Genomic DNA, 115,343 nt, shown 5'->3' with positions numbered 1-115,343 from the left:
ACATTAAAGAAACAATTGAATATTTTTTTTAATTTCCCAAAAGATGAACTTAAGACAGATGAAAAATTAATGTCTTGGTACGCAGATTTTTCTCAAGGTGTTGGAGAAAACAACACTTTTGCTTTTGGAAATAATTTTCCTCCAAGACCTCTAAAATCAAACACCTACAAAAATTTTAATTCTAGTCAATTGTCATCTGCTTATTTGATTAATGACGAACGATTCAATGCTTTAAACGATACAGGCACATTGCTTATGGCAAGACCTGGAGAAGAATTAGAATTGTTTAATAAATTATTTCTCTTTCAAGAAGATTATATTTTTGAAAAGAGATGGAGAATTTGCTCCCCCACTTTTAATTCTTGGGATGATCTTTCATCTTTTTCTTTACCCTTAACAGATATTATCATTGTTGACCCATTTATTTTAAAGAATAAGGATACTGACACAGATACAATAGATGTTAACCTGATTAGTTATTTGGAGACATTATCAGAAATCATCAATGTAAAAGTTAATATCGTTGTATTTACAAATCCTAGTAATATTGATGTTGATTATCCTATATTACTACCAAAAATAAGAGCTGTATTGAACAAAACAACAAATGTTCAACCAAATTTTACCCTTATAAAAACAAGTAAAGAACACGACAGAACAATTTTAACTAATTACAAAAGAATAAATTCTGGTGACACATTCAATTTTTTCAATAGTAAAGGTCAGAGAATTACAAAAGGTAAAGAAATTGGATATTCAAGTCTTGGGAATGCAGAAAATCACAAATTAGCAATTGAAGTTTATAATGATTTACAAACTCAAATAAACTTTCTTAAAGCTAACAATCCAGCTTTTATTATTGGTGATAAAGAATGTAATTATTTAACTTTCTAATTCCTCTGCACCAAACCCGCACACCAACACCCTATATTTGCAGCATAAAATTAAAACAACAGTAATGAGCAACAATAATAACACTAAAGTAGAAGTAGGTTTCATTTGGCAAATCACCGATGATGTATTGCGTGATGCGTTCAAGAAAAATGAAATTGGTGATGTCGTACTACCTTTTGTCGTTATCCGACGTTTAGATTGTATTCTTGATGGATTAAACGAAACCGTTCGATCTACCTATCATAATTTCAAAGACAAAGTAGCTGAGGACAAACTAGATCCTATTTTACGCAAAGCAGCGGGTGGGCTTAAATTCTACAATGTTTCTAATCATACCTTACATTCTTTAAAAGATGATGCTCGTAATATCGAAATCAATTTCAATAATTACCTCAATGGTTTCAACAAAGAGGTACGCGATATTTTAGAAAATTTTCAGTTCGATAAAATCATTGCCCGATTAATCAAAAACAAGTTGCTGTATGAAATGATTGATGCCATTTGCAAAATCGATATGCACAGCGACAAAATTGACAATCACGACATGGGTTATGTTTTTGAGGAGCTCATTCGTATCTCAAACGAACAATCAAATGAAACTGCGGGAGAGCATTTTACTCCTCGTGATGTGGTTGCTTTGATGAACACTATCATGTTTTCGACAGAGAAAGACGAGTTGTCTCAAACAGGTATCATTCGTACCATTTTTGATCCGGCTTGTGGTACCGGCGGTATGGTTAACCTGGGTAAAAACTACATTTTAGATACTTTGCTAAAAGACAGCAAAAACAAACCAACTATTCAAACCTACGGACAAGAATTGAATGAGCAATCCTATGCGATTGCGAAATCCGAAGCTTTGATTACAGGTGAAGAAGCGAACAATGTAAAACACGGTAATTCTTTCTCTGAAGATCAATTTCAAGGCAAGTATTTTCATTACATGATGGCCAATCCTCCTTATGGGGTAACTTGGAAAAAAGACCAACGTTTTATTGAAAACGAAGCCTTAAATCCAGCAGGTCGTTTTTATGCAGGTACACCGCGTACATCTGACGGGCAATTGTTGTTCTTACAGCACATGATTTCTAAAATGGAGCGCGAAGGAAGCCGTATTGGAGTAGTTACTAATGGTTCCCCTTTATTTACAGGTGACGCGGGTTCTGGCGAAAGCGATATCCGCAAATGGATTATCGAAAACGATTGGTTAGAATGTATCGTGGCTTTGCCGAAGGATATGTTCTACAACACCGGAATCAACACTTATATTTGGTTTTTGACCAACAAAAAACAAAAACACCGCAAAGGCAAAGTGCAATTGATTAATGCTGTAGAATACTGCCGTTCTAACAAAAAAAGCTTGGGTAACAAGCGTAACGAAATTACCGAAAACCACATTGCTGATATTTTAAAATTGTATACCAATTTTGAAACCACCAAGGATTGCAAAATCTATAACAACGAGGACTTTGGTTTTTACCAACTCACGGTAGAGCAACCATTGTATGACGAAAAAGGGAATAAAGTTTTGGATAAAAGCAAAAACCCTAAGCCGGACAGCAAAAAACGCGACAAAGAAAACGTGCCTTTATCAGCCGATATCGAAAAGTATTTTGAAAACGAAGTACTGCCTCACGTGCCCGATGCTTGGATTGATTTTGACAAAACACGCATTGGCTATGAAATCAACTTTACCAAGTATTTTTATGAATACAAGGGCTTGCGTGCCGCTACTGAGGTAAAACAAGAAATAGTATCACTTGAGAACGATATTGCTACTTTGTTAAATGAATTATTGAACTAATGAAAGGATACGATAGTTATAAAAATAGCGGTATTGAATGGATTGGTGAAATACCAAATGAATGGTCAATTACAAAATTGAAGTTTATTTCTAATATATTTAATGGAAATAGCTTAAATGAAGATTTAAAAGAAAAATATGAGTCTTATGATTTAAACAATATTGCATATATCAGTACTAAAGATGTTGAACAAGATACTGGTAAAGTTAATTTTGAAAATGGAATTAGAATTCCTAAAGATGACGGCAATTTTAAATTAGCTCCAAAAGGAAGTTTTGTCTTGTGCATTGAAGGTGCCAATGCTGGAAAAAAGATAGGTTATCTTAATGAAGATGTATATTTCGTAAACAAATTAGCATGCTTTGATTATGATAACAAATTTTTATATTATTATGCTTTAAGTGATAATTTTAAAAATCAATTTTTTAATTCTTTATCAGGATTAATAGGAGGTGTATCTATATCTACCATTAGAAATTTTTACTCTCCATTCCCTTCTTTCGAAGAACAAACCCAAATCGCCGCTTTCCTTGATTACAAAACGAATCTTATTGATGCTACCATCGAAAAGAAAAAGCGTTTAATTGCCTTGCTTAAAGAGAAACGCCAAGCCGTGATAAACGAAGCGGTAACTAAAGGACTAAACCCAAATGCACCTATGAAAGATAGTGGTGTAGACTGGTTGGGGGAAATTCCGGAGCATTGGGGCATTTCAAAAATTAAACTTTTATGTTCTGTTATTTCAAAAGGGACTACACCATCAACAGAAGGACGAGGATTAACCGATGAAGGTATTAGATACTTAAAAGCTGAAAATATTAAAGAAACTCAAGTTTCTTTTTTTCCTGAATTTTTTATTGATGTTGAAACTCATGAAATATTAAAACGCTCTCAATTAGAGGAAAATGATATTTTGTTTGTAATTGCTGGCGCAACTATTGGTAAAGTTGCAGTCTTACCAAAAGAATTAACGCCTGCTAATACAAATCAGGCTGTTTGTTTTATGAGATTAAAACAAAATGAAAATCATAAATTTTTACATTTTTGGCTTCAATCATCTAAAATTTACGAGCAAATTTGGTTAAATGCGGTACAATCAGCACAACCAAATTTATCTATGGAAGAATTGGGTAATTTTATTGTTCCATACCCATCAATAGCTGAACAAACTGAAATTGTTAATTTTATAGATATTACCACCTCGAAAATTGATGATTTAAATGATAAAAATAAGCTTCAAATCGAAAAACTTCAAACCTATCGCCAATCTATAATTTCAGAAGCAGTTACAGGTAAAATAGATGTTCGTGATTGGCAACCTCCAAAAAATAGAAAAGAATAAAAATCAACATAAAACCTACTAAAATTATAATCAAATACTATGAGCGACCTTATTACAAATGGAACTGAGATAAAGCAAAGAATTCTCTCTAAAATTAACAATGCACAGCAATGCATCTATCTTGCTATGGCCTATTTTACTGACAGAGAAATTGCAATGGCTTTTGTTGATGCCAAAAATCGTGGCGTATTAGTAGATGTTATCTTGTCGTCAAATGCTCAAAACGAAACCGTTAAGCTAATGCTTAAAGGGGCAGGCATAAGTGTTCACGCATTTGAAACGGGTGATGCTCGTGGAATCATGCATCATAAATTTTGTTTAATTGACAATAAAACGTCCATTAATGGGTCTTATAACTATTCTTTAAATGCCAGTAACAATAATGTAGAAAACATTCAAGTATCTACTGATTTTGCTATTTATTCCCAATTCCTATCAGAATTTGAACGCCTTAAGTATAATATTGACCATCAAATAGCGGTCAGTGAACAAACAATTATGACCGAGACTAAAACACCCGAAACACAACCCATGAACATTATCGATACTTTTTCAAAACAACTGCATAGCTTAGTGTATTCTGCTGCGCAAATCGATACTGAAAAATACAGAGCAGATGGTTACGAAAAATCGAAAGAAAATAAAGGGAACATTGATATTTTTAGAACAGAATACAATACCATTAAAGAGGAAGTACGAACCTATGCCACAGATGAAGGACTTGGTAACATAAAAAATGTACTAGCATCAAACATAGCTATTGCGTACGAGAGTACTAAAATAAATATTGATACCGAAAAACAAGAAAAACTAGCAGTTGCCAAAAGAGATAATGAACTCGAAAGCAAACAACTAGCACAAAAATTGGATGATCTAAAACAAGACAAATCAATTTTAGAATCGGGAAATTCTAATACTGGTCAAAAAGGATTGTTGCAAATTAACAAAGACATTGAAAAAAATAAACTTGAAAGAAATAGTTTAGAGCTCACTTTGATTACAAAAGAATTTTGGAGCATTGGCACCATATTCATAGTAATAGGTCTTGTACTATTTTCCTGTTACCTTTCTGTATTTTTCGCATCAGCAGTGTACAAAGTATTTTTTGAAGGAAATGCCATCCGTGCTTCTTTACAAGCGGGAATCAATCCGGGCCTTCCTCAACTTGTAGATGCCAATGCATTAATTAAAATATTCAAACTGCAAGGGCCTCTATTTGGTTTTATAGCTGCTTTATTTTTCTTGATACCAATTTTATTATCAAATTTAAAAATCATCGGTAGCGAAAACAAAGTCGTTAATAAAGCAATGTTTTGGGTAGGATTATTGGTTTTTGATATTTTAGTTTCAACAATGGTGGCTATAAACACTGACGAAATTAAATCTTTGTTAGTAGGTAAAGCGTCTACCATGCAGCTGTGGGAAGTAGTTAAACATGGTGAATTTTGGTTAATCTTTGTTTTTGGGATGTTTCCACTTATCCTAACGCATTTTTTAATTGATAACGTAATCAAAGCCTATAAAGATTCAAGAAGAGAAATTGTAGATGCAGAAAAAAACAGAAGAATTCAATTATTAGATCTTGACATGATTGAGCTTGTTGCCGATAAAGAAAACATCAATACACTCTTGAAAGAGAAAAATAGTGAAATTGATGACGCAAAAGAAAAACAGCTTCAATTAGAGACAGCAATAAACACTATGCAAACCCAAATTGAAAATAAATACGCTGAATTGCAAAAGCAAATCAAAGTAATTTATGAGGATTATAACGCAAGAATATCAAGTGGACAATTGTTTACCGAAGTAATTTTGAATGGGGTTATTGCTGCTTACAAATCAGGTTTTATTGAGTTTCTACCTGAATTTTATGCCTCTAACGAAGTAGCCAGCAGAGTAAAAGAAATCGAACAAGTATCAAATTAATTTATTTGCAATAACATGAATAAAATTGTAGTTGCCCTTTTGGGAGTATTTATTTTAGGGTCTTGTGGCTCTGAACCTCAGAATAAAAAAATAACTTATCAGAATTTAGTTATTCTTTCAGATATGTCCAGTCGTATTGACAACAAGCCGAATAAAGATATGGAGGAAATTAAAAAATTAATCTCCTATTTTAAAAATGAATGTGTAAAACCAGGAGAAAAAATAGGGGATAGATCTTCTATTTTATATACCTCTTTTTCAGACAAAATGATCGCATCAATTGATATTGATCAAATCGAAGGTGTCGCAGCAAAACAGCAGTTTGTAAACTCAACAGGTGATTATAAAAGCAAAGGTTTAAAGCAGCAACTTGTTGATTTTGAAAATAAAGTTAATGAGTCATATGCTACGATAAGAAACCAAGGCCTTGACTTAATAAGTATCTTAATAGAAAAAAATCAAAATGATGGTATCATCAAAAAGGACACCATACTCACAGATGGAGTTGATACTACACAGATCAATTATGATAATCATATTTATATCTTCACAGACGGATATTTAGAGTATTTCAATAGAAAGGGTAATAGTCAATTTTACTTTGGTAGTTCAGAAATTCAAAAAGTAAGGGATTATTGCAAGGCAAACAAAACGGATATTAAAAATGCACTCGAAAAAAATAAATCATTGCGTTTGCAACCCTTAAAAGCAGCAAATAACAAGTTCATAAACTTACACATTTACGAAACTCACGAAAGAGACAAAGATGATAAAATGCTTAGTTATAAAAATGAGCAAGGGTTGAGGGATAATGAAATCTTGGAGGCAGTTTGGCGTAAATGGGCTCTTGAAAGTGGTTTTAAAAGTTTAGAATGGAAAAAATATTAGTTGTTTAAAAGTAACATCTAGTCGAGGTTAATAAAAGAAAGTTTATGGCACAAGGTACAAGAGAAATTCATCTAGAAGAAGATATTGTAAAATACTTGGTAGAGCAAGGAGGATTTCATGAAGTCTCTCCTTTGGCTTATGATAAAGAATTGTGTCTCATTCCATCTGAGGTCATCGGTTTTATTCAAGAAACGCAGCCAGAGAAATACAATATACTTAAAGAAGACCAATATGGTGACAAAGTAGAAGAGAAGATTGTAGCTAATATTGCCAAAACCTATAAAGACCATAAAGACAAAACTCTTGATTTACTAAGAAACAAAGTAAGAGATAGAGGTGTTCAATTTGATATGGTGTATTGGCAACCTGCCAATAACAAAACGCCGGAGCATGAAGTAAATTATCAAAAAAACCGTTTGGCCGTGGTACGCCAATTGAAATATTCCAAAAAGAATAATAATTCAATTGACCTTGTTTTGTTTGTCAACGGAATTCCTGTTGTTACTCTTGAACTAAAAAACGAATTGACAGGGCAAAATCACCATAATGCGATCAAACAATACATACAGGATCGTGATCCTAAGGGAGAACCGTTTTTGGAATTCAAGCGATGTTTGGTGCACTTTGCGGTAGGTACTCAGAAAGTTTTTATGACCACAGAACTGAAAGGAAAGAGCACCTTCTTTTTGCCTTTTAATCAGAATTTAGAAAACTATAACGACAACGGCTTTGCAACTTCTTACTTATGGGAAGATGTATTAAAAAAAGATTCTTTATTGGATTTATTGCAAAACTACATCAATATTCAAACTGATGTAGAAAAGGAATACGACCCGCTAACTAAGGGATTAAAAGAAAAGAAATCAACTAAATTATTATTTCCACGTTTTCACCAACGCAGAGCGGTGCAACGCTTGCTAACAACTTTAAAAGATGAAGGGGCTGGAAAAAATTATTTAATTCAGCACTCAGCAGGTTCTGGAAAATCAAATACAATTACTTGGTTAGCCTATCGATTAGCGGGTTTTTACCAATTCGAATCTGATAATAAAGCCTTATTCGATTCGGTAATCATTGTGAATGACCGTAGGGCTTTAGACAAGCAAATCCAAAATAACATTCGTCAGCTAGACAATACACCAGGATTAGTAGCTTATATTGATGAGAACAAAACAGCGCAAGATCTTAAATTAGCCATTGAAGAGGGTAAGCGAATTATCATCACAACCATTCAAAAGTTTCCGGTAATATCGCAGACGATTGCCAATATGCCCGAGCGTAAGTACGCGGTTTTGATAGACGAGGCACATAGTTCACAATCTGGTGAAACAGCACGTCATTTAAAAAAATCATTATCACTTGAAGAAGCGGAGAACCAAGATGTATCAGAAGATCTGGACGATATTATTGCCGATGAAATCAAACGAAAAGGGAAACAACCTAATATTTCTTTTTTTGCATTTACAGCAACCCCAAAACCAAAAACTGAGGAATTGTTTGGCCGTAAAATAAATGGTGATCTAAAAGCTTTTGATTACTATACCATGGAGCAAGCCATCAAAGAAGGTTTTATTCGAGATGTCTTAAAAAATTACATGTCTTTTAAACGTTATTACAAAATCATTAAACGATCTGATATTGATGATAAAGAATACGAAAAAAAGAAAACGGTTCGGCTCTTAGGTTCGTACGCTGATTTGCAAGATCATGCTATAGAAAGAAAAGCACGCATTATGATAGAGCATTTTGTGAGTAAAACGCAAAATGAAATTCAAGGAAAGGCTAGAGCAATGGTGGTAACTAAATCGCGATTGCACGCTGTCCGTTTCAAGCGAAAGTTTGATGAAATCATGCAAGAAATGAAGTTGCCTTATAGTGCATTGGTAGCTTTTTCGGGTACAGTAAAAGACCATGAAGCCAATGAGGAATATACAGAAGCAAGTATGAACCAGCTAGCAGGAAAAACATCGATTCCTGAGGCTTTAAAGCTACCTCAATTCCGTTTTTTAATTGTTGCTAATAAATATCAAACAGGTTTTGATGAGCCTTTGTTGCACACCATGTTTGTGGATAAAAAATTAGGTGGTGCCTCTTCAGTACAAACGTTAAGCCGACTGAATAGAACCATGCGTGGTAAAGAAAGTACTATGGTGCTTGATTTTGTTAATGATCCCGAATTGATACAGCAAGATTTTCAACATTTTTATGGTGAAAATTTTATGGCAGAAGACAATCAAACGGATCCAAATAGCTTGTATACAGTACAAACCAAAGTAGATAGTTTTAATGTATTTTATCAAAATGAAATAGAAGCTTTTGCTAATATCTTTTTTAGAAAAGGAAATAACTATGAAAAGCTCAATCCGATTTTAGTAACCGTAAGCAAACGTTTTCAAGAATCTTTAGACGAGCTAGAGCAAACAAGTTTCAAAGCAGAAGCGCAAACCTTCTTAAAATTATATCGATTTTTAAGTCAAATTATCACTTTTACAGATGTTGAGCTAGAGAAATATTATGTTTTCTTAACAGCATTGGTGAAAATGTTACCCTACATAAAAGCAAATCTTCCATTAGATGTTTTAGGCGAAGTTGAATTGGATAGTTATAAAATTCAACATCAATATACTACTGATTTAGCATTAGTTTCTGAAAATGGAGAAATGTACGGTATGACTCCCGGTGGATCAGCAGGAAAAGATGAGGACGAACTAGATTTGTTAACGAATATCATAAAAGTTCTCAACGATACTTTTGGTATTGATTTATCAGAGGAAGACAAAGTAGAATTTAAAAAGATGAAGGATAAAATTTACTCTAATCAAGAGTTGATGGGATTTTTCAATAAGAATAATTCAAGAGACAATATTCAGGATAAATTCAGCGAAGAGATCGATAATGAATTACTGAATTTCATTAACACTAAGCTAGAACTCTACAATAAACTATCGGAAGATCGCGTGAATCTTATGTTCAAAAAAATGTGGTTCAATGATTTGTATAATAGTAAGGTAAGGGGGATTTAAAAAGTACTTAATTACTAAAATAAAACTTTTGCCGTTCTTAGAAAAAATATAAAAGTCAACTATGAGAATTAGTGAAATACTTATTGAATTAAATATTAAACTGGAAATATTAAAGCTATACTTTAAACATGTAAACTACACTTTTTTTAATATAGATCAGCAAGTTCCGGAAGAAACGTACAATAAAATAGTAGCAATCCATAGTAACGATATCGTAAAAAAAAGGATATTACGTAAGCAACAAGAAGACTCGATACTTGCCTATGTGGATAATGAAAACTATCGCTTTATTGCAACAGTAAAGTGGTATTATAATCAACAGACTAAAGGAGAATATGGATTTTTAGAATTGAAAGGTATGCCCGACATACATTTTTCTGGCAAGTCCTACCTGTATGATAATCCTGAATATTTAAAGCCTGGTGATGAAGTTGTAGTAACCTTGAACAAAAAAGAAGTTGATACAAAAAAATCAAATATTAGAGCTATTGCGGTAAATGACATTGCTCATGAAAAAGACATAAACTATCTGGTTTTTTACCTTTTGAATTATTTTCAAAGTTTGTTGAGTAAAAAAATTGATATTGTAATTGGTCAAATCTCAAAATTGTCGGTGCAGTTGACTGATGATGATAGAACAGCAATTAAGGTTTTTTTAGAGGATAAAATACGATTACAAGACATCAGAATAGATAAGCTACAACACATTCCTTCATTCCTAAAAGCTTGTCGAATTGACTTGACTTATTTTAATAGCTTTTTATTGGAATTAAAGCCAGATCAATTATTCGAGTTATGGAAAGATAATAACGATATTGAAATCGAATTTAATCAGCTTAAAGAAAATCTTACTAGTTACGTAAAACAAAATTTAAATAAAGAAAATAAAACTCATCAAACATTAGCGCTAGCTAAAAACTTTACACATATTTCGATAATTGAGAATACAATTAGATTCCTTTCTCGTCTTAGTAATGAACAAAAAAAAGAAGTTTTAGATTTAGTTTTAGAAGATGCTATTGACAAATATGAAGACTATGAGGTCCGTTATTTAAGTTCACTTTTGGTTATATACCAAACATTTAATATACCTGTTAATTTTAAGTATATAAGCCAAAAATTAAACCCAACAATAGTCTTTAATCTTTGGGTAAAAGTAGAAAAACTAGAGATTACTTATGAATTAATTGAGAAAGAACTTCGTGAGTATTTAAAACGGGATTTACATAATGCAACCAAATTGTTGGTTCGATTTAGTATTGAACAGAAGAAAGAAATTTTAGATCAACTCTTTTTGGAAATTTGCGCTTTAAATGAGAATAGCAAATATGATTTTTTAGTTTCAGTTATTAAAATCTATAAAGAATTTAATTTACCAATAGATTATAAATTTATTCCCAAAGAACAACATTTAAGGCTTTGGGAAGACAATATCATTTCTGAATTTCCATTCGACCAAGTTTTCAACAAACTGATGGTCTTAAAAAGGAAGTATTTTGAAAGAAAAACTCAAGCATACTTTCATGTCGCTGAAAAAGAAAAACATAGTGAATATGAAGAATATATCAACCGAATAAAAGAAGATGATTTAATAAACATATTAGCAAAGACATACTATAAAAATGGTTTAATTAATAAAGATGACGATTTTAAAACGGTAGTATTTTTTATTGAAAATATTCCTCAAAAATATAAATCAGAGTACATTAATTCAGCCTTTAATAAAGCATCCGATTTTTATAAGTTACAGCTATTTGTTTTAAACTATGTAGATGATATAGATTATAATGCGGTTGTTATTTATACCGGTTTATTGTCAGCTAAAAGTCAAAAACTTTTTTTCAAAAAAATTATTAAACTAATAGCTGAAAATAAAATTAATATTGGTTTGGATGATTTGAATAAAATCACAACCATAGATTTCCAAACAAGTGAATACGCCAAAGAAATTGATGGCGTAGGATTGGATTTTACATTGAGTGTGATTTTAAAGGTAGCAAATGATCTAAAAAATAAGATTTCTACAAGTAGGACTACTATATTTGATTTAGTAGCTAATCAAATTAAAAATCCAAAAGATTTATTGGTGATTGATGGTTTCTTTGAGAAATGTTCTGGCAAAACTGTAATTGAGGAAAATGGTATATATCAATTAGCGGATGGTACTTCAAAAATGCATTATCAAAAAACGAAAAAGGAACATTTCAAACCAAGGTTTTCAACATTTTGTGATGGTAGAAAAGCTTTAAAAACAGAAACACTCGAGCCGATATTGTGTAAAAAATCAAGCTTTGAATTTTGGTGGTGTGAGAATACTCAATGCTATGAGGTATGCAGAAAAGCTCATTCGCCAACAGACTGGCAAAATTATACTTTAGAAGATATTTTGAATGTTTTAAAAATTCCGTACGAAGAAGTTCAATACGAAATTTTATTAAATGTAATCAATCGTGTCAATCGATTTTTAGAGCATTTATCTTGCAGAAAATGTAATTCTATTTTAAAACCAAAAGGCAGCAAATCTAATTATGCTTTCCATGGTGTAACCATGTTTACTTGTAAGAATCAAGATTGTGAGGAAAATGTAAATGACATATACCTTTCCCATTGCTTGAATGGTCATTGCGAAGATATTATAGATAGCAGAGATAGTGTTAAATGCAAAACGCATGGCTTTGATGCTGAATGCGGTTGGTACATTTGCAAAAACTGTAATGCTTGTTGTAGTTCTGAAAAATTAAAGGCTCGTGCGGGCTATTTGGAAAATTTCGGACAAGAATATAAATGTCATTTAGAAGGCCATCGGGACAGAGGGATTGTTTGTTGTAGTGATTGTGGAAATGAAATGAAAGAGTCCATTGGGACTAATGAATTATACAAGGATCAATTAAATTGGTTTATAAATCAAAAAGACAACCATCCTAACATTATAAAATATGGCAAACGAAAAAACGATGATAAGTGGTGGTTTATCTGGGCTAGAGGTAACTTATCTTATGACGTGTATCGTAAACAAATACAAGGTCTATTTTCTAGTGGTTTTTCAATTCCTGATTTCAACAATAAAGAAAAAGATAATCAACTCATAGCGGAACCATTTGAGAAAAAGGTATTAGGAACTGAAAAGGTATTTGTATGCTTAAATTGTGACAAACATTTTGATTTAAATAATAATGATGATTTTAATTTTGTTAGAAAAAGAGCAGTTCAGATATTTCACAATAAAGTTTTTCCTAAAATTGATCTGTAATAACAGCTGACCCAATCCTATTTTAATAAGCAACAGGATTAGTGGGGAACTTTTTTTCAGAAAGAATAACATTAGGGGCAAATTCAAAAATGGTTTGTATCAATGCAGATGTAGCTTAATATTGATTCATCCCATTCAAAAGTCTATTTTTTATCCGTTCCTGTAAATGTTGAGGTTCAACAACCTTAACACTATCTCCATAAGATAAAATTAAACGTTCGAGTTCATAATTGATAATTACATTAATTTTAAGTTCCAATGTGTCAGTATTAATCCATTTATGCTTTTGTGTTTCGTGAATAGATTTGTTCTCCATATATTTTCCGGTCAATTGATTGAAATGCAAAACAACATTTTCTAAAACGGCACCTTCTGCTTTGCTAACTCCTATCATATCCGAAAAATACTCTTGCCAATCAATAGTATCATTGTGAATAAAGAGAACGTTAAATGGTGCAATTGCTACAATCCTGTCAATAGCAACATTCCAGTCTGATTTCCAACTTTCTACATGCAGCCCAAACAAAAACCATCGATGATTGTATTCCTTTAGATAATAAGGATGAAAAATATAGGTATATGGATCTTCAGTTTTAAAATCCTTATAAGTGATCTGTAGAGGTGTTTTATTTTGTACCGCATTATATAGTGTACTGAAGTGTTCGATACCTTTTAAATCTTGCGAGCTATCAAAACCGATGAAGGGTTTTTCGTGGTTGGTTATTTTTAAATCTGTTTTTAATTTGGCTATTATAGCTTGAATGCCTTCAAATTGTGGCATACCTTCAAATTGTGCTAAAACTTGTATCGCCGATTGGAACTGGTCCATCTCAACATCATTTAATGGCGCATTGTTAATCGAAAAGTTCAAATCTTCATATCGATAAATTTTCTTTTTTCCTTCAAATAGCTCCGCTAATTCGATGTTCCATCCCTCAGGACTTCTCATGAAAGCAATATCATCCCGCAGCTGACGTGTCTTTACATGTTCTTCTACACCAGTAACCTCAAAAAGAGCTTCGTTTACTGTTTCTAATAATGTGTCGAAATAATAATTTTTATATGGGTTTCTAAAACACTTATCTAAAATTTTGTAGCGAATTAAAGGGTTTTTAGTGATTGCCATTGTGGGTTTTTATTTATATTTACCAAGTTAAGAATATGCAAGGTATAAAATAAATTTATGTGTGCAGCAAAAACGCACTCTTGAATTATACGTTTGCAGAGTCAAACAAAAGTTCTTTGAAAAACCGTAGTAAAATATTGAAATGTCTATCGCAAGATAGGCTTGCCTGCTGGAAATATTATTTTTAATATTTTAAATTGGCTGGTAGTTTCAGAGTAATCTGGAACTGAATGTTAGTGATGTGATTTTAGGAACATTGATACAATGTTGTTTCAAAACCCTCACCTTTTTTGATAAATTATTTCTTTAATTATTTTAGATTTTAATTTATGATCTTTGGATACATAGAGAAAGAATAACTACTACGGTTTTTAAAAGACTTGTAAAAATATAATATGAAAATTACTCCAGAGCAAAGTAAGACTATTCAAGAAGCTTTTAAAAAAATGGATAGTAAGAATGATTTTCTCGCTTTATTGAATGAAGCGAAAAAATTAATGTATGGAGATAAAACGATTCCTTTTGAAGAAAAGCAGTTGAATTACTACATAAGTAAGGATTCAATAAAGAACAATTCTGTAAAGTCAGAAAAAAACATATCAACTGTTTTGCTTAAAGACGAAACGAGTTTTAAAGCTAGTGTGAGAAAACCATCTTATACTTCTTTTACTATAAAAAAGAAGTCTGGGACTGATAGAACTATCTATGCTCCAGTGAAAGGATTGAAAGAGTTGCAAAAAGCTCTGAATATAATATTGCAAGCAATACATGCGCCCCACATTGCTGCAACCGGCTTTGTCTTGGGTAAATCAATAGTTGATAACGCGAAGGTGCATGTTGGTCAGATTTATGTTTATAATTTAGACCTAAAAGATTTTTTTCCAAGTGTTGATAAAGCACGTGTTTGGGGTAGATTATTAGTAGCTCCTTTTAATTTAAATACTTCAGATGAAAGGAAAAAGATTGCAAATATGATTGCAGGATTATCCTGTACCCCAATGGAGGTTGAACGTTTTATAGATAACAATTGGGTTAAAATAACAACTGCTGTTTTACCACAGGGAGCGCCTACATCACCAACTTTGACAAACACAATTTGTGAAAGAATGGATAAACAATTATCAGGTGTGGCCAAACGTTTTGGTTTGAATTATACAAGATATGCAGATGATATAACATTTAGCAGTAAACACAACAGCTATGAGGTATCTCCTAACAAATTTGAAAAGATATTTGTTTCCGGAAGTAAGTTTGACAAAGAAGTAAGAAAGATTATTGCCAACCAAAATTTTCATGTAAAGGAAAGTAAAGTACGTTTACAACAAGAAGGATTTCGCCAAGAAGTAACTGGTCTAGTGGTAAATGAAAAAGTAAATGTGACCCGCCGTTACATTAAACAATTGCGTCTATGGTTATACTATTGGGAAACGTATGGCTATGATAAATCTTATTCTTTCTTCCTTCAGAAATATTGCAGGGAAAAAGGAAATGTTAAAAAAGGGCAACCTAATATGGCCATGGTTCTTGATGGAAAGCTATTATATTTAAAGATGGTGAAGGGTGAAAAGGATGAAACGTACCTGAAGATGAAAAATCGATTTGACGTTTTAGTTCTAAAAACAACTCCTTCAAAATCATTAGTACCTAATAAATCATTAGAAGTTAAGGACACAAAAGATAACATTGGTAAAAACATAGTTGATTTAATTTTAGAAATTGGATTAGAAGGAGCTATGAAAAATTATAAATCGTAACTATGCCAAAATACAGCAAAGAAAGTTTAGGAAAGCTTCTCGTTCTCATTGATGAAATATGCAAAGAGGAGGAGAATTTGTGGTTTAAAGAATCTTTGAAAAATAAATTTCACACAACTGATGACCTTCATAATTCAGAAATAAATATAAAATTAAGTTCTATCGAAAAATACTTAAAAATTGACGGTATAAAAATCATAGACTATTCTGAAATTGAAAATTTATCTGTGAGAAATCAATTATTTAGAGATTGTATAGAAATGTCCAAATACCGACTTGGAAGGATTAATGATACAATTAATTTTGATGAATATTGTCGATATGGTCATATGCAAGCCGAAGAATTAATTAATTATTACTACAATGAAAAATTTTATGGTAACTTGGATTACATTCAAGAATTTATATTGAAAAACTTTTCAATTTATAAGTTAAATAACAACTTAAAATCAATAAATCAGATTAGTTATTATGCTAAACTTTCAGCATTTATAAAAGCTTATGAATTAGAAAAAGGTCCCTTAAAAGCAACTATCGAATTTTTAAGTAGTTTAAGAAATGAATTAAGTCACAGAAATAGTTCAGATATAAATAATGAAGATTTAATACTGAGATCAATCAAAAATCTAAATATTGATGTATCAAATTCATATATTGACTATAAAAAATATTCAAAAGAAGATTTAGATCTATTCAAAAAGGGAAGATTTATTTATTTAAAAAGAAAACAAGATTACGATGAAATCATTGAAAATCTTAATTATTTGAAAGAAGCAATAATATTAGTCCTGAAAAATTAATCGTAATCTACTTAATTCGTATAATTTCCTTTTTAATGTTGAAAAGTAAAACAATCTTACTCTAAAAACTTCTTGAAATCGAAAATATTATATTCTATGTTTTAGAATTTAGAATGTCAAAATTTAGGTAAGAGTAAGCTAAGAATCTAAGTGATTTCGCTATTTTGTCTATGACTTAGGTAGTTTATAAAATGTATTATGCATAAGAGTTTAGTGGTAATGACTATAATAGCTTTAGACTCTATGTAAATGAAAGATTACATCGTTGTTGGAGAATAATAAATAATTAAAACGTTATTAAAAGAGTATATGATTTTTTAAAACACGCAGCATTTCATTATTTGAATTGCTTAGTTTATTATTTTGGTTTAAAAAATTAAGAAAACTTATAGCCAAAATCATATATTCTCGTTTCAAATCATCAATTTAACTTGACTTAGCAATCTTGAATCAAATAAAAGGTCAAAAAAACCTCAAATAAAATATTTTAATGTTTAGGAAATCTACTTTAAGTTTCGACCACTATTCAAAACAACATTAACTCACTTTAAGACTTTTATAAAATGGAAGATATAAATAATAAATATCTGGTAAGCTTAGTAAATGGTAATTTCATTCCGACAGGAAACTTCCTCGCTACAAATAACGGAGGTGTAACTTATTTTGCAAACGAGCATTTTGTAAATCAAAACAATATTCATTTTGCTGATTTGCAACAAAATATTTCAAAATTTGCAGTTATAGTAGATGAAGATGGAGCAGGAAATTGGCTTGGGACAACTTTTCGTAATATAAATTTCATTTCAAATTCAGAAGACAAATGTATTAGGTACATTGAATTAAAATCTTTAGAAGAAAAAATGAATTATGATAAAATGGATTTAGTAGAAAAACTTCTTGAACTTATCCGAAATTCATCAAACACTCAAGAAGTAAATTCTAAAATTATAGAAATAGAAAAAAAATTGATTGAAATGAATAATCAATTGGTTCAATTACAAGATTAAAAAGGATAAAACATTTTCAATAATCAATTAAAAGAATAAAAAAAAATAGCCCTGCACTAAACCTGCACACTTCCTCATTTCCTTTGTGGTGTTGAAATACTAAAGCCAACATACTATGGAAAATGCACTTACAATTTTAGACCATTTACAATTTGATTGTCCAACAGCACAACAGAAATCAGCTTTGTTAGGAATGAGTGATTTCGTTAAAGATAGTAACAAAGAGGATTTCTTCATATTATGTGGTGCTGCTGGAACAGGAAAAACATCTATTACCACAGCACTTATTGGTTATTTGAACTCAAAAGCTGTTAATTACAAAATTGCAGCTCCAACGGGCAGAGCAGCTCGAATTCTGGGTCGTAAATCTAAAACGGTAAACAGCACCATTCATTCTTTAATTTACAATACTAAGCCAAATCCTGAAACGGGTGAAGTAATATTTGAATTAAAAGAAAACACCATTAAAGAGACCACAATATACATCATTGATGAAGCATCAATAGTGTCATCAACTGTAAACAGAACAGAAGGGAGCATGTTCACATCTAAAAACTCATTGCTAAGTGATTTAATAATTTTTATTAAAAATGGAAATCCTGAAAACAAGATTGTTTTCCTTGGCGATAAAAACCAATTGCCTCCAGTTAATGAAACAGACTCAAAAGCCCTTTGTTTGGAATACCTTAAAGCAAAATTTCAATTAAATGGAACTGCCCATTTGCTTACAGAAGTAAAACGTCAAGAAGACGGAAGTTATATTCTCAAAAATGCAGTTTCCATTAGAGAAAGGATTAATGCAAATTTTGAGAAGGTTACGCTAGAAGGAGTAGAAAAACAAACTATTTCACAAGCATCATCAGCATATATAAAAGAATATCTAAATAATGGTTTTGAAAGCATAGTTTCAATTGGAGCAACCCATAAAATGAATAAAATGTTCAATAATGTGGTCCGTGAAAAATTGTTTGGAAGTAAAATCAAAACATTGACAAAAAATGACCTTTTACTAGTAACAAGTACCTGGAGAAGAAATGACTTTCAATTATACAGCGGTGATCATGTTACAGTTTTAGAAGTAAACACCTGTGATGTAGAGCAAGTAGCTGGTTTACATTTTGTTCCAGTAAAACTATTGTCAAAGTCAATAAAGGGAGTAGACGAAATTATAGAAGACTATGTATTGCTAGAGAGTATTCTAAATCCGGAAGGACTAAGATTAGAACAAGAAAATAGATTACGACACGAACGATTTACAAAAAATAAAGTGTATCGTGAAAGTGGTAATGCTGCTGATGATCGTTATATTGGTGCCATTCGAGCAACCTATGGTCATTCCATTACCTGTAACAAAGCACAAGGTGGCGAATGGGATAAAGTATTTTTGAATTCATTTTTTATACCTTCTTTAAAATATCAATATACAGCTGTCACCAGAGCCAAATCGAATCTTGTGCTTTATTGATTCGTAACTATTTGGGACAAAAAAATCATTTTAATTATAATCGCTTTCAAATAAAATTATGATGATAACGGCAACTCTTATACAAATTCTTCCTATCCAAATTGGAATGAGTAAAAATGGGCAGTGGCGTAAGCAAGACATAATTGTCGAAACAAACGGGCAGTACCCAAAAAAAATATGTGTGAGTATTTGGGGAGATAAGATAATTGAAAACCAACTTCAAATTGGTAATTCTCTAGCCATATCATACGAGTTAGAAAGCAGAGAATACAATGGTAAATGGTATACCGATGTAAAAGCTTTTAAAATAGAAGTTGTAAATAATCCTTTGACAATTACACCCAATAGCAGCTATGAAAACACAGTGGATCTACCAGAAGACGATGAAGATCTGCCTTTTTAAGGAATGTCAGTCTAAATTAGTTATTAAATTCCTCAATAAAAATACAACATGGATTCAAACACAAAAGATATCATTCAAAATCATCTTTATTGGATAGAAAATGGATTTACTAAAGATGATATAAGTAAAACACATAGTTTAGTTACTAATGGAGATCCCTTCCAAAATGTAACGATGAAAAAATTGCAGAAGAAAATGGGTGGCCAAATTAATTACAAAGACACTTTGCTATCTTCTGATTATGAGAAATTAACATTTCTATATTTGAATTACTCAGAGCACATGCTCGATTTGTCTTTCTTGAAATATTGCGTAAACTTGGAAGAAATTAAATTTGGCAATCAAAAACTTAAAAACCTTAGTGCTTTAGCAAATCTTGAAACTCTCAGAATTATTGACGCAAGTTGCAATGAAATTGAAAATATTGATATGCTTTATGCATTCAAAAATTTGGAAAAACTCAATCTGGAATACAATCCAATTTTATCATTGAAATCGATAGCACATCTTAATCAACTAAAGGAAGTTAAAATTGATGAAATTAGCGATGAAAAGTTTGTCTTTCAAATACTTAAAAGCAATAAAACTTTTTCAATTGACTATATTATCAAAGGGGATATTTTAGATTTTGGAAATTTTATATTTCCTAAATATCATATTGGATTTTCTATGAAAGAAGATTCTATTTCAATATTTTTAACAGGAATGAATGATAATTACAAATATTGTTATTCAGAAGAGGATCCAACCGATTTTCCTGAAAAATTAGTATCTCAAACCGATTTCTATGAAAGGCACCTCAATAAAATTAAGCAGGATATAACGCAAAGATTAGAAATTATTTTGGAAGAAAAAATTCAGATAAATGATGCTCAATTGTACTTTAGTAGAGAAGAATATTCCTTTGAATACACACATTTTTTTGGATAGTGCGTACTGCGTTTTCATCTAAATGGTTATTGAAATGACGACATTAATTTGTAGTTATTACATTTTTTTCAAATCTTAGTTAACAATGGGCAACTATACAAAATACATAATATTAAGTCATCTAATTTGGAGAGAAAAAGGGATAACAGAGGAATAGATTTGTAATTCTTATCGAAAGTTTAAGGATATAGATATTTTTTCTAGTGTGAACATACAGCAAATCCAAGGAAACATCGGATATCAAATAAATTACAAAACAAATAAAGAAAAAAGTTTCAGACCGTTTAGAATTAATTGTGGAGGGAACAATAATCTTTAATTGTAAAAATTGCTATACTTTTGGTTATTCTTACCATTTGAATTATGTTCATAAACTATAATTCTAGCTTTAGTTTTTGGGTAAATCGTTGAAACCTCACTACGTTGAGGGCTAGATATTGTGCCCTAATAATTACAAATTAAATTTTTAGAAAATTCACCGAGTTACCGATTTAGTGGCTGAATTTTAAAATAAAATGATAACTAATCTATAATTTCAAATATTAAAATCAAATGGGAAATATAATAAAATCAAAATGCCAGTCATGTGGTTTTTCTAATGAGTTCAGATTTGGGGGTGGCAGATTTAATTATCTAACCAATTGTCCAGTTCCAGCAATTAATAAGGAAACCTTAGAGTTTGAAAACATAAATTATTTAGCAAACAAAAATTCAGAAAAATATCTATTCTATACTGATGATGTGTTAAAAGGAAATAATCTCGATTATAATACTATCAATAACTTTGATTTAAAATTAAATATGGTCAATAATTATTGTCCTAATTGCAAGGAAAAAGCACTAGACTTTCGAGTAACAATGTTTGTCGATTAAAACAAGTAATTAAAATAGCTTTAGATCTAGGAATTTTAAATTTTAATATCTATGACACCCGAACAACTAAGATTAATTCAAAAGCTTGCAGAATTAGGCGATGTTACCAATGTAAAAAAAGCTGCGTCAAAACTTATAAATGCTATTTCAGAAATGAATATTAAAGCCATAGAGTTAATTTTAGAGGACAAGATTACGTATCAAGATACTACCAAAACTATTTTCCTTCAAAAATTGCAAGAAATCTTCAAGGAATTCCAAAAGAAGGACAATAAGCTACTTGCTTATGAGGGTAAATGTAATTCTGATGAATGTATTAATAAAAATAAAACAGGAATTGCCTTTGTTGGCAATAAATCAGGTCGCTATATCAATTTTATAATACAAGATGACGAGGTTTGTTCTGTAAAAGGCATTTACAACTGTTCTGATTTTTGCACAGATAAAAGAGTTATAGATGAAAATAAGAGACAATTAAGTTTTACTATTTATAATGATGAAAAAGTAACTTTTGTTCCTTCAGCTTCATATGACAATTTAAAAAACAAATCAATCACTGCTCTTAATGAAATGAGACAACTCAATGACAGTGAGATTTCAAAAGATAAAATAATCACTTGGATTAAGAGATATGAAGAATTATATGATTCTATCGATATGCTAAATAATTTTTACAAATATCATCATTCATTTTATTGGCTTTATGAGCATATCAATCAAATTTATCAATTCTTAATGATCGAAAATGAGGCTAAAATAGCGATTGACGAATTTAAATCAATTACTCTTGACAACGAAATAGATCTATTAAAATGGTTAGTAAAACAAGAACATTTGTATAATGATTTGATATTGTTGTTTGGTAACGTTGTATCTGAGGAAAGTTTAAAAACCGGCAAATGTGTTTTACATGAAGACTATACTGTTTACTTCAAAACAAGCATTTTACAAAACTGCATTGATTTGCAAGAGCTTTTAGATAAGTATTATTACCAAAAATTAAATAAATACAATACCCTTTCTCCAGCAGAACAAGAAGATCAAACACCTTTTGATGATGATTACGAAGAAACTTCATCATTGAAGTATCATTTACAATTAAGAGGTATTATCTAAGTTTATCTTAGTAGGTTGCTTAAAGCTTGCGGTTAATCCATTAAAAGCTAAACTTATGGGTAGAAAGGATCTACTTTTTTTATCCCATTCTTATTTCTGTAAAATACATAAATATAAAATGATTGCGACAATGGTACTAGTCTTTAGTGAGTTCATTTAATATTGTAAAATAATTCCTTGCGAGATGAAGTATTTCAAATTCAAATAAGTTTATTGAAAATTATAGATCGATATTATGACCTTAAAGATTTATGATTATTCACAATATTTGCTTGCGCAACTCAAAAATAATTTACAATATTTGTAAAGCATCAAGAATCCCGATTCATCGGGGTGCCAACCGATCAACTCACGACACGGTGGCTTAGTATGCGGAACAGTCGTTCAAATGTGTTGAGAAACCAAAATTCTTTATCGCATTTTGTCGACATAACACTAGTTTAAATTTAAATTGTTATGTTTATGAAAACATTATTTTTGAGTATTTCTGATGAAGCATCAGTAGCTCGTACTATGCCATCCTATTGCATTGATGTGGAGACTACCACTTTGGTAGTAAAAAATCTAATAAATGAATTGCCACAAACATCTTTTTTTCAAATCAAACATCAGCAGATAAACACCCTTTTCGATTTGATTGATTGTCCGCCATTTGAACTTTTGTATTTTGACGACAAAAAAGCACTCACAGGAAAAAGCTTTAGCATTCAAAACACAAAAGCACCATTTTTAGTCCAAACCCAAGCACGATTTGTGGCTTTGATCCCTCTTGGATTAAAATATATCCACATCCAAAAGTATGGGATTCAAAAAGAAGAAGGAAATTTTGCCCTTTCAACAACATTTTTGCCAACAGAAGAGCCTTATGCCAATGAAATTGCAGCTTGGACTTTGTCATTATTTGCTTTATCCAATGAAGAACTTATCGAACGTTTTAATAAGGAAATTGACAACAAAGGCTGGGTCACTGCTAGAGGATATTATTTGGATTGTCTCAAAACAGAAATTAGAAACCGACCTTTCAACAGCGATATCGTATTTGATTTTGATGCAAGCGGTAATGTAGTTGCTTTCAATTTAGGGCACAAAGTAGCGCTAGTAGATAATAAGTTACAAGCTATAAAAATATGAATAGCGTTTCATGCAAATCATTTAGGGCCCAAGTAACTATTGGTTTGAATATCGGATATACAACCGAAAGCATCTCAATTGAAACGGTAAAACACGAATTAGCTGCTGCTCAACAAGTAGTAAAAAAAGAGTTGAATGTGGTATTGAGTACTAAGATAAGAACGTGTGAAATTGTTTTCTTGGGCCAAGAAGAACCTTCTGTAGAACTAGAGTTTATTCAATATCCGAAATTTATCCAAGAAGAAGCTTTGCTAAAAAAAGCAATCCTAAAACTAACGGAATTGATGATGATGGCACTACAACAAAATAGAGTGGTAATTGTATTTAATGATGATACCATTATGCTTGAAAAATCAGAGGAAATCGATCCAAATATTGAAATATAAAGTAAATCATCAGTTGTAAAAAGATGAAAAAATTAATCTTGCACATTCCGCATTCATCCACGGAAATTCCAACAACAGAGGGATACTAACTACAAGACAAACATTTGAATCAAATTAATTGCAAAAATGAATATCAAAAAGTAAAAGCGACAGCACGAATTCAAAACCCTAAATTAATTTTTTATTGAAACAATTATGGATATAGAACATCACGACGCATTTCTAAACACAATTTATCGAGTTTTGAAGTCAGCTACTTTTGACATTAAAATCGATCAGTATCAGGAAGAATGTAACAAGTTTGAAAATTGGGCTTTCATTACGGCATGGAATCCACTACCCGACATTCTCTCAATTGAGAAAAATCAAAGTCGAAACAAAAAACTACAGCAAGACCTTGACATACTTGAACTAAAATATAGCCCAGCAATTGGAATATCCGAGGATGGTAACTGGTCCGAAGAAAGTTTTTTTATTGAAAATTGCGGCCTAAATAAAGCAAATGAACTAGCTGCCAAATATGGCCAACTAGCATTCGTATTTGGAGAAAAAGAACAAAAGGCAACCCTTCATTACACTAAATTTTAAATTATATCTCTTAACATTATAGTTTTATTTTCATAAAGACTAGTTTTCCAATTTTCGACTATTTCTTGATCCATTATATGATCTTATAAATATACTTGTAAAAACACTTGCCTGTAGTAACTTGGTGAAGCAAATTTTTTATATTTTGATTCGTAAATTCGAGCTTAGACAAGTCAAAATCAAATAAAAATATATCTCTAAAATGAAACTTATTATGGGGATAAATAGAGTCATGTAAATTTGAAATACATATTTCGTGGCTTCGGTACTTCGTACCTAATTTCTTTATTTGGTCTTAATTTTGATATTGCTCGAACGATTGAAATGTTATTATATCTCTTACTATCAGTGGTAAAACAACCGAATTCATCCCAGCTTGACACAGCGTTTTCTACATAACATTCACGATAAAATGCTGCAAGTTTACTGGTCATAAAATCTGGTTGAGACTCATAAATTGTAACTATTATACAATCTTTCAATTCTATTTCAAGACCATTATCATAGTAATATGAAGGGCATTCAGTAAAAACAAAACATGCATTATCTGGTTTATGAATAAAATATTCATAATTAAATCTTGACTTTTTGCATTTTGCAGACTTTGACCTACGTTCGTAATACCAATTTAAATGAAAAGATAAGCTACTTTTCTCTACTACATAACCGTCTACGTTTCTGATTTTAATATTAATTGCGTTTTTTTCTAACTCAGCGATCTCGCTGTTCGATTTATTTGTTTTCATAAAAAATGTGTTTGAATTAATTACCATATCAGAATTTCAACGAAAAGTTTAGTAAAAACGCGTTTTTATTTCATGAAATTAAACTATTCAGTTTAACACCGGATACTTCTTAGCTCGGTACTAATTGTGAAGCATTTGTTGGTAATACTCCAATTGAAATCTAGGAGTGGAACCATAACAAAAAAATTATTAGAATATAAAGGTATGACTATAAAGGTTGAGGATTCCTTAAACGCTTTATTAACAAACCATACACCTTTAGTGAAAATCTAAAATCTATGATTAAAAAAATAAACTTTTCTTGAAAAATGAAGTATAAGAGTTATGAAAAACAATTATAAGATGATACTGATAAAGAAAAAAATTAAAAATGGTTATATCAATTTCGTAGATGAAGTTAAAAATAATACTAAGGTAAGAATTCGAGAAGCTTATGGAAAAACTTCAAGTTGGGGAGCGACTATATCCGTTTACGACACACTCAAATACATAGAAAGAGCATATTTTAAATTTTTAAATTATGAAATGGATGTAGAAAATGTGAGAAAAGGAAATGTGCTAAACATCCGCAATGAAGTAAAAATATGTGATGTATACAGTTTTGTATGTGATGAATTTTATTTAATAACCAGTATTACTAGTAATGAAATCATCTTGGAAAATATGAGACAATTGCAAAAGCGGTAAGAGCACAAAGACAAAAATCAATATCAAATGGATATAACGCGATACCAGTTAAAAGTAAATGAAAAAAATATTCGAAACACGATAATGTATAAAACTAAAAAAGTTTACCTTCAATTAGAAATGAGACTTTGATACAGAAGAGTCTACTAGATCAAAATCTCAAAAGAAGATATTTATAAGAATGTCCATTTATTACTAATCAAAATTACTAAAGAAAATTATAGTATTTTGATGTCTATTTATAAAATAACATATTAACATTGGGTGTTGTTAATATGTTATTTTTTTTTATCTTTACTCTTTACAGTAAAAATTCTCTAGGACAAGACAAATGAAATACTACATTACTTATATTCGGACTTCAACGAAAAGACAAGATCTAGGACTTGAAGCGCAACAAAATATTATTAAGAATTTTCTAAGTAGTGAAGATGTCGTGTTATATTCATTTTCAGAGCAAGAATCTGGAAGTAAAAAAAATAGGATTGAACTAAACAAAGCAATACAAGCTTGTAAAGATAATAAGGCGGTATTATTGATTGCTAAACTTGATAGACTATCACGAAGTGTATCATTTATATCGACATTACTTGATAGCGATATCGAAATAGTAGTTGCTGATATGCCTAACGCAAATAAATTTACTTTACATATCCTAGCTAGCGTTGCCCAACAAGAACTAGATTCTATTCATAAAAGAACAACTGACGCTTTGAATGTTATAAAAAACAATATTCACCGTAATGGTTTTCATATTTCAAAGGCGGGCAATCAAATTACTAAGCTAGGTAACGGATCCTGTATTAGTGAAGAAAACAGATTACTTGGACAACAAGCCATAAAAGCAAAAAAGCTAAGTAACCATAATCTAATCAAAGCTAAGGCATTTGCTAATGTATTAAAAAAAGCAGGAAGTACTTTAACTGAAATTACCCTGCAATTAAATAACAATGGATTCAAAACTTCACAAGGTAAAAGGTTTCATTTAATGACCACCCGAAGATTATTTGACCTGTAGATGTATACTTTATTGTAAAGACTAATAAACAGAGCTCCTTAGTATAACAAACTGGACATGCTACAAATTATGATTACTACAATTAACAACAAATACGATTTACAGACTGTTTCTCAATTATGTTTTCTATCTAAATCGAAAAAAATTTAAGGTATTGATAAAGCGCATCTAAAACGAAATGAAAACCCTGCCAGACGATCCACTAATGATACTGGGGCTTAGTTTGCTAAAAATTAGTTCAAATGTTTTTGGAAACCACAATTCGTTACCGCATATTAGTTCTATTCAACTTGTTTAATTTTTAAATTGTGATGTATGCATGACGTGCAGTATTATCTAAAATGAAATCATTTTGATATAGCTAATCTATATTTTACGAAACAACTGATTGAATAATACACGTATCTATTTTTAACAGCATTTTTAACATCTAGTAATAATTTTTAATTAATTTTGTAATGCTCTTTTTAAAATATGAAAAAATACCACTTTATACTATTATTATTAGGCATGTTTCTTATGCCCAGTAATGTTATGGCTTGTGGTAAAGCTTCAGGCAAGAGTTCTTGCAAAAAAGAGGTTTCATCAACTAGAAAAGAAAAAAAGAGTTGCTGTACTAACGACAATTCAAAACAGAAAGACCACAAATCTTGCAAAGGTAATTGCGGTCATTCTAAGTGCGGATGCTCTTCAACCTGTCCAACTTCTTCAGTAAGCTTGTTATCCGAGATCATTTTTAAAAATAACATGTTTAGCTATTCTTCAATTGAGAAAGTGAAATTTTCAAACACAATACCATCAATCTCAGATGGTTTTTATTCTATTTGGCTCATTCCTAAAATAGGCTAAATCGTTTTTTGACAGCCATATTTATGTCAAATTCGTAGCATTTTGCTACTCAATCTAACAGTTTTTTCTTTTTTTTATACCTAAATGGGTATCGAAATTAATTTCCCTCTTTACTGTTATTTATCCAAATTTATTTTATCAACCAATCAAGGTAGTTTACTTTGATTACAACTTTATTTAAAATGAAAAATTCATTTATGAAAATAATGATAGCAATTACTGTATTGTTATCAACTACAAGTAATGCACAAATAAAAAATGCTAAAACTGAAAATGTAAAAATTCATGGAAATTGTGGCATGTGCGAAACCAAAATCGAAAAAGCTGGAAACATAAAAAAAATTGCCAATGTCGATTGGAACCAAGATACTCAAATGGCTACTATAACCTTTGATGCCACCAAAACAAATCAAGACGAAGTACTTAAAAGAATTGCATTAGTTGGTTACGATAGTGATAAATTCCTTGCTCCAGATGATGTTTATAGTAATCTTCACGGATGTTGTCAATATGAAAGAGTAGCAAAAATTCCTGCTAAAGAAACAACAACAGCGATGACAAGTAACGAAGACCATTCGACTCATGGTAATCAAGCTGAAGCAACTACTAAAATAGTTCAAAATGACAATCAACTTAAATCGGTTTTTGATAATTACTTTTTGGTCAAAGATGCGTTAATTGCTTCAAATGGAAATAATACTACCGCTGCTGCAAAAGAATTGGTATTGAGTATCAATACTGTTAAAATGGAAAAGCTTGAAATGGACGTTCACATGGCGTGGATGGAAGTTGTAAATACGATAAAAAAGAATGCAGAAAATATTGCTAATACAAAAGATGTTAAAATTCAACGTGACAACTTCACTACATTATCCAAAGACATGTATTCATTAATCAAAGTCTTTAAATATGAAACTCCTGTATACTATCAATTTTGTCCAATGTACAACGAAGGTGCAGGTGCTAATTGGTTAAGCAAAGAGAATGCAGTAAAAAATCCCTATTATGGCTCCATGATGCTAAGTTGTGGAAAAACGGTTGAAACTATAAAATAAATCAAATGAAAAAAGTACATATAATCATAACATCAATGGTTTTGATGTTCTCAATGCAAAGTAATGCGCAAATTGTAAAAGCCGAAATTAGAGCAACAGGTTTAACGTGTTCCATGTGTTCCAACGCTATTAACAAGCAGCTAAAAAGCATGTCAGAAGTGGCTTATGTAGCAACCGATTTGAATACCAATACATTTACAGTAACATTAAAAGAGGGTAACAGTTTAACGCCGAAAGTATTTAAAGAAAAAGTAGAAAAAGCAGGTTTTTTTATTGGTTCATTGGTGTTAACAGCAAAAGCTGAAACAATTAGGCAAGTAGGTTATATTGAAGTTAATAAAGCTCCAACTAATAATGCCGAAGTCCAAATTCAAATTTTAGACAAAGGCTATGTTACAGAGAAAGAATTTAAAAAACTATCTAAATCGCTCAAGAATGTAGCAACTTATGCTTTAAACAACGAAGACGATTTTCATGCTAAATATATAAACTAATGAGAAAGATTTTCATTTTATTAATGGTGTTTACACTTCAAAAAAATTACAGTCAAGAGTTATTTGTAGTTACCGATCCTGCGAGTAATGTGCCTGCAAATACAATAAGTGTTCGACTTTCACAATCTTTGTTTAAGGAAGAATTTGTACCGGGCTATAATTATCATTTGATGCCAGAGGTTACTTATGGGTTGAATAAAAATCTAATGTTTAGGGGCTCTGCTTTTGTGAGCAATCGAAGTAACCAATTGGTAACTGAAGGCGGAAGTTTGTATACCAAGTATCGCTTTTATTCAACCGATGATTTAAACAGTCATTTTCGTTTGGCAGCATTCGGAAGATACAGTTTCAATAATGCCGATATTCATCAAGAACAAATCGAAATTATGGGCCATAATACTGGTTTTGAAACCGGATTTGTGGCAACTAAATTGATAAAAAAAGTAGCCATAAGTTCATCCGTAAGCTTTGAAAAAGCCTTTGACAATAAACCTAATTATCCTTTTCCAGATGACTTTGGTGATAATGCAACAAATTACACCTTATCATTTGGTAAATTAATGTACCCTAAAAAGTATACCAACTACAAGCAGACTAACATCAATTTGATGGTTGAATTTGTAGGCCAAAGCATAAACAAAAGCGGTAAGTCCTATCTGGATTTTGTTCCTGCAATTCAGTTTATTATCAATAGTCAAGCGCGGATAGATTTGGCTTACCGACAAGAGTTGGTAAGTTCCATGTTAAGAACTGCGCCAAATGGCTTTTATTTTAATCTGGAGTACATCTTTTTTAATGCATCCAAGTAAGTAGTATGAATTATACAACTTAATTAGTCAAACGTGTAACATACTTAATAACAATATTTTGTACCATTACAAGACAGAAATTATTCTGCAATTTAAATAAATTAAAAAAATGAAAAAAATAATCTTTTCAGCCATAATAATGGCTTTCGTTTTGGTTTCATGTAACCAAAAAACTAAAGAAGCATCAACAACCGATTACGAAATGATGGAAAATGATTCTACAACAATGAAAAATGATGGAACAATGATGGAACACGATTCTACAATGACTGATCATTCGAAGATGGATCATTCTAACATATATGCTTGTTCAATGCATCCTGAAGTTCAAGGAAAAATGAATGACAAATGTTCTAAATGCGGTATGAAATTGACTGAACCTGTTCCAGAAAATGGTGAAGGAAGCAAATAACAGTTAATTTTTAGTCATTAGCTTAAACTAACTTTGTTAATATTTTAGCAAGGTTAGTTTATATCGTTTTAGCAAAAAACATTGTACAATGAAGCTTTACATCAAAAATATGGTTTGTGCTCGCTGCATAATGGTTGTGAAGTCCGTTTTTGAAAATATGGATATTAATCCTATTTCAGTTGAATTGGGAGAAGTTGAATTGAAACATGACATTCCCGAAAACCAAAAACAGGAATTAGTAAAAAGTCTTCGAAGTATAGGCTTTGATTTAATTAGCGACAAGAAAAGTAAAACTATCGATAAAATTAAAACACTGATTATTGATTTGGTTCAAAATAAAAACAACGATTTGAAAATTAATTTATCCAATTACCTTTCACAAGAACTGCGTCAAGATTATAATACATTGAGTAATCTTTTCTCCGAAGTCGAAAATACCACTATCGAAAAGTATTTCATTAATCAGAAAATTGAGAAAGTAAAAGAGTTGATTATGTATGATGAACTCTCATTAAGTGAAATTGCTTATTCTTTAAATTACAGTACTGTTTCACATTTGAGCAATCAATTTAAAAAAGTAACTGGCTTCTCTCCAACCTTCTTCAGGAATATAAAAACCATAAAAAGAAAACAGATAGAAGATTTATAAATTTTGCATATCAAACCCAAAATTCTGCAACTCCAAAAAAGTATTAAACTGGAAATTTGTATTTAAATAACAAAAAAATGATACATACATACAACATTACCGGAATGACTTGCGATGGTTGTCGCGCTAAAGTCGAAAAATCGTTGCATACTATTGAGGGTATTAAAGCAAAAGTTTCCCTAAATCCGCCTACAGCAACAATAACTATGGAAAAGCACATTTCAATAGAAAAGTTGCAAGAGGCTTTATCAGCCGCGGGAAAATACACTATTGAAATGAGCAAAGTGGAGGTGATCGAGTATTCAGAAACAAATAAAGCAACTGAAAAATCATGTTGCTCTACCCCATCTCATCATCATAAAAAAGAAAGTACTTTACCGAGCAATGCACAAGCAAAATATTATTGCCCTATGCATTGCGAAGGCGAAAAAGTATACGACAAAGCAGGAGATTGTCCTGTGTGTGGAATGGATTTGGTAAAAGCATCAGAGTTAACCGTTAGCAAAACGCAGTATACATGTCCAATGCATCCCGAAGTAATTCAAGAAGATCCGGGTTCATGCCCGATATGTGGAATGGATCTAGTGGCAATGGAACCAAGCGAAAGCGAAGACCAAAAGACGTATACCGATCTGGTCAAAAAAATGAAAATTGCGGTGGTGTTTACTGTTCCGATTTTCATCATTGCCATGATTGATATGGCCCATAACAATCCCTTACTACAATTAATGGATTCCGCAAAATGGAATTGGGTACAATTAATTTTTTCACTTCCTGTAGTGTTTTATGCCTGTTGGATATTTTTTGTCCGTGCTTGGAAATCAATAATCACATGGAATTTGAACATGTTTACTCTTATCGGAATTGGTACGGGAGTCTCTTTCCTTTTCAGTTTAGTTGGAATGTTTTTTCCGGATATTTTTCCCAGCGAATTCAAAACAGAACATGGAACGGTATTGTTATACTTCGAAGCGACAACCGTTATTTTAACTCTTGTATTATTAGGACAATTACTCGAAGCCCGAGCGCACAGTCAAACAAGCGGAGCAATAAAAGAATTATTAAAACTGGCACCTACCGAAGCTACTTTGGTTAGTGAAGGAAGTGACAAAGTAATTTCAATCCACGATATCAAGAAAGGCGATTTATTACGCGTAAAACCTGGAGATAAAATTCCTGTAGATGGAAAAATAACTGATGGTGAAAGCAGTATCGATGAAGCTATGATTACTGGTGAACCAATACCTGTTGACAAGAAGAAAGATGATATTATCATTGCTGGGACTATAAATGGGAATAAATCATTTGTAATGATCGCTGAAAAAGTAGGTTCCGAAACTTTACTTTCTCAAATCGTGCAAATGGTCAACGATGCCTCACGTTCAAGAGCACCTATTCAAAAATTAGCAGATAGTATTGCCAAATATTTTGTACCCACTGTGGTGATAATTTCCTTAATTACATTTTTGATTTGGGCAAATTTTGGTCCTGAACCTGCATTAGTGTATGGATTTATAAATGCAATTGCGGTTTTAATTATTGCTTGTCCATGTGCTTTAGGTTTGGCAACTCCAATGTCAGTAATGGTGGGTGTTGGTAAAGGAGCACAATCAGGCGTTTTGATTAAAAATGCTGAAGCTCTGGAGAATATGAATAAGGTTAATGTTCTGATTACAGATAAAACAGGAACCATCACTGAGGGAAAACCATCCGTGGAAAAAATTTATTCGACCAATAACAGTGATACTGATTTATTACAAAGCATTGCTTCATTAAACCAATACAGTGAGCATCCATTGGCACAAGCAGTAGTCAATTTTGCCAAATCAAAATCAATCTCATTAATTGAGGTGAAAGATTTTGAAGCAGTTGCCGGAAAAGGGGTTACAGGAACAGTATCGAATAAAAAAGTAGCATTAGGTAATAAAAAGCTAATGGAGCAAGTTAAAGCAACGGTTTCTGAAGATTTAGAAAACAAAATTATAGCCGAACAAAAACTAGGCAAAACCGTTTCTTATATTGCAGTTGATGGAATTGCAGTTGGTTTTGTGTCCATCTTGGATGCCATTAAAGAATCAAGTGCTGCAGCCATTAAAGAATTAATGCGTCAAGGTGTCGAAGTAATTATGCTCACCGGAGATAACGAAAATACTGCCAAAGCAGTTGCTGATGAATTGGGGTTAGCATCATACAAAGCTGGATGCTTACCCGAAGACAAACTGAAAGAAATAAAAAAATTACAAGCCGAAGGCAAAATTGTGGCAATGGCTGGCGATGGAATAAACGATGCTCCGGCATTGGCACAAGCAGACATTGGAATTGCAATGGGAACTGGAACCGATGTTGCCATAGAAAGTGCCAAAATCACTTTAGTAAAAGGGGATTTATTAGGTATCGTGAAAGCCAAAAATTTGAGCCATGCTGTTATGAAAAATATAAAGCAAAATCTATTCTTTGCCTTTTTCTATAATGTTTTGGGAGTTCCAATCGCAGCAGGAGTTTTGTATCCGTTTTTCGGAATTTTATTATCCCCAATGATTGCGGCTTTAGCCATGTCATTTAGTTCGGTATCAGTAATTGTGAATGCATTACGGTTAAAAAATTTAAAACTTTAAATGAAAAAATTAAAAAAATGAAAAAAATAATCTTATTAAGCATAATCCTTTTGCAATCTTTAATAGTATCAGCACAAGAAAAAGTTCAAATTAGAGTTACCACATCAAGCCCAGCAGCATCGTTTGAGCAAGAAGTAGGTAGCGCAAAAATAAAAGTAGCCTACAGCAGACCATTAGTAAGAGGCCGAAAAGTATTTGGTGAGTTAGTGCCTTTTGATAAACTTTGGCGAACAGGTGCAAGTGATTGCACAGTGATAAATACTTCCGAAGATATTTATTTTGGCAACAATCTTTTAAAAGCCGGTAGTTACTCCATATTTTCAATTCCTTCCAATAATGAGTGGACTATAATTGTTAATACTGATACTGCTTTACATGGTGAAACGGGCTACGATGAAAAGAAAGACGTGATGCGAATCAAAGTTCCCATTGAAAAAAGTCCTAATTTCTATGAAACCTTTACAATTGAATTAAATGACATTAACAGTAAAGGGGAAGCATTTCTAAAAATTATTTGGGAAAACACAATGGTAAAAATACCCCTAAAGAGTAAAGAGGACGACAATATACTTGCATTAATAGACCAACACATCACTAAAGGAAAAACCCAAGATGCTACTTTATTGTTTCAGGCAGCAAATTATTATTACAGCACCAATAGAGATTTCAAACAAGCAATAATGTGGCTTTTAGAAGCTGAAAAAGTAGACCCTCAAAATTTCTATTACCCCAATTTGAGACAAAAAATGGCTTCGGAATTACAAGATTACAACAATGCAATTGCTGCAGCAAAGAGAGCAATTACATTACTCGATAAAGAAAAAATGAAAGGTACAATCGACATCTTAAATAAAAGAATCGCAGATTGGGAAAAATTAATAAAAAATTAAAGTAATGAAATTCAAATTAGCAATCATAGTTTTTCTTTTTTTGATTAATCACGTAGCTGTCGCTCAGGTTAATTCACAAAAAACGTCTTACACCTGCGTCATGCATCCTGAAATCCAATCACCAAAACCTGGTGAATGTCCTAAATGTGGGATGGCGTTAGTTAAAGCAAAAGTTAAACCGATAAAAAAAGCAGTCGCTACAAAAAAGGTGATTTCTGAAACAAAAAAAGAAGTGAAGGAAGTTTCAGAACCCATAAAAGAAACTCCAAAAATCGTTGAAGTTCCAAAAAATATTCCTATTTCTGAAAGCAAATCTATAGTTAAGACAATAGCTAAAACAGTGAGATACGATCTATACGTTCGGGATACTCTGGTAACTATTGGTAATAAACCTACTAGAGCAATTGCTGTAAACGGTCAAATTCCAATGCCCACGCTAACCTTTACGGAAGGAGATACTGCCGAAATATACGTTCATAACGAATTAAAAGAAAGTACCTCACTGCATTGGCATGGCCTATTTTTACCCAATAAAGAAGATGGTGTACCTTACCTAACACAAATGCCAATTGAACCAGGTACAACGCATAAATATAGTTTTCCAATCATACAACACGGAACACATTGGTACCACAGTCATTCGGGTTTACAGGAGCAAATCGGGATGTACGGTTCAATGATTTTAAACAAAAGAGTTGAGGACGAAACCTTCAGAAAAGGTATTGACGATTTGCCAACAGTTCCTTTAATTTTAAGTGAATGGACCGATGTAAATCCAAATAATGTGCATCGAATGCTACACAATGCTACCGATTGGTTTGCTATTCAAAAAGGAACTACTCAAAGTTATGCAGAGGCAATCAAGCAAGGTCATTTCAAAACTAAAGTAGCAAACGAATGGAAACGCATGAATGCAATGGATGTGAGTGATGTTTACTATGATGCCTTTTTAATTAATGGTAAAAGTAATAGTCAATTATCCCAATTCAAAGGAGGCGACAAAGTACGATTACGCATTTCAAATGGTGGTGCATCAACTTATTTTTGGCTAACGTATGCAGGGGGTAAAATTACGGTTGTTGCCAATGATGGTAATGACGTTGAGCCTGTTGAAGTAGATCGATTATTAATTGCCGTTTCAGAAACCTATGATGTCGTAGTGACCATTCCTGCTGATAATACAGCGTTCGAATTTCTAGCAACTCCAGAAGACAGGACTAAATCGGCATCACTATATATTGGTGATGGTATCAAACAATTAATTTCACCATTACCAAAATTAAAATATTTTGATGGAATGAAAATGATGAACGGAATGATGAAAATGAACGGAGATTTAGATGATATGGGAATGCAAATGTCTTACAATCAAATGGACATGAATGTAGTCATGTATCCTGAAATCACTGGAGAAGTTGCAAAAAAAGAACATAGAGAAAAGAAAATAGATCATTCTATGCATTCTATCAAAATGACTGAAAACGATTATAACAGTAACCAACTTTCAGACATTACGACTTTAAATTATGCAATGTTAAAATCACCAACTAAAACCACACTGCCTCAAGATGCACCAGTAAAAGAATTACGATTTGAATTATCGGGAAACATGAACCGTTATGTTTGGAGTTTAGACAATAAAGTGGTTTCTGAAACTGATAAAATTTTAATCAAGAAAGGTGAAAATGTTAGAATTACGTTATACAACGGTTCTATGATGCGACATCCAATGCACTTGCACGGTCACGATTTTAGAGTGTTGAACGGTCAAGGAGATTATGCACCATTGAAGAACGTCATAGACATCATGCCAATGGAAACGGATGTGATTGAATTCAATGCCAATACTGAAGGCGATTGGTTTTTTCATTGCCATATTTTGTACCACATGATGGCAGGAATGGGACGCGTTTTTACCTATGAAAATCAAGCACCAAACCCATTAATTCCAAATCCAAAATTAGCACAACGCAAATTGTTTGGCGAAGACCGTAAATTTCACCTTATGGCAGAAAATGATTTTGCTACTAACGGTAATGATGGTATGGCAATGTTAAGCAACACACGTTGGAGTATTGGTACAGAATGGCGATTGGGCTACAAAGATCATCATGGTTATGAAACAGAAACTCATATTGGTAGATATATTGGCAAAATGCAATGGCTAATGCCGTTCATAGGCTTTGATTGGCGTTACCGCAAAATGGAAGAAGGTAAAATGGAAAAAAACATATTCAACCAATCCAATACAAAAGACAACCGTTCTGTTTTTAGTGCAGGTATAGAATATACGCTACCAATGCTTATAAAAGCACAAGCCGAGGTTTTTACAGATGGAAATTTTAGATTTCAATTAGAACGAATGGATATTCCTGTTTCTAAAAGAGTTCGCATGGATTTAATGTGGAATACCGATAAAGAATACATGGCAGGATTGCGCTACATCATCAAAAGAAATTTTAGTATTAAAACGCATTTCGACAGTGATATGGGATTAGGTTTGGGTGTAAATTTAAATTATTAATTATAACACATATAATTTCACTATCATTAGATCATTCACTTAAACAAAAATCGCCTTTAGGACAAGTATTCCTATTGGCGATTTTTATTATTTCAATTAACTATCATTTTATCAATTATGTGTTCAAATCATAAGTGCAACAAACTTGTTATTGACTAAAATATTTATTGTTCAAAAAGATAGTTTATTAAGCAATCTTATATTTATGGATAGTATTTTTTCGATTTTGTTCCTTTGCTTTTTTTTAATTGTAGACTAAAAAACTTATTGTTAGAATTAAGTAAATAGATAAGTTACTAATAAAAAAATCCTTTACAAGGAGTGAGGAAAAAGCATGAAGAAAACGGTAAAAAACGATAAAAACAGATTTTTACAAAAAACTAAAACATTGCAATTCAATTATTTAAAAAATAAAAAGAGTGAAATTTCAATTTTCATAACCCTGAGGTCCCGAGTTCAAATCTCGGTCTCGCTACCAAGACAAACCCTTAAACACCAATTGTGTGAGGGTTTATTGTTAAAATTATACTTCTAAGAAATAGACTTTAAAAAAATAGTTACTTAACATCATACGCAACCTTTCCTTTTCGTTTTCTTTGAGGGCCAAAGCTTTTATTGTAAGAGGAAATATTTTTTTGAAATTCTTTTAGCACTTGTAATTGTCCAAAAGAACAAAAACCATTCTGCAATTGTGGAACCGGATTACTTAAGTTACCTTTTTTTGCATGCGTTTGATTTTGCCAAATTGTTTTTCCTTTGACACAAAAAAACGAACATAAAAAAAACGCGAGTATAACTAACTTCTTGGGAACTGTAATTGTTATCATTTTTAAAATAGCAATTCATTAATTTTGAACAAATCCAAAAGTAACGAGCTACAAAATCATTTCTTTGCGGGAAACCGTAAAACAGTATTCTTTTCTTGATAAGAATCAAATTTATTATGAATATGCAGTAAAGGAATAAAAATTAGAAGTGTTTTTATATTAGACCTAGGTCTTTTGCGATTGATACCAAATGGGTAGTATTGAGCGCTCTAAAGTAAATTTTTAGTTTTCCAATTCGCTTTTCGATGGTGCTTTTGCTGTTTGGGGTAATTCCTGCTTCTTTCAAAACAGACTCCATTGCATCTTGAGAAACGCCTCTTGAGAGGTACTCTAATAACTGAATGTCGTAGTCATCAATTTCGTTGACTAATTTTTCCTGAAAAATAAACTGTAAATCCGCGGGCAAATACGGAGTATCCTGGGTTGCAATTGCCTCGACCGCTTTGCGTAACTCGACCATTGTATTGCGCCCTTTCATCACAAAACCGTTAACACCTAATTGTTCAAATAAGGCTTTAATACGATAGGATTTGTCTTCAATAGAAAAAGCAATGATTTTTAAATCCGGGAAAATTCCCTTGACAGCATCAATCAAAGCTTCGCCAGATGATAATAAAGTGGTACGATGGTCAGCCTTGAATGACAAATCGGTTATTAACAAATCATACGGAACCTCATCTAAAGCCGCTCTTTTTATTTTTAGCAAAGCATCGTCACAGTATTTTGTAAAGTCAATTTGTGGGATTCCCATGTCCTTTAAGACACTGACCGCTGCTACATCATTGAAATCAATATCGTCAACTATTAAAACTTTTTGAAACATAAGTCACCTATTTAGGAAATGTTAATTTGATTTTTAGCCCTTTTGAACTTTTCGAGTCAAAAATAATACTTCCTCCAATGGCATGAATACGGTTTTCCACATTGAGCAATCCATTTTTACTTTGTAGGGGATTTTTTATGCCAATTCCATTATCTGAATAATTAACAAAACATTGTTTATTGTCAGTCTCAAAGCGAAGCACTACAAAAGTCCCTTGACTGTGTTTTTTCATGTTGATCATTAATTCTTGCAACACACGATAAAGGGCAATTTTCTTTTCTTCTGTAATCTTATTCCATGGAATGCTATTACTATCTTTTAAAATAACCTGTACTTGGGCTGCATTAAAACTAGAGAGCATTTCCTTTAATTCGCTTTCATAGGTTTCACCCGTGGGAATAGGGCTGTTTTCTCTCGATATATTGCGTGTTCGACGGTAAATTTTATCCAAATTATCTAACAAGGTTTCTTTTTGAATTACATTTTGCAAGTCTTGCGTTTCTGCAAAAGCAATGGTTTGATAAACGTCATTGGCTAATTCATCATGCAATTTTTTAGAAATTCGAATTTCACTTTCATATACGGCTGCTTGTTTTTCCTTCTTGTTCTTATCTTGAAGATAGAAATATAAAATGAGTGCCAAAATTACCCCCAAGAGCAAGATAAAAAACAACATATAATTTTGAAGTTTTTCTTGCTCTAATGCCAAAGCTTTTTCTGCATTATCTGTTTTTAATTGTAAATTCTCATTTTGTGCTTGGGTAGCATCATACTTGATTTTGGCAAACTGATTTTTAGCAATCTGCCTAACTTTTGTAATGCTATCATTAAGCTGAAGGTATTTTTTTGTGTAGTTACGCACTTGTAATGGAGTACTTATTTCCATCAGCAATGCCAAAGCTGATAAGCGATCATCGATACTTTTTAGCACTGTGGCTTTAGCATACGATTCTTGTGCATATTTAATAGCCAATTGAGGCTGGCTCCTCTGATAATACTGAGCAAGATTGTAAAAACTAGTGACCAAACCATAGTCAAATTGTAATTGTTGGCGAATCTTCAAAGCTCTTTTTAAGACCATACCGCTTCTGTTATCTCCTATTTTATAATAGCAATAGCCTAGATTACCTAAAACTCTGGCGAGGTGCTCTAAATTGGCCTGAGCAATTGGTGATTTAGAGAGCGACTCAAGTGACTGTATGGCTTGTTTGTAGTTTTGTTGATCCATGTTCACCACAGCAATATTATTCTGCATGATTTCTTTTTGCAAAGGCGTATCAGCCAATTCACTTGCTTTTTTGTAATACGTAATGGCGTTGGGATAATCGTAAAGGTTCTTATAATTAATCCCTAACGAATTGTATATCGCCACTTTATACTGGGTTTCAATTTTGTTTTTAAAGTACGAAATCGCCTCTGTAGCAGTAACTTCACTTCCTACGTAATCTCCCTGTGTTTGCTGTATCGCGGCCATTTTTAGGAGTGCATATACTATTTTTTCTGCATCTTCCTTAGCGGAACTTTGGGTTCGAATTTGATTGTAATAGTAGTAGGCGCTATCATAAACACCCTTCGAGTAGAAATCTTCTGCCGTTGTAATGTACTTTTCATAAACCGTAACCGACTTTAATGCTGTTTGATTGGGAGTTGTTTTTGAACAGGAACAAAAAAAAGCCCCTATGAATAAGAGAAAAATAAAAAACGGGAAACGTACTTTTTGTAGTATCATTTCCCGAAAATATCAAATTAATTTTAATAAATGTAAAATCAAGTTCTGTTTTTTTGGAGGAGTTATTGGAGATTGTCCACTGGAATCCCCTCCGCTCCCGCCCGTTTCACTGGCAACAATTTGAGTGGCAGCAACTGGGGAATTTTACATTAAATACAATTATTAAAAACATCAATTCGACGCAAGGCGAACAATTGTTCTTTCACGAAGTATTATGGAAATGGTTCTTCATCACATTTAAAACCGAACACTATTTTCCCCACAAAATCTTTCGAAAGTAAGTCAACAATACAACAAAATACAAGAAGTTATCCAGAGCTTGTGCCATCACTACACCTTTTAAGCCATAAATATTCATTAAAAAATAACTGCTCAAATACAAAAACAGCAGTGACAGGAACTCTGAAACCAAAAATGCAACTGTATGTTTTTTTGCAAAAAATTGATAACCCAAAATAAGTGCTGCAACTTTGAAAATATCACCAAGCAATTGCAAAAAAAACAAATCGTCAACAGGTTTAAAGCTTGGCGCAAATAAGAATTGAATGATAAAATCGCGACATAAAAAAATCACAATAACCATCACTATGAATACGGGCAGAATAGTTTGGTAAAAATTCCGAAAAATGAGTTTAGAGTCTGTTGTTGATTTTGCCTGAGCTAATTTTGGAAAATAATAAATACTCACAATTGAGGTAACAAATAACATGTAGTAACTGGCTATTCGAACCATCGTTTCCCAATAACCCGCTTGCTCCAATCCTAGCGAAAGAACAATTTCTTTACGGATTATCAGATACACGAACGGACTTGCAACAGCTGCAAACAGCGCCATAATTGAGTAACTTGACAAGCTTTTCAGAATCTTAAAATCAAAATATCGCATGGAAAACAAGGTTCCAATCTGAACTACTTTAGGCATCAAAAGCATAGTAACCAAAAACCAAACTGCAGGAACAAGAGCAACCAACAATACTGCTCCCGTAGTTTTGAATTGGTAAATCAAATAAACAGTAAGTAAAATACTAGCACTATTACCGGCAATAGCAACGCCCAAAACTCGTTTGTAATAACCCAATCCATTTGCTACTGCAACCCAAATCAAAGACAAAACATACCATGGCAAACTAAGTGCAACAACTTTAAACACAAAATCATACCGAACTGAAGAACCAAAAACGACTGCATTCCAATAGGAGGCGAAACAAAACAATGTAACTCCGATGATAATCGACACAAGCATCAAAGTAAAACTGACTGTGAAAGCCATCTTTTTAAGGTAGAAGGAGTCATTTTCATTTTCGGCGGTATATTTCACTACTCCATTCTGAAAACCTAATGTCGAAATTCCTTCTAAAGCACTAAAAAATACTCTAAAATTCCCCACTAAACCCATACCACTTGGCCCTACAAAAACAGCCAATAATTTTGAAGTAATTAAGCCTGAAATTATTTTCACAAAAACACTTAAACTATTCAATGACAATAGTTCTATAAATTTACTTTTAGCTATTTTGTGGAAAAACAACATCTTAGTAACGGTTTACAACTGCAATAATTTCGCTTATTTCCTTATCAGTAAGCACGGGACTTATTGGCAAACTGAGTACTTCATGAGCTAATTTTTCAGTAATTGGAAGTGAAATCTGTCGGAATTCTGACAAGGCTTTTTGATGGTGCACCGGAACAGGATAGTGAATGACTGTTTCAATGCCATTCTGCTGCAAATAGCTTTGAAAACCTGCCCTATCCGCTGTGCGCACTACAAACAAATGATAAACATGTGGCGGTAAATTTCCCGTTTCGTCTACTCCTTCGGGAAGTAATATTTTAAGATTTTTAATTTCTGCGAAGTAGCGTTTAGCAATTGCGCGGCGGCTTGCATTGCTTTCATCCAAATAGGGTAATTTCACATTTAAAAAGGCAGCTTGTACCTCATCTAATCGAGAGTTTAAACCCGCTAAATCATGAATGTATTTGGTTTGAGAGCCATAATTTCGCAATGCTTTAATACAATCTGCTAGGTCAGCATCGGAAGTAACAACTGCTCCACCATCGCCTAATGCGCCTAAATTTTTACCGGGATAAAAGCTGTAGGCAGCAACAGTAGTATTTTTACTGAATTGCATTTCTGTGGCCGATACTACGCCATGGGATTGAGCTGCATCTTCAATGACTAACAAATTATCAGTCTTTGCGATGGCGCGAATTTTATCCATATCAGCTAATCGACCATACAAATGAACAACCAAAATCGCTTTGGTGGAAGCCGAAATTTTGTTTTGCAGATCGACAGGATCTATTGTGAAAGTTTGAATATTTGGTTCAACCAAAACCGGTACCAAACCCACCTTTTTGATTGCCAATACACTCGCAATGTACGTATGCGCAGGAACCAAAACGGAATCGCCTTTTTTCAATTTACCCAAAGCAATGTAAGCTTCAAAAATGAGCACTAATGCATCAAATCCATTTCCGACGCCTATGCAAAAAGGCACCCCACAGTAGGTAGCGAAATTTTTTTCGAATTCCTGAACTTGATTTCCCAAAACGTACCAACCGCTGTCTAAAACAGTTGCAAATTTTTCTTGAAAAGCCAAATGATAAGGCTCATTTATTTTTTTTAAGTCTAAAAATTTAATCATGGTTAGCGTTTTTAGAGACTGTAAAATAATCTGTCAAAAGTTCATGCGAAAACGTTTCGCATTCATAAAAATCATGCACAATGGCACTTGCCCCAAAACTTTCCTTCCAATAACTCAAACCTTCATTTAAAAGCAAACCATTCGACTCTGTTGAAATACCAAAGTCAAAAAAACGTTTGTGCGGATAAACTTCTGTGAGTAAATAATGGTACAAGAAATCTAAACTGCCTAAATTTAATCCTTTTTCATATTTAGAAATATATTGACAATGCGCTACGGTTTCAGTCTCAAAAATTGTTGTTCCGGCTACAATCACGCCTTCGTAATAAACATTAAACTGACGAACAGCTTGAGGAAAACAACTTTTTAAATAGTGTATTTCGTTAATAGTGTGCACTGGCTCAACTTGGTGTCTTTGTTTAAGGTTTGGCAAAAGTATTTCGTTCCAAAAAGAGTTGAAATCCTGCTCTTCTTTTACCTCTAATTGATGTTGTTTGGCACGTAGCAAACCTCTCTTACGTATTTTAGATAATACAAAGCCCGCAGAGCAGTCAATCACAGCCAAAACATCTCGTCGAATAAGCGTAGCTTTGGTCAAAAACAGTGCGTAATATAATTCCTCAGCTGGTTTTTTATGATAGATTGAAGGCAGGGTTTTCATTTGTAAAGTGCTAACACCTTCAGATTCCAGATATTTCAAAATAGCAGTAAATACCTCAATTACTGATGTTAATTTACAAGAATCTTTATAAACCAAACCGCCATAGGTTAGACCTTGATGCGAAAAAACAGTGGTTTCATTTCGGTTTGCAGGCAAAATGGCCACTAGCTGATCTGATTCATAAACCATTAGAGAACAATCAGAAAACCGCTCTTGATGGTATTCCATAAAATTTCGGTGAAATAAAAAGGTAGCATTTTTTGCCCCTGAAACAAATTCGTTCCAGATCTCAAAATCATTTTTTTGATATGCTTTTACCGTATAGTTTTTCACCCTAAATTTTTCTTGACTGTGAAAGTAGTTAATTTTTACTGATTTTCGAAAGCGGGTAAATACCATTTGAACTTTACCGCCATCAATCGCAAAGAAATAATTATTGACGAACTCAATAGATACAGCACATCATTTTCTAAATTCATCGTTCTCAAAACGAAAAATAGAACACCTCCCACAATACAAAGGGTAGCATAAATTTCTCGTCGAAAAATCACTGGAATTTCATTGCACAAAATATCTCTAATAACGCCACCAAAACAAGCGGTCATGGTTCCCAAAGCGACACAAATTACAGGATGTAACCCTATTTCAAGACCTTTTTCGAGACCTATTAAAGTAAAAACACCAAGTCCGATAGTATCAAATAAAAAAAGGGAAGTTCGTAATTTGTCTAGTTTTTTTCGAAAGACAATTGCCAACATAAATCCGATAAAAATCACGTAAACATATTGCAAATCGAGCATCCATCCTACAGGAGTTCTTCCAATTAGCACATCACGCAAAGTTCCACCGCCAACTGCCGTAACGAATGCAATGATAAAAACTCCAAACGGATCAAGCTTTTTGCTCATAGCTGTTAAAGCGCCTGACATAGCAAAGGCCATAGTACCAATAATGTCTAAAAAATGAAACATGTTGCAAAGGATTTGGACAAAAATACAGAAAACACAGCTAATTGATTCTACTAATGACAATCAATTAATCAGTAATTAAGAAACAAATAAATGCCATATTTTCCTAAAAACTGCCAATTCTCTCTGTATCTTTGTACTTGCAAATTTAATCGTGAAAAAGCCTTGAAACACATTACTTCTATTCAAAATCCGTACATTAAAACGCTCGTACAATTGCAAGAAAAAGCAAAAACGCGTAAACAAACTGGCACTTTTTTAATGGAAGGAAAGCGCGAAATTAGCATTGCTGTAAAAGGCGGTTACGAATTGATCACGGTATTATTTGTACCTGAAATTTGCCCAGAATCTGAAATCGTTGCTTTATATGGAGATGCCGAATTGATTTCGATTACTAAAGAAGTGTATCAGAAATTAGCGTACCGTGATACTACCGAAGGACTTTTGGCTGTAGCAAAAACTAAGTCCATGCAATTAAAGGATTTAAAATTATCTAAAAACCCTTTGATTTTGGTAGCCGAAGCTCCTGAAAAACCAGGAAACATAGGTGCTTTATTACGCACTGCAGATGCCGCTAATTTAGATGCTGTGTTGATTGCCAATCCAAAAAGCGACTTGTATAACCCAAATATCGTCCGTTCAAGCGTAGGCTGCTTGTTTACCAATCAAATTGCTACAGGAACTACAACCGAAATTATTGCATACTTAAAGGAGCGCAACATTAATTTTTACTGTGCTACTTTGCAGAATTCAACCGCGTACCACACCCAAGATTACACCTCTGCAACAGCTTTGGTGGTAGGTACCGAAGCAACTGGACTTACACAGGAATGGCGCGAAGCTGCAACGCAAAATATTATTATACCCATGCAAGGCGAAATTGACTCCATGAATGTATCAGTTGCAGCGGCAATTTTAATTTTTGAAGCCAAAAGACAAAGAGGATTTTAAAGAACATTACTGTTCGCGTAGTGCTTGTCAGTACAACCAAATATCAGCCACAAACCCAACTGTTTTAAAACTTTTCACTTGCATAATTAGCAATTATTTGCTATTTTTAGGAATTGAATCCTGCCATTATGATAGAAATTGATATAGAGAAAGAAAATAAAGCGATTGCTCAAGAATATAAAGAACTTTTACGCATTAGTTACCAAACTTTGACCGATGATGATAAAAAACTCATCCGAAAAGCTTTTGATGTATCTGTAGAGGCACATAAAGACCAACGCAGAAAATCTGGCGAAGCCTACATCTTCCACCCTATTGCCGTAGCAAAAATTGTTGCTTCTGAAATTGGTCTAGGTGCCACTTCAATTGCAGCTGCCTTATTGCATGATGTTGTTGAGGACACACCTACTACCGTGCAAGATATTGAACGTTTGTTCAATCCAAAAGTAGCGCAATTGGTTGAAGGATTGACCAAAATATCATTGGTTCAAAAGGATCTAAATGCCTCTATGCAAGCTGAAAATTTCAGAAAAATGATCTTAACACTCAATGATGATGTTCGAGTGATTTTGATCAAATTGGCAGACCGTTTGCACAATATGCAAACAATGGACTCCATGCAGGAGGACAAACAAACTAAAATTGCATCAGAAACCTTATACATATACGCTCCATTAGCACATCGTTTAGGGTTGTACAACATTAAAACCAAACTAGAAGACTTAGGTTTAAAATATACTGAACCCGCTATTTATAATGAAATAGTAAGTAAAATTAAAGAAACCAAAGAGCAACAAGACGCCTACATTGCTGATATCTCCGAAGTTTTAAAAGGATCTTTAGACAAAGAAGGAGTTGAATATATTATCAAGGGCCGACCAAAATCAATTTATTCTATTCGCAGAAAAATGAAGGCCCAAAACGTAACCTTTGACGAGGTTTACGATAAATTTGCTTTACGAATTGTTTACAAAGCCAATCCAAACGAGGAGAAATTTATCGCCTGGAAAATTTACTCTATCGTTACAGATCATTATCGACCAAGTCCTAGTCGATTACGCGATTGGATTTCTTCACCAAAAACTACCGGTTATGAAGCCTTGCACATCACCGTCATGGGTCCAAAAGGGCGTTGGGTAGAAGTACAAGTGCGCAGTGAACGTATGGATGAGATTGCTGAAAAAGGTTATGCTGCTCATTACAAATATAAAAATGGTGCTACCGAAGAAAGTGGTTTGGATGTTTGGTTGAATCTTTTACGGGAAGCCTTAGAAAATTCAGAAACCAATGCCGTTGATTTTGTAGAAGATTTTAAAATGAATTTGTATTCAAAAGAAATCTTTGTGTTTACCCCAAAAGGTGAAATTAAATCACTCCCAAAAGGAGCAACATCATTGGATTTTGCATTTGGAATTCATTCCGAAATTGGTATTCGAACCCGCGGAACACGCGTAAATGGCAAATTAGTTCCGCTAAACTTTGAGTTAAAAAGTGGCGATCAAGTAGAAGTAATCACTTCGCAACATCAAAAACCAACTATTAACTGGTTGGATTATGTAACGACATCGCGCGCCAAAACAAAAATTAAAAACGTCCTCAACGAGAATACCAAAAAGATTGGCGAGGAAGGAAAAGAATTGCTTACCAGAAAATTAAAGCACTTAAAAATCACGATGAGCGAACAAGTGGTTAATGAGTTAGTTAATTTTTTCAAATTAAAAACTAGTTTAGACTTGTTTTATCGCGTGGGTATTGGTTCCATTGAAAACCAACAACTCAAAGATTACGCTTCGCAAAAAAGCAATTCAATTATCAACTTTTTCAAAAATAAAATCAAACGATCTGGCAGCACCAACACATCTGACGAAGACATTCATAAACCTGTCATCAGCAGTAATTATGACATGTTGGTTTTTGGAAAAGAACACGACAAACTTGACTATAAACTTTCACCTTGTTGCAACCCAATTCCGGGTGATGATGTTTTTGGTTTTGTTACCATAAATGAAGGCATCAAAGTACATAAAAAAGATTGCCCGAACGCCATTGGGATGCAATCTAACTACGCTTACCGCATCATGTCAGCTAAATGGATTGACTCGTCGCAGGAAGAGTTCAAAGCCATCATTAACATTACGGGAATGGATGTTCTGGGCTTGACCAACCAACTGACGAAAGTCATCTCCAACAATATGCACGTGAATATTCAAAGCATTGCACTTAGCACCGATGCCGGAATTTTTGAAGGACAAGTGGCTGTTATTGTTCAAAACAATACCATTTTGAAAAAATTAATTAGCAACATCAAAAAAATAGATGGTGTCGATAAAGTCACCCGAGAATACAAAACATAGCATTTAGAAAGTCATTCTACATTCAATTAAAAAAATCTAGAAAAGCAGAAAATTAAAAACTAAACAAACGGGAAGTTTTAAACTTTGAACTAAAAAAATTATCTTTGCGCGCATATGACACTCATTTCCACAGACAATACTAAAAACCAAGAAATTGTAAAAAATGTTTTTACAATGTACCTTGAGAAAAAAGGACACCGCAAGACTCCTGAGCGCTACGCGATCCTTCAAGAGATTTATGATAGCGAAGAACATTTTGATGTAGAAAATCTATATATCAAAATGAAAAATAAAAACTATCGTGTCAGCAGAGCGACCTTATACAACACTATAGAATTACTTTTGGATTGTGCTTTGGTGCGCAAACATCAATTTGGACAAAATCAAGCACACTACGAAAAATCATATTTCGACAAGCAGCACGATCATATTATTATGACTGATACAGGTGAAGTAATTGAGTTTTGTGACCCAAGAATTCAGAGCATTAAAAAAACGATTGAGGATATTTTTGATATCGAAATAACCAATCACTCGCTTTATTTATACGGCAACAAAAGGCAAGCGCCAGTTTTGAACGAGGAAGATCGTACAGAAATTTAAAAAACTAACTACAAATAACATTTAGAATGACAGTTGATTTATTACTAGGATTACAATGGGGAGATGAAGGAAAAGGAAAAATTGTGGATGTCTTAACTTCAAAATATGACATCATTGCACGTTTTCAAGGTGGTCCAAATGCAGGACACACATTAGAATTTGATGGCATCAAACACGTCCTAAGAACTATTCCCTCAGGTATTTTTCACAAAACTGCCGTAAATATCATTGGAAACGGAGTGGTAATTGATCCTGTTGTTTTTCAAAAAGAAATTGAAGGTCTTGAAAAGTTTAATATTGACATCAAAAAGAAATTAATCATTTCGCGTAAAGCACACTTAATTTTACCAACACACCGTTTGCTTGATGCTGCCTCTGAGGCATCAAAAGGAAAAGCAAAAATTGGTTCTACATTAAAAGGTATTGGACCAACTTACATGGACAAAACAGGTAGAAACGGTTTGCGTGTAGGTGATATTGAATTAGAAGATTTTGCAGATCGTTATAGAGCTTTGGCCGACAAGCACGAAGAGATGATTCAGTTTTACGATGTTGCTATTCAATACAATTTAGCCGAAATGGAAGCTGAATTTTTTGAAGCTATCCAAGAACTTAAAAAATTAGATTTTATTGATAGCGAAGAGTACTTGCACCAAGCTCAAAAAGCAGGAAAATCAATTTTATGCGAAGGCGCTCAAGGTTCCTTGCTTGATGTTGATTTTGGTACTTATCCGTTTGTTACATCATCAAATACTACAGCTGCTGGAGCTTGTACAGGTTTAGGTATTGCACCAAACAAAATCAAAGAGGTTTACGGAATTTTCAAAGCATATGTTACTCGTGTGGGTAGCGGACCGTTCCCTACAGAACTTTTTGATGAAGATGGAGCTACCATGGCAAGAGTAGGAAACGAATTCGGATCAGTAACCGGGCGTCAAAGACGTTGCGGATGGTTGGATTTAGTAGCGCTTAAATACGCTGTTCAAGTAAACGGTGTAACGCAATTAATGATGATGAAAGGCGATGTTTTATCTGGTTTCGAAACTTTAAAAGTGTGTACTTCTTACAATTATAAAGGTGAAAACATAGCGCATTTCCCGTACAATATTGAGCCAGAAAATGTAACTCCTGTGTATCAAGAATTCAAAGGTTGGAAACAAGATTTAACAGGTATGACTACTTATGATGAACTACCAGTTGAATTAAAAGAATACATTGATTTTATTGAAAAAGAAATCGAAGTGCCAATCAAAATTGTTTCTGTTGGACCAGACAGAAAACAGACAATTTTAAAATAAAATACAACAAGCGCTCTGAAATTCAGGGCGTTTTTTTTGATTACAACAAAAAAGAAACTATGAACAATCCTGCTATAAAAATTCAAAAAACAGAATTACTGTCTGATAATTGGTATATTCTAAATAAAGTAACTTTCGACTTTCAAAAAAAAGACAATTCTTGGATTACACAAAAAAGAGAAGTTTATGACAGAGGCAACGGTGCAGCCATTTTGTTGTACAATGCGGAACAGAAAACAGTCATTTTAACGCGTCAGTTCAGACTACCAACCTATTTAAACGGAAATGCATCAGGAATGAGCATTGAAGTTTGTGCCGGATTATTAGACCAAGACCAACCGGAGCAATGCATCATTCGAGAAACGGAAGAAGAAACCGGCTATCGATTATCAAACGTAACAAAAATCATGGAATCGTATATGTCTCCTGGTGCCGTTACTGAAATTTTATACCTTTTTACCGGCGCTTATAATGCCTCAATGAAAGTTAGCGAAGGCGGCGGTGTAGAGCATGAAGAAGAAAATATCGAAGTTTTAGAAATGCCTTTTGACCAAGCTTACGCGATGATTGCAACAGGTGAAATTAAAGATGCAAAAACAATTATGTTATTGCAATACGCCAAAATTCACCAGCTTGTATAATGAATAACAAAACAAAAGGAGTTGTATTTGCACTTTTAGCTACTTTGCTTTGGTCTGTTAATATGGTTATTGCAAGCAGTATCAAAGGGCACATTCCGCCAATTGGACTGGCTTTTTGGCGCTGGTCTGTAGCTTGTTTAGCCTTTGCACCATTTGCCTTAAAAAGTACAGTTGCTCAATTATCAATCGTCAAAAAAAACTGGTTGTATCTTTTTTGCACTGCCATTTTAGGCATAACCATCTTTAATACTTTAATCTATTTTGCGGGAAAAACAACAAGTGCCATTAATTTGTCTTTAATTGCCATTTCAATCCCGCTCTTTATCATTTTTTTGTCCCGAATATTTTTAAAAGAACGCATTTCAACTCTTAAATTAGTTGGCATTGCCATTATAATTTGTGGTGTTTTAGTATTAATTTCAAAAGGGTCTTGGCAAGCCTTACGCTCGATAAGTTTTAGTTTTGGCGATATTCTGATGCTAATTGCCTGTTTCTTTTTTGCTTCGTATACACTTTTGGTTCGCAAAAAACCGGCAGAAATAGATTCAAAAGTTTTTCTTTTTTCGGTTTTTGTAATGGGTACCGTGGCTTTATTTCCTTTTTACCTTTACGAGCATTGGTACATCACAACCGTACAATTTGATACTAAAACAATATTGGTATTATTGTACGTAGGCATTTTTGCTTCGTTAGTTTCCTTTTATTTGTGGAACGAAGCCATCGGACTAATTGGCACTGCCAAAACAGCACTGATCTATTATCTTATTCCTGTTTTTAGCGGGCTCATAGCATATCTCATTACAGATCAACCCATTTTACAGTCGCAACTAATAAGCATGTTAATTATTATAACGGGTTTGTTACTAACGAATAAGAATTCGAACTAAACCGTTTCTTTTTTCTTCAGATTGGGCAAAAACAAAGCAATTATACCAATTAGCGGTAAAAAAGCACAAAGTTCGTACACATAAGTAATACTGCTATGATCAGCAAGATTTCCTAAAAGTGCCGATCCTAAACCACCCATTCCAAACGCAAAACCATAGAAAAGACCTGAAACCATGCCTAGTTTTTTTGGCAAAAGCTCTTGAGCATACACCAAAATAGCTGGAAAAGCAGAAGAAATAATAATTCCAATCACCACTGATAAAATTCCGGTCCAAAACAAATCAACAAATGGCAATAGTAAAGTAAAAGGAGCTGCTCCTAGTACCGAGAACCAAATCACATATTTTCTTCCAAACTTATCTCCCAACGGACCTCCAATTAAGGTTCCGAAAGCGCATGATGCCAAGAACAATACCAATTGAAATTGTGCTTCTTGCACAGATAAGCCAAATTTTTCAATCAAATAAAAAGTAAAATAACTAGACATACTAGCCATGTAAAAGAATTTTGAAAAAATCAAAACCAATAAAATAACAACCGAAATCACAATTGTTTTTTGAGATAACTGCGGCAAGTCAATTACTGCTTTTTTGGTTGCTCTTAAACTCAAATGATTTTGATACCAAAAGGCTATTCTACTCAGCACCACCAACGCAATTAGTGCAACTCCTACAAACCAAACAATGTGTCTTTGCGTATTAGGAACAACGATCAAGGCTACTAAAAACGGTCCAATTGCCGTTCCTGCGTTTCCTCCTAATTGAAAAATCGATTGTGCCAATCCACGCTTACCTCCCGAAGCCAAAAATGAAATTCGAGAAGCTTCAGGGTGAAAAATCGAAGAACCAATTCCCACTAAAACTACTGCCAAAATAATCATCGGGAAACTCGATGCGTAGCCTAAAGCAATCATTCCCGAAAGTGAGAACAGCATCCCGAAAATTTGAGAGAAAGGTTTTGGTCTAGTATCCGTATATAAACCAACAAGTGGCTGCAAAATAGAAGCTGCCAATTGATACGCCAAGGTAATGAGTCCGATTTGAGTAAAAGTCAACTTATAATTTTCTTTTAAAATAGGATAAGCAGCCGGAATTACCGCCTGTAGCAAATCGTTTAATAAATGAGCAAAAGCAATGGAAAAAAGTATAGAATATGCTGTTTTTTGTGCTGTACTGCTAGCGATAGTTTCAGGATTTGTAGAATCAGTGGATTGCATTAGTATGAAAGTTGTAAATAAATAATTGTGGCAAAATGATTAAATAAATTGGACTATAAAATACCAAAAAGTCAGGGTAATAAAGGAGATCGGAATTCCGAAACCAATCATCATACTGCTTAACCTAGGCTTAAGTCCGTGTGTGGTCGAAAGTATACATGCAGTTATCATAGGAGCCATAGCTGCCTCCATCACTGCAATTTGAATACTGGCTGAATGTTGTTTTAGCATTACGACATAAATTAAAAAAATTAATGCTGGCGTGAGTATTAATTTGTACAAAAGACCAATGGCAAGAAAAGGCCAATGCTTGCTATTTTTCTCAAATTTTAATTGTAAACCTACCGAAATTAATGCCAATGGCGTCACTCCGCTACCTACCTTTTGCAACAAAAATTGAAGAGTTGAAATAAATTCTATGTGAAACACATTCATCAAACAAGCCAACAAAAAAGTGATAAATGGTGGGAAAAGCAGAATTTTTTTAGCTATTTGCTTCGGCTCCGGATTACCGGCAGAAAATAAAGTAGCTACTACAATCCCGAGTGTTGACAAAACCACAAATGTACCGGGCTGGTCTACCAAGATAGCTGTTTTTAATCCGTCTTGTCCGTACAATGCTTCAATAATCGGGAAACCTAAAAAGGAAGTGTTTCCTAAACCCGCAGTCAAAATCAAACATCCCGTTAACTTTTTGGACCACCCGAATTTTTTACCCAAAAAACTAAAAAAAAAATACGAACACCCAAAAGCAATCCAGGCAACGCCAATGGGGAAAAGTAATTCAGTACTCCACTGTATTTTAGGAATGTAATACAATGCCAAGGCAGGAAGACAAACATTAATTACAATTTTGTTTAAAACTTGGTAAATGCGTACGGGAAACCCTTTGATGTTTTGAAACAACAATCCTATACCTAAATAAACGAAAATTAAAACTAAATTGATCATAAAGCTGCAAAGGTATTGACTAAAACACTAGAAAAGGAATGCTTTTAAACAAATTTTGTTACAAAAACATTCTCTCGAGCACAGTATAAAAAAGCATCTTAATTTTAGGCTTAAGCAATCACGTAGACCGTCTATTTTTAGTATTTTTACTTTCATAAAAAAGAGTTTTGTCAAGTAAAAAATTCCATCCTAGCGCCTTACACGAAAAACCCGGTATTCCCGCTCCTGAAACCATCAGCGGATCTGCTGTGCAACACATTCAAAAATTCAGAAAATTACAACCATCAGCTAATGAATTGGTAGCTGGAATTTTGAATGGTAACATCACTGCTTTGAGTAGATCCATTACTCTTGTAGAAAGTACCAGTAGTGCTCATTTGGCGAAAGCAAATGAAGTAATCACAGCTTGCTTGCCACACGCCAATAAATCGGTGCGAATTGGAATTACAGGCGTTCCTGGCGTGGGAAAAAGTACTTTTATTGAAGCTTTTGGAAAATACTTAACTGGTTTAGGGAAAAAAGTAGCCGTTCTGGCCGTTGATCCTAGTAGCACGATCTCACACGGAAGTATTTTGGGCGATAAAACCCGCATGGAAGATTTGGTTAAAGACGAGAAAGCTTTTATTCGTCCATCAGCCTCAGGTGATACGTTGGGCGGTGTTGCCCGAAAAACTCGCGAAACCATAACGCTATGCGAGGCGGCTGGTTTTGATACGATTATTATTGAAACCGTTGGCGTTGGCCAAAGCGAAACAGCCGTTCATAGCATGGTTGATTTCTTTTTATTGCTTAAAATTTCTGGTGCTGGCGATGAATTACAAGGTATAAAGCGTGGCATCATGGAAATGGCCGATGCTATCGTCATCAACAAAGCAGATGGAGATAACGTAAAAAGAGCTCATCTTGCCAAAGTAGAATTCAATAGAGCCTTACATTTATTTCCAGCCAAAAAATCAGGATGGACACCAACAACAGCAGCATGTAGCGCCATAACACAAGAAGGAATCAGCGAAGTTTGGACTACCATCGAAAAATTCTTAACCCTGACAAAAGGCAACAATTATTTCTTTGAAAAACGTAAAGAACAAAATCAATACTGGATGTTAGAAACAATTAATGAACAATTAAAATCGAATTTTTTCATCAATCCTGCCATTCAGCAATCATTGGCCGTAACTAAAAAAGCGGTGCAAAATGACGAAATTTCACCTTTTGCAGCCGCTCAAAAATTATTAGAAACGTATTTTAAGAAAGAGTAAAACCTACTCTTTTTCGTAGCGCTCCATTTCACGATCGTAAAACTCATTGGCAAGAACGATTAATCCTTCCATTTCTGTATTCAATTCGGCTTCGTCTAAATCCTCCGCTTCTTCCATGAACTCTACTTCATCATCTTTCAAATTGATAATAAATCTCGGATAATCAAGGTGAATAATGAATATATCTTCGGGGAAATCAGTATTGTCGCCTAGTAAAAATTTTGGTAATTCCATGAATATTTTTATTTAATAATTGTTGTTTTTAATTTTTGTCTTGCTGCAAAATCAGCTTTTTTGTCAGTCTAGCAAAGCGAATATACAAAAATAATGAAGCAGCTGTTAGCCCGGCTAAAAGTCCGATCCAAATTCCAACCGCTTTTAACTCTGTATACTTTCCTAGATAATAGGAAATAGGAAACCCGATAACCCAATAGGCCACAAACGTAATGTACATGGGTATTTTCACATCTTGCAAACCTCGCAAAGCACCGAGCACAACGACTTGTATTCCATCAGAAATTTGAAAAATAGCCGCTATTAAAAGGAGTTGTGCTGTGATTTTTATAATTTCCTCATTATCTACTAGCTGAGAAACATCAGACATATTCAAGAATAAATGAGGTAAATAGTTGTGAAATACGACAAACACTAAGCCGAAAATAATTTCCAGAATAATAGCCAATAAGAATATCGAACGCGCCACCAACACAAGGTATTTATAATCGTTCGTGCCTTTGGTGTTCCCTACTCGAATCATCGCTGTAACGCTTAAACCCATGGCTACCATAAACGTTGATGAGGCCAGCGTTAGCGCGATTTGATTGGCAGCTTGACTATTTTTACCCAACGAACCTGATAACCAAATAGCGGCTGTAAACAAAGTTACTTCAAATAACATTTGCATCGCCGATGGCATTCCTAGATCGATTATTTTCTTTAAAATCGACTGTCGAATGTCTTTATAACTAAAGTTGGCAAAGTATTTTTTCAGTACTTGATTATTCTTCATTAGATAATGCATGAAAACGACCATCATAATTCTAGAAAGTACCGTTCCTAAAGCCGCGCCTAAAATACCGAGTTTCGGAAAAAACCAAACACCATAAATAAGAACATAATTAAAAAACACGTGCACCACATTAGCCAAGAAAATTGCATACATCGAGTATTTGGTGTGCGACAATCCATCGGCAAACTGCTTGTATCCTTGGTAAATAATTACTGGAATCAACGAAAAAGCTACCCAATCAATATAAGGAGCAGCCAAAGCAGCTACTTCTGCCGGTTGGTGCATCAAATACATCAACTCTTTTGATAAAACGGTTAAAATAAATAAAGAAACACCTAAAACGGAACACAACAGAAGACCGTGATGAAAGGTAGCTCGAATTTTATCTTCTTTTTGTTCTGCATCGGCCTCGGCAATTAGCGGCGTGATGGCAGTAGAAAAACCAATTCCTAACGACATGGCGATGAAAATAAAACTATTTCCTAAGGATACGGCTGCTAACTCCGTAGAGCCTAGTTTACCCACCATAAAATTATCGACAATTCCGATTAAGGTGTGCCCAAGCATTCCTAAAATTACTGGGTAAGCCAATTTAATGTTATATGAAAACTCTTTAAAGTACTGAGATAAATTCACTTGTGTTTTTTTGAGTGCAAAGATAATTAGAAGCTTTCAATTTTCAGGTGACAGCTACCATTATAAGTAGCTATTGCTGCATAAAAACAAGGCTACCTCAAATTCTGTAACAATGCTTTTAAATTCTATAACATGCTAAACGCACTGCCCGTCTATCTTTGTCCTGTAGATTTGTTGCAACAATCACCACATCTACATCATTAAAAAATTAATAAAAAAAATTACATTATGACAATCTCAAGAAAAGTAACAACAGGAATTTTAGCAGCTGCGGCATTTATATTTACAGCAACAACCCAAGCTCAAGAAACTAAAAATGCAGCTACAAATTACGATCAAGGTTTCCGTTTAGGAGTAGGACTAAATGCAGGTTACTCTACTAACGATCCTTACAAATTAGCACTTGGTGCCGATGTTAGAGGACAATATGATTTATCAAAAAGATACTCATTGACTTTAACTACTGGATACACTAACTTATTTCAAAGTAAAGCAGATGGATTTCCTGGACAAACAGAAGGAAAAGATTTAGGTTTAATTCCAGCGAAAGCAGGTTTCAAAGCTTTTATTTGGGACGATCAGTTTTATGTAATGGGTGAAGCAGGTGCTGCATTTGCAGTAAGTAATGTTGACAATACTAGAGACAAAACCTCTTTGTTATTATCACCAAGTATCGGATACGCAACAAAATATATTGACGTATCATTGAACTACACACACTATAATCATTTAGACCGCCTCAACAACAACGGTACCGTAGGTAGAGGTGTTGGACAAGTTGGAGTACGTTTAGCTTACGGTTTCAAATTGTAAGACGCAATCATATTGAATTAGTTATAAAAAAAGGCACTGCTTGATCTCAGTGCCTTTTTTGCGTTTACTCTTTTTGAAGCATTTGTTTATAGGTTTCAAAATTAGCTTTGACTTTTTCATCTAATTCAGGCTCCTTGATATCGGTATATTTTTGCATTTCTTCCCAAATAATTTTGGCTACGATGTAACGAGCCATAGCTTTGTCATCAGCAGGAACGATAAACCAAGGGGCATTTTCAGTAGCTGTTTTGGTAATCGCTTCCTCGTAATAGTGCATGTAATCGTCCCAACGTTCGCGCTCTTTCAAGTCTCCCGCCGAAAATTTCCAATGATGCTCCTCCTCCTCTAACCTCCGCAACAATCGCTTGCGTTGTTCTTCCTTACTCATGTGAAAATAAAACTTCAACACAATCGTACCGTTTTGAGTCAGGTGATTTTCAAAATTTTTAATTTGCTCCATCCTATTTTCCCAAAATTCAGGCGTAATATCCGCCACCTCATTTATGCCAGGTAAATTCTCGTTCAAAATATATTCAGGATGCACTCTCGTCACCAAAACATTCTCAAAATGCGTGCGATTAAATACGGCAAACTTTCCTTTTTCGGGCAAGGCCAAATAATGCCTCCACAAATAATCATGTTCTAATTCAGTCGAATTGGGTGTTTTAAAACTGTGCACCACCACTCCACGAGGATTAAACTCCTTAAAAACCTCCCGAATCAAACTATCCTTACCCGATGTATCCATTCCTTGCAAACAAATCAACACCCCATAACGATTGTGCGCATACATCACGTCCTGCAAAGCGCTCAACTTGGCCTGCACCGCATTCAGTTTTTCCTCTTTCTCGTCATCGCTTATCTTATACTGCAATTCCGTTGGGATAGCAGCCAAATCAATTGGTCCAACTGCTCTAAAATCATCTGGCTTTATGAACTTCATCGTATTTATTTTATCTTTACTTCTCAAATATAACAAATTATTAGGAGCTTTTTCCTGCTGTACGCTATATTCCCGATAAATAAAAACTACGGCAAAAAAGCCTTGTTTTTCTAAATCGGGAGATACCGCTGCCATCAGGGCTAGGGCCTTACTGCAACATCACAAAACATGGAAAAATTCACACTCGAAATTCTTTGCCAAATCATCGGAATCGGCTCAGCATCAGGACTCATTTACCAAGATCCATCACTCTATGTGATTGGGGATAACAGCGGTTTCCTGTACCAATACGATTTACAATCCAAAGAATTACAACGCCACCCTTTAGTCGAAAACCCAACCGAAAACACTCCTAAAAAAGACAAAGCCGACTTTGAAGCGATAACGCATTACCAAGATAGCCTTTATATTTTTGGCTCCGGCTCTACCGAAAAGCGAAATAAAATGGTGCACCTTAATGGAAATACCAAACAAGTAATTGCCACAAATGACTTGACCGATTTGTATGCAGTCATGCAAAACTTTGGCGGGATCAATCCCGAAGATTTCAACATCGAAGGCGCTATTTTCGACGGAGAAAATTATTATTTATTAAATCGTGGCAATGGCAAATCTGGCAAAAACGTCTTATTTACCGTAGCTGGCAAAAACCTCAGCAACGATTTTCAAATTCTAGCTAACAGCTACAAATTGCCCAAAATAAAGGGCGTTCGAACCAGTTTTACTGATGGTGTTTTAGTTGGTGATCAACTTTATTTTTTGGCCTCTGCCGAAGACACGCAATCAACATATGATGATGGCGCCGTTTTAGGTAGCTTAATTGGAAGCATCGACCTAAAAACCATGAAAATCAAATTCACACAAAAAATTAGCGACACCCATAAATTTGAAGGATTAACACTATTTGCAGATGATGCAGATAAAATACAATTTTTACTTTGTGAAGATAATGACACCGAAGTTTTAGAAACCACGATTTATAAATTGAGAGTCAATAAAAAAAGATAGCTAGAATTTTTCACTTTTAATTCGCTCCACGCACGTTAAAATTTAATTAAAATAAAAATCAAATGCATTTAGCCGCTGGAAACGTGGTAATTTTGTACTACAAGTTTTCAAAAACTGACTTTAAAAAAAACAACAAATGACTGATTTAAAAAATAAAACGGCACTGGTTACCGGCGCCGGAAAAGGAATAGGAAAAGCAATTGCATTGGCTTTAGCCAAAGAAGGCGTAAACGTAATTTTAGTAGCGCGCACTCAAGAAGAAATTGACAGTGTAGCTGCAAAAGTACGGTCGTTACGTGTAAAAGCTTTGGCTGTTACTGCAGATGTTGCTGATATCAACTCTGTAAACGCTGCTGTAGAAAAAGCATTGAGCGAATTCGGTGCTATTGATATTTTAATCAACAACGCAGGTATAGCATCGTTTGGAAAATTCTTAGAATTAGAGCCAACCGATTGGGAACGCATTATTCAAGTGAATTTAATGGGACCGTATTACGTAACGAGAGCCGTTGTTCCGAACATGATTGAAAGACAAACTGGAGATATTATCAACATATCGTCAACCGCTGGATTAGCCGGAAATGCAATGACGAGTGCTTACAGCGCTTCAAAATTCGCCTTGTTAGGACTAACAGACTCATTGATGCAAGAAATGCGCAAACACAACATTCGTGTTACTGCTCTTACCCCAAGCACCGTAGCTACTGATATGGCCAAAGAACTAAAACTTACCGACGGAAATCCGGATAAAGTAATGCAAACCGAAGATATGGCAGAGCTCGTAATCGCGCAACTGAAACTAAATCGTCGCGTGTTTGTAAAAAATAGCAGCCTTTGGTCTACTAATCCATAATAATTAAAAGACTAAAGCATAAAAATTAAAAACCATTGAGAAGCAAATTAAAATCGCTTTCTCAATGGTTTTTTCTTTTTTAGAAGCTGGGTCTATTCCTTATTTTGTTGCGTAGCTCTATTTTTCTGTTCTTTTAAAATAGTATTCATATGTGCTTTTGTTTCTCTTTCGATATCACTTTCATTTAGCTGTAAACCTTTCGCATCGTCAACCAAAACATACCAAGGTTTGGCTTTGCCAAACGGATATGCTCCAAAAACAATGACAGGAGTTCCTTTTACTTTTACATTTTGATCATCTTGAAGTATCCATTCGTCTGCCCAACTATACAGTTTTTTGGCATCCGCTTCTTGAAGTCTCAAACAAGAGTGCGAAGCTGGATAACCCGGCAAAGCATATTGATGAAAACCAACACCCAATTTGTTCTCGATATTAAAATTCCATTTTAAATCCCACTCGTCGTTAAAAGTACTGGTTGTTTCTTCAGCTTTCCAGTTGGTAAAAAACAATCCTGTTGGAGTTTTATCTTTTTCCCTTCCCATATTCGTTGGACCGGTATAAATTAGTTCGCCGTTTTCATAGGCAGCAAAAGTTTGTGTGGGATACGAAAAATAGATAATCTTTTCAACTTCCTTCAAAGCCAAAACCTTCAACGGAAAAGGCAAATAATAGGCTATGTCTCCAGTAAAATCATTTGGAACTATAACCGAATCTAATTTTTTGAAATTCTCAGCGTCTGTTCTATTGATGGCATAAGCAAGCTGCAATTGAGTGCTATCGTTGCCAGATTTCTTTAGCCATTCTTTCGTGTTTTCAAAATTATAAGTGACTGTACCAGGTTTTTTTCGTTCTATTTTAGTTGTAATTTTTTCTGATTGATTTTTGTCTTTAGAACTTGCTGCGCGCTCTTTACAAGAAAACAAAACAGAACAAACTACGGCGCTAAGGATACATACAATTGGCTTCATAAGGTTAAATTTTAATTAATTTAAAAGTACCTCAATCAACCGCCCAGTCTGTTACACAATTAGTACTAGTTGTTACAGAATTAAACTTGATTAAAATCCAATTAGGTAAAATTATTCGAAAGTGACAGTAAGAGTGTTTTTTGTTTAGTAAAAAAAACAAACTTCTCGATTCGCCACACTCAGCGATGCGACCTGTATCAAGAATCGTTTTTAATGAAATTTTTCTTGTTCTCGATACATTTTTCTACCGAAAAATACTCGAACTGACGAAAAATTATCATCAAAAACTATAAATGACCTTACGTTTTAGTACAAAAAACCATTAAGTGAGTTAAGTTAATTAAGCCTAAAACTTAATGAACTTAACCCCTTAATGGTTTAAAATTATTTTACTTAAATGACTTATATGTTTAAAACCTACACTAACACAGATACAAAATCCATGCGCACACTGCCATCCTCATCAATTCGAGTCAAGTTGATATCGTGTAGGGTATTCACCAATTCCGGATTCCAAGGCGTTTTTACTTTTACGTAATTCTCAGTAAATCCGTGAATATAGCCTTCCTTATTTTCGCTTTCAAACAACACTTTACGTTGCGTTCCCAATTGGCTTTCATAAAAAGCACGACGTTTTTTCACAGATAATCCACGTAACATTTTACTACGTTTCGCACGCACATTTGCCGGAACAACGCCACTCATAGCAGCAGCTTCGGTATTATCACGCTCCGAATACGTAAATACATGCAAGTACGAAATATCCAAATCATTCAAAAAATGATACGTTTCCAGAAAATGCTCATCGGTTTCACCCGGAAAACCTACAATGACATCCACACCTATACACGCATGTGGCATCACCTCGCGAATTTTACTCACGCGCTCCGTGTACACCTCGCGCAAGTAACGACGTTTCATCAACTTCAAAATATCGTTACTGCCTGATTGCAACGGAATATGAAAATGTGGAACAAAAGTTCTGCTTTTTGACACAAATTCAATCGTTTCGTTTTTCAATAAATTCGGTTCAATAGACGAAATTCGCAAACGCTCAATACCGTCTACTTCATCCAAAGCCTGAACCAATTCCAGAAAAGTATGTTCGTGTTTTTTATTTCCAAATTCCCCTTTACCGTAATCGCCAATATTTACGCCAGTAAGTACAATTTCTTTAATGCCTTGTTTCGAAATTTCGGCTGCATTTTTCAATACATTTTCTAACTCGTCACTTCTAGAAATTCCCCTCGCCAGCGGAATCGTGCAATAGGTACATTTATAATCACAACCATCCTGAACTTTCAAGAACGCGCGCGTTCTATCGCCAATGGAATAACTGCCTACATAAAAATCAGCTTCGGCAATCTCACACGAATGCACCTCGCCCATATCATTTTTAGACAAATCATTGATGTAATCGGCTAGTTTGAATTTTTCGGTAGCACCAAGCACCAAATCAACTCCATCCACAGCCGCCAATTCTTCGGGTTTAAGTTGCGCATAACAACCCACCGCAGCTACAAAAGCTTTATCGTTGAGCTTCATGGCCTTACGCACCACTTGTTTGAATTGTTTATCGGCATTTTCAGTAACTGAACACGTATTAATCACATACATATCAGCCACTTCTTCAAAATCAACGCGATCAAAACCCTCGTCTTGAAGATTGCGCGCAATAGTTGATGTTTCTGAGAAATTGAGTTTACAGCCTAAAGTATAAAAGGCGACTTTTTTGCGTTTTTCCATAAGTAAGCGCTATCTAATGAAATCGTTGTCAAAAAAATAGCGTGCGCAAATTTACGAACAAATACGAGAAAACTGCACCGAATTGAATTTTTATTAAACAGGGCGTGACCCTCCGTAAACTGCGGGTCGGGCTATGCGCTCTATCTTTATTTTTTTAAAGAAAAAAATAAAGGATGCCGCTGCTATCCCTCACGCGAGCGCACAAACTGCAAATCAAAACGGCGGCAACAAGAGAAACACATTATTGCTTTTGTAATAAAATTATTATTTCTATATTTGGTAATTGCAAACTAATTGTGCTATTTACTAATCATTTTCAATTGGTTTTAGTTGGAGAGGGTTTGTCCTCCAATATAGTAGTTAGCAGAGATTTTTAAACCTAAACCGCTGAAAAAAATTGGAGGAAGCGAAATTTATTCAAGACGAAAATATATTTATTTTAATCGGTGTTGAATTAATTCTTATTGCGCTGATATATTGGTTTTATAAGAGTTACTGTAAAGATAGAGAACGAGATTATCATAATAGTGCTGAAGATAATAGCTATGGGTATAGTAGAATGACTTCTTGGCGAGCGTATTTATTTGTCGGTGTAATATTTATAATAATATCGTGGGAATTGATTAAAAGACTCATTAATACTTTTCATTAAAACCTCAGCTAGTCCAAGCATTAGGTAACACTTGGCTAGCGCGAGCTTCAAGCTTTAATTCCATAACGTTATGAGTAAATTTTAAAAATGAACGAAACGAGAATTGATAAAATAGATTATGTTGTAGTCTCAATATATTTGCTTTTTGGTGCATTCATATGGGTTTCATATAAATTCTCCATTCTAAGGCAAGAGAATATAAATATGATCTTGCTTGCGTTGACTTTTGGAGGGCCATCCTCCTTGTTTTTAATGTATTATAAAAGACTTCGTATACCGTCAATATCATTAATTTGGTTTGTAATTGGAATATCCCAATGGTATCTTGTAGACCAGCTGAAAAGCAACCCTGATTTCAATTCAGCAGTAGGTACATTCGCCGACTATGACTTGAATCTATTGACTATGATTATAATATTTACAGTTTTTAGATTTTTAAGCCTTCTTACTACGAAGCAAGAATTTATGATGGCGGCATGGTTTTCTCCAAAGGACAATAGAAAATTAAATCTTCTAGATTACATTTTGACTTTTACTGGACTTATAATATTGATAATTATAAGTACAGTGGTATAAAATAAAATCGAAAAAATTACCAACTCCAAACCAAACCTCAAAATGACTGAACGATTTTTAAAAGCAAAACATTGGCAACTTTTTATTTTGACCTTCGGAATTCCGTTAATTTTTCAAATAATATTGATGAGTACAATATTTGCAACAATAGCAACGCAAACCACTCCTGACCCAACCATAATTTTTAGTTACATGAAATTCTTTCCACTAATTATGCTATTATTTATGGCGATATTGTTTGGTTGGTTTTGGTCTGTAGCAATTGGGTTGCAAAAAAAAGTACCTCAAGACATAAGCATGAAAGTGAAAAAGTTTAAAATTTTCTTTTTTATTCCGCTAGTTTATCTAGTACTGTTGATGCTTTTTTTTAACATTGCAATAGATGGATTTGACACCGCAAACCCTGAACCAAATATTGCTTTTATTGCCGGTTCCTTTGCTGTCATATTCCCTCTACACTTGTTTTCTATCTTTTGTATTTTGTATTCTATGTATTTTGTGGCAAAAACATTTAAGACTGTTGAATTACAACGCGCAGTGAAATTTGGCGACTTTGCTGGGGAATTTTTCATCCTGTGGTTTTATCCTATTGGTATATGGATCATACAACCAAAAATCAATAAAATGATTGAAGAGTAAAGGTTCAAAAGTCCCGGTTCGCTTTGTGAAGACTCTCATTCTGATAATTTTTAAAACTGAATGTAACAGCAAAAAATCATCGAAAAGTTTGTCTGGAACCAACCTTATAAAGATTCCTCCTTCGTCGGAATGACAAAAAAACATGCACAATTTTTTAAAAATAAAAACCATTAAAAAATTAAGTTTAAGAACAAATCTTAAATCCCTTAATTTCTTAATGGTTTAAAAAAAATGGTGCAATAGCTTACACCAAAATGTATTTTTGAATCACCTCGGCTACACCGTGATTGTTATTCGAGGCAACAATAGCGTCACCTTTAGAGCGTAATTCAGGATCAACATTGTCAACCCACACGCCTAAGCCGGCATATTCAATCATAGTTAAATCGTTGCCAGCATTGCCAACCGCGATAATTTCGCTTTGATGAATGCCTAATTTTTCAGCCAAGATTTTAATACTTGCTGCTTTATCTATTCCGTTTTGGGCTACTTCCAGAAAAAAAGGTTTCGACATACTCACACTCAAATGTGGCATGGCAGCCTTTAAATCTTGCTCCACTTCTTTCAAGTAAGAAGGCTCCTCGAGCAAAATACATTTCACCGCCGATGATTGCACTGCATCTGTAAAACGAGCCACTTTATTATGAGCTAAACCGGTAATGTTTTTTTCAACTTCAATGTATTCCGAGTCGGTTTCGCTTATAATTTCGCCATTCAAGTAAGTGATAATATGCGTTTTGCTTTTTAGGCTGTAGGCATACAACTCATGAATTTGTTCTTGACTTAGCGTTTGTTCAAAAATTACGGTATCAGTTTTTAAATCGGTAATGACAGCGCCGTTGTACGAAATCATGTAAGAGTCCTGCAATTGTAATTCCTCAGCAAACTGCACCATTGCAGGAGTAGGTCTGCCCGAAGCCAAAATAATATGAACACCTAACGCTTTTGCTTTTTCAAGCATTAATTTATTTTCGTTTGAAATGGTATGCGCATCCGTAAGCAACGTATCATCTAGGTCTAAAACCAGCATTTTATATTTCATTCTGCCTTTTTTCAATGATTTAAATACTCATTCGGAATTCCTCGATAACCGGATTTACCTTTGCAAATTCTGTTTCTTGTACAAACAATTCGACTGCTTGTCCCGTAGTGCCAAAACCCGCCAAACGTGCCGATTGAATATTATTTTTTAGCAAAGTCTCTACGCCAATTGCTTCAATTTTTTCTTTAAGTGCCAATGCTAAAATTTCACTTCCTGAAAACACTTTCATTAATCCCATGCTATTCCTATTTATTTATTATCGTCATTATTTTCTTCCTCGTTGTCCTCAGATTCTTCATCTTCGTCCTCTTCATCTTCATCCTCATCTTCATAAAAATCAAATTCAAAAGGCTCTATCAACATTCTTTCGGCCATGATTTCAATTCGTTCTGTGAACTGCTCAGTGAAAATAATACGTTGGGTTTTATCGATACTGTTCGAAATACGCATGATTTTAGTTTCGTGACGCAATTTCAAAATCGGGTCGGCATCGTCAAGAATAAACATTTTCAAGCGGTTCACGTTGTAACCTGCCGATGAAAACATTTCACTCAATTTATTTGGTGTACCAATCAAGACATCAATGCCAGTCGAAATGTAATTCTTATCGTAATCCATGTCGCCTTTGTCGTGTACTCCGTATATTTCCAGATCGGTATATTTAGCCAATTTTTCAAATTGCGCTACCATTTCGACCACTTTTTCTTTATCAGAAACAATGATTAAAGCGCGTGGCGATTCCTCAACTGAACCCACCAAACGCTGAATAACATTGATGACAATGGTAGTCGATTTTCCGCTGCCAGCAGGTGCAACAATAATAGCGTCGGCTCCACTTTTTAAAGTTCCAAAGGTTTCCTTCTGAATGTCATTTGCCTCTAAAAACCCGTTGTCAATTAAGTTTTGCTGCAGCGTCTCGTTTATTTTTTTTAATTTCATTCTTTTTATATTGAAAGATTCAAAAATTTAAAATTAAATGATTACTTCACTAATTTTTAAATGATTCAACCTCTAAATTATTTAATTATTTTGCTGCAAATAGCTTGACATCATTTTCAGAAATTTCGCTTCCGCCAAGGATAATCAATCGCTCCACTACATTGCGCAATTCTCTGATGTTACCGGTCCAATCGTATTCTTGCAAAAGCGTGATAGCAGCTGCCGAAAATTTCTTAACCGCGTTTCCTTGTTCCGATGCAATTTTTTCCGCAAAATGAGCAATCAACATCGGGATATCATCACGACGATCGTTAAGAGCTGGCACTTTGATCAAAATGACTGCCAAACGATGGTATAAATCCTCACGGAATCGGCCCTCAGCGATTTCTGTTTTTAGATCTTTGTTCGTTGCGGCAACTACACGAACATCTACTTTGATATCCTTGTCGGCACCTACACGGGTAATCATGTTTTCTTGTAAGGCACGCAATACTTTGGCCTGCGCCGAAAGACTCATATCGCCAATTTCATCTAGAAAAATGGTTCCTTTATCCGCTGCTTCAAATTTACCAGCGCGGTCTTTAACGGCAGAAGTAAATGCGCCTTTTACATGACCAAACAATTCACTTTCGATTAATTCAGATGGGATTGCAGCACAATTTACTTCGATTAAAGGAAAGTTTGCACGTTCACTTTTTTCGTGTAATTGATGCGCAACTAATTCTTTTCCGGTACCGTTGGGCCCGGTGATTAAAACCCTAGCTTCGGTTTGCGCTACCTTATCAATCATCAATTTGATGTGGTTGATGGCTTCGCTTTCGCCAATCATTTCGTAGTTTTTGCTAACCTTCTTTTTAAGAATTTTATTTTCAACTACGAGTTGTTTTTTGTCTAAAGCATTGCGAACTGTATTAAGCAATCTGTTCAAATCAGGTGGTTTTGAGATGTAATCAAAAGCGCCCAAACGCATGGTATTGATTGCGGTTTCCATATCGCCATGACCAGAAATCATGACCATCGGGATTTCAGGTTTTATTATTTTTACGGCTTCCAATACTTCGACACCGTCCATTTTTGGCATTTTAATATCGCACAAAACAAGATCATAGTCGTTGTTTTTTATTTTTTCGAAACCTACAATTCCATTTTCAGCCTCATCGACTTGGTAGGAATCGTTTTCTTCTGAAAGAATTTTAGACAGCACTCTGCGTATTGCTGCTTCGTCTTCGATAATCAATATTTTTGACATAATTCTAATTTTTTGTAGCCCAATAGGCTTGGTATTGTAAATGGCTAACGTTTACTAGTTGTGTTTAGAAACCTACTCCCTAGCCCCGATAGCAGCGGCATCCAGTTGTGGTAGCGCTAGCGAACACAAGTGATACAGCGAATAGCGGGAAACAGCTCCTAAAAAAACAATTTAGCTTAATATTTTAGCCAACGGTACATTTCTTTCCACGTTGGTTTTTTGCCGTACATTAATATTCCGATTCGGTAAATTTTGGCGGCAAACCAAACCACTGCAAAAAACGAGCCTAAAAGCAGCGTTATCGAAATTGCAATTTGCCACAAAGGTACGCCAAATGGGATGCGCATAAGCATTACAATAGGCGAAGTAAGCGGAATCATAGAAAATACTACTGCTACGGTGCCGTGCGGATCATTAATTACCGTAAAAAAGCCCACATAAACACTTAGCATGAGCGGCATAATGATAGGCAATAAAAACTGTTGCGAATCGGTTTGATTATCGACCGCAGCGCCAATAGCCGCATAAAAAGAGCTATACAAAAAGTAACCGCCAATGAAATAAATGATAAACCCAATGAGAATACTAGCAATAGGCAAGTTCCAAAGTTCCTTGATGTACAATTGTGCCGTGCTGCTCATTTCGTGCTGCGCAGCCTGCATCATCTCTGGCGAAACACTAGCGGCTGGACTTACATTGACACCAAAAAAGGTAGAAATTGCGAAAAATAACAGCAAACCAAGTACTGCCCAAATGCAAAATTGTAGTAAACCAGCGAGTGCGGTACCAATGATTTTGCCCATCATGAGTTGAAATGGCTTCACTGAGGAAATAATGATTTCGACAATGCGGCTGGTTTTTTCTTCGATTACGCTGCGCATGACCATGTTGCCGTAAATGATAATAAACATCATGATTAGGTATCCGAAAGCGCCACCAATTCCGATTTTGATTTCATTGATTCCCTTGACACTTTCTTCGCCAGAAACTTTAGTTAAATTGACATTGACCTTAGCTTGCGCTTTGTTTATAGCCAAAGTATCTAAGTTTGCTCTTACCAAATTGCTCTTGGTAAGACTAGTAGCAATAACATCTTGTATGTTTTTGACAAAGGTTAAACTTGGACTTTCGTTAGAAATATATTGAATTTTTGTTTCAAAATCTCTTGGATTGTTTGTTGCAGGAACGTACAAAATGCCTTCGAGACTTTCCTTAGAAAGACTGTCTTTAAGAAATTGCAAATCAATAGCCGATAAATCTTGGTATTTATAGGTTTCGCTTTTGGCATTGCGGGCTACAAACTCTTTTGCAAAATTGCCTTGCACATCGTGAATAGCAACGCGTTTGGTATCGGGTTTCATAGTGCTCAGATAGCCTACAAAAACCCCAATTCCTACAAACAGTAACGGACTTAAGAAAGTCATTACGATAAAGGATTTATTGCGGACTTTAGCAATAAATTCTCTTTTGATGATTAATGATATAATGCTCATTTAAAAATTTTGATTTCGGATTTAAAAACCAGAACCATTTTGAGAGGTTCTTTACTTTTGGCTTACGGTTTGAATAAAAATATCGTTTACAGACGGGATTTTTTCAACAAAATGCGTCACTTGCCCACGTTGTGTGAGTAAGTGCAACAACTCATTTGGTGCCGACTTTCCTATTTGAATCTCTAATTTTAGTTCTTGATTTAAAGATTTAAAATGAGCGGGACTTACAGTAAATTGTTTTGTAATATCATACATGAGGCCTTCAACATTGTCTGTTAAAATACCTACTTCAAAACTATTGGTTTTAAATTGTCGTTTGACATCATCTAGTTTTCCTTCGATCAACTTATTGGATTTGTGAATAAGCGCGATATGATCGCATAATTCTTCGACACTTTCCATACGATGCGTAGAAAATATTATGGTAGCACCTTGATCCCGAAGTGCTAAAATTTCGTCTTTTATAATATTGGCATTCACTGGGTCAAAACCAGAAAATGGTTCGTCAAAAATTAAAAGTTTGGGTTTGTGTAAAACACAGACAACGAACTGAATTTTTTGGGCCATACCCTTAGACAGTTCTTGAATTTTTTTGTTCCACCAACCTTGAATTCCGAGGCGATCAAACCAGTATTCCAATTGTTTTTTGGCCTCAGCTTTAGACAATCCTTTCATTTGAGCCAAATACAAACACTGCTCTCCTACTTTCATGGTATGATACAAACCGCGTTCCTCAGGCAAATAACCAATGTATTGTACGTGTTTGGGTTGCAAAGGTTCGCCATCTAAAAAAACTTGACCTTGATCAGGCAAAGTAATTTGATTAATGATTCGGATTAAGGAAGTTTTACCAGCGCCATTAGGACCAAGAAGACCATAAATACTTCCTTTTGGCACGGCTAAAGAAACGGAATTGAGTGCAACATAATCGCCATATTGCTTGACAATAGAATTGACTTCAAGTAAATTATTCATACGTTGTATTTAATTGCTGTAAATGTAAAAAAATTAGTCCTGATATGTAGCGGAACGGGTGCATAAAAAAACCCATCCGTGCTAAATAACAGGATGGGTTTGTTGGCGTTTATCAAAATACAATCAATCCAACTTAGATTGCGTTTGTATTATGAAAACATATCTTTTACCTTTTCAAAAAAGGACTTGTCTGACTTTTCTGGATTAGGGTGAAAGTTGTCATCGTTCATGTTTTTTTCAAAAAACTGTCTTTGTTCTTTATTTAATGTTTTTGGTGTCCAAACATTTACATGAACTAGCAAATCTCCGTTTCCGTATCCGTTGATACTTGGAATTCCTTTTCCTTTTAAACGTAAAATTTTACCTGATTGAATGCCTTCTTCTAACTTGATACGTACTTTTCCGTTGATGGCTTCGATATCTTTAGAGATTCCCAAAACCGCTTCAGCAAAGCTAATGTACAAATCAAAGTGCAAATTCTCACCTTCACGTTTCAAGAAGTCGTGCTCTAACTCTTCGATTGCTACGATCAAATCACCTGGTACGCTGTTTCCTGGCGCATCGTTTCCTTTGTTTGAAACTTTTAACTGCATTCCGTCAACAACACCGGCTGGTATTTTAATTGAAACCGTTTCATCTTCAAGAACCATTCCTTGTGAATCTGCGTCGGCTGGTTTTTTGTCTAAAATTTGACCTGAACCGTTACAAGTAGGGCAAGTAGAAGCAGATTGCATACGACCTAAAATGGTGTTCGTCACACGCATTACTTGACCTTGTCCGTTACAAGTATTACAAGTTTTATAAGTAACGCCAGCAGCTTGTACTTTACGTTTTACTTTTACTTTTTTCTCAACACCATTAGCAATCTCCTCTAAAGTCAATTTAACTTTGATACGAAGATTACTTCCTTTAGTACGACGATTTCCGCCGCCACCTCCGCCACCGAAGCCGCCAAAACCACCGCCAAAAATATCTCCAAATTGACTAAAGATATCATCCATATTCATACCGCCGTGACCGCCACCGCCAAAACCGCCAGAACCATCAAAAGCTTGGTGCCCGTACTGATCGTACTTGGCTTTTTTCTGAGGATCACTTAATACTTCGTAGGCCTCAGCAGCTAATTTGAATTTTTCTTCTGCTTCTTTGTCTCCAGGATTTTTATCAGGATGATATTGCAACGCACTTTTTCGGTATGCTTTTTTAATTGCATTCGCGTCCGCGTTTTTTGAAATGCCTAATATTTCGTAAAAATCTTTTTTCATCTTTATTTTTTCTTGTGCCTGTTCAGCTTACATTAATTTGCTAGTGATTGTAGCGCCTTACTGACCAATAACCACTTTAGGAAAACGAATGATTTTGTCACCCAATTTGTATCCTTTTTCAAGAACATCAACAATTTTTCCTTTCATACTATCTGATGGAGCTGGAATTTGAGTGATTGCTTCAGCAAAATCAGCATTGAAAGCATCACCTGCATTTACATCAACTTGCTCTAATCCTTTAGCAACTAATGTGTTTTTTAGTTTTTCGTGAATCAACTCTACACCTTTTGTCAACAATTCATCTTCAGACTTGTTAATTTCGATAATTGCTCTGTCAAAATCATCAAGAACAGGAAGTAAAGCCAATAAAACTTCTTGATTTGCTGTCTTAAACAAATCGATACGCTCTTTAGCTGTTCTTCTTTTATAGTTTTCAAACTCAGCAAAAAGACGTAAATACTTGTCTTTTTCCTTTGCTAAATCCTGAGATAATTGCTCCTCTACACTTAATTCCTCAACAACAGTTTGCTCTTCACTAGTGGTGTTCTCTACTGTAGTGCCCTCTAATTCTTGATCGATTTCTGTATTTTCAGTAGTCATAGTATTCTTATTTTTAAAAATATTCTTAAAATTCATTTTAATTTCATTTGGATTGCAAAAGTACTGCCAATTCTTTTAAAATGTCAAATTGTCACTCTTTATATTTTATAGTTGTCAAAGTTTTGATTGTAATACCGCAGAACAATTCGTTAAAGTGTCGTCTTGACCTAATTAAAGTAGCAAAAAAAGCTCTTTTTCAATTAGATAGCTAGCTATGCCGAATAAGAAAATCGAATTTTAGATTGCGCTATTTGATAATTAAAGAAAAAAATTAGGATTATTTTATGATTAAATCAATTCTATTTTTATAGTTTTGTGATTGATGGTAGTGCAAATAGAAAATTTGAGATGCCACGAGAATACCAAGTAATTATTAATTCACCATTACATTATAGAAAAAAGCTTCGTTTGAGACAAACGAAGCTTTTTTTTTATGCTATTATTTTACTTGAAGCACCTTCAACAATTCATCAAAAGAAAGGTTTTGCTGCTCTCCAGATGCTAAGTTTTTAAGAGCGTAAGTTCCTGCTTCCATTTCAGTTTCACCTACCAAAACGGCGTAGGGAATTCCGCGCTTGTCAGCGTGCTGAAATTGTTTGGCTAGTTTTGCCGCATCAGGATACAACTCGACGCGCACGCCAGCTTGGCGTAATTTGCCAATGGCTTGCATGGCGTACAAGGCTTCTTTGTGACCGTAGTTCAAAAATAAAGCTGCCGAAGTTGCCGTAACCGTTTGTGGAAACAAGCTTAACTCTTCGATTACCAAATAAATACGGTCCAAGCCAAATGAAATTCCAACGCCACTCATGTTTTTAAGTCCAAAAATACCCGTCAAATCATCATAACGGCCACCGCCACCAATAGAACCCATTGAAACGGTTTTAGGAGCTGCTACTTCAAAAATAGCTCCAGTGTAATAATTTAAACCTCTAGCCAGAGTTACATCAAGATCTAAAGTTGCTACTGATAAACCTAAATTTGCCACATTGTCACAAATAAAACGCAACTCCTCTACTCCTTTCATACCTTCGGCAGAATCTGCTAAAAGAGAAGAAAGTTGTTGAATTTTCTCAGCAAAAGTTCCTGAAAACTGAAACAGCGGCTGCACTTTTGCAATGGCATCAGCGGTAATGCCTTTTTCGGTCATTTCTTTTTTAACGCCGTCTTCACCAATTTTATCCAGCTTATCAAGTGCTACGGTAAAATCAATTAATTTATCCGAGGCACCGATTACCTCAGCGATTCCAGAAAGTATTTTTCGATTGTTAATTTTAATAGTCACGCCTTGCAATCCGAGCGCTGCAAAAACACTGTCATACAATTGCACCAACTCTACTTCTTGCCATAGCGATTGCGAACCTACCACATCAGCATCACATTGAAAAAACTCTCTGAAACGACCTTTTTGCGGACGATCAGCGCGCCAAACAGGTTGCACTTGGTATCGCTTAAACGGAAACTCGATTTCGTTTTGATGTTGTACTACATAACGTGCAAAGGGTACTGTTAAATCGTAACGCAATGCTTTTTCAGAGATACTTGCTGTTAATTTGGTACTGTCTTTCGCTTCTAAATGCGTACCATTGGCTTTAGCCAAATAATCACCTGAATTTAAAATTTTAAAAATCAAACGATCCCCTTCTTCGCCGTACTTACCCATTAGGGTTTCAGAGTTTTCAAAAGAAGGTGTTTCGATAGGTTGGAAACCAAATTTCTCGAAATTGGTTTTTATAATTTGAATGATATAATTGCGTTTTGCCACCTCAGCAGGTGAAAAATCTCTCGTTCCTTTTGGAATACTTGGTTTTGATGCCATGGTTTTATGATTGCTTTTTACAATACCTTTTTAGATCAAAAGCGCGATGGCTAAAATTTTGATCCATAAAAGATGAATTAAGGTGCAAATATCATATTTTTAAAATTATTCTCTTTAGAAAAAACGTCATTTTATTGCAATACACCTAGCCCTGATTGAAGTGAACAGTTGCAACGAAACAAATGCTATTGTTTTGTTGCAGCCAAGAGCGACCAACGGAAGCTCCTTGGGTGAAATAAAAACAAAGAATTTGTTGCTGCGAATGGTAACAAAAAGCGGGAAAAAGCTACTGATAGAAAAGTAGAAGAACAAAAAAGCAGGTTACGATAGAAAAATGTAACGAAATAAGTCAATTGGTGTCAAACGTACTATTATGATAAAATTATTCAAAGAAAATGTTCGAATTGCCTTAGGCTCCATTAGAACACAATTGTTGCGAACGGTGCTTACGGTAATGATTATTGCTATAGGAATCACTGCATTGGTGAGTATTTTAACCGTTGTATCTGCCTTGGAGAACACTATCTCTTCTGATTTTGCATCGATGGGAGCCAATACTTTCAACATCAAACAGTACGAAAATACTACACGTAATCGTGGCGGTGGCGAGCGCGAAATCATCAACCCGATTATTTCGTACCCAGAAGCGGTTGCTTTTAAAAATAAATATACTTACCCGTTTACCGAAACTTCTTTATCATTTACGGCTACCTCGGCGGCGGAAGTAAAATACGAAGCCACGAAAACCGATCCTGAAAATTCAATTGTAGGTGTTGATGAATATTTTATGACCAACTCCGGATTGGAAACTAGTTCAGGAAGAAATTTCACCCGATTTGATATTGACAACAACGCTTATGTTTGTGTAGTAGGTTCTGATTTTGAAAAAGGCTTGCTAAAAAATGTAAACCCAATTGATAAAATAATTTCCATTCGTGGGGCAAAATTTAGAGTTATTGGCGTGCTGAAAGAGAAAGGATCTACTTTTGGTAACAGTCAGGATTTGCGTATTTTGATTCCAATTCAAGTGGCGCGTTCGTTATTTACCGCTCCTAACATCAATTATACCGTGAGTGTTATGGTGGGTAAAAAAGAATTGCTTGAACAAGCGCTTGACAATGCCACAAGTACGATGCGACGTGTGCGAAAATTAAGCCCAGTAAAAGACAACAACTTTGGAATTGTACGCAGCGACGATTTGATTAACCGAATTTTGGGAATCACACAATATTTAGGACTTGCCTCATGGTTGATTGGAGTAATCACCGTTTTGGGCTCTTCGATTGCCTTGATGAATATCATGATTGTATCGGTAACCGAAAGAACGCGCGAAATTGGTGTGCGTAAAGCATTAGGCGCCAAAAAAACTACTATTGCGATTCAGTTTTTTATTGAAACCTTACTTATTGGCCAATTAGGTGGACTGGTTGGAATTATTTTTGGAATCCTAATTGGTTTTGGAATTGCAACTGCCATGAGTTTTGCATTCGTGATTCCGTGGGGAGCAATTATGGCTGCTTTTATCACTAGTTTTATCGTGGCGATTGCATCTGGACTTTACCCTGCAATTAAAGCGGCTGTTTTAGACCCCATTGAAGCGTTGCGATACGAGTAAAATTTGGCGTGAGTAAATAAAAAAAGGATCAACAAATCGTTTTGAATTGTTGCTCTTTTTTTTTTTAAGACTTCACTGCAGCGGATTACTGTGAGATAACATTACCTTAGATTTCCGCAACCGACTTTTTTTATATCGCAGATTTATAGTGAATCAAAAAAAAAGTGAATTTGAATTTTAAACCTAATCTGTGGAAATCCTTTTAATTTGTGGCAAAAAAGCTTTGATAATTGCTATGGATTGATATTAGCAATAAACTAGTACGTAGAGCGTATCATTCTATCATTACCATAAATATCTTTTTTGAGAATGATGTTTTTAAAACCTAGACCTTGCAACATTCCAATCATTTCAGGGCCTAAATACTGATTGATTTCAAAAAACAGAAAGCCGTTTGGTTTTAGGTTTTTCTGCGCCAATTCGGCTATTTTTTTATAAAAAATCAACGCATTATCATTTTCAACAAAAAGCGCTAAGTGCGGTTCATAGTCCAAGACGTTTTTCTTGATTTCAACTTTCTCAAGATTGCGAACGTATGGCGGGTTAGAAACGATTACATCAAACTGTTCCTGTAAATCATTTGTTTCTAGAATGTTTTGATTTTTAAAAACAACATCAACTTTGTTATTTTGTGCATTTTTTTTGGCTGTTACCAAAGCATCGACAGATACATCAAGTGCGGTAACTTGGGCGTTCGGGATATTTTTTGCTAAAGAAATTGCAATGCAACCGCTGCCGGTACCAATGTCAATAATTCGCAGATTTTGATCTTTTGAAGTTTCTTTTTGACTTTCAATGATCCAATCAACTAACTCTTCCGTTTCGGGTCTCGGAATCAAAACAGCAGGATTCACCTCAAAATCTAATCCGAAAAAATTGGTTTTACCTAAAACGTACTGAACAGGAATTTCTAACTTCAGCTGTGCCAGATATGCGTTCCATTGATTCAGCTGTTCTTCAGACAGCGAAAGATCAGGATTTAAAGCTAAATCAACCCTTTTGAGCTGCTGCAAATCCTCCAGGATAATGTAAAAAAAACTCTCGGCTTCTTCAGCAGAACAAATAGGTGTTAATTCTTGAATAAAATAAGCGCGATAGTCTCTGATTTTCATGGAAAGTAGGTTTGAAAAATGGGGTAATTAAGCGTTTAAATCTTTCAGCATCCAAATAGGACAACTACTATGACCTGTGCAACCCATTGGCTCCGAAAGCGATTCAAAACCAACTTTTTTATAGAGCTTTTGAGCATCAGTCATAAACGGCATTGTTTCGAGGTAGCATTTATCAAACCCCATATTTTTGGCGCTTTGCAAACACAACAACATCATTTCGTGACCAATTCCTAATCCGCGTGTTTGAGGCAGAAAATACATTTTTTGCAATTCACAAATATTGTCGGTTTGGTTGGCCAAAGGTGCAATTCCAGCAACACCCACGATTGTCTCTTGATGTTCTACCACATAATAAACCGATCTTGGTTTGCTGTACTCCTCAAACATCAAATCAAGATACGGATCCTCGTAAGCAGTACCTACTTTTGGGATATTCATTTCGTCAAAAATAGCACGAATTAGTGCTGCAACAGCAGGATTATCTTGCTTTTCAATCTTTCTGATGGTGTAATTTTCCATTTTATGAGCCAATTATTTATTGGCAAAAATAGAAATACTTTATGACAAATTTTTGAATAGTTCAAAACAAAAACATCCGCTGAAAAATTAGTACTTTTGCGGCGTGAACAAACATGAAAAATACATACAGCGCTGCATCGAATTAGCCAAAAATGGCTTGGGCACAACCTACCCAAATCCAATGGTAGGAAGTGTAATTGTGTACAATGATACTATTATTGGCGAGGGTTGGCATAAAAAAGCGGGACAAGGTCATGCCGAAGTAAACGCCATTGCATCAGTAAAAGACAAAAGCTTGCTTGCAAAAGCTACTATTTATGTCAGCTTGGAACCTTGCAGTCATTTCGGAAAAACACCACCTTGTAGTGATTTAATTGTGAACACCAAAATTCCGAACGTCGTCATCGGGACTGTAGATCCTAATGTAAAAGTAGCCGGGAACGGAATTAAAAAATTGATTGAAAACGGCATTAACGTCACAATTGGGGTTTTAGAAAAAGAGTGCAACGAATTGAACAAGCGTTTTTTTACTTTTCACCAAAAAAAACGACCATTTATAATCTTGAAATGGGCACAAAGTGGTGATGGCTTTTTGGCGCCTCTGCAAAAAGAAACAACTGCACCGGTTTGGCTTACTTCTAATCATTCAAGACAATTGGTTCACAAATGGCGAACAGAAGAACAAGCGATACTTGTTGGCGCACAAACGGTATTGGATGACAATCCAAAACTCAACGCCAGAGATTGGTTTGGTTTGCAACCTACAAGAGTGGTTATTGACCCAAACAATCGAGTTTTAACTTCAAATGCTGTGCTAAACGACCAGCAAAAAACAATTGTTTTTACTCGAAATCAAAATCTTCCAAACACTGAAAACACCACTTATGTCACGATTGATTTTGATCAAAATAGTGTAGCACAAATGATGCGACATTTATATGAGCAAGAACTACAATCGGTAATCATTGAAGGCGGAAGACATACTTTGCAAGCCTTTATTGATTGTGGAATCTGGGACGAAGCGCGTATTTTTACCAGCAAAACACTGTTGGAAAATGGTATCAAAGCACCCTCTTTTCCTTATTTTAGCTCGACAGAAGAACAAATAGCAACTGATCAACTTGTAATTGTTAACAATCATGATTCAATCGATAGTATTTGATTTTGGCGATATTTTCATCAATTTAGATAAGCAAGCCACTTTAAGCGCTCTAGAAAAACTAGGTTTACAAGAATGGAATGCTACTCTTGATGAACTTAATGAACAGTTTGAACGTGGCGAAATATCCCGAAACGCATTCTTGCAAGGATTACAACAGCAACTGCCCAATGCAACTCAGGAGCAAATATTGGCGGCTTGGAATGCTGTTTTATTTGATTTTCCGCAACACCGCTTGACCTTTTTACAGGAGTTATCTAAAAAATACCGTTTGTTTTTATTGTCGAATACCGATTCCATTCATATATCGTATTTTGAACAACAAAACGGAAAAGGGTTTTACGAGGCTTTTTATAATTGTTTTGAAAAAATTTATTTTTCCTTTGAAATGGTCATGCGCAAACCCGATTCAGCGATTTATCAACGTGTGCTTGATGAGCAAAAACTTGACCCTGCAACTGTTTTATTTGTTGATGACAAAAAAGAAAATACCGATGCTGCGGCAGAGCTAGGAATCAAAGTGTGGAATTTACAAGTGGGCCAAGAAGATGTTACGGAACTTTACGAAAAAGACCTACTTTAAAAGAATACATTTCGAATTTATAACTACACCAATCACACTTCGTTGAAAGATACCTACCTCACTATTGCCAATCCTACTGAAGAAATTCTGTTTAAAGAAAAAAACAGTAAATTTTACGGATACGCTTTTCCAATGACATATGAGGAAGAGTTAAAACCGATACTTGAAACCCTACGAAAAACACATCCACAAGCCGGGCATTTTTGCTACGCTTACCAGCTAGGAACCGAACAAACTACTTATCGGGCAAATGACGACGGAGAACCAAGTAATAGCGCAGGAATGCCAATTTACGGCCAAATTCAGTCTTTCGGGTTAACTAATGTGCTTGTTGTTGTAGCTCGAGTTTATGGTGGTGTAAAATTGGGTGTAGGCGGCTTGATTTCAGCTTACAAAACCACAGCGCAAGAAGTTTTAAAAGAAGCAAGCGTCATCGAAAAAACAGTCGATAGCGAATTTATAATCGAATTTGACTACCAAAATATGAACAAAGTCATGCGCGTGATTAAAGAAAAAAAGCTAGAAATTGTAGTTCAAGAAATGAAAATAAATCCTGAAACGGATGAGCCATTAGGTGTAATTACAATAAAAACACGCAAAAAAAATGCCGAAATTACTTTCGACATTTTCAATTCTATGTTTGGAATTAACATCAAAAGAGCTTAAAATTAGCTCTTAAAATTGCATTTTTCGCGCTTTATTCGATCGTTTTTAGCAAATCCAAAATGTAATCAGGCGGAGCGGTAGCTTTTCCTGTTTTTAAGGACACAAAAACCAGAATAAATTGGGCCGTTGTTAATAACTCACCACCTTCATTATATATTTCGCAATCAAATTCAATCTTTACTGAACTTTGACTTTTAAATGTTGTATGAACTTTTAAAAGTTCATCATATCGTGCTGATTTTTTGTAATTGATATTCATTGAAACAATTGGCAAAGCAATACCACTTTTTTCCATCTCTTTATATGAAATCCCTTTGTTTCTAAGCCATTCCACTCTTCCAATCTCAAAATAGGGGATATAATTTCCGTGATAAACAACTCCCATTTGGTCTGTTTCTGAGTACCGAACTCGAACTTCTACTTGATGACTTTTCATTATATTTATATTAAAATTTGAATTAAAAAAAGGTGCCTTACAACAATATTTTGAAAAATTACCACCCCATATATTTTTTTTTAAAAAAATTTGTTCACATATTTGTTACCCCGAAAATAAGTAACCAAACATCTTTCTTTTAGTAAGCTAAAAGTTACAAAACAAAACAATTTATTTAGAATATATGAACAAAACTGCTCAATCAGTATGGGAAAACTGTTTGTCTTTTATAAAGGACAACATTCAAGACCAAGCTTACAAAACTTGGTTCGAACCAATCAAATCAGTTGAACTTACCGATAACGCATTATATATTCAAGTACCAAGTAAATTTTTTTACGAGTGGCTCGAAGAACACTATGTAAAATTGTTGAAAGTGGCGCTTACTAAAGAACTAGGCAAAAATGCAAAGTTACTTTATAAAATCAGAATGGAAAACACTTATGGCAACAAACAACCGTTTACTGAACAGTTGCCAAGTGCCAATAGAGTTCCTATGAAACCACAGGAAGTTGATGCTCCATTCAAAAACTTAAATCCAGAACTTAAAAACCCATTTGTAATTCCGGGGATTCGTAATTTAAAAATCGAATCGCAACTAAACGCGAATTACAGTTTCGATAATTTCTTAGAAGGAGATTCTAACCGTTTGGCTCGTTCAGCAGGTATGGCCGTGGCTAACAAACCGGGTGGAACTTCTTTTAATCCATTATTGATTTTTGGTGGAGTTGGTTTGGGAAAAACACATTTGGCGCACGCTATTGGTGTTGAAATCAAAGACAAATATCCTGAGAAAACAGTTCTATACATTTCAGCTGAAATTTTCACACAACAATACATCGACTCTGTAAAGAAAAACAACAGAAACGATTTTATTCACTTCTATCAATTAATCGATGTTTTGATTATTGATGATGTTCAATTTTTATCAGGTAAATCAGGAACGCAAGACGTGTTTTTCCATATTTTTAATTACCTGCACCAAAACGGAAAGCAAGTTATTTTAACTTCGGATAAAGCGCCTGTTGACATGCAAGACATTGAGCAGCGTTTGTTGTCTCGTTTCAAATGGGGATTATCTGCCGAATTGCACCAACCAGACTACGAAACACGTATTTCTATCTTAAAGAATATTTTGTACCGCGATGGTGTTGAAATTCCGGAAGACATCATAGAATATGTGGCACGCAACATCAAATCAAACGTTCGTGAACTTGAAGGTGCCATTATTTCATTGATCGCACAATCTTCTTTCAACAAAAAAGAAGTAACGATTGAATTGGCCAAAAGTGTTGTAGAGAAGTTTGTTAAAAATGTAAAAAGAGAAATCTCTATTGATTACATTCAAAAAATCGTATCGGATTATTTCCAATTGGATTTAGAAACGCTTCAATCGAAAACGCGTAAACGTCATGTGGTTCAAGCCCGACAATTGGCCATGTTTTTTGCCAAAAAATTCACTAAGGCTTCTTTGGCAAACATTGGTTCTCAAATAGGAGATCGTGATCACGCTACTGTATTGCACGCATGCAAAACCGTTGACAATTTGGTTGCAACCGATAAACAGTTCAAAAAGTTTGTAGACGATATCAACAAGAAACTAACTTTGTAATAGCATTATGTCCGTAAAAGTTTTAATGGTTTGTTTAGGAAATATTTGCCGTTCACCTTTGGCAGAAGGCATTTTAGCAGCTAAACTACCCAAAGATCTTTTTACCGTTGATTCCGCTGGTACGGGCGCTTGGCACGTAGGCAATGGCCCAGACGAACGCTCTATTGCAGTAGCTCGAAAAAACAACATCGACATCACACACCAACGTGGTAGACAATTTAGTGAAGCTGATTTTGAGCACTTTGATCACATTTACGTGATGGATAGTTCAAATTATAAAAATGTCATACGACTTGCTCGTAACACAGAAGAAGCAGCGAAAGTTAAAATGATTTTGAACGAAATATTTCCTGGTGAAAATGTAGATGTTCCAGATCCGTATTACGGTTTGAATAATGGTTTTGATATGGTTTATCAAATGCTTGACCAAGCTTGTGATGAAATTGCAAAAAAGCTATTGGCTCAAAATTCAAATTAATTCCTTTTTATAGTCGTTCAATTCAAGTTAGAAATAAAATTGAACCGTTAGCTGTTCTTTTTACATTTTACAAATCTATTTTATGCAATCAACCAACACTTTTGGCAAACTCTATTTAATTCCAACAACCATGGGCGATTGTGACCCTATGGATGTATTGCCACAAACTATAAAAAGAAGTATTGAACTGATTGATCATTATATTGTAGAAAACGACAAAACTGCTCGAAAATCAATAAAACTGGTTGTTCCTGAAAAAAAGCAATCAGAATTGAAGCTTTTTGTTTTAAACAAACACACTGAAACAAAAGAGCATCTTGACTTTATAAAACCTTTACTTGCAGGCGAGAACATGGGTTTAATGAGCGAAGCAGGTTGCCCTGGTGTTGCCGATCCTGGCGCTGTAATTGTAAAACTAGCGCACGATAGAGGCATTCAAGTTATTCCGTTAGTTGGTCCTTCCTCTATCCTTTTGGCAATGATGGCCTCTGGTATGAACGGTCAAAGTTTTACGTTTCATGGCTATTTACCTATCGAAAAAGACGAAAAGAAAGCCAGCTTTAAAACCTTAGAGCGTGTTTCTTTTGAAAAAAATCAGTCGCAAATTTTTATTGAAACACCTTATCGCAACAACAAACTACTAGAAGATTTAATTCAGGTTTTACATCCCGAAACCTTGTTGTGCATTGCTACTGACATTACTTTACCAACAGAATATATTCGAACTAAAAAAATTGCCGCTTGGAAAAAAGAATCCGTAGATCTACATAAACGTCCTACCATTTTTATCATTCATAAAATGTAAAAGTAAATTTTAAAAATCATCTATGGGGAAATTTCTAATGTTAATTTTACTATGTTTTTCGCAAGTTATATTTTCTCAAAGTAAGGAAGTAAAGAAAAAAGCTGATGATTTTCGAGATAACCTCAAAAATTACAATGAAGAAGAAATAATTTTAGATGAAAATCATATCTATAATCTTGCTGGGTTAGAAATTCTGCCAAGTTTTCCTGAAGGAATAGTTAAGTTTCGTAATTTTTTAAGTAAAATTTATAAAAAACCACATAAGCAACCAGCTCTAATTGTTAAGATATTTGCAACTTTCGTAATTGAAAAAGATGGTACTTTAAGTGATATAAAAATTGTCTATGACATTGGTTTTGGTACTGGACAAGAACTTTTACGTGTTTTAAAATTATCTCCAAAATGGATACCTGGAAAACAAAACAATAAAAAAGTTAGATCTTTATATTCACTTGTTTTTACCTTACCTAACTAACACTCCAATTGGAGTCTTTCTTTAATATTGTTATGAGTAAATTACCCAACAGCGGCGCAAGTATTTTTACGGTAATGTCGCAAATGGCAGCAAAGCACAACGCAATAAACCTATCGCAAGGTTTTCCTAATTTTCCCGTTGATGAGCGACTAACCGCCATTGTTGCACGACTCGCCCATGAAAATGTCCACCAATATGCACCTATGGCTGGATATGTACCCTTGTTAGAGAAAATAGCAAAATTGATACAAGATTCCTATCACAGAACTATAACGGCTGCAACCGAAGTTTTGGTAACTACTGGTGCGACACAAGGAATTTTCACTACGATTACGGCGCTCATTCAAACCAATGACGAAGTAGTAATTGTTGACCCAAGTTATGATTGCTACGAGACTCCTATTTTCTTAGCTGGAGCAAAACCTGTTCGAGTACCACTTGACGATGATTATGCAACCAATTGGGAGCGCATTGAGGAAGCATTTAGTCCAAAAACCAAGATGCTAATCATCAATAATCCGCACAATCCTACAGGAAAAATCTTAAAACCTACTGATTTTGAAGCACTAGAACGCTTATTGGCAAAACATCCAAAAGTACTTTTACTCTCTGACGAAGTGTACGAATACATCACCTTCGAACAGAACCACATTTCGGCTCACACGCGCCCCTTTTTGCATGACAGAACTATTGTCGTGTCCTCTTTTGGAAAATCGTTTCACATCACCGGATGGAAGATTGGCTATTTAGTTGCTCCAGAACACTTGATGAACGAAATTAAAAAAGTACATCAGTTTTTAGTCTTTAGCGTCAACAGCATTTGCCAAGTTGCAATTGCCGAATATTTAGATGTAGTTGCTATTGCCGACATCAAAAAGATGTATCAAGAAAAAAGAGATTATTTTAGAAGTCTTTTGCAAAACAGTCGCTTCGAACTAATGCCGTGCGAGGGAACGTATTTTCAAATGGCTTCTTACGCGGCTATTTCGCAAGAAAGTGATGTCGATTTTTGCAAACGTTTAATTAGCGATTATGGAGTAGCGGCCATCCCAATTTCAACTTTTTATGCCAATGGAAAAGATTTAAAACTGATTCGGTTTTGTTTTGCCAAAGACAATGCAACCCTTGAAGCGGCTGCAGCGCGCCTGTGTGTGCTTTAAAATTGGAATGAAAATAAATTTATTATGCGTGCATACTATTTATTTTTTAGTATATTTACAATTGTAAAAAAGAAAAAAGATGAGTTATACAGATAAAATGTTACGCGATAATGCCCTAGAAGGCAAAGTAATTGTGGTTACTGGCGGCGGAAGTGGCTTAGGAAAAGCTATGACTAAATATTTTTTAGAGCTGGGTGCCAAAGTTGCTATTTCGTCTCGCGATTTAGAAAAATTGAAAACAACAGCTGCAGAATTAGAACAAGAAACAGGCGGTAGCTGCTTACCAATTCAGTGTGATGTACGTCATTACACCGAAGTGGAGAACATGTTGCAAGAAGTTTTGAAAACTTTTGGGAAAGTTGATGTACTGCTAAACAACGCAGCCGGAAACTTCATTTCACCTACTGAGCGATTATCAGCTAATGCATTTGACACCGTAATTGATATTGTATTAAAAGGTACAAAAAACTGTACTTTGGCATTTGGTAAACATTGGATTGACACCAAACAGGCTTCGGCTACGGTGCTAAACATTGTTACGACTTATGCTTGGACGGGATCAGCATATGTAGTTCCTAGTGCTACAGCAAAAGCAGGTGTATTGGCAATGACACGTAGTTTGGCTGTAGAATGGGCAAAATACGGAATTCGTACCAATGCAATTGCTCCAGGTCCTTTTCCTACCAAAGGCGCATGGGACCGTTTGTTACCAGGTGATTTAGCTGAGAAATTTGATATGGCTAAAAAAGTTCCGTTAAAACGTGTGGGAGATCACCAAGAGCTTGCCAATCTAGCTGCTTATTTAGTTTCTGATTTTTCAGCTTATGTAAACGGAGATGTTATTACCATTGATGGTGGCGAATGGTTAAAAGGAGCTGGACAATTCAACCTTTTAGAAGCTATTCCAGAAGAACTTTGGGATCAACTAGAAATGATGATCAAATCCAAAAAGAATAAATAAACATCAATTTCTCATAATAAAAAAAGGCAAACCAACCAAGTATAACGCTTGTTTGGTTTGCCTTTTCTATTTGCAAAAATAATTATTCTAAAGCCAGTAAGATTTCACTGCTGAGTAATCCGCTGCCACCGCCATAATGTTGCACGATTCGGCAATCGGGTTGTTGCTTTTCAAAAAAAGAGCGTAAAGCCGTTTCTTCTTCTTCTAAAATTCCACATCCCAACAAAACGATATCGAAATTATATGCTGCAAAAATTGCTTTGGCTTCGTCATCTTTTAATACGCCTTGCGCCTGCCAATTATCTTGCTTATTGATCAAACGAATTACCGTTTGCAATATTTCAAGATGCCTTCCTATGTATAAAATATTGACTTTTTTCATGGCATGTGCATACATTACTTCGGCGGAAGCCTGAACAACGACTTACTGTTTAAAATAGAATTTATTGTTTTACGAATTGCAATTCGATTGCCAAACGAACCTCATCACTTACAAGAACACCACCTGTTTCAAGAGCTGAATTCCAAGTCAAGCCCCAATCTTTACGGCTAATTTTACCTTCTAAAGCAAAAGCTACTTTAGTATTTCCCCAAGGATCTTGCATAGTACCACCAAAATCAGCAGCTAAACTAACGGATTTTGTTACGCCATGTATTGACAAATCACCTACCAATTCATAATCAGAACCGCTTTTTTGTGTAAATGAAGTCGCTTGGAAAGTGATTTCTGGAAATTGCTCCGCATCAAAAAAGTCGGCACTTTGCAAATGCTTGTCTCTATCAGCATTACCTGTATTTACTGAAGCTACAGCTCCCGTAAAATTAATTTTAGCATTCTCAAAACTTTCGTTTTCAGTTTCGATAGTAGCATCAAAAGTTAAAAATTTACCTGAAACATTCGTAAACATCATGTGTTTTACTTTAAACCCAATTTCAGAATGTGTTGGGTCAATTGCCCATTTAGTTGTAGCCATAATTGTTTTATTTAAAAAATTAATTGATTGTTTGTTATTTAAAGTTGCATTGGTACTTCCATCAAAAGGACTTCGGCATCTTCAGAATTTGCAATTAACGATAAGGAATCCGTATCCCAAATTCCTAAACCGTCACGCTGATTCAAGTTGATGTTTTGCACTGTAAAATCGCCTTTTAACACAAAAACATAAACGCCGTTTCCTGGCTTTTTGATTTGATATTGAGTTGCTATACCCGCATCAAATTTCCCCATATGAAACCAGGCATCTTGATGAATCCAAACGCCTTCGTCCTCAGGATTTGGTGATAAAACTTGTTGTAATTTATTATGACGATCGTTTAAATCAAGCGTCACTTGATCGTATCGAGGTGTAACATTTTTTTTGTTCGGATAAATCCAAATTTGCAAAAACTTAACCAACTGGTCTTGATTTTTGTTGTATTCGCTGTGAAAAATTCCCGTTCCAGCGCTCATGGCCTGTACATCACCTTCTCTAATTACAGTAGTGTTCCCCATACTGTCTTGGTGTTCCAAATCGCCTTCGAGCGGAATAGAAATAATTTCCATATTATCATGTGGATGCTTACCAAATCCCATTCCTTGGTTGACTCTATCATCATTTAAAACACGAAGCACGCCAAAATTCATACGTTCTCTATTTTGGTAATTTGCAAAACTGAAAGTATGGTATGATTCTAACCAACCATGATTGGCATGACCACGAGTTTCAGCTTTGTGAAGAACATGTTTAAAATTGGTATCAATGCTTGGGGTAGTATTTGTATTTTCCATTTTTCAAGTTGTTTAAAAGTACACTGCAAAGTTGGAGTAAAAGGCAATTAAAAACATTGAACTAGGACAAGAAAAACAAAACTCGCTTTTTTACGTTTTAGCGATTTTATGGCGGACTTTGCTTAAAAATTCGGCTGAAATACCGAGATACGAAGCAATGTAATGCTGGGCTACACGCTGCGAAAGTGTAGGATACTGTTCTAAAAACTCCAAATATTTTTCGGTTGCCGACTTAGCAATAGTATTAAATAGGCGTTCTTGGGTAACCGCCAAACTACGCTGCATAAGGATTCGGAAAGCGCGTTCAAATCGAGGTGCTTGCGCAAAAAGTGCTTCTTTAGTTTCTGGAGTAAAAATGAAAAAAGAGCAATCCTCGAGCGTTTCAATATACACTTGACTGGGTTTATGCTCATAAATACTAAATGAAATATCGCTAACCCAAGCATTTTCAATAGCAAATTGTAAAATGACTTCAGAGCCATTGGCATCAATATAATATTTACGAACACAACCTTTTATAACAAAAGCTTCAAAATTGCACATCTCGCCTGCTTGTAGTAACATCGTCTTTTTGGGCACTTGCTGATACTCCATCAAAGAATTAAAAATCCTTAATTCCTCTGAATCAAAAGGTACGTAGCGCGAGATATTTGTGTTAATTTGTTCGTACAAAGCATTTTATTTAGATTGGAAAGGTACAAAAATAAGCGCTGCCTTTGGTAAAAAAAATGGTGAAGATGCACCAATATTTATGTAAAAAACAAAAACTGCTGCCATTTAAATTGTTATTTTTGCACCATCAAAAACGTAACAAAATTATTATGCTCATTATTGGAATTGCCGGTGGTACAGGAAGTGGAAAAACAACAGTTGTACATCAAATCATGAACGAATTACCACAAGCAGAGGTTGGTATTATTTCACAAGACTCGTATTACAAGGAAAACCACGGTCTTTCATTTGACGAAAGAGCCTTGATTAACTTTGACCATCCACGTGCTATAGACTTTCCATTGTTGGTAGAGCATTTAAAAGAATTAAAAGCTGGAAATAATATTCACCAACCCGTATATTCATTTGTAACCCACAACAGAACTGACGATACCGTTTTTACACATCCACGTAAAGTGATGCTTGTAGAAGGAATTTTGATTTTGGCCAACCCAGAGTTGAGAGAACTTTTTGATGTAAAAATTTATGTTCACGCTGACTCTGATGAGCGCTTGATTCGTCGTATGAAAAGAGATATTGCAGAGCGTGGCCGTGACATGAATGAGGTGATTAATCGTTACCAAAATACACTTAAACCAATGCACGAGCAGTTTATTGAACCAACAAAAGCTTTTGCAGACATCATTATTCCAAATGACAAATACAATACTGTTGCCATCGACGTGGTACGCGCCGTAATTAATCAACGCATTTTATAATTTAATTGTACCTTTCGGGTATTCTAAATAGCATATCAACAAAAAGCATTTGGCGCTTTACAGCCACAACAAAACAGGAATATGAAAAGCAGTTTTAAAAACAATCCTTGGTTTAAATTTTTAAGCAATAAATACGTTTGGGTATTGTTGTTTTTTACCATTTGGATGGTTTTCTTGGACAATTACTCCTATTTTGACCATCAATTTTTGAATGATGAAATTGAAAGTTTAGAGGATAATGCTGCTTACTATCGAGAAGAAATCAAAAAAGATCAGGAAAACATTAGGCAACTGAAAAATCCAGAACAAATTGAAAAGTATGCTCGAGAAAAATATTATATGAAAAAAGACAGTGAGGATATTTACATCATCGAGTTTGAAAATGATTCACTAGAGCAAGAGTAAAACCTCAAAATAAAGTTTACACCTCCTAATATACGGCTCTTGTTTGCACAAAAATTGGAGCCGTTTCAAATAACAAACACAATGACAACAAACCTTTTTGATGATTTCGATTCCGTTTCGGCAAAACAATGGAAACAAAAAATTCAATTTGAACTCAAAGGCGCTGACTACAATGAAACCTTGGTTTGGACATCGCCAGAAGACATTCAAGTAAAACCTTTTTACACTCAAGAGGATAGCAAAAATACTTTTGATGTTGCCACAAAGGCGGCTGATTTTAGTATTTGTCAAAATATTTATGTTTACGATCTCGAAAAATCGATAGAAAGAGCTACCGATACTTTGCAACGTGGCGCAGACAGTATTCGTTTTTCAATTGATAACGAAGCTATTGATGTTACTAGCTTGTTAGAAAAAACGCCTCTGAACGACAGAACGGTTTACTTAAACCTGTCGTTTATTTCAATCGATTTCGTGAACAAAATCGCTGCGTTTGCTGAAAATAGTAGCGCGAAAATTTTCCTAAACCTAGATCCAATTGGACATTTAGCCAAAGAAGGAAACTGGTTTACTACCAAAGAAAAAAACAATTTTGAAACCCTGCAAAACATTTGCGCCAAGCATCCTTCGCTTTCAGTACTGAGCATTAATGCGGCCTTGTACCAAAACGCAGGAGCGAATATGGTGCAGCAAATTGCGTATGCTTTAGGTCACGCCACAGAATATTTCAATCAGTTGACGTACCAAAAGCAACCAATGTTGTTTGAAGTTGCTGTTGGAACCAATTATTTTTTCGAGATAGCGAAATTAAGAGCTTTACGCTTGTTGTTTTCGCTAATTGCAAAAGAATATGAGGCCAACCCAAATTGTCACATCATTGCAACACCCACAAAACGCAATAAAACGCTTTACGATTACAATGTAAACATGCTACGCACCACGACAGAGTGTATGAGCGCTATTCTTGGCGGAGCTGATGCTGTTGCCAATTTAGCCTACGATGCTTTGTACCATAAAGACAACGAATTTGGCGACCGAATTGCTCGAAACCAATTACTTATTTTAAAGAACGAAAGTTATTTTGACAAAGTAAATAATCCAGCAGATGGAAGTTATTACATCGAGACTCTAACGAATAAACTGGCTGAAAAAGCTTTGAATTTGTTTAAAGATATCGAAGCTAACGGCGGCTTTTTGAAACAATTGAACGAGGGAATCATAAAGCGTAAAATTCAAGAAAGCGCTGATGCAAGTCAAGGTCTTTTTGATAATGGCAAAGAGATATTGTTGGGAACCAATAAACATCCTAACAAAAACGACAGGATGAAACACGATCTAGAATTGTTTCCTTTTGTAAAAATAAAACCTCGCAAAACCCTTATCACGCCAATCATTGAAAAACGTTTGGCCGAAAAACTAGAACAAGAACGACTGAATACCGAAGCATAATTCAAACTAAAGGTTCAACACATTCCACCTTTCCAACTTGTACAAATTGGTATGACACAAATGAAAAGAAAAGATTTACAACATTTACAATTACAACCTTCTGCAACTGCAAATCAACCAGAAGCAGCAAACGAGTCGGTTTTTTTAACTGCCGAAGGGATTTCAGTAAAGCCTACCTACTCTAAATTGGATTTAGAAGCAGTATCGCATCTTGATTTTGGAGCTGGATTCGCTCCCAATTTGAGAGGGCCTTATGCTACGATGTACGTGCGACGTCCTTGGACTGTTCGTCAGTATGCCGGATTTTCTACTGCCGAAGAGAGTAATGCTTTTTACAGAAGAAACTTAGCAGCAGGCCAAAAAGGTTTGTCAATTGCATTTGATTTACCAACGCACCGCGGTTACGACTCAGATCACGAACGCGTTGTTGGTGATGTAGGAAAAGCTGGAGTTGCCATTGACTCTGTCGAGGATATGAAAGTTCTTTTTGATCAAATCCCACTTGATGAAATGTCGGTTTCAATGACCATGAACGGTGCTGTTTTACCCATTATGGCCTTTTATATCGTAGCTGCCGAAGAGCAAGGTGTAGCTGCGGAATTACTTTCGGGAACCATTCAAAATGATATTCTTAAAGAATTCATGGTGCGAAACACCTATATTTACCCTCCTACTCCTTCGATGAAAATCATTGCTGATATTTTTGAATATACCAGTCAAAAAATGCCAAAATTCAATTCCATTTCCATTTCTGGCTATCACATGCAAGAAGCTGGAGCTACCGCAGATATTGAGTTGGCTTACACGCTTGCTGATGGATTAGAATACATTCGTACCGGATTAGCAACGGGAATGAAAATTGACGATTTTGCACCTCGCTTATCCTTTTTCTGGGCCATTGGTATGAACCATTTTATGGAAATTGCCAAAATGCGTGCTGGAAGAATGATTTGGGCTAAACTGGTCAAACAATTTGAGCCAAAAGACGACAAATCTCTAGCGCTACGCACACACTGCCAAACGTCTGGATGGAGTTTAACAGAGCAAGATCCTTTTAATAACGTAGCTCGTACTTGTATTGAAGCAGCAGCGGCAGCCTTTGGAGGAACCCAATCGTTGCACACCAATGCCCTTGACGAAGCCATTGCTTTGCCAACTGATTTTTCTGCCAGAATTGCTCGTAACACTCAATTGTACTTGCAAGAAGAAACAAAAATCACCAAAACAGTAGATCCATGGGCAGGAAGCTATTACGTTGAAAGCCTTACAAAAGAAATTGCCGATAATGCTTGGAAACTTATTGAAGAAGTAGAATCATTAGGCGGTATGACCAAAGCAATTGAATCTGGTATTCCGAAATTGCGTATTGAAGAAGCTGCAGCCCGAAAACAAGCTCGAATTGATAGCGGACAAGATATCATTGTTGGCGTTAACCAATACCGTTTAGAAAAAGAGGATCCGTTACAAATTTTGGATGTAGACAACCAAATGGTTCGAAAGCAACAGTTGGAACAACTAGATCGCATCAAAGCAACTCGAGATAGCGAAAAAGTAAAACAATCACTAGAGAAACTAACTAACTGCGCAAAAACTGGCGAAGGAAACTTACTAGAAATTGCAGTAGAAGCAGCTAGAAACAGAACGACATTAGGAGAAATTAGTGATGCCTTAGAGTCGGTTTTTGGAAGGTATAAAGCACAAATCAAATCATTTAGCGGCGTGTACAGTAAGGAAATCAAAAATGACGAAAGCTTTGAAAAAGCGAAACAATTAGCCAATGATTTTGCCGTTGTAGAAGGGCGTCGTCCTAGAATTATGATTGCAAAAATGGGGCAAGACGGTCACGATCGTGGTGCAAAAGTAGTAGCCACAGGTTACGCTGACGTAGGTTTTGATGTTGATATTGGTCCACTTTTTCAAACACCAGCCGAAGCAGCAAAACAAGCTGTTGAAAACGACGTGCATATTTTAGGCGTTTCGTCATTAGCTGCGGGACACAAAACATTAGTGCCACAGGTAATCGATGCTTTAAAAGAATACGGCCGAGAAGATATCATGGTAGTCGTTGGCGGTGTAATCCCGGCGCAAGATTATCAATTTTTATTTGATGCGGGAGCTGTCGCAGTATTTGGACCAGGAACTAAAATTAGCGAAGCTGCCATTAGTATTTTAGAAATTTTAATTGGTGGTGACGAATAAGTTAGTTTTTCATCTTGAAAACTAATAAGCACAAAAAAGGCTAGTATTGCACTAGCCTTTTTTCTTTATAATTTAATTTTTAAATAGACGTAACAGTTGCGTTTCCATCTGCTTCTATAAACGAAGTATCATAACCGCTAAACATTTTCATATAACTGCGAATTGACGATCCGTAAGCATCAGAAAAATTGCGTCTACCTTTATACCTAAAGTATTTTTTAACCGATCCAGCACCACCAAGGTGAGCTGCTGCCAAAATTCCTGACTCTGTGATACGAACGCCATTTAAAACGGTGCCTTCGTATTTTTCAATTTCTTTTTTTAATTCCCATTTATTTTTAGCTAACAAGGCCAAAAATGCTTTTTCTTGTAATTCTGGACTGTTTAAAAAATGAGAACTGCTTTTTACTCCTACCGATTTCAATGTCTCGGTTCCAAATTGATATTTACCTAAATAACCTAAGGAATTGATTTTTTTATACTTGCTTTCGGATTCTCTTTTTCCGATAGCTTCTTTAAAACCAACAAAAAAATTACCAGTGTAAGGAATACTTGAATTGTTGTATTCACTTGCTTGTTCAGATGGAAATAAGTAGTGTGAACCATCTTCTTCATTAATAAGAAACCATGGGTTAGTTTCTAAATTTAAAGGCTTAAAACCTAAACTCAAAAAAACTGTAATAACAGTCAGACTAGTGTAAAAATACCACTTCTTTATCATAAATTGTTTTTCTTCAAAACGCTGTCCCGTTAAGAAATTTCTATGCGCAAAGGTACGTAAAAAATAGCAAGCCTGATAATCAGCACGTTAAACTTTTCTAAAAATAGACGAAGTGGTATTTTATGTCGCCGAACTGACTGATTTCGAGCGTCGGAGCAGGAACCTTAATTGTATTAATTAAAGAAAAAACAGTCTTCAAAACCGGAGATTGGGTCTTTATTTTGGTTAAATCAACATCGAAACTGAGGTAAAACTGTCTCGTTCGCCTTGCATTAAAACCAGCCGTTGCAACTTGATCTTTAGGGTTTCCTGCTAGCATTCCATCAGCTCCGTATCCCAAGGCAATATTGAGAAATTTTGGCAATTTTGATTGCTTGGCAAAGGAGTGCAAGTTCACCGAAAGCCAATAGGTTTGACCGTTGTAATCTTTTAAAATTTGTTCCGTTAAATTGGCGCCCAAAACCTCTGGACGGTATTTTGCAAAAGTGGTTTGATGAAAAGAAAATTTAGGAATAATACGTTGTTCTTCCCACAGAAGATCCTGCGCAAGATATAAACCTGTTCCCGTTGCGTTGGCCACCACGTCGCCTACAGATGCTCCCCATTCTTGAGAAAAACCATCCATAACCTCAACAGCAGTTAAAAAGGCAAAACCCATTCCGGCACCATACAACCTTTGTTGTTTTTTACTGGCACCGCTCCAATGCCAAAGTTCAGCGCTTAGCCGACCTAATTGATAAGAAGAATAAACATGTCCTACCTTATCCATTTGAAGCCATTCTGCATTGTCATCAACAAAATGAAATTTCGATCGAGGATACGAAGCATACCACAACTGATTTAACCCGATTAATGTTCCACTTGCAAGTGCGGCTTGTGAAATCCCTACTGCTTTTTGTCGTTTAAGATGCAAGGAATCAGCAGGTTCAAAAAAACGCTGCGCGAAACTTATTTGAAAAAAAAGGAGGAAACAAAGAACAAGGCGCATTTTATCGTTGTACGCCTTGACTGTTAATCCAATCAGAGTATTTTTTTGCATTAACATTGTGCTCCGCTAAAGTTGTAGCGAACTCATGGTACCCAAAACGATCTACGCTAGCGCAAAAGTAAATGAAATCGTTTTTTTCAGGATTTAAAACTGCTTCGAGCGCAGTGATATCTGGCATGGCAATTGGCCCAGGAGGTAAACCAATATTCATATAAGTATTATAAGGATGTGGCATTACCAAATCTTTGTAAAAAACTCTTTTGATCACTTGATTAAAGTCGTTAGATTTCTTTTTCAAGGCATAAATCACAGTAGGATCGGCTTGCAAAGGCATTTCTAAACGCAAACGATTTAAGTATACGCCTGCAATGCGCGGTCTTTCGTCTTTTTTTACTGATTCTTTATGAACGATTGATGCCAAAGTTGTAGCCTGAATTGGCGTTAGCCCTTGTTTTTGCGCTTGTGCAATACGCTCCTCAGTCCAAAAACTACGGTATTCTTTTAGCATTTTATCTCTGAACTTTACTGCAGATGTATTCCAATAAATCTCATAGGTATTTGGAATAAGTAAGGCCAAAACCGTCTCTTCATTAAAACCGTTTTCTTTTAAAAAAGTAGAATCTTTAAAAGCTTGCAATAGTGAAATACTGTCGGCTTCAATTTGTGAACCCACACGACCTGCCAAGTTTTCAATGCGTTCTTGATTGTTAAAAGCCAATTTCACCGCTGAATTAAGGCGCAGACTTTTAACCAATTCGTAACTATTCATTCCTTTCGTCAAAAGAAAGCGACCTGGAATCACATTCTCGGTATACCCGCGTTTGCTGGCAACCGTTTCAAAACGGTCCATATCTTCAACATAAGGCAAAAGCAATTGTTTTACTTGCTCATAATTTGCATCAGTAGGCACGTATACGTACACTTCATTTTCAGAAAATTTGGTATTTGGCGAAAATACTTTTTGTACAAAATACAAACCGTAAACCAATAAAATCGAGATTACAACTACAGATACAATGCTGATTATTTTTTTGATATTCATTTGAGGGCTTTTATGAATGAAGAAATATGTTTTCTAATTTATAACTAACTATTTGAAAAACAACAACTCATTTTTATAACTATAGCGAAGGCCATTGCGTGTTAATGAGTTGAAAAATGGCTTCGTCTTTGTAGACACCTTTTACAAAAGTCCAATCTTTTTTGACACCAATTTTTTCGAATCCAAATTTAGTAAAAAGTGCCGTACTTGCAGCATTTTCGGTACTAATATTTGCATACAATTGATGTAAATTGAGGTTTGTAAAAGCATATTCAATTAATAAATCCAATGCTTCTGAACCGATGTTTTGATTTCTGTTTTCTGATTTTTGAATAACGATGCCAACACCTGCTCTATTGTTTTTGGGATCAAAATCAAATAAATCAATTAAGCCAACTGCCGGAAAATCTTCGTCTTGACAAATAGCCAATCGCAATTGTTTGGCTTCATAAATATCTTGTTGGGCGTTTTCAAGGTATTGTTTGACCAAAAATCTGCTGTAAGGTGTTTGTGTATTGCTAACCTCCCAAATACTTTGATCGTTTTCAATAGCGTACACGAACTCCAAGTCATTGGGCTCTAGCGCGCGAATATAGATGTTTTCGCCTTTTAATGTTTTCATTTAATTATTTCAGGAAGTTACATTGAGGAATCGCAGCAATGCACCAAAGTTGATTTCGATATTAGTTTCGTAAATTAAATTGCGATCGTACCTTGAAATACAAATTGAGCAGGTCCTTTCAGAAAAACATTGGTAAACTGCTCGCCTTCTTTTTCAAACGAAACGGTTAATTTTCCGCCCTCTACATTCAAATCAATCTCTGTTTCAACTGTTTTTCCCAACACATTCATCGCTATGGCTACTGCTGTTGCGCCTGTACCGCAAGAAAGTGTTTCATCTTCTACGCCTCTTTCATAGGTACGTAAAGAAAAGGTATTCGGATCGATTTGGCTCACAAAATTGACATTACTTCCGGCTTGACCGTATAAAGCGCCATAACGAATGGCGGCTCCGCTTTGTTTTACGTCGTAATTGGGTAAATCAGCTACCAACTGCACATGATGTGGCGAACCGGTGTTCAAAAAAACATAATCCTTCTGCACATTTACATCGGTTACATCAATCATTTGCAGTGCTACAATTTCGTTCTCGTCAACACTAGCATGATGCAGACCATCTGTAGCAATAAATGTAGTTTTGTTTTCAATAACCTGTAGCTTTTTGGCGAAAGCTACCAAACAACGACCGCCATTGCCGCACATAGAACTGGTATTCCCATCTGAATTGTAATACACCATTTTAAAGTCGGTTTCGGCATCGTTTTCCAGTAAAATCAAACCATCAGCTCCTATCCCAAAACGTCGGTCGCACAATCTTGCTACAAGAGCTGTGTTCTCTTTTGGAAAAAAAAGCGAACGGTTGTCAATCATAACAAAATCGTTGCCTGTACCTTGGTATTTATAAAATTCTAATTGCATTTTTTTAATTTTGTGAAGTACAAAAGTACAAACTATTAATGAAATGTTAATCATTGTTAAAGAGCGTTAAACGGTATTTTAACAAACCAAAAAAGTTTTAATTTTACTTGTAATTATTTTTTTAAACGAAATTAAAGATGAAAAATTTATCAACATTATTTGGAGTTTCCTTGTTAAGCGGTGTGGTTACTTTAGGTTCCTACAAGCTATTATTTGATACTGATGGTTATTTTTCTAAAGATAATGGCTCAGTAGTCACGATGGCGTCCAATTCATACGGAAAAAGAGTAGGCCTAGCATCAGAAGTACTTGACTTTACTGAGGCTGCTGACAAAACGATACATACGGTGGTTCACGTAAAAAACGTTTCAAGAACAACGGTTTCTAACCCAATTCTAGAATACTTTTATGGTTTTCGAGGCGGACAATCACAAGAGCAAGTAGGAACTGGATCTGGAGTAATTATTTCTGAAGACGGCTACATTGTGACCAACAATCACGTCATTAAAGATGCATCCGAAATTGAAATTACACTCAACAACAAGAAATCATACAAAGCGAAACTGATTGGTACCGACTCAAAAATGGACATCGCTTTGCTTAAAATTGATGCCGATGAAAAGTTACAGTACACCGCTTTCGCGAACTCTGATTCGGTTAAAGTAGGCGAATGGGTATTGGCGGTAGGAAATCCGTATAACTTAAACTCGACTGTTACGGCAGGTATCGTTTCGGCGAAAGCCAGAAATTTAGACACAAGCGGAATCCAATCTTTCATTCAAACAGACGCGGCGGTAAACCCAGGAAACAGTGGTGGTGCTTTGGTGAATACTCGCGGTGAATTAATCGGAATTAACACGATGATTTCGTCGCCAACCGGAAGTTATACTGGATATTCATTTGCCGTTCCTTCTAACATTACCCGCAAAATCATTGAAGATTTAATGGAGTTTGGAAATGTACAACGCGGAATTCTAGGTGTTGAAGGTGGCGAATTGAACAGTATCAGTTCTAAAGATTACGGTATTAGTTTGACTCAAGGATTTTACATCAATAAAGTAACTAAAAATTCAGGTGCTGACAAGGCTGGTTTGGCCAAAGGCGATGTTATTGTAAAAATAGACGAACAAAACATCAGCACTTTTGCGGATTTGTCAGGATACATTAACACCAAACGTCCAAACGATAAGGTACAAGTTACTTATAACAGAGACGGAAAATTAAAAACCGTTCCGGTAACGTTGAGCAAAAACGAGTTTTTTAATGCGGAGTTCAAAGGAATGACGTTAGAAAATATTGAAGCTGCCGATAAAAAGAAATTTAAAATCGATTATGGTGTGCGCATCAAAGGCATTAGCGACCAAAAATGGCAGCAATACGAAGAGGAATTGGTTGGAAGTATTATTTTGACTATCGATAATGTGAAAGCGACTAATGTAGAAACCGTATCAAAATTGATGAGTAAAATTGATGACAATCAAAAAGTACGCATTGAATTGATCAGTAAAAACGGTGAATTGCTAAGATTCTTTATGTAAAATAATTTTAAAGTTTAAAACACTAAGCCATCTTGCAAAACAAGGTGGCTTTTTTATTTTGCAAAAAAAATAAAAAACACGCTACGAAATCGATTGAAATGGGTACTTTTGCACAAATTTTAAAAAAATACAAGACCTTATTTTCATTAAATTTTCAACATGACAACTACAACTTTATACGAAAAAGAAGTCTCTTTGCAAGCCGACAGGCGACGTGCAGGAGTAGAATTGATTAAAATCATCAGTGATTTATGGTATGACAAATCCATTGAAATGGTTTTGTTTCGCAACCAATTAATAGATCGCAATGTAAGCGAGGTAATCAACCTACATGAGTATGCTGCTGCATTTGTAGGTAAACCTATTTCCATTTTTAATTCGGTTAAAATTGCTCAAGCGATTTTAGAATTGAACTTACCACCCGCAAAATTAGACATCGGAAAACTAACGTATGAGTTTGGCCAAGAAGAAGACAACTATCCTGACGCGAAATATTTTGTAATTGACAAATTAAAAAACGCTAAAAATTCAGAAGAAATTCAACCAAAAGATGTTGTTTTATACGGTTTTGGACGTATTGGTCGTTTATTGGCTAGAGAATTAATGTCAAAAACAGGTAAAGGAAGTCAATTGCGCTTGCGTGCTATTGTAACCCGCGATAAAAACGATGCGGTTTCATTAGAAAAACGTGCTTCGTTGTTACAATACGATTCTATTCATGGCGATTTTGAAGGTTCAGTTACTGCCGATCCTGCAAACAATGCTTTAATCATCAACGGAACAACTGTTCATGTAATTACTGCAAACAGTCCTGAGGAAATTGATTACACGCAATTTCATATAGATAATGCCTTAGTGATTGATAATACAGGAGCTTTTACAACACAGGAAGCATTGAGTCGTCACCTTACTTCAAAAGGAGCTGATAAAGTATTGCTTACCGCTCCTGGAAAAGGAGTTCCGAATATCGTTCACGGAGTTAACCACAACGAGTACAACCCAGATGAAATCAGTATTTTCTCTGCAGCTTCTTGCACAACCAATGCGATTACTCCGATTTTAAAAGCGGTTGAAGATACCTTAGGCGTTGTTAAAGGACACTTAGAAACCATTCATGCCTATACCAACGATCAAAACTTGGTAGACAACATGCACAAGAAATACCGTCGAGGTCGTGCTGCTGGTTTAAACATGGTAATTACCGAAACCGGTGCCGGAAGCGCTGTTGCAAAAGCATTACCATCATTAGAAGGAAAATTAACTTCAAATGCGATCAGAGTTCCTGTTCCTAATGGTTCGTTAGTAGTTTTGAATTTAGAAGTTTCTAAAAAAACTACCGTAGCCGCTTTAAATTCAATCATGAAAAAGTATGCTCTTGAAGGCGAATTGGTAGAGCAAATAAGATACTCAATGAATAACGAGTTGGTTTCATCAGACATTGTAGGAACGGCACAACCTGCTATTTATGACAGTAATGCGACCATTGTTTCAAAAGATGGTAAAAGCATCGTACTTTACATTTGGTACGATAACGAATACGGTTACAGCCACCAAGTAATTCGCTTGGCTAAATATATTGCTAAAGTAAGACGTTATACTTACTACTAGCCTACCGTTTACAAGTTGTGGTGGGTGGTTGTAATTTTTTTAGTTTTAGTTTTAGTAAATAGTTTTAAATTTAAAACAACCACTTCCCAACTTGAATAAAATTCAAAATCCGTCTTGTTATTAAACGAGATGGATTTTTTGTTTCACAATAAGAAAAGAAAAACATTACAGTTATGTAGTATTTTATTTCTATTTTTAGCATTGTCAAATTTCTAACTCAATTCAGCATGCTTAAAAATTCCCTAATCGCCCTTCTACTACTTACAAATTTTATAAGTTACAGCCAATCGTCTGATGACAATACAAATTACTGGATTGATATCGATGGAAAATCTGTTTCTAAAACACAATATTTAAAGCAATTTGGTGGCCGATATTCAGAATTTGCTGCATGGAATTACATTGCAAAAGACTCTGGACGGGTCACAAAAACCCATTACAAATTTAACTTGTATACCGTTGATCATTCCTTTTTTCTAAATTACATCAACCGCACCACGAATAAAAAATTACCTACCAACACCACTTTATTAATTGAATTCCATTACAAAGATGACCTTTGTAGCAGTAATTCTTCCAATAAGTGGAGCGGGTCAAAAATTGCGAATCGAAAATACCACACCGATACTTGGAAAAAATCTATTGAAAGTAAAAATGAAAATCTAGTCTATTTGGTCTTTTTTGAAAAAGGTATTGAATTACAAAATTCAAAAAGCAAACGCGAATACTATTTCAGTGACCAAGAAAATTTATTAAGACAGAAAATCTTTTTAAACCCAACATCATGCGGTTCCTATATGATTTCAAAACCAGATGGAATAACACTTGTTCGAAATGGCGAAAGTACTGCCAAAACAATGGCCGCAAATTTAGATCCAAAAAAATGGGACAAGCAAGAATTTGAATAATCGTTCATTCTTCTAATCATAAAAAAAATCCGTCTTGTTATCAAACGAGACGGATTTTATGTTTATGATTTTCTGTAATTGTACCGAATTGGCACGCAGATGACACAGATTAAAGGGATTTTAATTGATTTTTTTAAAAACTTTCAATGAAATTAACAATGACTTTTTTTAAACGTATGAGGAATCCAATTTTATGTAAGTTGAACTATTTTAAATTCATAAAAGACCTAAAATACATTTCACAACTTACTAATTAATAACTCATAATTCATAACTCATAATTAAAAAAGCCTACTCCTTCGCCTTAGTCAAATAGTAAATCGGGATACCAATAAGCATAATAAATACACCCCAACCACAGGTAGTTGGTTTTGTGTACAATAACGCCAAACATATCGCCGAAGAAATCAAAATGTACAAAGCAGGCAAAACCGGATAACCAAAAGCCTTGTACGGACGCTCTGCATTGGGCATTTTTCTGCGTAAAATAAAAATTCCTAAGATGGTTAATATGTAAAATACCAGAACAATAATTACCACAAAATCAAGCAAATCACCATACTTACCCGTCAAACACAATGCCGAAGCCCAGATGCATTGCGCCCAAATAGACCATTCTGGTACACTCGCTTTGTTTAACGAAGCTGCTTTTTTAAAGAAAACACCATCCTGCGCCATCGTATAATACACACGAGCACCAGCCATAATCAAACCATTGTTACACGCAAAAGTCGAAATCATAATCATCACGGCAATAATCAAAGTACCAACCGACCCAAAAATAGTTTGCGAAGCCACCACAGCCACACGATCTGATTCGGCAGTAGCAATATCAAACAAAGGCACTACAGCCAAATACATCACATTGGCCACAATATAAATCACACTTACTAATAATGTTCCTAGAAACAAACTCAAACCCACATTGCGTTTAGGGTTTTTAATTTCGCCTGCAATAAAAGTCACGCCTTCCCAAGCCACGCTAGAGAATTGCGATCCCACAAAGGCCGCCGAAATACCCGATATCAATGCAATACCACCAATAGGCAACCACTCGCCTGTTTCCACATTCAAACTTTGAGCTTGCCATGCATTGGCCCAATTCGCATCCCACACCGCACTATCGGCAGCAATAAAACCAAAAATAATCAGACCCGCTAACGAGAGTACTTTGATCACCGTAAGCACCGTTTGCAAAATCTTAGAATTCTTCACCCCACGACTGTTCACATAACTCAACAACACAATCGTAACAATAGATACAATTTGGGCGGCGTTCAGTTTAAAATCGCCTATTTCATACAAAATATTTTTATCACTCAAAGGCGCATACAAGTACGCCGCAAATTTGGCAAAAGCCACACCCACAGCCGCAATAGTACCGGTTTGAATCACCGCAAAAAAGCTCCATCCGTACAAAAACCCAATCAGTTTTCCGTAAGCTTCCTTAATATACACATACTGCCCGCCCGCCGTAGGGAACATCGCGCTCAACTCGCCATAACTCACCGCAGCAATCACGGTAATCACGCCCGTAAGCACCCACATAGCAATCAGCCAGCCGGCAGAGCCAAGTTGTCGCACCATATCCGAGCTTACAATAAATATCCCCGATCCTATCATAGAACCCACCACAAGCATGGTCCCGTCAAGTAGTCCTAATTCTCTCTTAAAATTGTCTGGTTTTTGGTCTTCCATAAAATGGTATTTTGGTTAGTTGTGGGCTAAAGATATACTTTTTTTAGAAATCTAAATTCAGATGCGCTTATTTATGGCATGTCCCAGCTTCCGCACGGCTACAGCTGCGTCAGGCTATGCGCTCTATCTTTATTTTCTTAAAGAAAGAAAATAAAGGATGCCGCTCCTATCCTTCATGCGAAATCCTCCGTTTCATTTTTAATCTCGAAAAAGAGAAGCACAGCATCAATTTTTAAGTACGAAAAGGTTGAAATAATTGAAGACTCTTCACTTATTTGTAATACTATTATACTTATATTTGGAAACAGATAAATGTGGCTAACAGCAAAGCAAGTGATCTAATTTGAGAGAGCTGTGTTTGATTTTGCGAGATAAAGCTAAAAGTTGGCGGTCATGGTAGCGCAAAATCAATAATTTATGGCAATTTAAAAAACAATAATCATCAAAAAAAACAACAACTATGAAAAACAAAATTTTAATTTTATTTCTATTCTTTACTTTAACTTCTTTCTCGGGAGAGAACAAAAAGGGATTTGTTAATGAACAAAGTAAAAGTGCAGAAACTAATCTTGACATAAAAAATAATGAAATCACTATTAAGTATTCAACTCCAATTAAAGGTTATAATGTAAGTGTAAAATGGCTAATTAGAGGAAAACTCGACGTGCCTGGTTCAGAAAATTTTAGCGGTCCAGCAATACTAACTTTTGAAAACAAAGACACTAAAGAAATATCTTGGGTTTTACACCCTGAATTTACAATAGACATTGATAAAGAAAATTTAAAATATTTTACGGTGGAAGATGATCAATACATAAAAAACCAAAGTTTTACGCAAATCTCTAAATATATAAAACCGAAATTTGAAAAAGTTGGAACTTCTAAAAAAGAAGAAGAAGAAGAAGAAGAAGAAGAAGAAGAAGAAGGTTTCGGATATACATACATTCCTTTCTTTTTTCAAGATGTAGATTTTGATGATAAAGACGAACTTATTCTTACTTATGCCAAAACATTTGAAAAAGGTGGTTCACAAAATAAAATATTTAAAACACCAGACTATGATAATTTGGAATTTAGCGAAATGACTAATGAGCCATTTGCTAATTTTTCAGGATTCTACGATGGTAATCCTAGTGCAGACGCATATAGTTACACAACTATTGATTATAAAAACAAAACCATAATACATTCGGGTCTGTCAGGTGCAGGAGGTCGAGGGGAAATTATTTATGAATTTAAAAAATCAGAAGGTGGGGATGATTATCACTTATTTAAAAAAACAGATATAAATAATTATATTACTTGGGAAATAGAGGAAACTACAATATATACATATGATGATTATGGAAAAGAAATCATAAAAATAAACAAAAGTAAATCGAAGTTAAAATAAATTATATCCCCGCTACCGCGAGCGTCCCGCTCGTGATGGTATTTACGGATTACTATGATTTTAGTTTGTACTAGTCATTAGTTTTTTTTTAAATATTGAAATAGTATTTGTGTTCACGAGAGGAACATTTATGCCAGCTTGGAGAGTAAAACCAAAACGTTAGTTAATTTAATAAAAAAACAAAAAAATTACGTTAATGAAGTTAAATATAGACCTTAAACAGCTTAATTGGTTCATTGCAATAAGTTTTCCGGGTTTGATAATAATATCAAGTTTTTTGGTTACACAAACCGACAAATTTAGAATTAATACCGAACTACTTTCCAATGCAATATTGTTTGATATTCTTATTATTGCGCCTTTTCTTTATTTCTTAGTCATACGACAAGGAACTGCTAACAAAGCAAGTGTGTTTAGGATTTTTTCATTGTGCTTACTTGCATCAGGATTAATTTTAGACAACACTAATACATCTTTATTATATTACATACAGACATTTGTTTATCCTTTAATAGAATTAAGTATCATTATTTGGATGAGCAGAAGTTTTTATTTAGCACGTCTTGAAGCAAAATTACAATATCAGAATAAAGATTTTTTATCGTTTTCTAGAGTAGTTTTGAATAAGGTCATCGGTAACGAAAAGGCAAGTAATTTTTTCGCATCTGAGATTGCTGCCATTTATTACACATTTAATTGGGAAAGGACCACAAAAGCCGATGACAAAAAAACGTTTAGTGTTTATAAAGAAAGTGGTTTAATAGCGCTTTTATATGTTTTAATGTTTGTCATATGTATTGAAACTGTAGCTACACATGTGCTAATAGCTGGGTGGAACGAGACATTTGCATGGGTAGCCACAGGGCTAAGTCTTTATAGTTGCTTACAATTATTTGCCCATATCAGGGCTTTAAAAATAAGGCATATCGAACTACTACAAAATGAAGTAAAAATCTATAACGGGCTTGCTGCCGAGGTCGTCATCAGTTATGAAAATATAGAAAGATTAGAACTGACAAATAAATTACCAACAGATAAAAAGTTCGTCAAAACAGCATTATTAAACAATTTAGAAGAGCATAACTGCATCTTGTATTTGAAAACGCCTGTTAGCATTATCAAATTTTTTGGAATTAAGAAAAATGCAGATACTATTCTCTTTCGTATAGACAATTCACAAGTTTTTTTTAACATCATCACAATCAAAAAGATGAATAGTGAACTTCCCGCGCTAGCACAAGCGTCCCGCTCGTGATGGGTGCAAAATAAAAAAAGTAAAAAATTGAAAGTCCTAAATATCATCGCAATACTATTGATTTCAGGAATATCTGGATTTTTAAGTATGGCCTTTTATCTCGGTTCTATTGAAAACAAAGAAGAGTTAGTAAGACAATTACCGATATCCTATTGTTATAGATTTGGTGCATTTAGCCTTTTAGGAATTATAGGAATCAGCTTATTGGTCTTGATAAATTTTTTAATCAATAAAATAATAAAGAACGAAAATAAAAAAACTAATTTGAAAGAATTAACTAAAATTGGATTATTGACAACTGTTATTTTTTGTCTCATTGCAACTTATGTTTTCTATAGAATTTAAAAAAAAAACAACTCCGACTAGCGCTACTATCGCTCTAGTTATGGATTTGAAAAATCTATAAAAAATGACAAATTAAAAGCAGAAAAAATATCAGAATTTCTGCAAATTGACAAATTATCAATTGATTAAATACTTAAAAAATAATGACAGAATATCGTACTAAACCAAATTTGTTAAAAAGATTTATTGCGGGTTTAATTGACTATTTATTAGTTTATGGTTTCTTCTTTGCTTTTGTTTACGCTTTCGGAGAACCAAATAATGAGGGCGGATATTCGGTTACAGGAATATTAAGCTTAATTCCATTTGTATTCTGGTTTTTAATTATTGTTTTTACCGAAGTCTTTCTTGGAGCAACTCTTGGTAATGCTTTAGTTGGACTAAAGCCACAATCTTTAACAAAAAGTAATGGCGAATTGAGTTTGAGCCAATCAATAAAAAGACATTTATTTGACCCAATTGATATGTTCCCATTTGGCTTGATTGCGATAATTACAATTAAAAACACCGATCGAAATCAACGCTTAGGAGATATTTGGGCCAAAACTATCGTTACCGAAGTAGAAAATAAATAAAAAGCAATCCAAGCGCAAGTTTTCCGCTCGTGATAAATGGATAGATAAGATTTTAGTTTGTACCAATCTTTAGATTTTTTAAAATAGTGTGATATTGATTACATTCACTAGCGGTAAAATCAAGTTAGTTAAAGATAAAAGCTTGTAATAAACAAGAAAATATTTGCCGTTTTGTAATACTATTATACTTAAATTTGGGAATAAATAAATGTTGCTTAAGTCAAAGCAAACGACCTAATTTAAGGTTTATATGTTTGATTTTTTCAGAAGTATATAAAAGTCTGATGCCACTTTAAAACAAACAAAATTGACAATACCGTTTGAACCAAGTATTCTAGGATATAAATTCAATATTCATCTAATTCTTGAATATTTGGCATTTTTTATAGGTTATAGATATTACGTTTTTCTAAGAAAACATTCCACAGATTCTATTCCAAATTTAAACAGGCTTTCAATAGTATTGGGTGCTGCAATTGGTGCTTTTTTTGGTTCAAGAATGGTGGCTTTTTTAGAAAATCCAATTTTTACTTTTAATATTTCGGCTTTATTTACCCTTTTAAACTCTAAAACTATTATGGGTGGATTATTTGGAGGGCTTTTAGGAGTAGAAATTTCTAAAAAAATCATTGGAGAGAAACAATCATCTGGTGATTTATTTGTTTTTCCAATTATTCTCGGAATTTTTATTGGCCGAATTGGCTGCTTTTTATCCGGAATTAACGAATTCACTTACGGAAAAGTAACCACTTTTTTTTTGGGAATGGATTTAGGAGATCATTTAAATAGACATCCAATTGTTTTGTATGAATTAGTTTTCTTGGTATTTTTATTTCTTTTTTTATGGAAATTAAAGCAACTAAATATAAAAAATGGATTATTGTTTCAATACTTTATGATTAGCTATTTTGGTTTCCGGTTTTTAATTGAGTTTTTAAAACCTAATATCTATTTTATTTTTTGTTTAAGCTCAATTCAGATTTTATGCCTATTTTGTTTTCTTTATTATTACAAAACAATTTTTAATCTTTTCAAAAATGCCTGTTAGAAATTATACCTATTACGATTTTACTTTAAGCCTTTGCCCTGAATGCTTAAAGCGAATTGATGCCAAAATTGTTTTTGAAAATGATAATGTTTACATGCTAAAGCGTTGTCCTGAACACGGAAACTCTAAGGTATTGATTGCAGATGACATTCCATATTACAAAAATATTCGAAACTACAACAAACCCTCTGAAACTCCTTATAAATTTAACACCAAAACAGACTATGGGTGCCCGTATGATTGTGGCCTTTGCCCAGATCATGAGCAACATTCATGTTTAACAGTTATTGAAGTTACAGATAGATGCAATTTAACTTGCCCTACTTGTTATGCGGGTTCTTCTCCAACTTATGGAAGGCACAGAACATTAGAGGAAGTAAAAACGATGTTAGACACTATTGTTCTAAACGAAAAAGAACCTGATGTTGTTCAAATTAGTGGTGGAGAACCCACGATTCATCCACAGTTTTTTGAAATAATGGATTATGCAAAATCTTTACCTATTAGACATTTGATGCTAAACACAAATGGAATTAAAATTGCTAAAGACAAAGAATTTGCCAAACAATTAAAAAGTTATGCGCCAGATTTCGAAATCTATTTGCAATTTGATTCTTTTGAAAATAGTGTATTACAAGAATTAAGAGGAGCTGATTTGACTGAAATCAGAAAAAAAGCCATTGAAAATCTAAATGAGCTTAACCTGTCAACTACATTAGTAGTTACATTACAAAAAGGATTAAATGATCATGAAATTGGAAAAATAATTGAATTTGCATTACAACAAAAGTGCATTCGAGGAGTTACATTTCAACCCACACAGATTGCAGGCAGGTTGGAAAATTTCAATCCAGAAACGGATAGAATGACACTAACTGAAGTTAGAAGAAAAATTTTGGAACAAACATCCATTTTTAATCCAGATGATTTATTGCCTGTACCCTGTAATCCTGATGCGTTGGTTATGGGATATGCTTTAAAATTAGACAATGAAGTTTTTCCGCTAACCCGATACATCAACCCGAATGATTTGTTAGATAATAGTAAAAACACAATCATTTACGAACAAGACAATCTGCTTCAAGAAAAAATGATTGAATTGTTTAGTACAGGAAATTCTGTCGAAGTTGCAGAAGAAAATTTAAAATCAATTATGTGCTGTTTACCTAATATTGATGCTCCTAATTTAGGTTACGATAATTTATTTAGAATAATTATTATGCAATTTATTGACGCATATAATTTTGATGTTAGGGCTATAAAAAAATCATGTGTGCATACTGTTAATAAGGATAACAAAATAATCCCTTTTGAAACAATGAACCTTTTTTATAGGGATGACAAAAAAGAATATTTAGAAAAACTTCAAGCACAAACAATTTAATCTTTTGAAAAATGGAAGGAATAATGATACTAATGCTAATTTTAATTGTTTTTGGTTATTGGCTTACACCATTAATTCTAATAATACTGGGTTTAACAAGATTAAAATCAAAACCTGAAAATGCAAAAAATCTTTTTATAATTTCCGTAGTAATGTTAGTCGTTGGAGCTGGCTTTTGCGGTGTTTTAATATCTTAGAAACTCATAAAAAACTCCATATGATAGCTGTCACAATAGATTTGGATATTAGGCTTAATGGGAAGTTGGTTTTATTGGTTAGAATTTAGTTAATTCGAAAACAGGGCTTCATGTAATCCCCCGCTAGCGCGAGCGCACCGCTCATAATGTGTATTAACGGATTACTCTGATTTTAGTATGTGCCACTCATTACATTCTTTATGCTTTTCAATTCTAAAATGTATTCACGACTGTGACGCCCGCGCCAGCTTTGGGCTTGTATGTAAGATAAAATCAGCAATTAATTACAAACCTTTCCTGATTTAGAATACCATAATTCTTATATTTGAACACGAAATCATTAGCTAGAATTTGAAAAACGAAATGAATATTTCAATCCCAGATCTATTTTTTGAGACATAATAACTTACAAAACTCTATGACAGAAGAAACGGAAATGAGCAAAAAAGCAGGGATTGCATTTTTCATTTTAATTATAATTGGTCTTTACTTTATTTTTGACAAAGCCGATAAAACTAGAGCAGAAATTGAAAATTATCCTGGCAAAACGATATGTAAATACACGCTGTGCAAACCTACCGGCAAATCTTCTACCGCTTTTGTAAAATACGTTGTAAATAATAAATTGTATCGAACTAATAGTGGTGGTTGTCCTGAGAATTCTTCTGAAAAAATCAATAAATACTTCTACCTAAAATATGCTACAGTTAATCCAAACAACATTGAAGTTGATTTTACAAAAGAAGTTACCAACAAAACAGAGATTGAGGTATTAGAAAATCAACTTAAAAATTGGTTTGATCTGGAATAATATTGCTCAAGAATTAGCACAGCGGATTTAATAGCAAGCTCAAACTGAAATTGATTTTCTACATAAAAAATAACCAATACAAATGATAACTTAATTTAAAACGCAATCAAACACAATGTAATATTTTTTTGAAAAAACGAAACGCAACAATTAATCTAAAATAAAAAAAAACGTAACACCTAGAATTATTTAACAACGATGAAGAATACCTTGAAATTTATGTTAATCTGCACAACAACGCTTTTGATGTGTAATAAAACAACTGCTCAAAACAATTACATTGAAATTAACAAAAAACTTAAAAAAGTTAATCCTGCAGTAATTAGTAAAATACAAAGTGAAGGCTACACCGCTAATTATGATTATTACATCAACAATTATTTGATGGTTAATAAAAATGATTATCAAAGTTTTAGCGACACTTTAGGTAACGTTGTTAATTTACCTCTGAAAAATAGCGCTGTTTTTTACCCAACCAAAAAAGGAATCATTTTTACTTCAGATGCAAGTAAAAATATACATTCTCACTCCGACAGATTGTACAATATTCAGTCCTTTAATGTAAAAGGCGAAGAAAAGAAAATTCAAATAAATGATTTGAGTTCTTATTTTTTTTCTCGTAGAGTAAGCCAAACGGTTAGACAATATTTTACAGATTATGGAGATTATATTACCATACACAAAGCGGTGGATAATGTAATTTTCGAAGGATTGTTGCAAGACGATGGAAAATTAGTTTTACCAGCAGAATACCAATCTATTGATCATATTGGAAAGAATTTTTTTTCGCTCAAGAAAGACGGCTTTTATTACATTTATGATGCTGTTAAAAAAACAATTAATCCCACAAAATTTGAGGAAATTCAAATTTACGAAATTGATTTTCAAAACTATTTTTATGGTAAAAATGTTGCCAAGAAAGACAATAAATACGGCCTGTATGACTTCGCTTTAAATAAATGGACTATTCCAAATGTGTACGACAAATTGGAACAAGTAATTGAATCCTTTACCCTAGATCAAAGAACTCCAAAAGCAAAACTTATAAAAGTAATGTACACAGACTTGTATTATGCAGAAAAAGATAAAAAAAAGGGGGCTATTAATCAGCAAAATCAAGTAATTGTACCCCTTTTGTATTCAAATCTTAGCTACTCAAAAGATGGTCGTAGTCCAAATTATTTTACAGTTTACAACGACCTCAATCAATACAATTATTATGATTTAACATCGAAAAAAGAACTCTTTAAAAATTTTTACAGTGAATTGAATTTTGATGATAAAAAAAGAGATGTTATTCTAGGAAAAGCAGGTAAATATTGGAAAATGTTTAATTCAATTACCGATGAAGTTTATTTAGATGAAACGGAAAAAATGGTAAATATTCAGTTCGGAAATTTTGGGCCTTGCTTTTATATAGAATTTGAAGATGGCACGAAAGGACTTGGTTCGCGTGAAGCAAAAAAAATCATAGTTAGTAAAGAAAGGGATATCTACAAAGTCAATGATTGCAATAGTTACTACACAGTCAGCACGGCAACATATAAAAATTATATCATTGATAGCAGTGGAAACATAATCGTTCCTCCTCTTAAACAATTCAATGGAGCTGTTAAATTGCTAAAAGGCCATTTTGTTGTTTACAATTATAACAAACCTGACAAAATATTTATGGTATTTAATATGAAAGGCGAGGAAGTTGATAAAAAAGAATTTTTATCCAAATAAAATCAGCTTCAAAAGCCTTTTGGCAGGATTGCGAATTTTGAGGTACATACTTGTTTTTATTTGATCAGAAGTATTTTTCTTATCTCCAAAATAATCAGTTTCAAAGTTCGCAACCTAGCCAATCATGGAAAGGTTGATGGCAATATTTCCCATGAATAAATAGAAAATTAGAAAGTATGAATAAAATTAGAATTTCATTTTTGGTTTTGACAATTACACTGTTTGTAGGTTGTGATTTTATAAAAGATAGTTTCACTTTTAAAGATAAGACAAAAGAATTTGTGGAAACCTTAATGAAAAAGGACTATGACAAATGTGTTTCTCAAATGGCTTTGGAAAGTGAAATAGGTAAACAAACAAATGTTGATACTTTAAAATTGGGATTAGATCAATTTCGAGGTTTAATAGAACGAAACTTTGGCAATAAGTTTGAATTTTCACTGATGAAATCTGAAAAAAAGCGTTCAACAATAGAAAGTGAAAACACACCTCCAAATACCACACTTGCATTAATCGAATTTACAAATGAAAAAGAATTTGGAGTATTTCAAGTTTTATTTGATGACAATTCAAAAAAGATAATCAACATAAACACACTTGATGTAAAAGAACCTATTCCGAATATGGTAATCTTTTGGCTATTTGGCTTTTTTCCATTATTAATTTTACTTTTCAATATTTATGTAATTAGAAAAATTAAGAAAAGTTCATTATCAAAAAAATGGTTAAAATACCTAGCAATAATATTTTTCAATTTACCTACAATTAGATATTCTGCTGTCGAAGGTCTTTCTTATAAAATACTGAATTTTCAATTTTTTGGTCTAAGTTTTAGTTTTATGGGATTTCTTGGTTCAGTCTGGACTTTTGGAATTCCAATAGGTGGAATTTATTGGTTATGGAAACTGAAACAACATAAAATCGATGAAGAATTTAATACTGAAATAGTAGAAAACAACTCTTTAACTGATTAAAATGTACAGGCAACAACACCTTTGAAAATAGATTTGTACAATCAACTAATCGGGAAGCTGGTTTTTTCAATGAGCCTTTATTTAATTCGAAAATAGAGTGCTTTAAAAATAAGAAAAACTGATCGCGATTATTTGCAAAGAGATTGTAATAAAACCATTTACATTTATTCGAAGCGATTGAATAGCGATTAATCCATATAAAACAAGTATTGCTCAAACCAACAGAAAATGAAATACGCTGAATTTACTATTGAAAATAATAAAATAGAATTCTTTAACAACTTTTTAGGAATGGAAAAAGCACTACTCAACGGAAAGAATATTTCGAGTAAATTTTCTTTTTTAGGTGCCGTACATCCTATAAAACTGCAGGATAGAAATTTAGTTTTAAAAGTCAGATACGCACTAGGAAGCATCAAAATGCAATTGATGGAAAATGATCTATTGCTTGAAGAACAATCTGCTAAAATTAGTATCAAACAAAGGATTTTTTGGTCTTTGATTGGAGTTGGAATCGGTTTTTTGCTGGCTAGACTTACGATTTATTTGTAAATTTAAAACCAACACAACTACTTCCTTAATGTTCTATCAATAAAATGGTTTTGTTACCAAAATTAAACCGTATTTTAGTGTTGTTTTCTAGAGGTTTCTAAAACTTTAAAACCAGAGAGAAAACCAATCATTTTTTTGAATAAGAACACTATGAAAAACATACAATTAGGATGGGTTGGTCTCGGCAATATGGGAAACCCAATGGTACTTAACTTACTCCAAGCAGGATTTGAAATATCAGTCTTTAACCGCACCAAAGACAAAGAAACGCCATTGCTTGACGCAGGAGCAAAATCAGCGAGCAGTTTACAAGAACTAATAGCAACCTGTGACATAGTTCTAACCATGTTATCCAATGACGCAGCAGTAAAAGAAGTTTTTGAAAGTCCAACGGGTTTATTATCGAAAGCTAATTCTGGGAAAACCATTATCAATATGAGTACGGTTGCTCCGGAAACTTCTCGTTATCTAAATACCATTTGCAACCAGCATCACATACAATTTATAGATGCTCCCGTTTCAGGAAGTGTAAAACCTGCACAAGATGGTACACTCGTGATTTTGGTGGGTGCTACTCCAGAAAATTTCGAAATTGCAAAACCAATATTTGATGTTCTAGGTAAAATTGCCATTCATGTAGGAGAACCCGGCGTAGCAAGTTCAGCTAAGTTAGCCATCAATTACCTATTGGGATTAAATCTTCAAGGAATAGCAGAAACGGTTTTATTTGCCGAGAAAAACGGCGTTAGTAAAGAAGACATGCTTAACATTATCAATCAAGGTGCTTGCGGTAACGGAATCACAAATATCAAAACACCTTCTATTTTAAATGATTCCTTTCCAGCGGCATTTGCCTTAAAACATTTGGTTAAAGATTTAGGCTTGGCCAAAGCTGCAGGGTTAGATTCACCGCTCATTCATCCTTTGTTTGACAGTTACGCCTCAGCCGAAAAAGAGGGATTGGGTGACCAAGATGTAATGGCGATTATTAGTAGCTTGAGAAAACCCCAATAGTTGAACTTGAAATAATAATGCTTTAGCGAGAAGTAACCAAACCAATTACATCTTCAATTCAAATATCAAACACTCTGGAATTTTGTTGTAAAAAAAACTTTTTCTCGCACTTTCTGCTTGTTGTGACCACTCAAATTGTCAATCAAAAAACACAAAATACTCAATTATAACACGATACAAATAATATTGTACACTATTTAGGATTAATTATTCGGTTTTTATTTAAGCGTAAAGTTCTTTTGATTATATTTGAGAAAGAAAATTAAGACGTGTTATTTTATTAACACTGCATAAAAGTAAAATATAAAAACCGTTGTTAAGAATGGAATCAAAAATTGACAGATTAGAAGAGCTCATTTCCTATCAAATTTTGGATACTTTACCAGAAATGGAATTGAATGAACTCTCTGAAATGGCTGCTTTAATTTTTGATGTACCCGTTGCCTTAATCAGTTTTATTGACGAAGATCGCCAATGGTTTAAAGTCCACAAAGGATTGGATTTAACCGAAACTAAAAAAGAAGATTCTTTTTGTCAACACCTCATCAGTGGAACTATAGAAAATTTAATTGTTGAAGACGCTTTAAATGATCCGCTTTTTTGTGATAATCCTTTGGTGAATAATGATCCCAATATTCGCTTTTACGCAGGTGCGCCCCTGACTACTCCGTCAGGAAATGTTCTTGGAAGCTTTTGCATTATTGATCATAAACCGAGACAAATAACTCCTGATCAAATCAAGGTTTTAAACATTTTGGCAAA

109 protein-coding genes and 1 riboswitch (2 of these 110 cut by a window edge) are annotated in these 115,343 nt (G+C 34.3%); of the genes, 71 read left to right on the top strand and 38 right to left on the bottom strand.

Features of this window, described 5'->3' with window-relative positions:
* The 7 genes from L1S34_RS04335 to L1S34_RS04305 form a co-directional block, all read left to right on the top strand.
* A protein-coding gene (locus L1S34_RS04335) for a hypothetical protein (protein ID WP_236362965.1) crosses the window boundary here: on the top strand, window positions 1–894 show its 3' portion. It extends 81 nt beyond the left edge of the window; only the last 894 of its 975 coding nucleotides appear in the window; the start codon falls outside the window, past its left edge; its stop codon occupies window positions 892–894.
* Between the two features lie 64 nt (window positions 895–958).
* Window positions 959–2,698, top strand: coding sequence for a type I restriction-modification system subunit M (locus tag L1S34_RS04330; protein WP_236362964.1), 1,740 nt, complete (start codon window positions 959–961; stop codon window positions 2,696–2,698).
* Window positions 2,698–4,041 (top strand): restriction endonuclease subunit S, encoded by a 1,344-nt coding sequence (locus L1S34_RS04325; RefSeq protein ID WP_236362963.1) that lies wholly within the window; start codon window positions 2,698–2,700, stop codon window positions 4,039–4,041. The genes L1S34_RS04330 and L1S34_RS04325 overlap by 1 nt, the downstream gene beginning before the upstream one ends.
* 39 nt (window positions 4,042–4,080) lie before the next feature.
* Window positions 4,081–5,967 carry a phospholipase D-like domain-containing protein gene (locus tag L1S34_RS04320; protein ID WP_236362962.1) on the top strand — a complete coding sequence of 629 codons (1,887 nt, stop codon included), beginning with the start codon at window positions 4,081–4,083 and terminating at the stop codon, window positions 5,965–5,967.
* Window positions 5,968–5,982: 15 nt separating this feature from the next.
* Complete coding sequence (locus L1S34_RS04315; protein WP_236362961.1) at window positions 5,983–6,855, top strand: hypothetical protein; 873 nt, start codon at window positions 5,983–5,985, stop codon at window positions 6,853–6,855.
* Between the two features lie 44 nt (window positions 6,856–6,899).
* Window positions 6,900–9,878, top strand: a complete 2,979-nt coding sequence (locus L1S34_RS04310) for a type I restriction endonuclease subunit R (RefSeq protein WP_236362960.1) — start codon at window positions 6,900–6,902, stop codon at window positions 9,876–9,878.
* Window positions 9,879–9,939: 61 nt separating this feature from the next.
* Entirely contained in the window at window positions 9,940–13,128 is a 3,189-nt protein-coding gene (locus L1S34_RS04305; protein ID WP_236362959.1) for a hypothetical protein, read from the top strand.
* 115 nt (window positions 13,129–13,243) lie between these two features.
* Here the strand turns inward: L1S34_RS04305 and L1S34_RS04300 are convergent, their stop codons facing one another.
* The gene (locus L1S34_RS04300; RefSeq protein WP_236362958.1) at window positions 13,244–14,254 is read right to left on the bottom strand and encodes a helix-turn-helix transcriptional regulator; all 1,011 of its coding nucleotides are present in this window, start codon (window positions 14,252–14,254) and stop codon (window positions 13,244–13,246) included.
* A gap of 395 nt (window positions 14,255–14,649) precedes the next feature.
* Between L1S34_RS04300 and L1S34_RS04295 the strand changes: the two genes are divergently transcribed.
* The 11 genes from L1S34_RS04295 to L1S34_RS04245 all read left to right on the top strand — a co-directional run bounded on the left by L1S34_RS04295 (window position 14,650) and on the right by L1S34_RS04245 (window position 24,707).
* Window positions 14,650–16,008, top strand: coding sequence for a reverse transcriptase family protein (locus tag L1S34_RS04295; RefSeq protein WP_236362957.1), 1,359 nt, complete (start codon window positions 14,650–14,652; stop codon window positions 16,006–16,008).
* Window positions 16,009–16,010: 2 nt separating this feature from the next.
* Window positions 16,011–16,808 carry a hypothetical protein gene (locus tag L1S34_RS04290; RefSeq protein WP_236362956.1) on the top strand — a complete coding sequence of 266 codons (798 nt, stop codon included), beginning with the start codon at window positions 16,011–16,013 and terminating at the stop codon, window positions 16,806–16,808.
* A gap of 563 nt (window positions 16,809–17,371) precedes the next feature.
* The gene (locus L1S34_RS04285; RefSeq protein ID WP_236362955.1) at window positions 17,372–17,815 is read left to right on the top strand and encodes a hypothetical protein; all 444 of its coding nucleotides are present in this window, start codon (window positions 17,372–17,374) and stop codon (window positions 17,813–17,815) included.
* 115 nt (window positions 17,816–17,930) lie between these two features.
* The gene (locus L1S34_RS04280; protein ID WP_236362954.1) at window positions 17,931–19,280 is read left to right on the top strand and encodes an ATP-dependent DNA helicase; all 1,350 of its coding nucleotides are present in this window, start codon (window positions 17,931–17,933) and stop codon (window positions 19,278–19,280) included.
* A 58-nt stretch (window positions 19,281–19,338) separates the two neighbouring features.
* Entirely contained in the window at window positions 19,339–19,683 is a 345-nt protein-coding gene (locus tag L1S34_RS04275; protein ID WP_236362953.1) for a DUF3127 domain-containing protein, read from the top strand.
* Between the two features lie 48 nt (window positions 19,684–19,731).
* Complete coding sequence (locus L1S34_RS04270; protein ID WP_236362952.1) at window positions 19,732–20,613, top strand: hypothetical protein; 882 nt, start codon at window positions 19,732–19,734, stop codon at window positions 20,611–20,613.
* A 552-nt stretch (window positions 20,614–21,165) separates the two neighbouring features.
* Window positions 21,166–21,486, top strand: coding sequence for a hypothetical protein (locus tag L1S34_RS04265; RefSeq protein WP_236362951.1), 321 nt, complete (start codon window positions 21,166–21,168; stop codon window positions 21,484–21,486).
* Window positions 21,487–21,537: 51 nt separating this feature from the next.
* The gene (locus tag L1S34_RS04260) at window positions 21,538–22,602 is read left to right on the top strand and encodes a hypothetical protein (RefSeq protein WP_236362950.1); all 1,065 of its coding nucleotides are present in this window, start codon (window positions 21,538–21,540) and stop codon (window positions 22,600–22,602) included.
* Window positions 22,603–22,905: 303 nt separating this feature from the next.
* Window positions 22,906–23,004: riboswitch (SAM-I-IV-variant riboswitch) on the top strand.
* 60 nt (window positions 23,005–23,064) lie between these two features.
* Window positions 23,065–23,733 (top strand): hypothetical protein, encoded by a 669-nt coding sequence (locus L1S34_RS04255; protein WP_236362949.1) that lies wholly within the window; start codon window positions 23,065–23,067, stop codon window positions 23,731–23,733.
* Window positions 23,730–24,119, top strand: coding sequence for a hypothetical protein (locus tag L1S34_RS04250; RefSeq protein WP_236362948.1), 390 nt, complete (start codon window positions 23,730–23,732; stop codon window positions 24,117–24,119). The genes L1S34_RS04255 and L1S34_RS04250 overlap by 4 nt, the downstream gene beginning before the upstream one ends.
* Window positions 24,120–24,314: 195 nt before the next feature.
* Window positions 24,315–24,707, top strand: a complete 393-nt coding sequence (locus tag L1S34_RS04245; RefSeq protein ID WP_236362947.1) for a DUF3293 domain-containing protein — start codon at window positions 24,315–24,317, stop codon at window positions 24,705–24,707.
* Between the two features lie 230 nt (window positions 24,708–24,937).
* On the opposite strand, the gene L1S34_RS04240 is transcribed toward L1S34_RS04245, so the two are convergent.
* Complete coding sequence (locus L1S34_RS04240; RefSeq protein ID WP_236362946.1) at window positions 24,938–25,453, bottom strand: hypothetical protein; 516 nt, start codon at window positions 25,451–25,453, stop codon at window positions 24,938–24,940.
* 324 nt (window positions 25,454–25,777) lie between these two features.
* On the opposite strand from L1S34_RS04240, the gene L1S34_RS04235 reads away from it, so the two are divergent.
* The 11 genes from L1S34_RS04235 to L1S34_RS04185 all read left to right on the top strand — a co-directional run bounded on the left by L1S34_RS04235 (window position 25,778) and on the right by L1S34_RS04185 (window position 37,455).
* Window positions 25,778–26,140: a hypothetical protein gene (locus L1S34_RS04235; protein WP_236362945.1), complete on the top strand. Its 363-nt coding sequence runs from the start codon at window positions 25,778–25,780 to the stop codon at window positions 26,138–26,140.
* A gap of 331 nt (window positions 26,141–26,471) precedes the next feature.
* Window positions 26,472–27,158, top strand: coding sequence for a recombinase family protein (locus L1S34_RS04230; protein ID WP_210788304.1), 687 nt, complete (start codon window positions 26,472–26,474; stop codon window positions 27,156–27,158).
* A 474-nt stretch (window positions 27,159–27,632) separates the two neighbouring features.
* Window positions 27,633–28,007 carry a hypothetical protein gene (locus L1S34_RS04225; protein ID WP_210788305.1) on the top strand — a complete coding sequence of 125 codons (375 nt, stop codon included), beginning with the start codon at window positions 27,633–27,635 and terminating at the stop codon, window positions 28,005–28,007.
* A gap of 197 nt (window positions 28,008–28,204) precedes the next feature.
* Window positions 28,205–29,062 carry a DUF3347 domain-containing protein gene (locus L1S34_RS04220; RefSeq protein ID WP_225899050.1) on the top strand — a complete coding sequence of 286 codons (858 nt, stop codon included), beginning with the start codon at window positions 28,205–28,207 and terminating at the stop codon, window positions 29,060–29,062.
* 5 nt (window positions 29,063–29,067) lie between these two features.
* Entirely contained in the window at window positions 29,068–29,556 is a 489-nt protein-coding gene (locus L1S34_RS04215; RefSeq protein ID WP_210788307.1) for a heavy-metal-associated domain-containing protein, read from the top strand.
* Entirely contained in the window at window positions 29,556–30,365 is an 810-nt protein-coding gene (locus tag L1S34_RS04210; protein ID WP_236362944.1) for a hypothetical protein, read from the top strand. The genes L1S34_RS04215 and L1S34_RS04210 overlap by 1 nt, the downstream gene beginning before the upstream one ends.
* A 109-nt stretch (window positions 30,366–30,474) precedes the next feature.
* Window positions 30,475–30,777 (top strand): heavy metal-binding domain-containing protein, encoded by a 303-nt coding sequence (locus L1S34_RS04205; protein ID WP_210788309.1) that lies wholly within the window; start codon window positions 30,475–30,477, stop codon window positions 30,775–30,777.
* An 88-nt stretch (window positions 30,778–30,865) separates the two neighbouring features.
* Window positions 30,866–31,426 (top strand): helix-turn-helix domain-containing protein, encoded by a 561-nt coding sequence (locus tag L1S34_RS04200; protein ID WP_210788310.1) that lies wholly within the window; start codon window positions 30,866–30,868, stop codon window positions 31,424–31,426.
* A gap of 77 nt (window positions 31,427–31,503) precedes the next feature.
* Window positions 31,504–34,041, top strand: coding sequence for a heavy metal translocating P-type ATPase (locus L1S34_RS04195; RefSeq protein WP_210788311.1), 2,538 nt, complete (start codon window positions 31,504–31,506; stop codon window positions 34,039–34,041).
* A gap of 17 nt (window positions 34,042–34,058) precedes the next feature.
* Window positions 34,059–34,931, top strand: coding sequence for a DUF2911 domain-containing protein (locus L1S34_RS04190; RefSeq protein ID WP_210788312.1), 873 nt, complete (start codon window positions 34,059–34,061; stop codon window positions 34,929–34,931).
* Between the two features lie 4 nt (window positions 34,932–34,935).
* Window positions 34,936–37,455: a multicopper oxidase domain-containing protein gene (locus L1S34_RS04185; protein ID WP_225899051.1), complete on the top strand. Its 2,520-nt coding sequence runs from the start codon at window positions 34,936–34,938 to the stop codon at window positions 37,453–37,455.
* 557 nt (window positions 37,456–38,012) lie between these two features.
* Here the strand turns inward: L1S34_RS04185 and L1S34_RS04180 are convergent.
* The 7 genes from L1S34_RS04180 to L1S34_RS04150 form a co-directional block, all read right to left on the bottom strand.
* Window positions 38,013–38,282, bottom strand: coding sequence for a hypothetical protein (locus tag L1S34_RS04180; RefSeq protein WP_236362943.1), 270 nt, complete (start codon window positions 38,280–38,282; stop codon window positions 38,013–38,015).
* A gap of 154 nt (window positions 38,283–38,436) precedes the next feature.
* Complete coding sequence (locus L1S34_RS04175; protein WP_236362942.1) at window positions 38,437–39,105, bottom strand: response regulator transcription factor; 669 nt, start codon at window positions 39,103–39,105, stop codon at window positions 38,437–38,439.
* 7 nt (window positions 39,106–39,112) lie between these two features.
* On the bottom strand, window positions 39,113–40,834 hold the full coding sequence (locus L1S34_RS04170) for a tetratricopeptide repeat-containing sensor histidine kinase (RefSeq protein WP_236362941.1): 1,722 nt from the start codon (window positions 40,832–40,834) through the stop codon (window positions 39,113–39,115).
* 250 nt (window positions 40,835–41,084) lie between these two features.
* Complete coding sequence (locus L1S34_RS04165; RefSeq protein ID WP_236362940.1) at window positions 41,085–42,293, bottom strand: O-antigen translocase; 1,209 nt, start codon at window positions 42,291–42,293, stop codon at window positions 41,085–41,087.
* A gap of 73 nt (window positions 42,294–42,366) precedes the next feature.
* A complete protein-coding gene (locus L1S34_RS04160) occupies window positions 42,367–43,479 on the bottom strand; it encodes a DegT/DnrJ/EryC1/StrS family aminotransferase (RefSeq protein ID WP_236362939.1) in 1,113 nt (370 codons plus the stop codon).
* On the bottom strand, window positions 43,472–44,473 hold the full coding sequence (locus L1S34_RS04155; RefSeq protein WP_236362938.1) for a GNAT family N-acetyltransferase: 1,002 nt from the start codon (window positions 44,471–44,473) through the stop codon (window positions 43,472–43,474). The genes L1S34_RS04160 and L1S34_RS04155 overlap by 8 nt, the downstream gene beginning before the upstream one ends.
* Before the next feature lie 35 nt (window positions 44,474–44,508).
* On the bottom strand, window positions 44,509–45,111 hold the full coding sequence (locus L1S34_RS04150) for a trimeric intracellular cation channel family protein (RefSeq protein ID WP_236362937.1): 603 nt from the start codon (window positions 45,109–45,111) through the stop codon (window positions 44,509–44,511).
* 162 nt (window positions 45,112–45,273) lie between these two features.
* Between L1S34_RS04150 and L1S34_RS04145 the strand changes: the two genes are divergently transcribed.
* The 6 genes from L1S34_RS04145 (at window position 45,274) to L1S34_RS04120 (ending at window position 51,842) form a co-directional block, all read left to right on the top strand.
* Window positions 45,274–46,059, top strand: a complete 786-nt coding sequence (locus tag L1S34_RS04145) for a TrmH family RNA methyltransferase (RefSeq protein WP_236362936.1) — start codon at window positions 45,274–45,276, stop codon at window positions 46,057–46,059.
* Between the two features lie 128 nt (window positions 46,060–46,187).
* Window positions 46,188–48,413 carry a RelA/SpoT family protein gene (locus L1S34_RS04140; protein WP_236362935.1) on the top strand — a complete coding sequence of 742 codons (2,226 nt, stop codon included), beginning with the start codon at window positions 46,188–46,190 and terminating at the stop codon, window positions 48,411–48,413.
* A 114-nt stretch (window positions 48,414–48,527) separates the two neighbouring features.
* A complete protein-coding gene (locus L1S34_RS04135; protein WP_166138460.1) occupies window positions 48,528–49,016 on the top strand; it encodes a Fur family transcriptional regulator in 489 nt (162 codons plus the stop codon).
* Window positions 49,017–49,042: 26 nt separating this feature from the next.
* The gene (locus L1S34_RS04130; protein ID WP_166138465.1) at window positions 49,043–50,314 is read left to right on the top strand and encodes an adenylosuccinate synthase; all 1,272 of its coding nucleotides are present in this window, start codon (window positions 49,043–49,045) and stop codon (window positions 50,312–50,314) included.
* 59 nt (window positions 50,315–50,373) lie between these two features.
* Window positions 50,374–50,955, top strand: coding sequence for a GDP-mannose pyrophosphatase NudK (gene nudK / locus L1S34_RS04125; RefSeq protein WP_236362934.1), 582 nt, complete (start codon window positions 50,374–50,376; stop codon window positions 50,953–50,955).
* The gene (locus L1S34_RS04120) at window positions 50,955–51,842 is read left to right on the top strand and encodes a DMT family transporter (protein WP_236362933.1); all 888 of its coding nucleotides are present in this window, start codon (window positions 50,955–50,957) and stop codon (window positions 51,840–51,842) included. Before nudK ends, L1S34_RS04120 begins: the two co-directional genes overlap by 1 nt.
* Here the strand turns inward: L1S34_RS04120 and L1S34_RS04115 are convergent.
* Window positions 51,839–53,059 (bottom strand): MFS transporter, encoded by a 1,221-nt coding sequence (locus L1S34_RS04115; protein ID WP_236362932.1) that lies wholly within the window; start codon window positions 53,057–53,059, stop codon window positions 51,839–51,841. The genes L1S34_RS04120 and L1S34_RS04115 overlap by 4 nt on opposite strands.
* Window positions 53,060–53,098: 39 nt before the next feature.
* The gene (locus tag L1S34_RS04110; RefSeq protein WP_236362931.1) at window positions 53,099–54,010 is read right to left on the bottom strand and encodes an AEC family transporter; all 912 of its coding nucleotides are present in this window, start codon (window positions 54,008–54,010) and stop codon (window positions 53,099–53,101) included.
* A gap of 167 nt (window positions 54,011–54,177) precedes the next feature.
* Here L1S34_RS04110 and meaB point away from each other — a divergent pair, with 167 nt between their 5' ends.
* Window positions 54,178–55,269 carry a methylmalonyl Co-A mutase-associated GTPase MeaB gene (gene meaB / locus L1S34_RS04105; RefSeq protein WP_236362930.1) on the top strand — a complete coding sequence of 364 codons (1,092 nt, stop codon included), beginning with the start codon at window positions 54,178–54,180 and terminating at the stop codon, window positions 55,267–55,269.
* Window positions 55,270–55,272: 3 nt separating this feature from the next.
* On the opposite strand, the gene L1S34_RS04100 is transcribed toward meaB, so the two are convergent.
* Together L1S34_RS04100 and L1S34_RS04095 are read right to left on the bottom strand one after the other, a co-directional pair.
* Window positions 55,273–55,503, bottom strand: a complete 231-nt coding sequence (locus L1S34_RS04100; RefSeq protein ID WP_086453598.1) for a hypothetical protein — start codon at window positions 55,501–55,503, stop codon at window positions 55,273–55,275.
* Window positions 55,504–55,531: 28 nt separating this feature from the next.
* Window positions 55,532–56,914: an MATE family efflux transporter gene (locus L1S34_RS04095; protein ID WP_236362929.1), complete on the bottom strand. Its 1,383-nt coding sequence runs from the start codon at window positions 56,912–56,914 to the stop codon at window positions 55,532–55,534.
* A 228-nt stretch (window positions 56,915–57,142) separates the two neighbouring features.
* On the opposite strand from L1S34_RS04095, the gene L1S34_RS04090 reads away from it, so the two are divergent.
* The gene (locus L1S34_RS04090) at window positions 57,143–57,727 is read left to right on the top strand and encodes a hypothetical protein (RefSeq protein ID WP_236362928.1); all 585 of its coding nucleotides are present in this window, start codon (window positions 57,143–57,145) and stop codon (window positions 57,725–57,727) included.
* Window positions 57,728–57,791: 64 nt separating this feature from the next.
* Here L1S34_RS04090 and L1S34_RS04085 read toward each other — a convergent pair whose 3' ends face one another.
* Entirely contained in the window at window positions 57,792–58,670 is an 879-nt protein-coding gene (locus L1S34_RS04085; RefSeq protein WP_236362927.1) for a PPK2 family polyphosphate kinase, read from the bottom strand.
* A gap of 168 nt (window positions 58,671–58,838) precedes the next feature.
* Here L1S34_RS04085 and L1S34_RS04080 point away from each other — a divergent pair, with 168 nt between their 5' ends.
* The gene (locus tag L1S34_RS04080) at window positions 58,839–59,678 is read left to right on the top strand and encodes a DUF6929 family protein (protein WP_236362926.1); all 840 of its coding nucleotides are present in this window, start codon (window positions 58,839–58,841) and stop codon (window positions 59,676–59,678) included.
* A 136-nt stretch (window positions 59,679–59,814) separates the two neighbouring features.
* A complete protein-coding gene (locus L1S34_RS04075) occupies window positions 59,815–60,531 on the top strand; it encodes a 3-ketoacyl-ACP reductase (RefSeq protein WP_236362925.1) in 717 nt (238 codons plus the stop codon).
* Window positions 60,532–60,623: 92 nt separating this feature from the next.
* On the opposite strand, the gene L1S34_RS04070 is transcribed toward L1S34_RS04075, so the two are convergent.
* Both L1S34_RS04070 and mtaB read right to left on the bottom strand, forming a co-directional pair.
* A complete protein-coding gene (locus L1S34_RS04070; RefSeq protein WP_236362924.1) occupies window positions 60,624–61,499 on the bottom strand; it encodes a L,D-transpeptidase in 876 nt (291 codons plus the stop codon).
* A 417-nt stretch (window positions 61,500–61,916) separates the two neighbouring features.
* On the bottom strand, window positions 61,917–63,245 hold the full coding sequence (gene mtaB / locus L1S34_RS04065) for a tRNA (N(6)-L-threonylcarbamoyladenosine(37)-C(2))-methylthiotransferase MtaB (RefSeq protein WP_236362923.1): 1,329 nt from the start codon (window positions 63,243–63,245) through the stop codon (window positions 61,917–61,919).
* 856 nt (window positions 63,246–64,101) lie between these two features.
* On the opposite strand from mtaB, the gene L1S34_RS04060 reads away from it, so the two are divergent.
* Both L1S34_RS04060 and L1S34_RS04055 read left to right on the top strand, forming a co-directional pair.
* Window positions 64,102–64,473 carry a hypothetical protein gene (locus L1S34_RS04060; RefSeq protein ID WP_236362922.1) on the top strand — a complete coding sequence of 124 codons (372 nt, stop codon included), beginning with the start codon at window positions 64,102–64,104 and terminating at the stop codon, window positions 64,471–64,473.
* A 126-nt stretch (window positions 64,474–64,599) separates the two neighbouring features.
* On the top strand, window positions 64,600–65,112 hold the full coding sequence (locus tag L1S34_RS04055; RefSeq protein WP_236362921.1) for a hypothetical protein: 513 nt from the start codon (window positions 64,600–64,602) through the stop codon (window positions 65,110–65,112).
* 244 nt (window positions 65,113–65,356) lie between these two features.
* Here the strand turns inward: L1S34_RS04055 and L1S34_RS04050 are convergent, their stop codons facing one another.
* The 9 genes from L1S34_RS04050 to hisS all read right to left on the bottom strand — a co-directional run bounded on the left by L1S34_RS04050 (window position 65,357) and on the right by hisS (window position 74,491).
* Window positions 65,357–66,154 carry a Cof-type HAD-IIB family hydrolase gene (locus L1S34_RS04050; RefSeq protein ID WP_210788341.1) on the bottom strand — a complete coding sequence of 266 codons (798 nt, stop codon included), beginning with the start codon at window positions 66,152–66,154 and terminating at the stop codon, window positions 65,357–65,359.
* Window positions 66,155–66,173: 19 nt separating this feature from the next.
* Window positions 66,174–66,392, bottom strand: a complete 219-nt coding sequence (locus tag L1S34_RS04045; protein ID WP_166138547.1) for a DUF2007 domain-containing protein — start codon at window positions 66,390–66,392, stop codon at window positions 66,174–66,176.
* 11 nt (window positions 66,393–66,403) lie between these two features.
* A complete protein-coding gene (locus L1S34_RS04040; protein ID WP_236362920.1) occupies window positions 66,404–67,093 on the bottom strand; it encodes a DEAD/DEAH box helicase in 690 nt (229 codons plus the stop codon).
* An 85-nt stretch (window positions 67,094–67,178) separates the two neighbouring features.
* Window positions 67,179–68,342 carry a sigma-54-dependent transcriptional regulator gene (locus L1S34_RS04035; RefSeq protein WP_236362919.1) on the bottom strand — a complete coding sequence of 388 codons (1,164 nt, stop codon included), beginning with the start codon at window positions 68,340–68,342 and terminating at the stop codon, window positions 67,179–67,181.
* A 176-nt stretch (window positions 68,343–68,518) separates the two neighbouring features.
* The gene (locus tag L1S34_RS04030; protein ID WP_236362918.1) at window positions 68,519–69,835 is read right to left on the bottom strand and encodes an ABC transporter permease; all 1,317 of its coding nucleotides are present in this window, start codon (window positions 69,833–69,835) and stop codon (window positions 68,519–68,521) included.
* Window positions 69,836–69,886: 51 nt separating this feature from the next.
* Window positions 69,887–70,810, bottom strand: coding sequence for an ABC transporter ATP-binding protein (locus L1S34_RS04025; RefSeq protein WP_166138561.1), 924 nt, complete (start codon window positions 70,808–70,810; stop codon window positions 69,887–69,889).
* Between the two features lie 149 nt (window positions 70,811–70,959).
* The gene (dnaJ, locus tag L1S34_RS04020) at window positions 70,960–72,075 is read right to left on the bottom strand and encodes a molecular chaperone DnaJ (RefSeq protein WP_166138564.1); all 1,116 of its coding nucleotides are present in this window, start codon (window positions 72,073–72,075) and stop codon (window positions 70,960–70,962) included.
* Window positions 72,076–72,132: 57 nt separating this feature from the next.
* Complete coding sequence (locus L1S34_RS04015; RefSeq protein ID WP_166138567.1) at window positions 72,133–72,711, bottom strand: nucleotide exchange factor GrpE; 579 nt, start codon at window positions 72,709–72,711, stop codon at window positions 72,133–72,135.
* A gap of 403 nt (window positions 72,712–73,114) precedes the next feature.
* Window positions 73,115–74,491 carry a histidine--tRNA ligase gene (gene hisS, locus L1S34_RS04010; protein WP_236362917.1) on the bottom strand — a complete coding sequence of 459 codons (1,377 nt, stop codon included), beginning with the start codon at window positions 74,489–74,491 and terminating at the stop codon, window positions 73,115–73,117.
* A 373-nt stretch (window positions 74,492–74,864) separates the two neighbouring features.
* Between hisS and L1S34_RS04005 the strand changes: the two genes are divergently transcribed.
* Window positions 74,865–76,106 carry an ABC transporter permease gene (locus tag L1S34_RS04005; protein WP_236362916.1) on the top strand — a complete coding sequence of 414 codons (1,242 nt, stop codon included), beginning with the start codon at window positions 74,865–74,867 and terminating at the stop codon, window positions 76,104–76,106.
* Between the two features lie 257 nt (window positions 76,107–76,363).
* On the opposite strand, the gene prmC is transcribed toward L1S34_RS04005, so the two are convergent.
* Both prmC and L1S34_RS03995 read right to left on the bottom strand, forming a co-directional pair.
* Window positions 76,364–77,218: a peptide chain release factor N(5)-glutamine methyltransferase gene (gene prmC / locus L1S34_RS04000; RefSeq protein ID WP_236362915.1), complete on the bottom strand. Its 855-nt coding sequence runs from the start codon at window positions 77,216–77,218 to the stop codon at window positions 76,364–76,366.
* A 27-nt stretch (window positions 77,219–77,245) separates the two neighbouring features.
* Window positions 77,246–77,737 (bottom strand): GNAT family N-acetyltransferase, encoded by a 492-nt coding sequence (locus tag L1S34_RS03995; protein WP_236362914.1) that lies wholly within the window; start codon window positions 77,735–77,737, stop codon window positions 77,246–77,248.
* A gap of 103 nt (window positions 77,738–77,840) precedes the next feature.
* Here L1S34_RS03995 and ribD point away from each other — a divergent pair, with 103 nt between their 5' ends.
* Genes ribD through L1S34_RS03980 form a run of 3 tightly spaced genes read left to right on the top strand, consistent with a single transcriptional unit; the run spans window position 77,841 to window position 80,145 of the window.
* Window positions 77,841–78,899 (top strand): bifunctional diaminohydroxyphosphoribosylaminopyrimidine deaminase/5-amino-6-(5-phosphoribosylamino)uracil reductase RibD, encoded by a 1,059-nt coding sequence (ribD, locus tag L1S34_RS03990; protein ID WP_236362913.1) that lies wholly within the window; start codon window positions 77,841–77,843, stop codon window positions 78,897–78,899.
* The gene (locus tag L1S34_RS03985; RefSeq protein ID WP_236362912.1) at window positions 78,877–79,479 is read left to right on the top strand and encodes an HAD family hydrolase; all 603 of its coding nucleotides are present in this window, start codon (window positions 78,877–78,879) and stop codon (window positions 79,477–79,479) included. The genes ribD and L1S34_RS03985 overlap by 23 nt, the downstream gene beginning before the upstream one ends.
* Window positions 79,480–79,521: 42 nt before the next feature.
* Complete coding sequence (locus L1S34_RS03980; protein WP_236362911.1) at window positions 79,522–80,145, top strand: IMPACT family protein; 624 nt, start codon at window positions 79,522–79,524, stop codon at window positions 80,143–80,145.
* A gap of 31 nt (window positions 80,146–80,176) precedes the next feature.
* On the opposite strand, the gene L1S34_RS03975 is transcribed toward L1S34_RS03980, so the two are convergent.
* Entirely contained in the window at window positions 80,177–80,581 is a 405-nt protein-coding gene (locus L1S34_RS03975) for an acyl-CoA thioesterase (RefSeq protein WP_236362910.1), read from the bottom strand.
* Between the two features lie 184 nt (window positions 80,582–80,765).
* On the opposite strand from L1S34_RS03975, the gene dnaA reads away from it, so the two are divergent.
* The 6 genes from dnaA (at window position 80,766) to L1S34_RS03945 (ending at window position 86,072) form a co-directional block, all read left to right on the top strand.
* Complete coding sequence (gene dnaA / locus L1S34_RS03970) at window positions 80,766–82,193, top strand: chromosomal replication initiator protein DnaA (RefSeq protein ID WP_166138592.1); 1,428 nt, start codon at window positions 80,766–80,768, stop codon at window positions 82,191–82,193.
* Between the two features lie 7 nt (window positions 82,194–82,200).
* Window positions 82,201–82,671 carry a low molecular weight protein-tyrosine-phosphatase gene (locus L1S34_RS03965; protein ID WP_166138595.1) on the top strand — a complete coding sequence of 157 codons (471 nt, stop codon included), beginning with the start codon at window positions 82,201–82,203 and terminating at the stop codon, window positions 82,669–82,671.
* 82 nt (window positions 82,672–82,753) lie between these two features.
* A complete protein-coding gene (locus L1S34_RS03960) occupies window positions 82,754–83,476 on the top strand; it encodes an SAM-dependent methyltransferase (RefSeq protein WP_236362909.1) in 723 nt (240 codons plus the stop codon).
* Between the two features lie 22 nt (window positions 83,477–83,498).
* Window positions 83,499–83,951 (top strand): energy transducer TonB, encoded by a 453-nt coding sequence (locus L1S34_RS03955; protein WP_236362908.1) that lies wholly within the window; start codon window positions 83,499–83,501, stop codon window positions 83,949–83,951.
* Window positions 83,952–83,983: 32 nt separating this feature from the next.
* Window positions 83,984–85,111, top strand: a complete 1,128-nt coding sequence (locus L1S34_RS03950) for a methionine aminotransferase (RefSeq protein ID WP_236362907.1) — start codon at window positions 83,984–83,986, stop codon at window positions 85,109–85,111.
* Window positions 85,112–85,190: 79 nt separating this feature from the next.
* Window positions 85,191–86,072 (top strand): SDR family oxidoreductase, encoded by an 882-nt coding sequence (locus tag L1S34_RS03945; RefSeq protein WP_236362906.1) that lies wholly within the window; start codon window positions 85,191–85,193, stop codon window positions 86,070–86,072.
* A gap of 82 nt (window positions 86,073–86,154) precedes the next feature.
* On the opposite strand, the gene L1S34_RS03940 is transcribed toward L1S34_RS03945, so the two are convergent.
* The 4 genes from L1S34_RS03940 to L1S34_RS03925 form a co-directional block, all read right to left on the bottom strand.
* The gene (locus L1S34_RS03940; RefSeq protein ID WP_236362905.1) at window positions 86,155–86,454 is read right to left on the bottom strand and encodes a hypothetical protein; all 300 of its coding nucleotides are present in this window, start codon (window positions 86,452–86,454) and stop codon (window positions 86,155–86,157) included.
* Window positions 86,455–86,515: 61 nt separating this feature from the next.
* The gene (locus L1S34_RS03935; protein ID WP_236362904.1) at window positions 86,516–87,046 is read right to left on the bottom strand and encodes a YceI family protein; all 531 of its coding nucleotides are present in this window, start codon (window positions 87,044–87,046) and stop codon (window positions 86,516–86,518) included.
* A gap of 38 nt (window positions 87,047–87,084) precedes the next feature.
* Entirely contained in the window at window positions 87,085–87,840 is a 756-nt protein-coding gene (locus L1S34_RS03930) for a pirin family protein (RefSeq protein WP_236362903.1), read from the bottom strand.
* Between the two features lie 90 nt (window positions 87,841–87,930).
* Window positions 87,931–88,512 (bottom strand): Crp/Fnr family transcriptional regulator, encoded by a 582-nt coding sequence (locus L1S34_RS03925; protein WP_166138616.1) that lies wholly within the window; start codon window positions 88,510–88,512, stop codon window positions 87,931–87,933.
* Between the two features lie 149 nt (window positions 88,513–88,661).
* Here L1S34_RS03925 and udk point away from each other — a divergent pair, with 149 nt between their 5' ends.
* The 4 genes from udk to scpA all read left to right on the top strand — a co-directional run bounded on the left by udk (window position 88,662) and on the right by scpA (window position 93,323).
* Window positions 88,662–89,270, top strand: coding sequence for a uridine kinase (udk, locus tag L1S34_RS03920; RefSeq protein ID WP_166138832.1), 609 nt, complete (start codon window positions 88,662–88,664; stop codon window positions 89,268–89,270).
* An 81-nt stretch (window positions 89,271–89,351) separates the two neighbouring features.
* Window positions 89,352–89,675, top strand: a complete 324-nt coding sequence (locus L1S34_RS03915; RefSeq protein WP_166138620.1) for an FtsB family cell division protein — start codon at window positions 89,352–89,354, stop codon at window positions 89,673–89,675.
* A gap of 81 nt (window positions 89,676–89,756) precedes the next feature.
* Window positions 89,757–91,124, top strand: coding sequence for a methylmalonyl-CoA mutase subunit beta (locus L1S34_RS03910; protein ID WP_236362902.1), 1,368 nt, complete (start codon window positions 89,757–89,759; stop codon window positions 91,122–91,124).
* A gap of 60 nt (window positions 91,125–91,184) precedes the next feature.
* On the top strand, window positions 91,185–93,323 hold the full coding sequence (gene scpA / locus L1S34_RS03905; protein WP_236362901.1) for a methylmalonyl-CoA mutase: 2,139 nt from the start codon (window positions 91,185–91,187) through the stop codon (window positions 93,321–93,323).
* Between the two features lie 79 nt (window positions 93,324–93,402).
* Here the strand turns inward: scpA and L1S34_RS03900 are convergent, their stop codons facing one another.
* The 5 genes from L1S34_RS03900 to dapF form a co-directional block, all read right to left on the bottom strand.
* Window positions 93,403–94,044 (bottom strand): peptidoglycan-binding protein LysM, encoded by a 642-nt coding sequence (locus L1S34_RS03900; protein ID WP_166138635.1) that lies wholly within the window; start codon window positions 94,042–94,044, stop codon window positions 93,403–93,405.
* 97 nt (window positions 94,045–94,141) lie between these two features.
* Window positions 94,142–95,083 (bottom strand): DUF2279 domain-containing protein, encoded by a 942-nt coding sequence (locus L1S34_RS03895; protein WP_236362900.1) that lies wholly within the window; start codon window positions 95,081–95,083, stop codon window positions 94,142–94,144.
* Window positions 95,034–96,074: an endolytic transglycosylase MltG gene (mltG, locus tag L1S34_RS03890; protein WP_236362899.1), complete on the bottom strand. Its 1,041-nt coding sequence runs from the start codon at window positions 96,072–96,074 to the stop codon at window positions 95,034–95,036. Before mltG ends, L1S34_RS03895 begins: the two co-directional genes overlap by 50 nt.
* Window positions 96,075–96,153: 79 nt before the next feature.
* The gene (locus L1S34_RS03885) at window positions 96,154–96,696 is read right to left on the bottom strand and encodes a GNAT family N-acetyltransferase (RefSeq protein ID WP_166138647.1); all 543 of its coding nucleotides are present in this window, start codon (window positions 96,694–96,696) and stop codon (window positions 96,154–96,156) included.
* Window positions 96,697–96,770: 74 nt separating this feature from the next.
* The gene (gene dapF, locus L1S34_RS03880) at window positions 96,771–97,553 is read right to left on the bottom strand and encodes a diaminopimelate epimerase (protein WP_236362898.1); all 783 of its coding nucleotides are present in this window, start codon (window positions 97,551–97,553) and stop codon (window positions 96,771–96,773) included.
* Window positions 97,554–97,690: 137 nt separating this feature from the next.
* Between dapF and L1S34_RS03875 the strand changes: the two genes are divergently transcribed.
* The 3 genes from L1S34_RS03875 (at window position 97,691) to L1S34_RS03865 (ending at window position 101,607) form a co-directional block, all read left to right on the top strand.
* Window positions 97,691–99,091, top strand: a complete 1,401-nt coding sequence (locus tag L1S34_RS03875; RefSeq protein ID WP_236362897.1) for a trypsin-like peptidase domain-containing protein — start codon at window positions 97,691–97,693, stop codon at window positions 99,089–99,091.
* Window positions 99,092–99,250: 159 nt separating this feature from the next.
* Window positions 99,251–100,699 carry a glyceraldehyde-3-phosphate dehydrogenase gene (locus tag L1S34_RS03870; RefSeq protein ID WP_236362896.1) on the top strand — a complete coding sequence of 483 codons (1,449 nt, stop codon included), beginning with the start codon at window positions 99,251–99,253 and terminating at the stop codon, window positions 100,697–100,699.
* A 227-nt stretch (window positions 100,700–100,926) separates the two neighbouring features.
* Entirely contained in the window at window positions 100,927–101,607 is a 681-nt protein-coding gene (locus L1S34_RS03865) for a hypothetical protein (protein WP_236362895.1), read from the top strand.
* Between the two features lie 291 nt (window positions 101,608–101,898).
* On the opposite strand, the gene L1S34_RS03860 is transcribed toward L1S34_RS03865, so the two are convergent.
* The gene (locus tag L1S34_RS03860) at window positions 101,899–103,305 is read right to left on the bottom strand and encodes an APC family permease (RefSeq protein ID WP_236362894.1); all 1,407 of its coding nucleotides are present in this window, start codon (window positions 103,303–103,305) and stop codon (window positions 101,899–101,901) included.
* A gap of 460 nt (window positions 103,306–103,765) precedes the next feature.
* Between L1S34_RS03860 and L1S34_RS03855 the strand changes: the two genes are divergently transcribed.
* The 13 genes from L1S34_RS03855 to L1S34_RS03795 all read left to right on the top strand — a co-directional run.
* On the top strand, window positions 103,766–104,698 hold the full coding sequence (locus L1S34_RS03855) for a hypothetical protein (protein WP_236362893.1): 933 nt from the start codon (window positions 103,766–103,768) through the stop codon (window positions 104,696–104,698).
* A gap of 196 nt (window positions 104,699–104,894) precedes the next feature.
* Window positions 104,895–105,953: a hypothetical protein gene (locus L1S34_RS03850; RefSeq protein ID WP_236362892.1), complete on the top strand. Its 1,059-nt coding sequence runs from the start codon at window positions 104,895–104,897 to the stop codon at window positions 105,951–105,953.
* A 27-nt stretch (window positions 105,954–105,980) separates the two neighbouring features.
* Entirely contained in the window at window positions 105,981–106,298 is a 318-nt protein-coding gene (locus tag L1S34_RS03845) for a hypothetical protein (protein ID WP_236362891.1), read from the top strand.
* Between the two features lie 143 nt (window positions 106,299–106,441).
* Complete coding sequence (locus tag L1S34_RS03840; protein ID WP_236362890.1) at window positions 106,442–106,873, top strand: RDD family protein; 432 nt, start codon at window positions 106,442–106,444, stop codon at window positions 106,871–106,873.
* A 307-nt stretch (window positions 106,874–107,180) separates the two neighbouring features.
* Window positions 107,181–107,921, top strand: a complete 741-nt coding sequence (locus tag L1S34_RS03835; protein ID WP_236362889.1) for a prolipoprotein diacylglyceryl transferase family protein — start codon at window positions 107,181–107,183, stop codon at window positions 107,919–107,921.
* Window positions 107,911–109,305, top strand: a complete 1,395-nt coding sequence (locus tag L1S34_RS03830) for a radical SAM protein (protein WP_236362888.1) — start codon at window positions 107,911–107,913, stop codon at window positions 109,303–109,305. Before L1S34_RS03835 ends, L1S34_RS03830 begins: the two co-directional genes overlap by 11 nt.
* Before the next feature lie 11 nt (window positions 109,306–109,316).
* On the top strand, window positions 109,317–109,502 hold the full coding sequence (locus L1S34_RS03825; protein WP_236362887.1) for a hypothetical protein: 186 nt from the start codon (window positions 109,317–109,319) through the stop codon (window positions 109,500–109,502).
* A gap of 418 nt (window positions 109,503–109,920) precedes the next feature.
* The gene (locus L1S34_RS03820; protein ID WP_236362886.1) at window positions 109,921–110,313 is read left to right on the top strand and encodes a hypothetical protein; all 393 of its coding nucleotides are present in this window, start codon (window positions 109,921–109,923) and stop codon (window positions 110,311–110,313) included.
* Between the two features lie 246 nt (window positions 110,314–110,559).
* Window positions 110,560–112,041 carry a WG repeat-containing protein gene (locus L1S34_RS03815; RefSeq protein ID WP_236362885.1) on the top strand — a complete coding sequence of 494 codons (1,482 nt, stop codon included), beginning with the start codon at window positions 110,560–110,562 and terminating at the stop codon, window positions 112,039–112,041.
* A gap of 176 nt (window positions 112,042–112,217) precedes the next feature.
* Window positions 112,218–113,015 carry a hypothetical protein gene (locus tag L1S34_RS03810; protein ID WP_236362884.1) on the top strand — a complete coding sequence of 266 codons (798 nt, stop codon included), beginning with the start codon at window positions 112,218–112,220 and terminating at the stop codon, window positions 113,013–113,015.
* A gap of 228 nt (window positions 113,016–113,243) precedes the next feature.
* On the top strand, window positions 113,244–113,567 hold the full coding sequence (locus L1S34_RS03805) for a hypothetical protein (protein WP_236362883.1): 324 nt from the start codon (window positions 113,244–113,246) through the stop codon (window positions 113,565–113,567).
* Between the two features lie 150 nt (window positions 113,568–113,717).
* Entirely contained in the window at window positions 113,718–114,581 is an 864-nt protein-coding gene (locus tag L1S34_RS03800) for an NAD(P)-dependent oxidoreductase (protein WP_236362882.1), read from the top strand.
* A gap of 322 nt (window positions 114,582–114,903) precedes the next feature.
* Window positions 114,904–115,343: the 5' portion of a hypothetical protein gene (locus tag L1S34_RS03795; protein WP_166138707.1), read on the top strand. Its footprint extends 694 nt past the window's final position; only the first 440 of its 1,134 coding nucleotides appear in the window; it begins with the start codon at window positions 114,904–114,906; its stop codon lies beyond the right edge, outside the window.

The organism is Flavobacterium sp. K77 (genome assembly GCF_021608205.1).
GTDB lineage: Bacteria > Bacteroidota > Bacteroidia > Flavobacteriales > Flavobacteriaceae > Flavobacterium > Flavobacterium turcicum.
This window is presented reverse-complemented; position numbering and strand designations above follow the sequence as displayed.

Excerpts from the sequence above, each read along its gene's own strand:
- L1S34_RS04240 (WP_236362946.1), bottom strand. The coding sequence starts at position 25,453 with ATGAAAACAAATAAATCGAACAGCGAGATCGCTGAGTTAGAAAAAAAC.
- L1S34_RS04130 (WP_166138465.1), top strand. The coding sequence starts at position 49,043 with ATGACAGTTGATTTATTACTAGGATTACAATGGGGAGATGAAGGAAAA.
- L1S34_RS04075 (WP_236362925.1), top strand. The coding sequence starts at position 59,815 with ATGACTGATTTAAAAAATAAAACGGCACTGGTTACCGGCGCCGGAAAA.
- prmC (WP_236362915.1), bottom strand. The coding sequence starts at position 77,218 with ATGAAAATCAGAGACTATCGCGCTTATTTTATTCAAGAATTAACACCT.
- L1S34_RS04260 (WP_236362950.1), top strand. The coding sequence starts at position 21,538 with ATGACACCCGAACAACTAAGATTAATTCAAAAGCTTGCAGAATTAGGC.
- L1S34_RS04250 (WP_236362948.1), top strand. The coding sequence starts at position 23,730 with ATGAATAGCGTTTCATGCAAATCATTTAGGGCCCAAGTAACTATTGGT.
- L1S34_RS04275 (WP_236362953.1), top strand. The coding sequence starts at position 19,339 with ATGATGATAACGGCAACTCTTATACAAATTCTTCCTATCCAAATTGGA.
- nudK (WP_236362934.1), top strand. The coding sequence starts at position 50,374 with ATGAACAATCCTGCTATAAAAATTCAAAAAACAGAATTACTGTCTGAT.
- L1S34_RS04120 (WP_236362933.1), top strand. The coding sequence starts at position 50,955 with ATGAATAACAAAACAAAAGGAGTTGTATTTGCACTTTTAGCTACTTTG.
- L1S34_RS04170 (WP_236362941.1), bottom strand. The coding sequence starts at position 40,834 with ATGATACTACAAAAAGTACGTTTCCCGTTTTTTATTTTTCTCTTATTC.
- L1S34_RS04315 (WP_236362961.1), top strand. The coding sequence starts at position 5,983 with ATGAATAAAATTGTAGTTGCCCTTTTGGGAGTATTTATTTTAGGGTCT.
- L1S34_RS04070 (WP_236362924.1), bottom strand. The coding sequence starts at position 61,499 with ATGAAGCCAATTGTATGTATCCTTAGCGCCGTAGTTTGTTCTGTTTTG.
- L1S34_RS03825 (WP_236362887.1), top strand. The coding sequence starts at position 109,317 with ATGGAAGGAATAATGATACTAATGCTAATTTTAATTGTTTTTGGTTAT.
- L1S34_RS04060 (WP_236362922.1), top strand. The coding sequence starts at position 64,102 with ATGATCTTGCTTGCGTTGACTTTTGGAGGGCCATCCTCCTTGTTTTTA.
- L1S34_RS04185 (WP_225899051.1), top strand. The coding sequence starts at position 34,936 with ATGAAATTCAAATTAGCAATCATAGTTTTTCTTTTTTTGATTAATCAC.
- L1S34_RS04100 (WP_086453598.1), bottom strand. The coding sequence starts at position 55,503 with ATGGAATTACCAAAATTTTTACTAGGCGACAATACTGATTTCCCCGAA.
- L1S34_RS03820 (WP_236362886.1), top strand. The coding sequence starts at position 109,921 with ATGACAGAAGAAACGGAAATGAGCAAAAAAGCAGGGATTGCATTTTTC.
- L1S34_RS04230 (WP_210788304.1), top strand. The coding sequence starts at position 26,472 with ATGAAATACTACATTACTTATATTCGGACTTCAACGAAAAGACAAGAT.
- L1S34_RS04210 (WP_236362944.1), top strand. The coding sequence starts at position 29,556 with ATGAGAAAGATTTTCATTTTATTAATGGTGTTTACACTTCAAAAAAAT.
- L1S34_RS04150 (WP_236362937.1), bottom strand. The coding sequence starts at position 45,111 with ATGTTTCATTTTTTAGACATTATTGGTACTATGGCCTTTGCTATGTCA.
- L1S34_RS04110 (WP_236362931.1), bottom strand. The coding sequence starts at position 54,010 with ATGATCAATTTAGTTTTAATTTTCGTTTATTTAGGTATAGGATTGTTG.
- L1S34_RS04235 (WP_236362945.1), top strand. The coding sequence starts at position 25,778 with ATGAAAAACAATTATAAGATGATACTGATAAAGAAAAAAATTAAAAAT.
- L1S34_RS03855 (WP_236362893.1), top strand. The coding sequence starts at position 103,766 with ATGAAAAACAAAATTTTAATTTTATTTCTATTCTTTACTTTAACTTCT.
- L1S34_RS04175 (WP_236362942.1), bottom strand. The coding sequence starts at position 39,105 with ATGTTTCAAAAAGTTTTAATAGTTGACGATATTGATTTCAATGATGTA.
- L1S34_RS03895 (WP_236362900.1), bottom strand. The coding sequence starts at position 95,083 with ATGCAAAAAAATACTCTGATTGGATTAACAGTCAAGGCGTACAACGAT.
- L1S34_RS03955 (WP_236362908.1), top strand. The coding sequence starts at position 83,499 with ATGGGGAAATTTCTAATGTTAATTTTACTATGTTTTTCGCAAGTTATA.
- L1S34_RS03930 (WP_236362903.1), bottom strand. The coding sequence starts at position 87,840 with ATGGAAAATACAAATACTACCCCAAGCATTGATACCAATTTTAAACAT.
- L1S34_RS04325 (WP_236362963.1), top strand. The coding sequence starts at position 2,698 with ATGAAAGGATACGATAGTTATAAAAATAGCGGTATTGAATGGATTGGT.
- L1S34_RS04035 (WP_236362919.1), bottom strand. The coding sequence starts at position 68,342 with ATGTCAAAAATATTGATTATCGAAGACGAAGCAGCAATACGCAGAGTG.
- L1S34_RS04190 (WP_210788312.1), top strand. The coding sequence starts at position 34,059 with ATGAAAAAAATAATCTTATTAAGCATAATCCTTTTGCAATCTTTAATA.
- L1S34_RS03940 (WP_236362905.1), bottom strand. The coding sequence starts at position 86,454 with ATGAAAAAAGTCAATATTTTATACATAGGAAGGCATCTTGAAATATTG.
- L1S34_RS04200 (WP_210788310.1), top strand. The coding sequence starts at position 30,866 with ATGAAGCTTTACATCAAAAATATGGTTTGTGCTCGCTGCATAATGGTT.
- L1S34_RS03995 (WP_236362914.1), bottom strand. The coding sequence starts at position 77,737 with ATGGAAAATTACACCATCAGAAAGATTGAAAAGCAAGATAATCCTGCT.
- L1S34_RS04270 (WP_236362952.1), top strand. The coding sequence starts at position 19,732 with ATGGATTCAAACACAAAAGATATCATTCAAAATCATCTTTATTGGATA.
- L1S34_RS04140 (WP_236362935.1), top strand. The coding sequence starts at position 46,188 with ATGATAGAAATTGATATAGAGAAAGAAAATAAAGCGATTGCTCAAGAA.
- L1S34_RS03900 (WP_166138635.1), bottom strand. The coding sequence starts at position 94,044 with ATGATAAAGAAGTGGTATTTTTACACTAGTCTGACTGTTATTACAGTT.
- mltG (WP_236362899.1), bottom strand. The coding sequence starts at position 96,074 with ATGAATATCAAAAAAATAATCAGCATTGTATCTGTAGTTGTAATCTCG.
- L1S34_RS04220 (WP_225899050.1), top strand. The coding sequence starts at position 28,205 with ATGAAAATAATGATAGCAATTACTGTATTGTTATCAACTACAAGTAAT.
- L1S34_RS04265 (WP_236362951.1), top strand. The coding sequence starts at position 21,166 with ATGGGAAATATAATAAAATCAAAATGCCAGTCATGTGGTTTTTCTAAT.
- L1S34_RS04290 (WP_236362956.1), top strand. The coding sequence starts at position 16,011 with ATGCCAAAATACAGCAAAGAAAGTTTAGGAAAGCTTCTCGTTCTCATT.
- L1S34_RS04005 (WP_236362916.1), top strand. The coding sequence starts at position 74,865 with ATGATAAAATTATTCAAAGAAAATGTTCGAATTGCCTTAGGCTCCATT.
- L1S34_RS04330 (WP_236362964.1), top strand. The coding sequence starts at position 959 with ATGAGCAACAATAATAACACTAAAGTAGAAGTAGGTTTCATTTGGCAA.
- L1S34_RS04085 (WP_236362927.1), bottom strand. The coding sequence starts at position 58,670 with ATGAAGTTCATAAAGCCAGATGATTTTAGAGCAGTTGGACCAATTGAT.
- udk (WP_166138832.1), top strand. The coding sequence starts at position 88,662 with ATGCTCATTATTGGAATTGCCGGTGGTACAGGAAGTGGAAAAACAACA.
- L1S34_RS04025 (WP_166138561.1), bottom strand. The coding sequence starts at position 70,810 with ATGAATAATTTACTTGAAGTCAATTCTATTGTCAAGCAATATGGCGAT.
- L1S34_RS04050 (WP_210788341.1), bottom strand. The coding sequence starts at position 66,154 with ATGAAATATAAAATGCTGGTTTTAGACCTAGATGATACGTTGCTTACG.
- L1S34_RS03805 (WP_236362883.1), top strand. The coding sequence starts at position 113,244 with ATGAAATACGCTGAATTTACTATTGAAAATAATAAAATAGAATTCTTT.
- L1S34_RS04245 (WP_236362947.1), top strand. The coding sequence starts at position 24,315 with ATGGATATAGAACATCACGACGCATTTCTAAACACAATTTATCGAGTT.
- L1S34_RS03910 (WP_236362902.1), top strand. The coding sequence starts at position 89,757 with ATGACAACAAACCTTTTTGATGATTTCGATTCCGTTTCGGCAAAACAA.
- L1S34_RS03875 (WP_236362897.1), top strand. The coding sequence starts at position 97,691 with ATGAAAAATTTATCAACATTATTTGGAGTTTCCTTGTTAAGCGGTGTG.
- L1S34_RS04135 (WP_166138460.1), top strand. The coding sequence starts at position 48,528 with ATGACACTCATTTCCACAGACAATACTAAAAACCAAGAAATTGTAAAA.
- L1S34_RS04090 (WP_236362928.1), top strand. The coding sequence starts at position 57,143 with ATGACAATCTCAAGAAAAGTAACAACAGGAATTTTAGCAGCTGCGGCA.
- L1S34_RS03800 (WP_236362882.1), top strand. The coding sequence starts at position 113,718 with ATGAAAAACATACAATTAGGATGGGTTGGTCTCGGCAATATGGGAAAC.
- hisS (WP_236362917.1), bottom strand. The coding sequence starts at position 74,491 with ATGGCATCAAAACCAAGTATTCCAAAAGGAACGAGAGATTTTTCACCT.
- L1S34_RS03915 (WP_166138620.1), top strand. The coding sequence starts at position 89,352 with ATGAAAAGCAGTTTTAAAAACAATCCTTGGTTTAAATTTTTAAGCAAT.
- L1S34_RS04195 (WP_210788311.1), top strand. The coding sequence starts at position 31,504 with ATGATACATACATACAACATTACCGGAATGACTTGCGATGGTTGTCGC.
- L1S34_RS03975 (WP_236362910.1), bottom strand. The coding sequence starts at position 80,581 with ATGAAAAGTCATCAAGTAGAAGTTCGAGTTCGGTACTCAGAAACAGAC.
- L1S34_RS04180 (WP_236362943.1), bottom strand. The coding sequence starts at position 38,282 with ATGATAACAATTACAGTTCCCAAGAAGTTAGTTATACTCGCGTTTTTT.
- dnaJ (WP_166138564.1), bottom strand. The coding sequence starts at position 72,075 with ATGAAAAAAGATTTTTACGAAATATTAGGCATTTCAAAAAACGCGGAC.
- L1S34_RS03830 (WP_236362888.1), top strand. The coding sequence starts at position 107,911 with ATGCCTGTTAGAAATTATACCTATTACGATTTTACTTTAAGCCTTTGC.
- L1S34_RS03865 (WP_236362895.1), top strand. The coding sequence starts at position 100,927 with ATGCTTAAAAATTCCCTAATCGCCCTTCTACTACTTACAAATTTTATA.
- L1S34_RS03840 (WP_236362890.1), top strand. The coding sequence starts at position 106,442 with ATGACAGAATATCGTACTAAACCAAATTTGTTAAAAAGATTTATTGCG.
- L1S34_RS04055 (WP_236362921.1), top strand. The coding sequence starts at position 64,600 with ATGAGTACAATATTTGCAACAATAGCAACGCAAACCACTCCTGACCCA.
- L1S34_RS04080 (WP_236362926.1), top strand. The coding sequence starts at position 58,839 with ATGGAAAAATTCACACTCGAAATTCTTTGCCAAATCATCGGAATCGGC.
- L1S34_RS04160 (WP_236362939.1), bottom strand. The coding sequence starts at position 43,479 with ATGATTAAATTTTTAGACTTAAAAAAAATAAATGAGCCTTATCATTTG.
- L1S34_RS04320 (WP_236362962.1), top strand. The coding sequence starts at position 4,081 with ATGAGCGACCTTATTACAAATGGAACTGAGATAAAGCAAAGAATTCTC.
- scpA (WP_236362901.1), top strand. The coding sequence starts at position 91,185 with ATGAAAAGAAAAGATTTACAACATTTACAATTACAACCTTCTGCAACT.
- L1S34_RS03870 (WP_236362896.1), top strand. The coding sequence starts at position 99,251 with ATGACAACTACAACTTTATACGAAAAAGAAGTCTCTTTGCAAGCCGAC.
- dnaA (WP_166138592.1), top strand. The coding sequence starts at position 80,766 with ATGAACAAAACTGCTCAATCAGTATGGGAAAACTGTTTGTCTTTTATA.
- L1S34_RS04045 (WP_166138547.1), bottom strand. The coding sequence starts at position 66,392 with ATGGGATTAATGAAAGTGTTTTCAGGAAGTGAAATTTTAGCATTGGCA.
- L1S34_RS03960 (WP_236362909.1), top strand. The coding sequence starts at position 82,754 with ATGCAATCAACCAACACTTTTGGCAAACTCTATTTAATTCCAACAACC.
- L1S34_RS04040 (WP_236362920.1), bottom strand. The coding sequence starts at position 67,093 with ATGAAATTAAAAAAAATAAACGAGACGCTGCAGCAAAACTTAATTGAC.
- L1S34_RS04225 (WP_210788305.1), top strand. The coding sequence starts at position 27,633 with ATGAAAAAATACCACTTTATACTATTATTATTAGGCATGTTTCTTATG.
- L1S34_RS03985 (WP_236362912.1), top strand. The coding sequence starts at position 78,877 with ATGATTCAATCGATAGTATTTGATTTTGGCGATATTTTCATCAATTTA.
- L1S34_RS03950 (WP_236362907.1), top strand. The coding sequence starts at position 83,984 with ATGAGTAAATTACCCAACAGCGGCGCAAGTATTTTTACGGTAATGTCG.
- L1S34_RS04215 (WP_210788307.1), top strand. The coding sequence starts at position 29,068 with ATGAAAAAAGTACATATAATCATAACATCAATGGTTTTGATGTTCTCA.
- L1S34_RS04280 (WP_236362954.1), top strand. The coding sequence starts at position 17,931 with ATGGAAAATGCACTTACAATTTTAGACCATTTACAATTTGATTGTCCA.
- L1S34_RS04205 (WP_210788309.1), top strand. The coding sequence starts at position 30,475 with ATGAAAAAAATAATCTTTTCAGCCATAATAATGGCTTTCGTTTTGGTT.
- dapF (WP_236362898.1), bottom strand. The coding sequence starts at position 97,553 with ATGCAATTAGAATTTTATAAATACCAAGGTACAGGCAACGATTTTGTT.
- L1S34_RS04115 (WP_236362932.1), bottom strand. The coding sequence starts at position 53,059 with ATGCAATCCACTGATTCTACAAATCCTGAAACTATCGCTAGCAGTACA.
- L1S34_RS04015 (WP_166138567.1), bottom strand. The coding sequence starts at position 72,711 with ATGAATTTTAAGAATATTTTTAAAAATAAGAATACTATGACTACTGAA.
- L1S34_RS03885 (WP_166138647.1), bottom strand. The coding sequence starts at position 96,696 with ATGAAAACATTAAAAGGCGAAAACATCTATATTCGCGCGCTAGAGCCC.
- L1S34_RS04285 (WP_236362955.1), top strand. The coding sequence starts at position 17,372 with ATGGAAGATATAAATAATAAATATCTGGTAAGCTTAGTAAATGGTAAT.
- L1S34_RS03850 (WP_236362892.1), top strand. The coding sequence starts at position 104,895 with ATGAAGTTAAATATAGACCTTAAACAGCTTAATTGGTTCATTGCAATA.
- L1S34_RS04030 (WP_236362918.1), bottom strand. The coding sequence starts at position 69,835 with ATGAGCATTATATCATTAATCATCAAAAGAGAATTTATTGCTAAAGTC.
- L1S34_RS03935 (WP_236362904.1), bottom strand. The coding sequence starts at position 87,046 with ATGGCTACAACTAAATGGGCAATTGACCCAACACATTCTGAAATTGGG.
- L1S34_RS04305 (WP_236362959.1), top strand. The coding sequence starts at position 9,940 with ATGAGAATTAGTGAAATACTTATTGAATTAAATATTAAACTGGAAATA.
- L1S34_RS04295 (WP_236362957.1), top strand. The coding sequence starts at position 14,650 with ATGAAAATTACTCCAGAGCAAAGTAAGACTATTCAAGAAGCTTTTAAA.
- L1S34_RS04255 (WP_236362949.1), top strand. The coding sequence starts at position 23,065 with ATGAAAACATTATTTTTGAGTATTTCTGATGAAGCATCAGTAGCTCGT.
- L1S34_RS04310 (WP_236362960.1), top strand. The coding sequence starts at position 6,900 with ATGGCACAAGGTACAAGAGAAATTCATCTAGAAGAAGATATTGTAAAA.
- L1S34_RS03860 (WP_236362894.1), bottom strand. The coding sequence starts at position 103,305 with ATGGAAGACCAAAAACCAGACAATTTTAAGAGAGAATTAGGACTACTT.
- mtaB (WP_236362923.1), bottom strand. The coding sequence starts at position 63,245 with ATGGAAAAACGCAAAAAAGTCGCCTTTTATACTTTAGGCTGTAAACTC.
- L1S34_RS04300 (WP_236362958.1), bottom strand. The coding sequence starts at position 14,254 with ATGGCAATCACTAAAAACCCTTTAATTCGCTACAAAATTTTAGATAAG.
- L1S34_RS03945 (WP_236362906.1), top strand. The coding sequence starts at position 85,191 with ATGAGTTATACAGATAAAATGTTACGCGATAATGCCCTAGAAGGCAAA.
- L1S34_RS03810 (WP_236362884.1), top strand. The coding sequence starts at position 112,218 with ATGAATAAAATTAGAATTTCATTTTTGGTTTTGACAATTACACTGTTT.
- L1S34_RS03965 (WP_166138595.1), top strand. The coding sequence starts at position 82,201 with ATGTCCGTAAAAGTTTTAATGGTTTGTTTAGGAAATATTTGCCGTTCA.
- L1S34_RS03815 (WP_236362885.1), top strand. The coding sequence starts at position 110,560 with ATGTGTAATAAAACAACTGCTCAAAACAATTACATTGAAATTAACAAA.